Consider the following 113717-nt stretch of genomic DNA (forward strand, 5'->3'; position numbering starts at 1 on the left):
CAGCCAGCCCATCACCTGCGCTTCGCTGATCGCCCCGCTCTCCTTGTATTCGATGCGAGCATCGGCAATCTGTGACGAGGGAATGGTATTGGCGGCGTTGACGAAATACGGATTGACGATTCCCGAAAGCCGGATGTATTCCTGCCCCTGACCAATGGCCACCTGCTTCTCGCCGGAAACCAGCAGATTGCCGTTCGGCAAGACCTCGATGACGGTCACCGTAATCGTCCCGGTGAACACGTTGTTGGCCGCCGAATCGCCTTTGCCGGCGGCGACATTGCTGCTGCTGGCGTTCAGCTCCCCGGGCCGGAACCAGTTGGCCGGCGAACCCGCGAACGGCCCGGCGGTGGCGCTGATGCTGCCGGTCTTGCTGACGTTGGTGTTCGATTTGGTCGCCGCGTTGTTGTTCTCGCTGATGGTCACCGTGATCGTGTCGCCGACATAACGCGCACGGCGATCTTCGAACAGGGTTCTCGAGGCCCCCGCCTGATAAATGCTGCCGGTAGCTGCCAGATTGGCCGCCAGGGCATCGCTTCGATACTGCGGGCGCGCGGTCATCGGCTGGTGGATATTGGTCGGCGGCACAGTGGTGCACGCGGCCATCAGCAGGGCCACGGGAAGCAGCAACAGCGCTCTCTTGTTCTCCCGGCCAGTACTCATCATCAGGCCCTTACAGCTGCGTCAGACGCGCCAGCATCTGATCCGAGACCGCCACCACTTTCGAGTTCAGTTCGTACGCCCGTTGGGTCTGAATCATCAGTACCAGCTCCTGCGCGGCATTGACGTTGGAGGCTTCGACATAGTTCTGTACCACGACCCCCGAGCCATTGTTGCCCGGGGTATTCGGCGTTGGCGTGCCGCTCGATGCAGTCTCCAGGTAGAGATTGTCGCCAACGCTCTGCAGGCCGCCATTGTTGATGAAGGTCGCCACCTGAATGACGCCGATCTGCACCGTCGCGGGGGTCCCCGGCTGGGTGATGCTGACCACGCCATCGGTACCGACGGTCACCGTCAAGGCATTCTCGGGGATGGTGATCGCCGGTTGCAGCGGATAGCCGCTGGTGGTGACGATCTGGCCCTGGTTGTCCTTCTGAAACGAACCATCACGCGTGTAGGCAGTGGTCCCGTCGGGCAGCAGGACCTGAAAGAAGCCCGCCCCGTCGATGGCCATGTCGAGACTGTTACCGGTTTGCTGCAGAGCACCCTGGGTGAAAATCCGCCCCGTGGAAACGGGGGTCACGCCCAGGCCGATCTGCAGACCGTCCGGAATCTGCGTCGTCTGCGACGACTGGGCACCTGGCTGACGCAGGGTCTGATAGAGCAGATCGGCGAAAATCCCGCGTGCCTGCTTGAAGCCATTGGTGCTGACGTTGGCCAGGTTGTTGGCAATGACGTCAATCTGCACCTGTTGGGCAGTAAGGCCGGTACTGGCGGTCCACAGTGAGCGGATCATGCTTGTCCTGTCCTATCAGCGGTTCATGGAGAGAATCTGGCTGGCCGCCTGGGCATTGGTGTCGGCCGTCTGCAACATCTTGATCTGCATCTCGAACTGGCGAGCGAGACTGATCATTCTGACCATTGCTTCAACCGAGTTGACGTTGCTTCCCTCGAGCGCCTCGGGCACCAGTTTGACGTCCTCGTCGGCAGGGGCGCCGAAGCCGTTGCGCGTCCGGAAGAGTCCGTCATCGCCGCGCAGCAGATCGTTTTCCGGTGGATTGACCAGCTTGATCCGGCCGACCACGTTGACACTGTTGATGGCCCCGGCACCCAGGCGCGGAATGCTCGACACCGTCCCGTCAGTAGCGATGACAATGTTGTTGTCGGGCGGTAGCGAGATCGGTCCCCCCTCACCGACGACATTCAAGCCACTGCTGGTCTTCAGCATGCCATTGGCGTCGGTCTTGAGATTGCCGGCACGCGTGTAGGCCTCACGACCGTCCGCAGCCTGCACGGCAATCCAGCCATTGCCGTCTACCGCGACGTCGAGCGGCCGACCGGTGACCACGATCGGCCCCTGTTCGAAAACGTCGGCCACCGAGGCGTCAGCGACGAAAGCCCGGGTCGGCGCACCTTCGCCCAGCACCGGCACGGCGCGGAAACGATGCTCCATTGCCCGATAGCCGGTGCTCGTGGCATTGGCCAGATTCTGGGCGATGCCAGCCTGCTGCAGAACGACCTGCTTGGCACCACTCATCGCGGTGTAGATCAGGCGATCCATGGCTCCTCCGCAGTCCTTCGCTCAGTGTCGATCACTAGCGCAGATTGACCAGCGTCTGCATGATCTGATCCTGGGTCTTGATGGTCTGTGCATTGGCCTGGTAGTTGCGCTGGGCGGTAATCATGTCCACCAGCTCCTTGGTCAGATCAACGTTCGAATCCTCGACGGCCGCCGACTGAATCACCCCGCGACTGCCCGACGCCGGCGCACCAATCAGCTCCGGCCCGGACAGCGAAGTCAGGCTCCACTGGTTGTTGCCCAGACTCAAGAGTCCATTCGGATCGGCAAAAGTGGCCAGCACCACCTGCCCCATGTTGCGCGTCTGGCCATTGCTGTAACGCCCCTGGACGATGCCATCGGCGTTCACACCGACCCCGACAAGACTGCCGGAAGTGAAACCTCCCTGCGTCAGGCGATCGACGTTCGAGCCGCTGCCGTACTGGGTAGTGCCGGTGAAATCCATGACCCCCGGCCGCCACGGCGACGCGGCACCGGTGGTCAGGTTCCACGAGGGCAGATCGTGCACCGCCGAGCCCGGGTCGAGGGCACCCGACGTGTTGAAGCGCAGATTGCCGCCCGGCACGACTTGCGGATCGGCACCATCGAGAGTGGCGTGCACGGTCCACTCGCCGGGAGCCGTCGTGCCATTGAGAACGTAGAAAGTGGTCAGATTGTGGACCACGCCGAGGGTGTCGAAAACCGTCAATGCCGTCGAGAAATTGTAGGTTTCCGGATTGCTGTAGTCGAAGGGCCCCACGGCCGGAGCCGAGTCGCGCGAGTCGAGATTGAGCACCGCCCGCAGTTCACCAGCGAGTGGGTCGCTGCTCGCCAGCGGCGCAATCTGGCCCGCCGAAATCTGCAATTCGACCGGATTGGAAGGGGTTATCGCCCCGCTGGCCGCGACCGGGTAACCGGTCAGGCGAGAGCGCTGATCGTTGATCACATAGCCGTCATTGTCGATGTGAAACTGACCGTTGCGGGTATAGCTGAGCGCGCCTTCGTCGCTCAGGCGAAAGAAACCGCCACCGTTGAGCGCCAGGTCGAGCGGATTGTTGGTGGTCGTCAGATTGCCCTGTGTAAACTGCTGCTGCACCGCCCCGACGCCGACACCGATACCGATCTTGGCACCGGAGACGATGCCCAGCGAGGCGGCGTAGATGTCCGAGAAGTTCGCGCTGCCGCTCTTGAAACCAACCGTACTGGAGTTGGCAATATTGTTGCCGATCACGTCCAGCGACGAAGACGCCGCGTTCAGGCCGCTCAAACCCTGCTGAAAACTCATTCTTGCCTCCTACGCCTAGAGAATCTGTTGAACCTTGTCGAAAGCGACCCGTCCCAGCCCACCCAGGTCGAGCTGGTAGCTGCCTTTTTCTCTAACCAAAGCATTTACCGTGCCAATCTGCAGAGCCTCAGCGGCCACCGTTTCACTACCGCGCACCGCGTTCACCGTGAAACGATAAGTACCATCTGGCGCAGGGATGCCCTGAGCAGTCATCCCATCCCAGGTGAACGCAAAGCTGCCGGCGTCGTGGGCGCCGAGGCGCTCGCTCTGAATGACGTTGTCGCCAGCACCGAAAATCGTCAGGGTCACGTTGTCGGCAGGCGTGGCAAGATTGACTCCCCCATTCGCCTGACCATTGACCAGAGCCAGCCCGGAACCGCCGACCAGGACGTTCTTGCCGATAAGCCCGGCGGCCTGCACTGCCTGTCCCTCGTTGAAGGTGCTGAGCAAAGTCTCGAGCGTCGTATTCAGCCGCTCTATGCCGGTGACCGTATTTATCTGTGAAATCTGGCTGGTGACTGCCGCGTTGTCGAGCGGATTGAGCGGATCCTGATTCTTCAACTGCGTTACCAGCAGCTTGAGGAAGCGATTCTGGACCTCCTCGGTCGTCGACAAGAGCTGATTGGTGCCGGACTTGGTCTGAGCGTTGAGCGACGCCAGGATGTCGCTGCTTGAAGTGCTCGATTGCACGCTTTCCATCGTTTCTTTCTCCAGGGTGTCGTCGTGACTACTGGCCAAGCGCCAGGGTCTTGAGCAGCAATTGTTTGGCGGTATTCATGACTTCGGCGTTGGTCTGGTAGGCGCGCGACGCCGAGATCATGTTGGTCATCTCGTCGACGACGCTCACATTGGGCATGGTCACGTAGCCACTTTCGTCGGCCGCCGGATTACGCGGGTCATAGAGCAGGCGCCCAGGGCTGCTGTCCTCGACGACCTGCGTCACCCGAACGCCCTGCGCCGCCGCACTGCCCATCGGCGTCGCCGCGAACACCACCTGCTTGGCGCGATACGGCTGGCCGTCAGAGCTGATCACGCTATCCGCATTGGCCAGGTTGCTGGCCACCACGTTGAGGCGCAGCGCCTGCGCGGTCATGGCGCTACCGGCCACTTTGAAGGTGTTGAAAACACTCATTCCTTATTGCCCCTGGATCGCCGAGCGCAAGGTATTGATACGCCCGGTCAGAAAGCTCAGGCCCGCTTCGTAGAAGAACGAATTCTCGGCAAACTGCGCCCGCTCGACATCCATGTCCACCGTGTTGCCATCGGCACTGGCCTGCGTCGGCTGCCGATAGAGCAGCTGCAGTGGATCGGCTGCCGCCGCCGTGCCCGGCAAATGCTGCGGGGAAGTGTTGGCCAAGGTGGCCAAGGAGGCCAAGCCCAGGGTCGCCAGACGCAGACCCGCCTGCTCGCGACCACTGACCGCCTGCTGCAGCGTGCTTGCGAAATCAAAGTCGCGGGCCTGGTAATGCGGCGTATCGGCGTTGGCAATATTGGCGGCCAGCACCTGCTGCCGCTCGGCACGCAGAGTCAATGCCTGCAGCTGGAAGGAAAGCGCCTCCTGGATTTTGCCGACCATCAGCGTGCCCCTCCGTGCTCTGTTCTCATGGACAGTCAACAAGCAATAGCCGTGCCATATCCGTCAGCGGCGAGCCGGCAGGCATTTGCCGGAGCTCTGCTGTAACCGCCGACCGGCATTTGCCGGCCCCACGGCAAAATTTGCCGCCCTCCTCGCCGGGCATTCATCTCCGGGCCGCTTCGCGAGGCGGCCGGAATCAGGCAGAATGACGTGATGCCTATCTCCAAGCTCGTCCGCCATCGCGCCACCCGCCTTGCCAAATCGCTGCTCGCTCTTCTTCTCGCCGCCGCGAGCAGCGGGGTCAGCGCCCAGGAGTCACTGAGCGCCGCTCTCGACAACTATCTGCGCATTCAGACCCAGGGCTTGCCGGGCAAGGCAAGCTACAGCATCGGCCGTCTCGACCAGCACGCGCAGGAGGCGCCATGCAGCGCTTACGAACCTTTCCTGCCGCAGGGTAGTCGGCTCTGGGGAAGAACCACCATCGGCGTACGTTGCCTGGCACCCGAGACATGGACGATTTATGTGCCGGTGCAGATCAGAATCTCCGGAAGCTACCTGGTCACGGCGCGCCAGCTCAATCGTGGCCAGGTGATCAGCGCCGCAGACGTCTTTGCTCAGCAGGGCGATCTCGGCAGTCTGCCGGCCAGTATCGTGACCGATCCGGCGCAGGCCATCGGCAAAACGGTCAAGAACGGCGTCGCGGCCGGCCAACCCCTGCGCAACGACCTGCTCACCGCACCCTTGGCAGTGCAGCAGGGACAAAGCGTAAAGCTGCAGTCGAAAGGCGCGGGTTTCTCGGTCAGCAACGAAGGCAAGGCCCTCAACAACGCCAGCGACGGCGAGATCGTCCGGGTAAGCACCGCTTCCGGGCAGGTCGTCAGCGGAGTCGCACGTCCCGGCGGCATCGTTGAAGTGAGCTATTGAGCTATCTGCAGGATGTTGCTGAAAATAATGTTAAAGTTTTGTCGTTCTGCGCCGATAGATGAATTGAGAACAACCGCTCAAGGGGCAACACCGTGAAGATCGACAGCACCAGCACGACGGCCAGCGCCACCGTCAGCAGTGACACCCGCACGCGCGGCAACATCAGCAAACCGACCAGCAATGCGGCTGCCGAAGTGCATCTCAGTGAATTGGCAACCCATCTGCATTCGTCGGGAGAGGCCCCGGCCTTTGATGCCACCCGCGTGGCCGAGATCAAACAGGCCATCGCCGAAGGTCGCTTCACGATCAACGCCGAAGCCATTGCCGACCGCCTCATCGAGTCGGCCAGCGAACTGATCGCTTCGCAACGGCAGACCTGATCGCCGGCAAACCAATGGCCGCGAAACCAGAGGGAAGCGAGGTCAGCGCACTCAGCGAGCTCAGCGCTAGTGCCGAGTTCGCGCAGACCGTCGACAACGAGATCGCCGCAGCACGGAGCTTTGTCGCCCTGCTCGAGCGCGAACAGCAAATGCTGGTCAAAGGCGAAGTCGACGACCTTCTCGATCTGGTGCGCCAGAAGAACAATGTCGCCGCCGAACTGGCAAGGCTCGCCGCCCAACGCAAACGCTTGCTGGCCGCCAGCGGCCTGCTCAATGATCGCCAGGGCATGGCCGCCTGGTTTGCTGCGCACCCCGTCGAAACAAGTGTTCACAGCATCTGGTCAGCCTTGCTGGCCGTCGCCGGTCAGGCGCGCGAACTGAATCGCGTCAATGGCGAACTGATCCAGGAACGTATGCAGAACAATGCGCAGGCGCTCGAAGTGCTCCTGGGAAGCAACGCGACCGGCAATCTGTATGGCCCGGACGGACAAAGCGCACCACCCAGCGGCCGGCGCATCAGCGATAGTGCCTAGCGTGCTGGCAGCGGCGGCGGAGTTACCGTGCTTGCGGGTGGTGCGGGCGCTACCACTGTCGCCGGATCGGCGGCCGACTCAGCGCTCTCGCCCTGCCCCTGCAGATCGACCTCAGTGCCTTTTTCCGGGATCGCCGAGTCGATCAGAATCGAGACCCGACGATTGCGCGCCCGCCCGTCCGCCAGTGCATTCGGCTCGACCGGGCGCGTATCGGCATAGCCGATCGCGGTCAGCCGCGGCGCCGCGATACCGGCTGTCGCGAAGAGACGCAGAACGGTGGTAGCGCGCACCGCCGACAGCTCCCAGTTGGACGGGAACTGTGTATTGCTGATCGGCACATCGTCGGTGTGCCCCTCGATGGTAATCGGGAAATCGGTCCCCACCAGCACCTCGGCCACCGCCTCCATGGCGCGTGCCAGTGGCGGCTGAATCAAGGCCTGCCCTGGCGAGAACAGGATGCTGTCGTTAATTTCTATGGTCACTCCGCGGCTGGTTTCAAGGACCCGCACCTTCCCCTGCGCGACCAGGGGCGCCATCACCTCAAGAATGTCCTTGGCAATACTGCGCATACTCTCGCGCTGTTTCTGTTTGACGGCCTCCTGCGTCTTGCTGGCCAGACCGGGCTTCGCCACCGGTGCCGGTGTCGGCACGATCAGCGCCAACTGGCCGGTGCTGTTGGCCGGTACATTGCGAAAAGCGCTGATCATCGAATCGCTCAGGATTCGGTACTTTCCCTCATTGACGGAGGAAAGGGCGTACATCACAACAAAGAAAGCGAACAGCAGGGTAATGAAATCCGCGTACGAAACCAGCCAACGGTCGTGGTTTTCGTGCCCTTCCTCGGCGCGTTTTCGACGTGCCACAGTCTAGAAAATATAGCCGCGCAGACGGCTTTCAATGATGCGTGGATTATCACCATTGGCGATACCGACCAGCCCGTCGACGATCATTTCGCGCCGTGTGATCATGCGATTGATGTGCGCCTTCAACTTGCCGGCGATCGGTAGATAGACCAGGTTGGCCAGGCCGACGCCATAGATCGTGGCCACGAAGGCCACGGCGATGCCGGCGCCAAGTTTGGACGGATCGGACAGGTTCTCCATCACGTGAATCAGACCCATCACCGCGCCGAGGATGCCGATCGTCGGCGAGTAACCGCCAGCCGCCTCCCAGATTCTGGCCGAGAGTTTCATTTCCTGGTCGAAAGTGTTTATTTCGACCTCCAGAACCTCACGCAGGCGCTCCGGTTCGGCGCCATCGACGAGCAACTGCAATCCCTTGCGGGTGAACTCGTCCGCCAGCTCATTGACCAGCGCATCGAGCGCCAGCAAGCCCTCACGCCGCGACACCTGGCTCCAGTGGGCAATTTGCTGGATCAGTTGCTGCGGATCCGACACTGGCGGGCGAAAAACCCACTTCACCATGCGGATGCCGCGCACGAAGGTCGCATACGGACTCTGCAACATGACCGCCCCCAGGGTGCCGCCAACGACGATGAGCAGCGCTGTCGGCTGCGACAAGGAGCCGACGTGGCCACCTTCGAGAATTTGCCCGCCGACAATCGCCAGCACGCCGATCAGCAGACCGAGAACACTGGTCCTATCCATTCTTTTCGATTTTCTTTCGCTTCTTGTCCACCGCGCCAGCCAGGCGCGTGCGCAAGCGCATCACGGCCTGACTGTGCAGCTGACAAACGCGTGATTCGCTGACGCCCATCACTTCCCCGATTTCACGCAGATTGAGATCCCGCTCATAGTAGAGCGCCATCATCAGCTTTTCACGCTCGGGCAGATCGGCAATCGCCCTGACCAGCGCCTGACGGGTGCTCTCGTCCTCGAAGAGCTGCGCCGGATCGCAATTCTCCTCAACCTGATGACGCTCCAGAAAATCCTCACCCTCCTCGCTGATCAGGTCTTCGAGATAAACCAACTGGTGCCCGCGAGCGCTCTGCAGCATCTTCTGATAGTCCGCCAGCGTCATGTCGAGAGCGTCGGCGAGCTCTTTTTCGGTCGGCGCGCGACCCGTTTGCTGTTGCAGCTGCGCGATGGCCGCCTCGATTAGGCGACAGCTGCGTCGCAAGCTGCGCGGCAACCAGTCGTTCTCGCGCAGGCTGTCGAGCATCGCGCCACGTACCCGCTGCGCGGCGTAGGCTTCGAACTGTGCTCCCACACCGACCTCGAAACGGCCAATCGCGTCGAGCAGGCCGAGCATCCCGTTCTGGACCAGATCGTCGAGCAGAACGCTGGCCGGCAGACGTGCCATCAGATGGCAAGCGATGCGCTTGACCATTGGCGCGAAGCGCTGGACCAGCTGCTCCCTGTTGATCTGACCAGCGGCGTTATACATGCAGCTAGCGTGAAAGTCGCGTCCGCGACTCACGACTCGCCGTTCTCCGTCGTGCGCGAAAAGGAACGGGGCGTGAGATGGGGAATTCGAGGAACATGTTTCCTGCCCGTCGGGCGATTCCGGTGGGCAAGCCGGAGTGCACACTGCAAGTAAGGGGAGTGGTCATGACGTTCATCATCAGGGGGGCTACAAGGCATGACCGTTTGGCAGAGAGCGATCAGGCGTAGATAGCTGTGGGGTCGATACGTTGGCTCAAGTGTAGCAGTTGTTGCACGAAATGTTCCAGACCGCGGGCGTCGGCGTCACCGCCGGGCCAGTTGAGCAGTTCGCGGACCACGTTCTGATAGGCCATTGCTGACGGCGCCTCCGGAAACAGCGCGGCGACCGGTTGGCAGAGCCGGGACGCCTGCCGCAAAGACTCGTCGAGCGGCACGTAACCGGCATAATCAAGACGGGCGAGCTGGCGACTGTGCGCCACCGCGGCAATGTTGTCATGGACCGCCTGCGCATCGCTCGCGCTCCGCGCCTTGTTCACCAGAATGCGAAAATGCTTGCGCGCATAGCCCAGGCTGACTTTCTTGATCAGCGCGTAGGCGTCCGTAATCGACGCCCCATTCGGCGAGACGACGATGACCGTATCGTGTGCCGCCAGGGCGAGTGGCGAAAAGCCGAGCGGATGATCAAGCGAGGTATCGACGAGAACGATGTCCGCCGGTCGGCCAATCTGGCCAAAACTATCGAGCAGGATGCGCTGCTCGGCAGCACTCAGAGTCGCCAGCCGTTGGACCACCTTCGCGGCGGGCAGGACGCGGACCCCCGGCGCCACCGAAAGAATCACCTCGGACAAGGGCTTCTCGCAACGCACCACCTGCTGCAGATCGTGGCGCACGAGCACGCCGTAGTAGGCGGCAACACTGTCGTCGCTGTTCTCATCGACCACCAGCACTTCCTTGCCCTGACGGGCCAGGCACGCCGCCAGGTTGGCCACCGAAACGCTCTTGCCAACGCCGACGCTGCCGGCGGCGAAGCTGACGATACGCAGCCGCGGGCGGCCGAAGAGACGCCTCAGCCCAGCCGCCTGATCGCCGCGAAGATTAAGCACGCTGACCTCCGCCGGCAGAGACGACCTTGGTCGTGTGGGCCGCGTTGGCGGCGGCGCTGGCCATCATCAGGCCTGGTTCGAGGCCGGCGAGACGATGCGGCGAGCTGTCCGGCAAATCCTTGAAAGCACGGTGCACCAGATAAGGGCGATTGGGCAGGTGCAGGTCTTCCGGTACGCGCTGCCCGTTCGAAACGTAATACAGGCGCAGGCGATGACGGATGATGACATCGAGCGACGACGCCAGACTCGCGGCTTCGTCGACCTTGGTCAGAATGCAACCGGCGAGGTTCTGCAGTCCGTTATACGCCCTGATCACGTCGTCGAGCGTATCGCCACGACTGGTGGCCGACAACAGCAGCAGCGACTTGACGTCGTTATCACCGAACATCGCCACCTGCTCGCTGACCAGCCGATCGCGCTGACTCATGCCCATGGTATCGATCAGCACCATATGCGTGTGCTGCAAATCCTGCAGCGTCGCACGCAGGTCGGCGGCATCCCGGGCCAGATGAACCGAGACGCCGAGAATCCGCCCATAGATGCGCAGCTGTTCGTGCGCGCCGATCCGATAGCCGTCGGTGGTCACCAGCGCCAGCTTCCTGGCGCCGTGCCGCAGCACGCAGCGGGCGGCGAGTTTGGCGGTGGTGGTGGTCTTGCCGACACCGGTCGGCCCGACCAGCGCGTAGACGCCACCTCGGTCGACAATATCGCTCTCGCTGTCACTCGTCAGCAGGCCTCGATCGGCACCTCCCTTGACCCAGGCCAGCGCCTGTGCGGCATCGAGATCGCGCGGCAGATCGGCAAGCAAATCGCGGGCGAACTTTGGCGAAAAGCCGGCGTCGAGCAACTGGCGAAGAATCTCGGTCTTCACCGGCTCGGCGCGCGCCGACTCGCCCCAGGCGAAACCGGCCAGATGCTGCTCGACAATTTTTCGCAAGGAGCGAATCTCGTCGATCACGGCCGCCGGAACGACTTCTGCTTTCACCGGCGGCGCATGCGGCGGCACTGCTCGCGGCAGATCGACCTGCGGCCTGGCGCGCACCGACAACGGCGGCGGCTGTCCCAGGCGTGCCCTCTGCGGTGCGCTGGTGGTTGACGCGGCCGACGCCGGCGCCTGTCGCGGGGCCGCCGGGCGCTCGCCGTGCGGCTCGAGCGAAGGACCTGGTGCAGCCTCCTTGCGACGTGGCCCTGGCTCGCGCTCGGCGGTCGGAACGATCATCTCCATGTCGCGGGCGGCAACCGCCATGATCTCGACACCTCCGGGAATCCCACGATTGGAGAGAATGATCGCGTCGGGCCCCAGCGTCTCCTTGACCTTGCGCAGTGCGTCACGCGCGGTCGCGGCGATGAATTTCCTGACGTTCATACCTTGCCTCCAATAATCGAGGTAACTTTGATGGTTCTGTTTTCAGGCACTTCGCCGTGCGCCAGTACTTTCAAATGCGGGATGCTCCGACGCAGAAAGCGGGACAGCAGCGTGCGGAGATTTCCGGGAACCAGCAGCACGGTCGGCAAGCCGACCTCTTCCTGCCGCTGCGCCGCGGCGACCGCCTCGCGTAGCAGGGTATCAGCCAGACCTGGTTCGATACTGGCACCGTCGCCGCCACCGCCAAGCGCCTGGAGAAGAATCCGCTCGAGCTGCGGATCCAGCGACATCACCTGCATTTCAGCCCCTCCCGGGAACAGCTCCTGAGCAATCGAACGACCCAGGGCAATGCGCAGCTGTGCGGTCAGCACCTCCGCGTCCTGCGAGCGCGGCGCCGCTTCGGCCAGGGTTTCGATGATCGTGCGCATGTCGCGCAAGGACACCCCCTCTTCGAGGAGGTTGCGCAAGACTTTCTGGAAAACGCCAAGGGTCAACAGCTTGGGCACCACGTCCTCGACCAGCTTGGGCATCTCCTTGGCCAGGTGATCGAGCAGGGCCTGCGTCTCCTGGCGCCCGAGTAGCTCGGCGGCGTGCGACAGGATCAGCTGATTGAGGTGCGTCGCGGTCACCGTGCTGGCATCGACGACGGTGTATCCATAGGCCTGCGCCTGCTCCCGCATAGCCATCTCGATCCACACCGCCGGCAGGCCGTAGGCAGGATCCCTGGTCACCGTGCCCGGTACCTCGCCGGCAACGCGACCGGGGTTGATGGCCAGCAGATTCCCGGGGAAAGCTTCTCCGTCGCCGATTTCGACGCCCTTGAGCAAGATCTTGTAGGCATTCGGTTTCAGTTCCAGGTTGTCGCGAATGTGCACCGGGGAAACCAGGAAGCCCACTTCCTGGGCAAACTTTTTGCGAATGCCGCGGATGCGGCGCAGCAACTCACCGTCCTGCGCCTTGTCGACCAGCGGAATCAGTCGGTAGCCGACCTCCAGACCGAGGATGTCGAGCGCCGTTACGTCAGCCCAGCTTGCCTCCTGGGTTTCTCGGGCAGCGACCGGCGCCGCGGCAACCGGTAGCGGTGCGGCGACCCGCTCGCCTTTCTCGATTCGCCAGGCGATGGCGCCCAGAACACCGGCCAGGAGCAGAAAAACGAAGTTCGGCATGCCGGGAATCAGGCCCAGCAGACCAATGATCCCGGCGCTCAGAAAGATCAGCCGGGGGTTCTTGAAAAGCTGCGCGATGAACTGTTGCGAGACATCCTGGCCGTCACCGACGCGGGTCACGACCATGCCGGCTGCGATCGATATGATCAAGGCCGGGATCTGCGCCACCAGGCCATCGCCAATGGTCAACAGGGTGTAGGTCCTGGCCGCCGCCGCGATGTCCATGTCGTGCTGCAGGACGCCGACGAAGAGGCCGCCGACGACGTTGATCAACATGATCAGGATGCCGGCGACCGCATCGCCACGGACGAACTTGGAGGCCCCGTCCATGGAACCGAAGAAGTCCGCTTCTTCAGCAATCGTTGCGCGGCGCTTGCGCGCCTCGTCCTCACCGATCAAGCCGGCATTGAGATCGGCGTCGATGGCCATCTGCTTGCCGGGCATGGCATCCAGCGTGAAGCGCGCCGCCACTTCGGCGACCCGACCGGCACCTTTGGTGATGACCACGAAGTTGATGATCACCAGAATCGTAAACACCACCAAACCGACGGCATAGTTGCCGCCGACCAGGAAATGCCCGAAGGCTTCGATGACCTGCCCCGCGGCGCCCGGCCCGGTATGCCCTTCAAGCAACACAATGCGCGTCGAGGCAACGTTTAGTGACAGGCGCAGGAGGGTGGTGACCAGCAGCACGGTCGGGAAAACGGAGAAATCCAGCGGCTTCATCACGCTCATTGCAACCAGCATGACGATCACCGAAATGGCGATATTGAAAGTAAAAAAGAGATCCAGCACAAACGGTGGCAGAGGCAAGACCATCATCGCCAGGATCGCCAGGATCAGCAGCGGACCGGCGATCTGCCGCTGCCCGAAGCGGGCGACGAGATCCTGCAGCACGATGGCGCCGGCGTTAGCCATGCGCGGCCTCCGGGACGAGTTCGACCGGAACAGCGATTTCTCGCGGCGGCAACGGATAGGTGCCGCCCACCGCGCGCCAGCTGCTCAGCTGGTAGACGTAGGCCAGCACCTCGGCGACCGCCGCGTAAAGGGCGGCAGGTATCTCCTGGTCGAGTTCGCCGTGACGATAAAGTGCGCGCGCCAGGGGCGCAGCCTCGACCGTCGGAACAGTATTCTCGGCGCCGATCTGGCGGATTTTGAGCGCCACCTCGCCCATTCCCTTGGCCAGCAGCTTCGGCGCTCCCATGCCTGCCTTGTAGGCCAGCGCCACCGCATAGTGACTGGGGTTGGTGACAATCACGTCGGCCGCCGGCACCGCCGACATCATCCGCTTGCGGGCGGCCTCGCGCTGCAGCTGACGAATGCGGCTCTTGACTTCTGGATTGCCTTCCAGTTCCTTGCCTTCCTTCTTGACTTCCGCACGCGTCATCTTCAGCTTGTCGTGGTATTGCCAGATCTGAAACGGCACGTCCACCGCAACGATCAAGAGCATGACCGAAACGATGACCAGAAAATTGAAACTGAGCAAATGGCCCGCGCTGGCCAGAGCAAGCTCGATCGATTGCGCGAACATCGCCAGCAGATCGCCACTCTCGTTCCACAGGACCAGAACGGCAACTCCGCCGACCAGCGACGACTTGACCACGGCCTTGACCAGTTCCACCAGGCCGTTCCACGAGATCACGCGCCCCAGACCCTTGAGCAGATTGAGACGGCTCAGGTCAGGTTGCAGCGCTTTCGCAGAGAAGTTCCAGCTACCCAGGAAAAACGGCGACAGCAGCGCGGCCACGATCAGCGCCGCGAACAGCGGTGCGAAAGAAAGCAAGGCGTCGAGCGAAATATCGGCCAGGCGGACCAGCATCTGTGTCGGCTCAGTGGCCAGACCGTGATCGAGCACCAGACCGCGGCGAAAAAACCCGGACACCCGCTCAACCATCCACGGCCCCATCAGCCAGAACGCCGCCGCGCCAACCATCAGAACGAGGAAGGTGCCAATCTCCCGCGAACGCGGAACCTGTCCCTCCTCGCGCGCCTGCTCCAAGCGCCTTGACGATGCTGCTTCGGTTTTTTCGAGGTCGCTTTCCTCAGCCATTTCGAGCTCCCAGTGGTCCCGAGGCTATTATAGGAAAAAACTATATTAAATAAACATATAAGACGCCTTATTTAGGCAAATTCTCGAATAGTGGCGCGCCAGCAACACTTGTTGCTGGCGCGCAAAAAAAAATGGGGGGGCCGTAGCCCCCCCTCAAAAAAAACTGCCAATGCACATGTTTACGCAAAAAATTCGAGCGCTCTGGTCGGTGCGCTGCGCGCCTCGCGGTCGTTGTTGGCCGACAAATCGCTGAGCAGTTCCTTCATCTCGAGGATCAACACGATCTGCCCATTCGACAGCGTCGTCACGCCGGCTACCCCGCGCGGACGGAAGTCGTCAAGCGCCTTGATCACCGCATCGTCGCGACCGGCAAAGTTGTCGACCGCGAGAATGAAGCTGCGCTCGGCGGTCTGCATCAAGACGCCATACTCGGGGCGTTGCAGCTGCGGCCAGCCGAGCAGGCGCGACAGTGCGATCACCGGCAGGATCTCACCGCGGACGACAACCGTCTCCTTGCCGCCCACTTCTTGCATTCGCTCGTGGTCGATCGGCAGAATCTCCCGGACCATGGACAGCGGCAGGGCGAACGGCTGCTCACCCAGGAGCACCAGCAGCACCGGCAGGATGGCCAGGGTCAGGGGCAGCGAAATACTGAACACCGATCCCTTGCCAGGCTCGGAGCGAATCTCGATCGAGCCGTTGAGCTTCTGGATATTGGTCTTGACCACATCCATTCCGACGCCGCGGCCGGATACCGCCGAGGCCTGCGCCATGGTCGAAAAACCGGGCAGAAAGATCAGATTCAGGCTCTGCCGATCATCGAGCGTATTGGCTTCTTCTTCACTGATGATTTTTTTTTCGATCGCCTTGGCGCGAATTTTCTCCGGGCTCATGCCGCGTCCGTCGTCGGCAATGATCAGCACGATGTGATCGCCCTCCTGACGCGCTTCGAGGCGCACGACGCTCTTCACCGGCTTGCCGGCCGCCTGCCGCTGCGCGGCCGTCTCGACGCCGTGATCGACGGCGTTACGAATGAGGTGGACCAAAGGATCGGCCAGATCCTCGATCATCGTCTTGTCGACTTCGGTCTCTTCGCCCAGCAGTTCCAGCTCGATGTCCTTGCCCAACTGCCGCGCCAGATCGCGGGCAATGCGCGGGTATTTCTGGAACAGGCGGCCAATCGGCTGCATGCGCGTCTTCATCACCGAGTTTTGCAGGTCGGAGACCAGCAGGTCGAGCTGGCTGACCGCCTGGTCGAGCGCCTGCAGCGTTTCGGAATCGGTTCTGCCGGCGATGATGTCGGCACGCAGGCTGGTCAGCCGGTTCTTGGTCAGGCCGATCTCTCCCGACAGGTTGAGCACCTGGTCGAGACGCGCCGTATCGACACGAATGGTGGTTTCGCGAACGGCTGCCTTTTCGTCGCCACGCCGGCCCGCAGGCGCCGCACGGGCGACAGCGCCTGGATTATCGGTGCTGCGCCGGCCTTCCGGCGGGAAATGTGGCCGCATCCGGGCCGCGTCCACTGCCGTCCTTGTCCGCGGTCGCGGCGCGCTGACCGCCGACGCGGCAGGCGACGGCGAAACAGTGGCCGACGCCGACGGCGGCATCGCGACCGACGGCACCGCTTGCCGGCCGACCAGAGCCTGGTGCAGTAGCTGCCAGTCGGGGCCGGCAGCAGCAGCCTCGGCCGGAATTGGCGCCGTCGGCACCTTGCCTGCCATGAGCGCAGACACGGGCGTGTCGACCTCCTGTGCGGCGACCGGCCCTGCCAGTGCAGCGCGCAAGTGAGCGCTTACTGGGGCGGGCGCCGGTTCAGGTTGCCTCCCCTGCCCGATCTCGCCAAACATGTTGCGCACCCCCTGCGTCGCCGCCATGATGGTGTCCATCAGCTCGGGCGTCAGCGTCTGCTCGCCGTTTCGGAGTTTGTCGAAAAGGTTTTCGGTCAAGTGGCACAGCTTCACCAGTTCGCCGGCGTTGAGAAAGCCGGCGCCGCCCTTGATGGTGTGAAAGCCACGAAAGATGTCGTTGAGCAAACGACTGTCGTCAGGACTTCTCTCGAGATCGACGAGCTTGTTGTCCACATCCGACAGCAGGTCACCGGCTTCCTGCAGGAAATCCTGCAGCAGGTCTTCCATCCCGGCAAAATCACTCATTTCGCATCTCCTAGAAGCCCAGGCTGCCGAGTAGATCGTCGACTTGCTGCTGCGTGGCGACGACGTCACTGCGCCCTTCGACGTTGATCACCGGGCCGTTGAGCAGACTCATCACCGATTCGGTGCGCCGCTCTCCCGGCATGGTTTCGATCAGCACGTCCATCAGTTGCGCCTCCAGTTCCTGCGCCACGGCGATGGTCTTCTTGATCACCTGCCCGGTGAGGTCCTGAAAATCCTGGGCCATCATGATTTCGAGCAATTGTGCCTTGGTCGCGCCCGTGTGCTGCGGCAAACCCTGCGTCAGGAAGGCGCGCGTGTCGTCGGCCAGCTTCTTGAACTCTTCGACCCCCATCTGGTTGGCATACAGCGCATCCCATTTCGCGGCCAGGGCTGCAGAACTCGCTTCGAGCTGGTCCTGCAGCGGATTGGCGATGTCGGTGGCGTTCAAAACGCGGCAAGCGGCCTTTTCCGTCAAGCTGGCGACGTAGTTGAGGCGGTCCCGGGTATCGGGGATGGCGGCAGCGGCCGTGCCGAGAAGCTCGTGATAGCCGAGTGCGCCGAGTGTGTCGTGCAACTGCCGGGCCATTTGACCCACCCGTCGGAACACTTTCTCGTTGCCACTTTCCTGTTCGCCACCTTCGCCGCTCTCCTTGGCCGCGGTCGCAACGGCCGGCGCTTGCGCGGCAAGCACGGCTTCGAACAAGGCCTGCAAGTCGTCGCTATCGGCTTCCTCGGCTTCCTTGGCTTCGACTTCGCGCAATTGCTGCAGGAGCGACGGTTTGGCTGCTGCCGCCGGCCCCGCGGCCGTGCCGGTCGGGGTGACCGCTGCGGCAATGCTGTCAAACAGGGCTTCGAGTTCTATCGAATCACCCGCGCGATCGAAGTCGCTCATCTCAGCCACCCATCTTGTCAAAAATTTTCTGCAGCTTCTCGGCGAGGGTTGCTGCGGTGAAAGGCTTGACGATGTAGCCACTGGCCCCCGCCTGCGCCGCGGCGATAATGTTCTCCTTTTTGGCTTCAGCGGTGATCATCATCACCGGCAGATGCTTGAGGGTCGGCGCGCCGCGAATCGCCTTGAGAAGTTGCAGGCCATCCATGTTCGGCATGTTCCAGTCGGTGACGACGAATTCGAAGCCGCCGGCATGCAGCTTCTGCAGTGCGATGACGCCATCCTCGGCCTCGTCGACGTTGGCGAAGCCCAGCTCCTTGAGAAGATTTCTGACGATGCGGCGCATCGTCGAGAAATCGTCCACCACCAGAATTCTCATTTTTGGATCGGCCATTCTCTACTCCTGGTTCTTTCCTGATTCTTCTTTCAACGGTCATGACATTTCGAGGCGCCGCAAATCATGAAAGTCATGACCGTTTCCCTCTTTCCCGGCCTTTCTCCCGCGCGTGGAGAAAGGAGATTCGCGAGCCGCTTGCGCGACTTCCAGATTAACGTTCAAGCAGGGGGCGCAAGGTGTCGGCAAGCACCTCCGCGTCAAACTTGGCAACATAGGCGTCGACGCCCACCGCCTTGCCCAGCGCATGATTGGCCTCGGACGACAGTGACGAGTGCATCACCACCGGAATACCTGCAAAACGTGCATCACCCTTGATGTTCTTGGTGAGGACATAACCGTCCATTTCCGGCATTTCGGCATCCACCAGGATCAGGCGTATTTCTTCGCGCACGCTGGTCCCGCTCTGGCTGGCGTGCGCGGCGATGGCCTGCAAGCGACTCCATGCTTCGGCCCCGTTGGTGGCATGTTTGTGTTTCACGCCCAGTCTGTCGAGCACCTCGACGATCTTGCGCCGGGCGACGATCGAATCGTCGGCGAAGAACATCCCCACGTCGTCGGCAACGTTGGCGCGCTGGATGTCGACGATCAACGCCTCGCCAAAGGCATTGGCCAGGATCTGCTCGACGTCGAGAATCGACACCAACTTGCCATCATCGAGTTCGGTGATCGCCGTGATCAGGCCCTGATTGCTCGACAGCACGCTTTCTGGCGCCTTCACTCTTTCCCAGTCGACACGGATGATGCGATCGACTTCGTGCACCAGGAAGCCCAGGGTGCGCTTCGAATACTCGGCGACCATCATCGTCTTGCCGTGCTCCCGCGCTTGCTCCTTGTGTTCGAGAAAGGAAATCAGTGACAACACCGGAATCACGTTGCCGCGCAGGGAAATCAGGCCTTCGACGCCGTGCGGCATGTTCGGGGTCCTGGTAATGTGTGGCGTTCGCCCGACTTCGCGCACTTTGAAGACGTTGATCCCGAAAGTCTCGCGCGTTCCCAGGGAGAACAGGAGAATCTCCATCTTGTTGGAACCGGCCAGGCCCGTCCGCGCGTCCATGCCCTCGAGCAGCTCTTTTCGTTCGGCCAAATCCATCATTTATGATCGCTCCAGAGGTCGCGGGATCGGGTCACGAATACGCGCTCAACTGCGCCGCCGGAAGATCACCCAGCAGCCGGCGCGTCAGCGTCTCCGACAAGCGCTGCGGTTCGAATTTGGGCACGTACTCGTCGACGCCGACCGACTTCCCGAGTTGCTGGTTCGACATCCCGGAGAGGGACGAATGCATGATCACCGGCACGCCCGCGAAGCGTGGGTCCGACTTGATCTTCCTGGTGAGAATGTAGCCGTCCATCTCCGGCATCTCGATGTCGGTCAATACCAGACTGATCAGCTCACTCACTTTCTGACCAGCCGTCTGCGCCGACGCGGCCACTTTCTCCAGCTCATTCCAGGCTTCGCGACCATTGATCGCAGCGACGTATTTGACACCCATCGCGTCCAGCGTGCGCTCGATCTGCTTGCGCGCCACGGCCGAGTCGTCGGCAAAGAAAACCGTCAGCTCGGGATTGTCGAGCGGCTTGATATTGCGATAGACGATCTCGTCATCGTAGCGGGTGGTTTCCGAGAGGATCTTCTCGACGTCCATCAGCATCACCAGGCGACCGTCCGGCAACTCGGTGACCGCCGTCACCAACCCGCCCAGCTCGGCCAGCAGCATCGCCGGCGGCACCCGCATTTGACTCCAGTCAAGACGCAGAATGGTGTCCACCGCCGCGACGAGAAAACCCTGCGTATGGCCGGCGTACTCGGTAACGATCATGATCGAACGCGGCGCCTGCGTATCCACCCGCGCATAACGCGCCAGATCGACCACCGGTACCAGTGCCCCGCGCAGACTGACCATGCCCTCGACCGCTGCCGGCATTTCCGGTGCCGCCGTGATCGGCGGCGTACGCATCACTTCACGGACCTTGAAGACATTGATGCCGAAAGTCTCCTGGCGCCCGGTGCGCACGTCGGTTCCCAGCGAGAACAAGAGAATCTCCAGCTTGTTGGTCCCTGCCAGCTTGGTGCGCGCGTCAATGTTCTTCAGTAGATCCGACATGGTTCATTTCCTTTGCATGGCGACGAGCATCTTAAATCAAGCGACGCCGTGACGTCATGCGCGGGCGGCCGCCCGCAGAAAGCCGCCAGCCCGCTCAAACTTCGGTCTTGTAACCAATCCGAAAACCGCCCCAATGGCGGCCCTTGACGTAGATCGGCGCCGAGATGTCATGCATCACCTCCCCGGTGTCACGACGATAGGTTTGCAGCAGGAAGGGTTGCTGGTGCGCCCCGCAGCGCTTGCCCACCGGGTCATCGAACAGGCGCTTGCTGCGGCTGTTCACGAAGTCGATCTTCTCGTTGCCGGTCAGCGGCTGCGAGAATTTCCGGTTGTGCGTCGGCACATAGGCGTTGCGGTCGATGCTGATTGCGTACACCGCCGCCTTGCATTGCTCGAGCAGGCTCTCCTGCAAAGGCGGCAGGTGCTGATCGGTAAAGTCGTCGAAACGCGTCTTGTACTTCTGTGGCCGCGTATTGGCGATCGGCTGGTAGCGGTCGTCAAACAGATCGTCGAGCTTGATCCTGCCCGCATCGAGCGCCTTGTCGAAGAGCTGCGCAATGCTCAGCGCCGCCTGCCTGACCAGCGCCGGCATGCGGGCGTGCGTGCTCAACGCCTGCTCGCCGGCCGGGCCAAGCTTGAAGACGTTGCTGATTTCGCGGAGATTCTCGGCCAGGCATTCGACATGATCGACAGCCACCAGCGTCTCCGCGGCGACCGCGTTGTTGGCGTCGGCCATGTCCTTGATGCGCCGTACATGATCGGCGATGCTCTGCCCGGTGCGACTCTGCTGGGCCACGGCAGCGGCGATCGAATCGACTTTTTCCATCGTTGCCCGCGCGCCGCTGTTGATGCGCTCCAGCGATTGCGCCGCCTGCCGGGCCAGTTCGGCGCCGTTGCGAGCCTGCCCGCTGCCGGCTTCGATGCTGGCAATCGCGCTCTGCGTCTCGCCCTGAATCGCGGCGATCATCTGGCTGATTTCGCCGGTGGCTTGTGAGGTCCGCTCGGCGAGCTTGCGTACCTCGTCGGCGACGACCGCGAAACCGCGCCCCTGGTCGCCGGCGCGAGCCGCCTCGATGGCCGCATTGAGCGCCAGCAGATTGGTCTGGTCGGCGATTTCGCGAATCGTCTGAACAATGCCGCTGATCGCCTTCGAGCGCTCGCCGAGAGCGCAAACCACCCGCGCCGACTCGGTGACCGACGCGGCGATCTGCTCCATTTCGGCCGAAGCGCTGTGGACGATTCTCATGCCCTCGGTAGAAAGCGCGCTCGAGGTTTCCGAAATGTCGGCCGTTTCGCTCGCGCTCTTGCTGACCTGGTTCATGTTCTCGGTCAGCTCGCTCATCGCACCGGCCGTGGCCAGGGCCGCGTCACGCTGCTGGTTGGAGCCCGCGGCAACACGGTTGGCGTCGCCCAGCAGTTGTTTGGACGCATTGACCACTTCGACCGAGTTGAATAACACCTTGCCGACGATCGTCGCAAAGCTGCCGATCAGGCGGTTGAAATCCTCCGCCACGGCGGCTATTTCGTCTTTCCCCTGAACCACGGCGCGGCGGCTCAGGTCGCCATCGGCGTACATGCCGGCGATCACCGCACTCAAGGCGTTCAGACGGCTGACGAGGCTTTTCTCAAGGGCCACGCCGAGCAGCAGCGCGACCAGCGTCAGAAAGCCGAAAGCCATCAGCCAGGCCTTGAGGTCGCCCCCGAGAACGCTGTTCGCCAGCCACACAGTCAGCGCCGCCGCAGCCACCTGAAGCAGCATTACGGCGCGGATCTTCCAAGCAACTCCAGCCATTTCTTGCTCCTCCCGGTTATTGGCGATTTTCTAGCTATATAGAGACAACTACGGCATGACTTAAGCCTTCTTTAGGCTCCTCCGCGAAAAAGCAGCCAAAGATATCGCCAAGCAGCAGGATTCCTTCGGTGGGCAAGCGCTTCGTGGATAGCCCGCGGCGCCTTGCGGCCATGCACGCACACCTCGCCGAGCGGACGGCAGGGCCAGTCGCCGTCGCCGTAGCGTCGCCCTCCTTGAGTTCTGACGCTTGATTCTGCATAGTGCGCGTCTTTTCCGTCAGCCACGCTGCCAACAAATCAACGATGCCATCAACAGCCACCGAACGACGTATTGCCGAAAAAATTGCCGAAGAAATCGGCTGCCGCCCACCGCAGGTCCAGGCCACCACCGCGCTGCTCGACGAAGGCGCAACCGTGCCCTTCATCGCCCGCTACCGCAAGGAAGTGACCGGAGGTCTCGACGACATCCAGTTGCGCCTGCTCGACGAGCGCCTGATCTATTTGCGCGAGCTGGAAGAGCGCCGCAGCGCAGTCCTCGCGTCGATCGACGAACAGGGCAAGCTGACTGCCGAGCTGAGCAAGGAAATCAGGACTGCCGAAACCAAGCAGCGTCTCGAAGACCTCTATCTGCCGTACAAGCCGAAGCGGCGCAGCAAGGCGCAGATCGCCCGCGAAGCAGGCCTCGAAGCGCTCGCCGACGCCTTGTTTGCCGAGCCGATGCTGTCCCCCGAAAGCGAAGCCGAGCGCTATATCAACGCCGAAGCCGGCTTCGCCGACGTCAGGAGCGTCCTCGACGGCGCCCGCCAGATCCTCATGGAGCGCTTCTCCGAAGACGCCGCGCTACTCGGCCATCTACGCAGTCACCTTGAAGAGCACGGGGTGTTGCGCGCCAGCGTGGTCGCCGGCAGGGAGAACGACGCCGCCAAATTCCGCGACTATTTCGCCTACTCGGAAGCGATCCTGGCCATCCCCTCGCACCGTGCGCTGGCGCTGTTGCGCGGCCGCAACGAAGGAATGCTGCAACTGGCGCTGGTACTCGACAGCGAAGAGCAGGACCAGGCCAGCGGCAGCAACCCTTGCGAAGCACGCATCGCCGGACGCTTCGCCATCGTCGACCGTGGCCGCCCGGCCGACAAGTGGCTCGCCGACACCGTGCGCTGGACCTGGCGGATCAAGGTTTCGCTGCACCTCGAACTGGAACTGATGAACGCCCTGCGCGAGCGCGCCGAAGCCGAAGCGATCCGCGTTTTTGGCGCCAATCTGCACGACCTGCTGCTCGCTGCGCCAGCCGGCAAGCACGCCACCATGGGCCTCGATCCCGGCCTGCGCACCGGCGTCAAGGTGGCCGTCGTAGACGCCACCGGCAAGCTGCTCGACACGACCACCATCTACCCGCACGAACCGCGCCGCGACTGGGACGGGGCGCTGCACCAACTGGCCTTGCTGGCCGGCAAACACCAGGTCGACCTGATCAGCATCGGCAACGGCACGGCATCGCGCGAAACCGACCGCCTGGCCGGCGAGCTGATCGGCCGCCATCCCGAGCTGCGCCTGCGCAAGATCGTCGTCTCCGAAGCCGGCGCTTCGGTCTATTCGGCGTCCGAATACGCCTCGCGCGAGTTTCCGGACGTCGACGTCAGCCTGCGCGGCGCGGTATCTATCGCCCGCCGCCTGCAGGATCCGCTGGCCGAACTGGTCAAGATCGACCCCAAGTCGATCGGCGTCGGCCAGTATCAGCACGACGTCAGCCAGACCCGCCTGGCAAAGGCGCTCAACGCCGTCGTCGAGGACTGCGTCAATGCCGTCGGCGTGGACGTCAACACCGCCTCGGTGCCGCTGCTGACCCGCGTCTCCGGACTGAGCGCGACCCTGGCCGCGAACATCGTTGCCCACCGCGACCGGCACGGCGCCTTCGCCAACCGGCAAGCGCTCAGAGAAGTGCCGCGCCTCGGCGAGAAAACATTCGAGCTCGCCGCCGGCTTCCTGCGCATCAACGACAGCGACAACCCGCTCGACAGTTCGGCGGTACACCCGGAAGCCTACCCACTCGTCGAGCGCATGCTCGCCGACATCAAGAAGGGAATCCGTGAGTGCATCGGCGACAGCCGCCTGCTCAAGGCGCTGGTCCCCGAGAAATACACCGACGAGAAATTCGGCCTGCCGACCGTCCGCGACATTCTCAAGGAACTCGAAAAGCCCGGCCGCGACCCGCGCCCGGAGTTCAAGACCGCCGCTTTCAGGGAAGGCGTCGAGACGGTCAAGGACCTGCAGCCGGGAATGATCCTCGAAGGCGTGGTCACCAACGTCGCCAACTTCGGCGCCTTCGTGGACATCGGCGTCCATCAGGACGGCCTGGTGCATATCTCGGCGATCGCCAACCAGTTCGTCAAGGATCCGCGCAGCGTCGTCAAGGCCGGCGACGTGGTCAAGGTCAAGGTGCTCGAGGTCGACCTGCCGCGCCAACGCATCGCGCTCAGCATGCGCCTTGCCGATGAGCTGCCGAGCACCGCGAAGGGCGGCACAGGCTCACCCGCGGCGCCGGCGCCAGTCTCGGCCAAGGCCCGCCGACGCCAGCAAAACCAGCCCCAAGCAAGCGGCGCGATGGCCAGTGCGTTTGCCCGACTGAAGCGCTGACCGCGCAACGACAAGCGGCTCCATCCACTCTCGCCAAACCTGAACACCATGAAAGCTCGGATTTGCACTCCGAGATTTCATGGCCTCGACGATCGGATCACACCATGTTCCAGGCAATCATTTTCGACCTCGACGGCACGCTGATCGACTCACGCGCCGCCATCCTGGATGCTTTCGGCAAGGCCCTGGCTGAAAAAGGCATCGTGCCGCAGATCGCCCTCGCCGCCGTACGCATCGGCCCGCCGCTTGCCGAAACCTTGCGCGAGCTCAGCGGCAGCGACGACGAGGCCCTCCTCGATGCGCTCGCCGCGCACTTCAAGGCGCACTACGACAGCAGTGGCTACCGTGCCAGCGAAGTCTTCGCCGACATCCCGGAACTGCTCGAAGCCCTGGCAACAAACGGCGCGCGCTGCTTTTTGGCCACCAACAAACGCCTTGCGCCGACGCGCCTGATTTTGCAGCACCTGCAATGGGAGCCGTACTTCGCCGAGGTGTACGCGCTCGATCGCGAAACGCCGCGCCTGCCCGACAAGAGCACCATGCTCGCCCGCCTCCTCGCCGAGCAGGCGCTGGATGCCCAGAACTGCATTTATATCGGGGACACGCCGGAGGACGAAGCCGCGGCGCGTGCCAACGGCCTGCTCTTTGCAGCCGTGAGTTGGGGCTACGGCGAGTTCCCGGACGCAGACCGGCTTCGCTTCAGCACGCCGCGCGAGCTCGCCACTTTCCTCAGCCAGGAAAAAAGTGCACGCTGATCAGCAGCCTTGCGCCAGTCTGCAAGACTGCGCGAACCCACTATAATCAGCAGCAGCCCAACACTGCCAACGCGCCTCTCCTGGACTCCACCCAGCCACGCCCGCCGACACCATGACCAAACCCTCCGAAAAAAGCACCCCAAAAGGCCGCAAGGCCGCCTCCCGCGGCACGACCGAGCCGCGCCTCTCGCGCCAGCGCAAACCGGCGGACCTGCCGGTCGACGCCTGGCAAAGGGGACTGCGCCGCCAATTCGGCCGCGAGCAGGCTTTCGATCTGGAGAACCTCGGTGACGAACGCGTTTTTTCCGATTTCGCGGTCTTCAACCCCGAAAGCCGGCGCCGCTACCGGGTCGTCATCCGCGGCGCACAAGCCGGCGACAACCGCTGCTCGTGCCCTGATTACGCGACCAACGATCTCGGCACCTGCAAGCACATCGAATTCACCCTTGCCCGGATCAGCGCCAACGGAGCGGACAAGCACGCCCTCGAACAAGGCTTCCGCGAATCGTTCAGCGAGCTGTTTCTCGACTACACCGGCCAGCGACGCGTCCGCCTGCGTCTCGGCAGCGACTTCCCCGCCGAGCTGCAGGCGCAGACAAACACCCTCTTCGACACCAGCAGCGGCTGGCAACTGTCGCCGCAGCGCTTTGCCGACCTCCCCGACTTCATCGACCAGGTACGCAACACCGGTCACGACCTGCGCTGCCAGGACGACGCCCTGGCCTACGTCGCCGAAGTCCGCGATGGCGAAGCACGCCGCAAGGCACTCGCCCTGATCTATCCGCTCGGCGCCGACACCCCCGCGCTGCAGCAGCTGCTCAAGGTTGGGATGTATCCCTACCAGCGCGAAGGCGCGCTATTCGCCGCGCGCGCCGGGCGCGCCCTGATCGGCGACGAAATGGGCCTCGGCAAAACCGTACAGGCGATCGCGGCGATGGAGATTTTTGCTCGGCACTTCGCCGCCGAACGCGTGCTGGTGGTCTGCCCGACCTCGCTCAAGCATCAGTGGGAACGCGAGATCGCGCGCTTCAGCGATCGTCAGGCGACGGTCATCGGCGGTCTGCGTGCGATCCGCCAGGCGCGCTACGCGCAAGACGATTTCTGCAAGATCACCAACTACGAAACCCTGGGCCGCGACCTCGACCTGATCCAGGCCTGGGCGCCGGACCTGGTGATCGTCGACGAAGCACAGCGCATCAAGAACTGGAACATCATCGCCGCGCGCGCACTGAAGCGCGTCGACAGCCCCTACGCCCTGGTACTCACCGGCACGCCGCTGGAAAACCGCCTCGAGGAGCTGATCTCGATCGTCCAGTTCGTCGATCAGCACCGCCTCGGCCCGACCTGGCGCCTGCTCGACGAACACCAGGAGCGCGACGAGCGCGGCCGCGTCATCGGCTACCGCAAGCTGCATAAAATTGGCGAGACCCTGGCTCCGATCATGTTGCGGCGGCGCAAGGCGGCAGTGCTCGAACAACTGCCCGAGCGCGTCGACAACACCCTGTTCGTACCGATGACCCCGCAGCAGGCCGACCATCACGAGGAAAACCGCGCGCAGGTGGCGCGCATCGTACAGCGCTGGCGCCACACCGGCTTTCTCTCCGAGAAAGACCAGCTGCGCATGCGCTGCGCGCTGCAGAACATGCGCATGTCGTGCAACAGCACTTTCCTGATCGACCACGAAACAGACCATGGCTACAAGGCCGACGAACTGGCGGCGCTGCTCGACGACATCCTCGACGACCCGCAAGCCAAGGTCGTCGTCTTCAGCCAGTGGTTGCGCACCCACGAGCTGATCGTCCGCCGCCTCAGCGAGCGCGGCTGGCAACACGTACTGTTCCACGGCGGCGTGCCCAGCGAAAAGCGCGGCGCGCTGATCGACCGCTTCAACAACGACCCCGACTGCCGGGTTTTTCTCAGTACCGACGCCGGCGGCGTCGGCCTCAACCTGCAACACGCCGCAGCGGTGATCGTCAACATGGATCTGCCGTGGAATCCGGCGGTGCTCGAACAACGCATCGGCCGCGTGCACCGCCTCGGCCAGACGCGCGGCGTGCAGGTCATCAACTTCGTCGCCCGCGGCACGATCGAGGAAGGCATGCTGTCGGTGCTGGCCTTCAAGCAATCGCTGTTTGCCGGCGTGCTCGACGGCGGCGAAAGCGAAGTTGTCCTGCAAGGGACGCGGCTGTCGAAATTCATGGAAGCGGTCGAAAAAGCCACCAGCGCCGTCGAAGGCCAGGCCGCCAGCGAAGACGCCGGCCTGGACACGCCGCCGCTGGACGCTACCGGCGAGGCGGCACACGCCGATGCCGACGATCGCGTGACCGAGGCGATGAGAGCCGCCGCGACGCAGCCAGGCACCGGGGTGGGCGATGAGCAACCGGACACCTCGCCCGGCACCACGGCGCAAACAGCGCCAGCCGCCGGCGAAACGGCCGCACCGGGCGGCGCCGATCCCTGGGCGCCGCTGCTGGCAGCCGGCGCCCAGCTGCTCGGCGAACTGGCCGCAGCGTCGCAAGGCGAGCGTCGATCGACCTTGGTGCACACCGACCCGGCGACCGGCCAGCGCTACCTCAGACTGCCGGTACCGGACCCGCAGACCGTGCACAGCCTCGCCGAAGGACTGCTGGCGCTGTTTGGCAAGCCCAAATAGAGTCGCCGGCCGGCTCGGCGCGTGCCCACCCGCCAGCCGCTGTCCGTTCGCCTTGTTCACGCCCCGTCGAAGAACTACAATCATCGCCATGGTTCATCTTCACGACGCGGGCTACAAATACCTGTTCTCGCACGCCGACCTGGTGCGCGAGCTGCTGGAGGTGTTTGCCCCTCCCGGCCTAAGCGAACTGCTGGACTATGGCACGCTGCGCCCGGAGGCCGGCAACTTCATCACGCCGGCGATGAAAAAGCGCGAAGACGACGTCGTCTGGTCGATCGAACTGCAAGGACAACGCATCTACCTGTACCTGCTGCTCGAGTTCCAGGCGTCGATCGACAAGGGCATGCCGGTGCGGATGATGCAGTACGTTGCAGCGCTCTACGACCATCTGGTGCGCAGCAAGACCGTCGATCCGGCAGACGGACTGCCGCCGGTCCTGCCGATCGTGATCTACAACGGCGACACGCGCTGGAAGCACAGCCCCGAGATCTTCGACCTGATCCAGCCGCACCCGGCGGTGCTGACCGAGTTTCAGCCAAAACTGAGATTCTGGTTGCTCGATGAGGGGCGCTTCAGTGCGGAATATCTCGAAGGCTTGCAACGGGTCATGGCGGCAATATTCCGGATGGAGCACACTCACGACACGGACGACGCCAAACGGGCGATCCGCTATCTTGGCCAGGCCGTCGCCCAATCGCCATTCAAGCAGACGATAGACCGTGCGGTAATGCAGTGGATGCAGTACCGTCTCAGTCGCAAGATGCCCGGACTGCCACTGCCGGAACTCGATGACATGCTGAAAGGAACCGAAATGCTGGAAACGAATATTGATCAATGGAAAGCCAAGGCGGTGGCCGAAGGCCTGCAGATTGGCAGGATCGAAGGGAAACTAGAAGGAAAACTCGAAGGCAAGGTCGAAGGAAAACTCGAAGGCAAACTCGAAGGGAAGCTCGAAGGCGAGGCTCGCGCCCTGCAACACCTGCTTTCCCGGCGCTTTGGCGCGATCCCGATGGATATTGTCGAGCGAATAGGCGCGGCCGACCTCGAACAGATCGAAACCTGGTTCGATGCCGCCATTACCGCGCCGGACATCGCCTCCGTGTTCACCCCGACACAGAACCGATAAGCTTCTGGGCGTCGAACCCGCCCGTGGCCACACAGCGGCAGGTGATCTGGTCGACGGCGAGTGACCACCAGCCGAAGCCGCCTAAGGCGATATCCTCTAATGTTCATACCGTTGCATGCGATACTTTCAGTAGATTATCAGGTTGGAGGTATTGCTGATGGGGGTCGCCACGGGAGCTGACAGCAAGATTTCTTTTGAAGCCGGTCACGTTGACGATATCCAGCTTGCTTCGAGCAAGATGACGGGGGCGGACCGTAGGGCGTTTCAGGCGGAGATGACGCTGAAATAGTGCGGTGGTCGTGCGCGGCGTGCAGAGGACGTTTTCGGATGGAGTCGGCAGGCGGTGCAACTTGGCCTACATGAGAAACGTACCGGGATTGTTTGTCTGGGACTCCACGCATTCTGCTGCGGTGCGAAATTGTGGGAGGAGAAACACCCGGAGGTAGCGCAAGCCCGCTGGGAACTGGCGGAAAGACATGCCCAACAAGACCAAATCAAGGCGGATAACGGACCGCAGAGCAATGGTCGGCGTACGCAATTTCTCAAGCGAATCGTCGAGTTTGCCGATCACATCGGCAAATGCATCCGCCTCTTGTACTATCCCGCCCTATCACAGCAAATACAATCCGGTGGAGCGTTGCCGGGGAATCCTGGAAAAGCACTGAAACGGTGCCAAGCTCACCGACGCCCAAACGATGCTGGAGTGGGCCAAGAGCATGACCTGGAAAGGCGTTCATCCCGTCGTCGAACTGAGCGGCACGGTCTATCAAAAAGGAATCACCGTGGTCAAGGATGCCATGCAATCTGTCAAGTCCAGGCGGGAACGAAACCCACTCCTACCCAAGTGGGACATCTCAATCCGACCCGCTTGAATGGTATTAATATTCGTAGAGATCGCCTAAGGCGAGGCATGTCCGCTTCTCGGTAAGCGGGCAGCGCTACCGTCCCGGCCCCACCGGTCAAGTCGGAGCAGCGCAAAAAGCGACCAGGCCCTGTGCGGGCCTGGTCGCTTTTTGTCGCAAACTCCCTGACGAAGCCGCCTACTGCTGTTCGAAATTGACGTCGTAGGGATAGGGGCGAGGCGGCTCGCTGGCTTCCCGGTAGGCTTTCTGCTCCTCGAGATCGGTCTTCCTGTCCCAGAAGATCGCCCGACCACGGCTTTGGTCTTCAAGCCACTCCGGGTGCCGGGCCAGCATCTCGCGCATGAACTTGGTGTGCTCGGATTCGTACAAGGCCATCTGCCCTACTCCCCATCAAAAAACAGCTTTAATCAGCGACATCGTCAAGTCAGGGATTATACGCTGGCTGCCGGTGGACTGTCAGCGACGCCCAGATGATCAGCGCCCGCCAAACGCTGCTGAGCGAAGGGGCGAACCCAGAACAGCTCATGGCGCCGAACGGCCTTGCGAAAGAACTCGTTCTCACCGCTGGCCGGCCATTGACGAGCGGCGAGCAGTTTCTGGATCGCGCGCCGCAAGCGTTTCTTGAACGGTAGCAATCCTTGCAGGTCGTGCTGCATGGCCAGTGCCATGGCCTTGTCGAGTTGCGTGGCGGCGCTCAGGCAGGGGCTCCACAGGGCATCGGGCGGCAGCGGCGCCAGCACCGGCGGCAGGGCGATGCCCTGCCCCGCCGGACCCATTGGCCAGCGGTCGTTGTCGTGCAGGTGATTGGCGTAGAGGAGGCTGGTTGCGGGCTTCCAGGACGAGCGCTCGACCGCCAGCAGCAGCGCCTGCGCGCCGGCCACGTGGTCGGCGTGCGGATCCAGCTCGGGGTGCGGCATGACGACGAATTCGGGGCGGAAGTGCTCGAGCAAGGCGACCAGATCGGCCAGCAGGTTGTTCCCGCACGGTACACCGTCGGCATCGGCCGGCAGAGGAAACGGATTATGCGCTCGCGCCGAGCGCACATCGGCTTCAGCCGACTCGCGTGAAGCCCACGCGCGCTCGGGTTCGGAAAGCATCGCCCGCAGTTGCAGGCAGTAGTAGCCCAACTGCACGCATCGGCTCTGCGGGACACCTCCCCAGAGGGGCACGGCCAGGCTGTCCCAGGTCCGCAAGCGCCCTTTCAGGCGCGCCGCGGCAGTCGCTTCCAGGCCCAGGCAGCGATAACGCTCGGCTTCTATCTCACCCTGCGTCAGGGTCACAATGGTCAGATCCGGGGCTTCGCCAGCCTCAGCGGCCGCGGCAGCACGGCTATAGAGGCCAAAAGCCGCCAGCTCGGCGTCGTCGGCGTGTGGCGCGATGATCATCATTCGCCGTTGCGCGTAGTCGGGGTTGCCCAGCACGTAGAGGGTGGCGGTCGCCGGCAGCCGGCAGAAACGACCGCTGATCGACAAGTCGCCGTTGGCCAATGCGGCCGCTTGCCCGGAGAGGTTCAGATAGCGCCGCCCTCTGACGCCGCGCTCGAAATCCTGTCGGTCGTCACCGAGGACGACCCGTGGGTCCAGACAGTGACCGAGCAGGGTGCTGCGTAAGTGCAGCTCGAGAAGCAGCGTCTCGCCGGCCGCCAGCGGTACGCTCAACTGCACTCGGCCGTCGCTCAACGAGACGGTCTGCTGCGCCGTTTCGGCCGGGAAAGCATATTGGTAGTCGTCCTGTGGAGAATAGAACAGGTGGTCGGCGAACCAGGCTTCGTGCGCCACCCAGGCGCACAGCAACAACAGCGGCAGCAGCCACCAGGCAAGGAAGAAGCCGAGGGCGACGAGCACTATCAGGGCTGCCAGCAGCAAGAGGCGCTTGCGCTGGCGATAGCGCTTCAGCAGTTGCTGTTTTCTTGACGTCATGGGCCTGCTGCATCCTAGATTCGATAGGCCGGCACGCGGTGGCACCAGCGATCCTTGTACTCGCGATCGGCACGACCAAAGGAAAAGCGCAAAGGTTTGCCGAGCGCGCGCGCGTCTGCCCAGGCGCTCTGCGTATTGATGAAACTGAGCACGCTTCCGGGACTGAAGTCACGCGTTTCGGGATCGACACCGCCATTGATGTATTCGAGCGAAATCCACGCCGGGGCCTCGACGCGATAGAGAATCTGCACGGCAATCGGCTGCTCCTGACGGAAAAGGATGGCCCCGGCCATGAATTCGCGCAGCAGCGCGAACACTTCAGCCAGATGCGCGTGCCCCCTGGCCGCAAAACCCCAGCGGCGCCGGAAGAGATCGGCATACATGCTGGCCTGCTCGGACGGCGAGAAGTCGAGCATCTGGCGTACCTGCCCGCCGGCCTCTTCGAGCAGGCGCAGTTCGCGCCGCTGGTTGTAGCGAAACTTCTTCGAGTAGTCCTCGGGCGCACGCGCCAGCGCCAGGCCTTCCGGCTGCGCCTTGAGTTCGCTGATCCGTCCGGCGTTTAGCTCGGAGACGTAACGCATGCGCTGGCGTACCGGCACACAGGCTTGCGCGTCGATCGGCAAGATCACTTCGGCATTGCCCAGATCGAACAGCCCGCGCTGACCGCGTTTTTTCAGCACCTCCTTCGCCAACGCGAGGTAGCGCCCCCAGCAGGGAATCGCCGCCAGCAACTGCTCGCCGGAGAAATAGCCGAGGTAGCGCACCGGGATTCCCGCCAGCGCCGAGAGTCGCTCGACGACCAGCCGGATGGGTGAACACGCTGCCGCCGCAGCGCTGCCAGGCGGCGGCATAAGCGGCGGCATCGATTTCTGTCCAGCCGCGCTCGCGCCAGACTCGCAGGCGATTCAACATGCGCCGGCGGAGCGTGTGCAGAAGCGGGTCATGACGGCCGGAATCCTCGCGGTTGGCAGCGCCCGGAGGAATCTCCGAACGCTCGTGGTGGGGTGTCGTTGAACTGTGCAAGCGAGCCACAGCCACGGCTGGAAGGATAAACCAATTACGGCGCCGTATGCCCGGCGTTGGCGATAAGCGCAGGCTATGGCTGGCACGATATACTTGTCAGCCTGGAGCGCGCCCCCAGCTCGGCGGCAAGGAGCCGCTCGTGATCAACATGGAGGATTACTAGGATGTCGGCTGAACCGCGCCACGTGCTGCAGCTTTGCCACAGCTATGGCGCGCCGTTCACGGATGTCACCTGCCAGTGGGCCAGGCTGTTCGCGGGCCGTGGCTGGCGAATGACGACCGTCTACCTCACCGGCGAAGCCGACGCCGCGGTGGTGCGCAGATCCGGCGGCGACGAGGTCCTCTTTCTCGGCTTCGACTCGCGGCAGGTGCGCGGCCTGAAGCTGGCAGCCCTCTGGAAACTGCGCCAGCTACAGCAAGCACAGGGTTTCTCGCTGGCCATCGCCCATCGCTTCAAGCCCATCTACGCCTGCTGCCTGGCGCTGGACCTCCCGGTCATCGGCGTCCATCACGCCTATGGCGACTACCAGCGCCTGGGAAGGCGCCTGTTTGCCGGAGCCTTCGCCACCCGACTGGCCTTGCTGGGAGTCTCCGATGCGGTGCGCAACGATCTTCGCTCCTGCCTGCCGCGCTGGCCGGCAGAGCGCATAGGGACGCAGTACAACCACGTCGAACGGGCCCCGCTACAGGCTCGGCAGCAGCCCCGGGACGAGGCGCGGCGCGCGCTCGACCTGCCACACCACGCCTACGTCTTCGGCAATGTCGGCCGCCTGCACCCGGACAAGGACCAGGCAACGCTGATCCGCGCCTTCGCCGGCCTGCAACCCGCCGACGCGCTGCTGGCCATCGCCGGACACGGTCGCCTGGACGATTCGCTGAAGGCGCTGGCCGCCGAACTGGGCGTCGCCGACCGCGTGCGCTTTCTCGGCCAGGTGCCGGGCATGGACCGCTACTTCCGTGCCTTCGACAGCTTTGTCCTGAGCTCGGACCACGAGCCCTTCGGGATGGTGCTACTCGAGGCCATGGCCGCCGAGATTCCAGTCGTCGCCAGCGACTGTGGCGGCGCCCGCGAAGTGGTCGCTGCTGCCGAGTGGCGCTTTCCGCTCGGCGACACCGACACTCTGTGCTCCCGCATGCATGCCGTCCGTGCCTTGCACGATGGCGCCCGGACGGACCTCGTCAGGGCACAACTGGCGCACCTCGAAGCCCATTTCTCGCTGGCCGCGGCGCGGCGCCAGTTCTGGGCGCACGGCTGCATGCAGACCTGGAGCGAACACGATGCCAGGCTCTGAAAGCCGGCCGCAAAGCAGCTCGGCAGCCAGTTTTCCGGCTGACCGAAGACGCCGCAGTCAGTCAACTGCCTGCCGCAGCTCACGTTGCCGAGCGTAGTCCAGAAAGGCCTCGATCTGCTCGCTACACAGCAAGCAGCTAAGGCTGCGTACTTCCTGCTCGGGCCAATCCCACCACGCTGCCGCCAGCAACGCCTGCCGCGTCGCCTCGGGAAAGCGCCAGCGAATCTGCCGCGCCGGGTTTCCCGCCACCACTGAATAAGGCGCCACGTCCTGGCTAACCACCGCACCAGCAGCGACCACCGCGCCATGGCCGATGGTGACCCCGGACAGGATGACGGCGTTACTGCACAACCAGACGTCGCTACCGATAAGCACATCGCCACGCGTTATCGCGTATCCGCGAATCCCGGCGGCCTCGGGGATCATCGCCGGAAACGGGTAGAGACTGACCCAGTCGGTACGATGATGGCCGCCCAGGAAGATTTCCACATTCTCGGCTATCGACGTGTAGCTGCCCAGCTTGAGCGTCGCGCCTTCTTGCCAGTCATGGACGATGGGAATACCGTAGGTTCCCAGACCAATCTGATACTGCGGATAGCGCGCCAGGAACTTCGCTGGTCCACGATAGAACTTGGCTAAGCGGCGTATCGGCTTGTTGGCTTGTTGGCGCGTCGCTTCAGGAATCTTGCCCAAAAGCCCATTTCGATTCAGCCCTTCTCCAATGGCAATAGGTAAAGCCTCATCAGGCCCCGCCAGGTTTTCTTCGACCAGCGCTTGAAGGGAATCTGCGCCAACAGTTCACGGGCCAAGCCACGATCACGATTGGAGCACTTGAGAAACATCGAGTTGAGAAAACGGTAGCGGACCCAATCGTATTGCGGATGCTCGCCAAACACGGCATAGGTCTTGAGAATGCTATCGACCATGAAGCGATGATTCTTGTACGAGTTGCTGGCGTGCTTGCGATAACGCGCAAGCACTTCGCCCAGGCAATCAATGTAGTAGCCCGCATGGGTGATCTTCAACTCGATCAAGAGATCTTCCAGCCGAATTTCAGGGTCGAAACCGCCGACTTTCAGCAAGGCCTCCTTGCGGAACATCAAAGTAGGCGCTGGCGGGTAGGGTTTGCGCTCCATGAACACATCCTCGAAATCCAGCCGGCGAAAAGGCACGTCGCGACGCTGTCGCTTTTCCGGGAACGCTCGTCCAGCGGCATCGATCAGTTCGATATTGCCCGCACAGATCCCCACTTCCGGCTTGTCCCGCAAATAGGCGACCTGCTTGGCCAAGCGCTCGGCAAGCATGATGTCATCCGAACCGAAGGACACGATCAGACTGCCCTGGGCTTGCTTGATGGCCGCGTTGAGGGTGTGCGTCAAGCCCTGGTTCGCTTGCTCCATAAAGAAAAAGCCATGCTCAGCCTGCAAACGCCGGATGCGCTCGACACTATCATCAGTGGAGCCATCATCGATGACCAGTAGCTCCACATAGGGATAGGTCTGTTCCAGCACGCTGCGGATGCTCGCCTCGATATAGGGCCCATGGTTATAGGAGGCGATGATGACGGTGACTAGTTCGTGATCTCTGTTCATGACGAACGGCCAAGCTGGGCCAGCGACTCTTCGACGAGTCGCAGGTACTGTTGACGGAAGCTTTCGATATCGTGGCTGGCGCACAAATAGGCGTAGGCTCGCTCGCCCCTTTCCTGAAGCTCCTGATCGCTCAGCTGAAGGTAATCTGCCAATGCGGTGGTCAACGCATTGACGTCTCCTGGCGGCACGGCAAGACCACCTGCTCCCTGGATCAACGGCAGCATGGCAGGCACACTGGAGGCAATCACCGGCAGGTGCCCGCTCATGCCTTCGAGCAAGGCCAGCCCCAGGCCTTCGGCCAGGGAAGGCATCGTCCAGATATCGAAGGCACGAATATATTGCAAGGCATCGGCGCGAAAGCCGAGCAGGTGAACTCGCCCCTGCAAGCCGAGCCTGTCAACCTCAGCCAGCAATCGCGGCTCTTCGCGCCCTCTTCCGATGATCGCGAGCGTCGCTCGCGGATGAGACATCCTTCAACCGGGCGAAAGCCTGGAGTAGGTAAACATGCCCCTTGACGGGAACCAGACGGCCGCAGGTACCCAGCAGACGCACCTGTAGATCGATCCCCAACAAGCGGCGCGCCTCATCGCGAGGAAGCTGCAGACCCTCTGCCTGCGCGATATCAATGGCATTGGTGATGGCCACAGTATTCTGCTGGGTAAAGCCGCATTTGCAGTCGAGCAAGTATTGCTTGACTGCCGGCGAGACGCCAACGAAGCGCCAGGCGTGGTCGATTAGAGACTTGGCCTGCAGGCGCCGGTAGTAGCGCCCGTACTCGCCAAAGCCATGGGAAATTCCGATGCACAACGGCACTCGCAGCCAGCGGTTCAACTGCAAGAGCATATTGACCGGCTTGAAGCGGTTGCAGATCACCACATCGAAGCTTTCTGCCCGGCAGAAACGATAGAGCTGCCACATGGCCTGCAAGCGCAAGCCCTTCAGTTGCGCATCGGAAAACTCGAAATAGACCGAGCGATCTGCCCGACTTACTGGCTCGTCCTGCTGCGGCTTACCGCGGAGGAACGCGGCCACGATCTCGTAGCGCTCAGCCGGCAAGGCCTTGACGATCTGTTCGGCGAGGTCGGCGAAATCGTGCGCCTTGACGTTGTAGTCGGGCTGCAGCTGCAAGACCTTGATTCGCCTATTTGTCATTCTTCACACTCGAAAGCTTGGTCCCTGACGGCGCCAGCGGAGATCCCGGCAAACCTGGTAGCTGCCTGCAGCCGATCGACCGGAAGCTTTTCCCATTAGGATGTCTTTCAGACCATAAAGTGGACATCTGGAAACTCGCAAACCGCAGTTTGGGGCCTCTCGGACTCGCGTGCCTTGACTTCGTTCCGGAACGACCTCGATACGGCGATGATCGCCTCGTGCGCCATGGCGCCATGGCGCGTGATCAAGCCGGCTCCAGACGTCGATTTCCTTGGCCCATGGTCCTCCAGGAGAAAGCGGAATTGCCGAAACATTGCCATGCCCGGAGGTCGGGCAGCGCCTCGTGTTCCTGTTCGCAACGACGAGTACGATTCAATCACCGCGAACCGGTCCACCCACCGTATGATCCTTCACTCTCGGCAAGAAACCGCTTACCCCGTGTGCGCTGCTGCCTGCGTTCAAACCACAGCTGGAGAGAACTGACCTGTTTCATCGGGGCTCGCTCGAGCTTGCCAGCCGAACTATACCATAGGTATATGTCGGGCTGGACCAGCGTTTCTCTGGCGCAGAGCCGCATTCGTGAAAAGCTTTCGAGCAGGCCTGAAAGCATCGCAAAACCCTGTCTGTGGCTGGAATTCATAAATTACACGCGGCCTGCAACCGACACCAGCCGACTCGTGGAAGAATTCAACCCAATCGTTGTTGAGGATATAGAAAGATGCCACCCTTGGTGCTGACACGCTCACAACAAGCCTTTTCTTTCATCTGCAATTGGCTGCTCCCCCTAGGTTACGTGACCTTGCTGGTCGGCTTGGTCGTGCTGCCTGATCGCAGCATCTACCACAAGTTTTTCTACCTCCTGATCGCAGCTCCCGCCGCGATAGCGATGCTCTTGCGACCCGCAACACTAAGGGTGCTGTTGCGCGAGCCCATCGTCATTCTTTTCCTGGCCTTCGCTACTTGGTCGCTGCTCAGCGGCAGCTGGTCAGACTCCGACACCTCTATCGGCAGCATGCTGAAAAAGCCTCTGTACGTCTTACTGCTATTTGCCGCTTGCTCTTTGCTAAGCCTTCAAGCCAGTAAGCGGCTCGAACAGAGCACACTTGTTGGCGCCTTGCTGATGATTCCGCTGACGATGTACTCGCTGGGCACATTCGCCATTGCCTGGGCCCCTGGCGAGAGACTCGTTGGTCCAGGCGCATTGGACAATCCCCTGCTTAGCTCACATATTTTCGGTTTCTTTTGTACTCTTTGGCTCGCTGTGGGCATCACCTTGCCGCGACGCCAAGCCTGCCTGGCATTCGCTCCGGCCGTAATTTTCGGAGGCGCTCTGCTAGCGACCGGCTCGCGCTCACCGCTCGTCGCTACGGCTTTGGTTTGCGTTTGGCTAGCCATCGCCTGCTGGAATAAACGTTCGATCATACTCGTCGCGGCGGGCATATCAGCCTTGGTGGCTTTGCTCCTGCTGCATCCCGATGCGCTCCTCGGGCGCGGCGCTTCCTATCGCCTTGAAATCTGGCATCAGGCACTGGCAAAGATCAGCCAGCACCCTTGGCTGGGCTTTGGGGTCGGAGCCTCCCTGGCCATTGACATTAAGGATTTTGCTGTGCCATTCAGCGAACCCCACAGTTTTGCCCTTGGCGTTCTGTACTACACGGGCATCGTCGGTCTGTCTCTATGGCTGGCCCTCAACGCGGTGGCTCTCAGTCTTTGCTGGCGCAATAGACACCGCCAGGGCTTCCTGGTTGGCGGCGCGCTGCTGATCTATGGTGCTGGCGCTGGACTGGCGGAAGGTGGCTGGATCCTGTCCAGACCGAAAGAGCACTGGTTCCTGACCTGGATCCCGCTAGCGCTGATCGCAGCCTACAATATCGCCGCTCGCCAAGCCGAAGAGGCGCCGCGCTGATAGGGTGCAATAGTGCTCAAAAAAGGCCATAAGCTGCAATCAAGAGTTCTGCGCTTGGAGAACACGGCCCCGACTAACGGTCATGACATGTCGAGATACCCCGAATCATGAAAGTCATGACCGTTTCCCTCTTACCCAGACCCTTCTCCCGCGAGGGGAGAAGGGCGCTTCGTGAGTTGCTTGCGCGACTTTCACATTAACCGCCGACCGCCGACGCTCACGCCGCCGTAACAGCGGCAGCGTCGAGTGACGGGTAGTCGATGTAGCCTTTCGCCCCTCCTTTGTAGATCGTCGTCGAGTTCCAGGGCGCCAGCGGCGCCCCGATGCGCAAACGCTGGACGAGATCGGGGTTGGCGATGAAGTGCCTGCCAAAGGCGATCAGATCGCCACTCCCGGCACGCAGCGCCGCTTCTGCGCGTTCGCGATCGAAGCCTCCGCAGAGAATCATCGTGCCCGGAAAGCAGGCGCGAAGGTGCGGCAGAAGCTCGCCCTGACGATCGTGGATCCAGCTCCCTTCCTGGTCATAGACGTGCAGATGGCCGATCCGCAAGAGCTTCAGCCGCGTTGCGAGATAGCCATAGCTGACCAGGGGATCCGGATCTGGCTGCATCTCGTGCGCGGTACCCAGTGGCGAGATTCGCACACCGACGCGTGCGCTGCCGATCGCCGCCGCGACGGCGTGCACCGTTTCCAGCAAAAAGCGCCAGCGATTGGACAGTGAGCCACCGTACTCGTCGCCACGGTCGTTTACGTACGGGCAACGGAACTGGTCGAACAAATAGCCGTTCGCGGCGTGAATCTCGACGCCGTCGAAGCCCGCTGCGACGGCATTGTGGGCGGCGCGAACGAAATCGGCGATGATCAGCCGCACCTCCTCGGTCGCCAGTCCGCGCGGCGCCTCGCAGGGCACCATCACCGGCTCGGCGCCGCCGTTGAGAATCGGCACCCGGTCACTGTGCAGGCCGATTCCGGTCGGCCCAACAGGCGGAGAGCGGTCCGCGCGCAAGCTGCTGTGGCCAACGCGCCCGACGTGCCAGAGCTGCAGATAGATGCGGCCACCGGCATGATGCACCGCTTTGGTCACCTTGCGCCAACCGGCAACCTGCGCGCCGCTGTAGATTCCAGGCGTGCGGGCGCAACCACGAGCCTGCGGCGAAACCGGCGTGCCCTCGGCAATGATCAAGCCGGCGGAGGCGCGCTGCGCATAGTATCTGGCGGTCATCGCTGGCGGCGCGAGCTGCCAGTCGGTCGCACGGTTGCGGTTCATTGGCGCCATGACGACGCGGTTCGGCAGCAGCTGCCCGCCGAGCGAATGACGAGAAAACAGTTTCCTAAACATCGTTTGCCTACCTCCGTTGATGGCTGGGCATATCGGCAACAAAGCAATTCTCGTGCCGTCATCCATCATTTCTACTACAAATTATTCAGGGTGATGCGCCAGCAGGGCTGGTTCGCCGCGGCGGCGAGCGCAGCATAGGGGCTACAGGTTCCGTATTTGTGGCAGCAGAACGACACGACCAAACTTCAAGAGCGCCTTAAGGCACGCGACCACGGAGAAAGTTTCACGAACTCCGAGAACTTTTGACGCCGCTTCCGGCCGCGCGACGCTGGCGACGCGAGCAGCCGGCTAGCTCCCCTCGCACTTCGGATCGCGGTTGAGCAGTTTGTCGACCGCCGATGCGGCCGGTTCATCACGATAGAGGATGGCGTCGACCGCCTGCGTAATCGGCATCTCTATCGCCAGTCGGCTCGCCAGCTGAGCCACTTCGCGCGTCGTGCCGACGCCCTCGGCCACATGCCCGAGGTCGCGGAGTATCTGCGACAGCGTCTTGCCGGCGGCGAGTTCCAGACCCACCCGCCGATTGCGCGACAAAGCGCCGGTACAGGTAAGGATCAGGTCACCCATCCCGGCCAGCCCCATGAAAGTCTCCGCCTGTCCGCCGAGCGCCACGCCAAAGCGCGCCATTTCCGCGAGTCCACGTGTAATCAGCGCCGCACGGGCATTGAGACCGAGGCCGAGACCATCGCAGACGCCGGTGGCAATGGCCATGATGTTTTTCACCGCTCCGCCGATTTCAACACCGGGCAAATCGTCGTTGGCATAGATGCGAAAGCGGGAGCTATGCAAGGCCAAAGCCGTCTGCTGGCCGAAAACGATGTCGTTTGCCGCCAGGGTCACCGCTGTCGGCAGGCCGCGCACCACCTCGTCGGCAAAGCTCGGGCCCGACAAGGCTCCGCACAAGCGCTGCGCGCCGAGCACTTCGGCGACGATCTGGTGCGGCAGCAGGGCCGTTTCGGCCTCCAGGCCCTTGCACGCCCAGATCAGCGGGCTCGCCACAGCGGCATCACGCAAGCGACAAAGCGTTGCTCGCAGACCAGCGATCGGCGTCGCAATCAACAATAGATCGGCATCGCCCACGGCCGCCCCAAAATCCTCGCCAATACACAAGGCCTCGGGAAAGCGGTGGCCTGGAAGATAGCGCGTGTTTTCGCGCTTGTTGCGCAGGCTGCGCCGCACTTCCAGCTCGCGCGCCCACAGCGTCACGGCATGCTGATCACTGAAAGCAGCAGCCAAGGCGCTACCCCAGGCGCCAGCGCCCAGTACCGTCAACTTCATGTGTTCACTGACCCCAGATCTGATCGACGCGGACGTAGCCCGACGCTCCATCGCGATGGCGAACCCTGACCCAGCCGCCACCGGCGACGCCTTCGAGGTAATCGAGGGCGACATTCTTCTCGGCTTCGAAGACCATGGCCGCGGCTTCGTCCGCGCTTTGTCGGATTTGCGCACGTGGCGCGGTTACGACCACCGAATGTCGCATCGCGAGGTGCTTGCTCTCGATCCAGGCCATGCTGCCCTCCGAGTCGCGCACCTTCGCCCAGCCTTCGAGGTGGACGACCAGTTCGACCGGTGTATCACGCTTGATGACGAAGAGCTTTTTGCCTCTTGGCGAAGGAGCATCGTAGAGTACCGCTGCCGTGGCGACGGTGCGAAACTCGATCGCCAGGGCCGGCACGGCAAGGCCTGCCGCGAGCAACACGGTCAGCGATTGCTTCATCGCCGAGGCTTTCTCGCTTCTGGCGACGGCTTGCCCCTTACTGAATGGTCGCGTCGCCAGGCTCAGTCTGAGGCGCATTTTTCGCCGCCTCCTCCTGCTGGCTCTGGAGGCGAGACATGTAAAGCGCTTCGAAATTGACCGGCTGCAGCATGACCGGTGCGAAACCGGCGCGGGTCACGGCGTCGGAAACGACTTCGCGAGCATAGGGGTAGAGAATATTGGGGCAGGCAATCGACAGCAAGGGCTCCATATTTTCGCTCGGCACGTTCTGAACACGGAAGATTCCCGCCTGACCGACTTCGACGAGAAAAACAGTCTTCTCGCCGATCTTGGACGTCACTGTGGCCGTCAAAGCGACCTCAAAGAGCCCTTCGCCGATACCCTGCGCCTTGGTCTGCAACTGGATGTTGATCGTCGGCGTCTCGCGGTCGAGATAGATCTGAGGCGCATTCGGCACTTCGACCGAGAGATCCTTGACGTAGATCTTCTCAATGGCAAAGACGGGGTTCGGGGTTTCTTGTTCGCTCATGGTTCTTTTGCGCCTATGGTTGGGGATTGAAAACAATTGTGGGGAAGTTCACGCTCACTCGGTGAGCCGCTGTCAGGCAGCGTCACCCGCCAGCAGGGGTAACAACTTGCCCGCTCGATCGAAAGCAAGGAGATCGTCGAAACCGCCGACGTGCGTCTCACCGATGTAGATCTGCGGAACGGTACGCCTGGCGGTCCGCTCGAGCATTTCGCTACGGCGCCGAGGATCGAGATCGATGCGGATCTTGTCGATCGTGGCGACGCCTCTGGCCAGCAACAGTTGCTCGGCGCGAACACAGAAAGGGCAAACGCCCGTGGCGTACATCGACACCCGCTGCAACCCGCTCACTTCCGCGAACCCTTTTTCAGCGGCAGGCCGGCTTCGGCCCACGCGGCAACGCCCCCCTCCAGGGAATGCAGCCTGGAGAAACCGAGCTTGGCCAGCTTGGCGCAGGCGGCAGATGAGCGGGCGCCAGATTGACAGATCAGAATCACCGGCGTGTCCTTGAACTGTGCCAGTTCGTCGACACGTTCATCGAGCGATCCGACAGGAATATTGCGCGCGTCGACCGGGTGTCCGGTAACGTACTCACTCGCTTCACGGATATCCAGCAACTGCGCATTCTCGCGGTTGATCAACATCGTTGCCTGGCTTGTGGTCACCGCTCGCGAGCCGCCGGGTCGATACACCGTAAGTACGAGTAGCAGCGTGCCGCTGACCACAGCGACAGCCACCAGAAGAAGGTTCTGCTGAATGAATTCCAATCGAAACTCCAGAAATTGACGCGAAAAATGGCGAAAGACCAAACCGTACCCGCAACGAGACCCTAGCCCACCCACTCGCCAGGACCGACGCGCAGCGCGCGCGCGCACCCTTAAGGCGCTTGCCTAATCGCCGCAGAACACCTCGCGCATCATGCCAATCAACTGCAGGGTGCGCGCGTCGCCAACGCGATAGTAAACTCGGTTGGCGTCCTTGCGCGCCAGCAGAACGCCCTTTTCGCGCAGTATGGCAAGATGCTGGGAAATGTTGCTTTGCGAAGTACCCACGGCGTCGACGATCTCTTGTACACAGGCATCCTGATCGCCGATCACACAAAGGATCTTGAGGCGCAAGGGATGCGATATCGATTTGAGCGCACGTGCCGCCTGTTCGATATGCTCCTGCTTGTCGATGATGCTGGTCCGGATAGGCACGTTACGGCAGAGTCGCCTTTTATCATATAATCGGCGATTATAGAACAAAACCACCCGCCAAGGGGTGCTCCGCACGCCTTGCACGTGAGCGTAGAATACCGTGCTTGCCGGCCTCTCGAAGTGCTGGTCCAGCGGTCTAGCGATCTCACCATCTCACCCTTCCAGCTCTCTCCAGCCAAATCACGTTTCTGCCAGGCGTGCGCCGTTCATTGACCGAAACCACCGCCATAACTTTCAACGCCGCAACGCCGGACCACACTGCGGCCAAGGCGTGCCTTGCCGTGCTGCGGCTGGGGGAGCGTGCCCACACACAGCTTCCGGCAGCAGCAGCTCGCGCGGCACGCGGGGAACTCGGGCGCCGGCTGGCCATGGTTTTGCTCGCCAGCGCACTGCTGGCAGCAACTTCCGCCGCTGCCAGCGACAAGGACGTGGGGGATTCGGATACGGCCTCAACAAGCGCCGTCGCCGAAAAACAGGGTGACCTGAAGTCCTTGCGCAGCCAGATCGAAGCCCTGCGCCGGGAGATGGTCGCTGCCGAAGGTTCACGCAAGGAATCGGCGGATCAGCTCAAGGACGTCGAGCGGTCGATTTCATCGACCCAGCGCGATCTGCACCTGCTGAAGGAGCAAATCGCCGCGCGGCAGAGCACCCTCAAGGACCTTGACGGACAGTCGAAAGCGCTCGAACAGGGCCTCAGCCTGCAGCAGCAACAGCTCGAAAAGCTGCTCTACCGGCAGTACCTGCGGGGCAACCCGGATGCGCTGCAGCTGTTTCTAAATGGCGACGACCCCTATCAGCTGGCGCGCGATCTGTACTATCTGGAAGCGATTGGGCGAGCACGCAGCCAACTCCTGCTGGAGATCGAGTCCAGCCTGCAGCGTCAGAAAACGCTCGTCGCCGATACCCGGGAACAGGCAGCACAACTCGCCGCCGCGCAAGACAAACAGGGCGAAGAACACGCCAAACTGCTGGCGCAGCGGGCGCAACGCCAGGCGACGCTGGACGCACTGGCGGAACAGATCGCGGCGCAGCGGCAGGAAATTGGCAAGCTCCAGGGTGACGAGAAGGGCCTCACAAAGCTCATCGATCGCTTGTCGAAAATCATCGCCGCCAAAGCGGCCGAAGCGCGCCGGGAAGCGCAGCGCAGGGAAGAGCAACGCCGGCAAGCAGAGCGCCGCGACGCGGAAAGACGAGAAGCCGAGCGCGAGGCAGCCGAACGACGCGAACGAGCCCTGGCGCAGCAGGAACTCGCCCGCCAGGAAGCGCAGCGCGCAGCCCGGCAGCAGCAGCCGGCCCAGCCGGACGCTGGCGCGGGCAGGGAACAAGCCTTGGCAAGCAAACCGCCGCGCCCGGAAACACCCCGGGAAGTTGCCCCGACGACTCCTCCGGCGCCTTCTCCGGCGCCTGCCCGGACAGCTCCCCCGCCAACGCGCCAGCAGGCGCCACGCGAAGCCTCGCCGGCTGAAGCTTTCGTCGGCAACCTGGCACAAATGAAAGGCTCCCTGCACCTGCCAACCAGGGGCTCGGTGACCAATCGCTTTGGTAGCGCACGCCAGGAAGGCAGTACCTGGAAGGGATTGTTCATCCGTGCGGGGACCGGCAGCGAAGTGCGCAGTATCGCGACTGGCCGCGTCGTCTTTGCCGAATGGATGCGCGGTTTCGGCAATCTGCTGATCGTCGACCACGGCAGCGATTACCTGTCGGTCTACGCCAACAACGATTCCCTGCTGAAACAGGTCGGCGACGATGTCCGCGGTGGCGAGACCATCGCCACCGTCGGCAACACCGGTGGCAACCCGGAATCCGGTTTATACTTTGAAATCCGCCATGACGGGAAGCCGCTTGACCCGCTGGCATGGGTCAAGCGCAGATGAGGCCGCACGGAGTGAGAGAAATGAGTAAGTGGAAACAGGCCGGGCTGCTTTGCGCCGGAGTTCTTGGTGGCGTTCTGATCAGCCTGCAGTTTTCGGCGCTGGCCGAAAAGGAGACTCGCACGAGTCTGCCTGTGGAAGAGTTGCGCACTTTCGCGGAGGTCTTCAATGCCATCAAGAAGGGCTATGTCGAACCGGTCGGCGACAAGGCCCTGATCACGCACGCGATCAGCGGCATGCTCTCCAACCTGGACCCGCACTCGACTTACCTCGATGCCGACGCCTTCAAGGACTTGCAGGTCGGTACGCAAGGCGAGTTCGGCGGCATCGGTATCGAAGTCGGCATGGAAGATGGCCTGGTCAAGGTGGTGTCACCGATCGAGGACACTCCCGCAGATCGCGCTGGCGTCAAACCGGGAGACCTAATTTTCAAGATCGACGATACGCTGGTCAAAGGGCTGACCCTGACCGAAGCGGTCAAGCGCATGCGCGGCAAGCCGCAGTCGCAGATCAGACTGTCGATCCTGCGCAAGGGCGAGAGCAAACCGATAGAAATCGCGCTGACCCGCGAAGTGATCAAGGTGCAGAGCGTCAAGTCGAAACGGCTTGACGACGGCTACGGCTATCTACGCGTCACCTCTTTCCAGGAAAATACCGGTGCGGCGGTGGTCAAGCACCTCCAGGACCTGACCAAACCTGGACCCCTGCAGGGGCTGGTTCTCGACCTGCGCAACGATCCGGGCGGCCTGTTGAATAGTGCCGTAGGCGTATCGGCGGCCTTCCTGCCGCCGGATTCCTTGATTACCTCGACCGATGGGCGCGCCCCCGACGCCAAGCACGAGTTCCACGCTTCGCCGGCAGACTATCTGCGTGGCAGCCGCGACGATTACATCAAGCGCTTGCCTGCCGAGGCGCGCACAGTACCGATGGTGGTGCTGGTCAATGGTGGCTCGGCTTCGGCGTCGGAAATCGTCGCCGGCGCGCTGCAGGATTACAAACGTGCCATCGTCATGGGAACGACCAGCTTCGGCAAGGGCTCGGTGCAGACCGTTCTGCCCCTGCCCGGAAACACCGCCATCAAGCTGACGACGGCACGCTACTTCACGCCTTTGGGGCGTTCGATCCAGGCCAAAGGCATCAGCCCCGACATTGTCGTTGAGGAAACGGCCAATGGCGGCTCGCGGCAACGCTTGCGCGAAGCGAACCTTGATCACCACCTCGAAAACAACACCCAGCCGGCGACCGAGGCCGCGAAGCCGGAAGTGCCCGCCAAACCGTCAAGCAAGGAGCCGCTACCCGCGCAGCCGAAGCCCGACGAAGCGAAGGACAGCGACCAGGACGAAGGCGACGAGACGGCCGAGCTGCCGAACCGCGAGCTGGCTTCGAAAAAGGACTACCAGCTGACCCAGGCGCTGAATTTACTCAAGGGCCTGCAGATCATCCGCAGCAAACCCTGAACCTTTCTCTCGGGGGAAGGCACGTGAAACGACCGGCCGCGACGAGCTACAAGACAGCACCGATCCGCAAGGAACGCAATATCCTGTTTGCCAAGTTTCCCCCGGACCAGGTGCCTGAAGCCTCAGAATTCCTCGCCCAGATCGAGCAGCTGGAGGTCGAGCGACGTGAGCAGCAGCGCGCTGTCGGCGTCGCCTATGATCTTCACCAGCACTCTCTGGAAGAGCTCGAAGCCAGCCTTGAGGACAAGGGCTACCACCTCGACAATACCTTGATGAGCAAAATGATGCGGGCGCTGATCTACTACGTCGAGGAAACGCAGCTGCATAACCTCGAAGCGCCTGAGCGACCATTGAAACGCTCGCAGTCGGAAGCCTACACACACGCCTGGGAACGCCACCCACATGGCGATCATGACGACACGCCGCCCGAGTGGCGCGAGTACAAGTAATCGCCGCATTCCGAACGCTCAGAGCAGTCGGAACATGCGCCGCATCTGCAGGAAAAGGCCAGGGCCCGCCCGATGAACGACGAGCAGTTGCTTCGCTATAGCCGCCACATCCTGCTCGACGAGATCGGCATCGAAGGACAGCAGCGCCTGGTCAACGCCAAGGCGCTAGTTGTCGGTGCCGGCGGCCTGGGCTCTCCGGCCGCCCTCTATCTCGCCGCCGCCGGCCTGGGACACATTAGCCTCGCCGACGGCGATCAGGTTGACCTCACCAATCTGCAGCGCCAGATCCTGCATACGCAGGAGCGCATCGGCCAGCCCAAGGCCTGCTCAGGACAGGTCGCACTGGCGCACATCAATCCCGAAGTGCAGGTCGAGGCGATCAACAGCCGTCTCGCCGGCGAAGCACTGGCGGCGCAGGTCGCCGACGCCGACGTGGTGCTCGATTGCTGCGACAACTTCGCCACCCGCCACGCCGTCAATCGGGAGTGCGTCCGACAGCGCACGCCACTGGTTTCCGGTGCGGCGATCCGTTTCGCCGGCCAGCTGGCGGTATTCGACAGTCGCCACAAGGACACGCCCTGCTATAGCTGCCTGTTCCCGGAAGGCGACGATGTCGAGGAGGAGCGCTGCGCGGTGATGGGCGTCTTCGCACCGCTCACTGGCATCATCGGGGCCATGCAGGCCGCCGAAGCACTGAAACTGATCGCCGGTGCCGGCGAAGTCGTCCTTGGCCGTCTGTGGCTGCTCGACGGCCTGTCCATGGAATGGCGCAGCGTGAACTTCAGCAAGGATCCCCAGTGTTCGGTCTGTGCGTGACGACGGTCATGGCCGTCCCCCTCTTCCCGGGCATCAGGCAAGGCGTGCCAGCAGGCGCAGGTCCGGGCCGACCAGGCGCAGGTCGCGAATGAGCAGCCTGCGCTTGCCGGCCAGCGACTCCAGCGCCGGCAGATCGAACATGCCACGCGCCGCGTCGCCGACCAGACACGGGGCCAGGTAGAGCAGTAGTTCATCGACCAAGCCGGCGCCGAGTAGCGAGCCGCTGAGGCGAAAACCCGCCTCGGCGTGCACTTCGTTGATGCCGCGGCGGGCAAGTTCAGTGAGCAAGGCGAGCAGATCGACCTGCCCGTCCGGCCCTGGCAGCAACAGCACTTCGGCACCGACTTGGCGGAGAGCGGCGATCCGCGCGGCATCGCCAATGGCCGCAACGACCAGGACAGCACCACCGCGTAGCAGTCTGGCGTCAAGCGGCAGTTCAAGCCGGCTATCGACGACCACTTTCAGCGGCTGGCGAGAATCGCTGCGAAGCCCTTCCACCCCACGCACATTGAGCTGCGGGTCGTCGTGACGGACCGTGCCGATGCCGGTCAGCATGGCGCAGGCGCGCGCGCGCCAGCGATGCCCGTCCTGACGTGCATCCGCACTGGTCAGCCACTGGCTGGCACCGTTGCGCAGTGCGGTCTTGCCGTCGAGACTGGCGGCGACCTTCATGCGCAGCCAGGGTCGCGCACGCGTCATGCGAGCGACGAAACCAATGTTGAGTTCCCGAGCTTCGGTCGCCAGCAAGCCCTCCTCGGCAAGTACCCCGGCAGCGCGCAGGCCAGCCAGGCCCTGCCCGGCGACCAGTGGATTGGGATCGCGCATGGCGGCAACGACGCGGCGCACACCCGCCGCCAACAGCGCGTCGGTGCACGGCGGCGTGCGGCCATGATGACTGCAGGGCTCAAGCGTCACGTAGACGGTCGCTCCGCGCGCACGTTCAGCGGCGGCGCACAGAGCATGCACTTCGGCGTGCTCGCCACCGGCACGCAGATGCCAGCCTTCGCCGACGATCTGGCCATTGTTGACGATGACGCAACCGACACGCGGATTGGGAGTGGTGGACTGCAGACCCAACTCGGCCAGGCGCAGCGCCCGCGCCATCATTTCGTGATCAGCGGCGCTGAAACCCTGCGCCATCAACGACCGATTTTCTGTGGCGAGCGAGAAACTTCGCGAATCAGCTTGGAGAACTCGTCGACGTCCTCGAAATTACGATAGACCGAAGCAAAGCGCACGTAGGCCACCTTGTCGAGCTTCTTCAACTCGAACATGACCATCTCGCCGACTTTCTCAGAGGCCAGTTCGCGCTCGCCGAGGGCCAGCAGTTTTCCTTCGATGCGGGCAATCGCCGCCTCGACTGCCTCGGTGCCGACCGGCCTCTTGCGCAAAGCCAGGCGGAGACTGGCGGCCAGCTTCTCGGGGTCGAAATTGACTCGCGAGCCATTCTTCTTGATCACCTGCGGCATGCGCAACTCGGCACGCTCGTAAGTCGTAAACCGCTTGTCGCATTTCAGACAACGCCGGCGGCGGCGGACGAGGTCACCATCGTCATTGATACGGGTATCAGCGACGGTTGTTTCGTCAGCGCCGCAGAACGGGCACTTCATCCGGCCGTCCCGCCATAGACCGGGAACTTCTTGCACAGCGCCGCACCGTCGGCGCGTACTCTGGCCAGCACTTTTTCGTCACCAGGCGCATCGAGCACGTCGGCGATCATGTGGCCAACCAGCTCGGATTCGATCTCGGTGAAACCACGCGTGGTCATCGCCGGCGAACCGATGCGAACACCGGAAGTGACGAAAGGCTTCTGCGGATCGTTCGGGATGGCATTCTTGTTGACCGTGATGTGCGCCGCGCCCAAGGCTGCCTCGGCTTCCTTGCCGGTGATGTTCTTGGCTCGCAGGTCGACCAGGAAGACATGCGACTCGGTACGGCCCGAGACAATACGCATGCCGCGCTCTTCCGACAGTACCCGCGACAGAACACGCGCGTTGGCCAGCACCTGCTCCTGGTATTTGGCAAAGCTGGGCTTCAGCGCCTCTTTGAAAGCCACCGCCTTGGCAGCGATCACATGCATCAGCGGCCCGCCCTGCAAGCCCGGAAAGACTGCCGAGTTGATCGCTTTTTCGTGCTCGGCCTTCATCAGGATGACGCCGCCGCGCGGACCACGCAAGGTTTTGTGCGTCGTCGAAGTGACCACATCGGCGTGCGGAACCGGGTTCGGGTAGCAGTCGCCGGCGATCAGACCGGCGTAGTGCGCCATATCGACCATGAAGATGGCACCGATTTCCCTGGCTACGCGGGCAAAGCGCTCGAAGTCGATGCGCAGCGAGTAGGCCGAAGCGCCGGCGATCAGGATCCGCGGCTTGTGCTCGCGGGCCAACGCTTCCATTTTCGCGTAATCAATGGCTTCATGCTTGTCGAGACCGTAGGCCACGACGTTGAACCACTTGCCGGACATGTTCAGCGGCATGCCGTGCGTCAGGTGGCCACCTTCGGCGAGGCTCATGCCCATGATCGTGTCGCCCGGCTTGGCGAAAGCCATCAGAACCGCCTGATTGGCCTGCGACCCGGAATTCGGCTGGACGTTCGCCGCTTCGGCCGAAAACAGCTTTTTCAGGCGCGCGATCGCCAGTTGCTCGGCGACATCGACATGCTCGCAGCCACCGTAGTAGCGCTTGCCCGGATAGCCTTCGGCGTATTTGTTGGTCAACTGCGAACCCTGCGCAGCCATCACCGCGTGACTGACATAGTTCTCCGAAGCGATCAACTCGATATGCGCTTCCTGACGCCGATTCTCGTTTTCGATCGCCTGCCAGATCTCGGGATCCACTTTCGCCAGTGTGTCGTTAGCCGAAAACATCGTACGCCTCGCAAGCCTTGAAAAAGAAGGGGATTATAGCATGCGCCCCAAGGCGACCCGCAGCCGGAAATCAGCCGCGGCGGGGGGGGAAACGCGCTGGCGGTAGTTGATCGACAGCGCGCCGAGCAAGGGATGCTCGCGCAGACGCTCGGCGAACTCACGCTCCGCCGCGCTCACCACGGCCGCGTCGGCGAGCACCTCGCAGGGCAGGAAGACCTCGGCTTCGACACGGCCATTGAGGTAGTGCAGGACCACGCGCTGCGGTTTCGGCAGGGTCGCCAGCACCGGCGCCAGGAAACCCATCAACTCGCTGCGGTCGGGCATGCGCTGGCTCTTGCCGTCGTGATCCTCGTCGTCTTCGACATCGACATGTACCAGCACATCGGAAACCGTGGGGTGGCTATCGAGCACCCGCTTGCGCGTCACCTCGGCAATGCGATGCCCCTCCGAGACGCTGATCCTCGGACTAACGCAGACATGCGCATCGACCAGCGAGCGGTGCGCCATGCGCCGAGTGCGCAATTCGTGCAGGCTGCCCACTCCCTGGGTATCGATGATCACCTGGCGAATACTGGCTACCTCCTCGACCGACAGACCGGTGTCGATCAGTTCCTGCAGCGCCTCCCAGGAAAACACCACTCCCATGCGCACGATCATGAAACCGACGATCACCGCGGCCACGGAATCGGCAAACACGAAACCCATCAGATTGCCGCCGATCCCCACCGCCACCACCAGCGAGGAGGCGGCGTCCGAACGCGCGTGCCAGGCGTTGGCGATCAGCATCGGCGAGCGCAGGCGTTGACCGACGTGCAACATGTAGCGAAACAAGCCTTCTTTGGCGACCAAGGCGAGAAGCGCCGTCCACAGCGCCAGCGGCGCCACCGGCGGCAGGCTGCCCAGGTCCTGCAACTTGACGCCGGCGCTCCAGATGATGGCACCACCGGTGGCCGCGAGAATCGCCCCCAGGCCAAACGATGCCGCGGTCTCGATGCGCGCGTGACCGTAAGGGTGACTCTCGTCAGCCGGATCCTTGCTGTGATGGGCGGCAAAGAGCACCAGAAAGTCACAAACGAGATCGGACAGCGAATGCATGCCATCGGCGACCAGCGCTTGCGAGTTGGCGACGATACCGGCGACAACCTGCGCCGCCGTCAGCAGGACGTTTACCGCCACGCTGATCCACGTGCAGCGTTGGGTCAGCGCGTACCGTCCCGGGTCATCGAAGGAAATTTCCGGGGCTGCCTTAGCGCTGCTCATGCTCTGGGTCACTCTGTAAAGAAGGGTTTGTCATATTCTGTTGCCATTGCCAGGAAAAGGAGCAGTCGGGAGGTCTGTGACGGTCGTCTGTACCCGGAAAAACAACCGTCAGCGCCTTGCCGCCAATCCGGCCAAGGGCCACGTCAGCTGCGTGGACAAAACCAAGGTGCCGGAACACACGGACGGGCACCATGCGGTGAAAGAGTATCCGGCGAGCAGCCCTGGCCCGCCCTGTCGACTGCGAGCCTGCGAGAACTGAGCCCGCTCAGCGCCCCAGCGAGTTCACCACTTGCGAAAAAGTGTGTGCGACTTCTTCCGTGGTCGACTCGCCGCCCAGCTGACGCTCGATCTGAGGCAGGAAGAAGGCACCGCAGAGGATGTGGTTGTCGCTTTCGTCGTGCTCGACAACCAGACAGCTGGATGCCCCCAGTTGCTTGAGCGTGGCCACGACATGACCGACCTTTGCCCCTTCGAGGTCCCGCAGATGCACGACCTCGGCGTCGTCGTGCTTGTTGATCATCACATTGCCGACGACCAGTTCGCCAGGGCGAATTCCCATCGCATGCGCTGTCGCCAGCGGCCGGTGTCCCTTGGTGCAGGCTTCGGTGACAATGCCCAGCAACTGCCGCTGCTCGTCGCCGACCAGCAAATAGTGCACGTCGCACAGCGTCATCAGCCGGTTGGCCTCGTCCAGTGCGGCGTCGCGCGCAATGGTGGCCGGCGCAAAGCGACGAAAATCGGTCATCACGGCCAGAGCCGGGGAATCCGCGCCAACCCGGGCACCCACGACAGCCTTCGGCAGGTAACACGGAACACCTCTCCTGAGCCGGGTCCAGGGTAGAGGCTTGAAGTGACTATCGGACATTTCGTGACTCCCATTGGGTGACGGTAGGAGAATTAAAGCACCTGGCATTCCTTTCTGGCAAGCGCAATTCGGCTGCCTCGGTCGCGGGCCGACATCGAGCGCCACGGCGGACGCAGCAGGGGCCGGCGCCAACGCTAGCGTCGGACGCCCCCCCTCCCAATGACGTAACGGAGCGACGCCAGACGAAGCCAGAATTGCGTCCAGCGAGTCTTGAAGGTAGTATCCATGCCGCACGCCATATGCTTACCTTGGTCCTGTCAGCCCGATTTTTCGGCGCGGCAAGCCCGGTTGCTCCCGCCTGGCTCTCCATCGCTCGCCATTTCTGGCGTGGCAATGCACCGCCACCGCTGCCTGGCAGGGGCCTTTACACTAACTTCGCAGCTTCCTTTACCGTTCCCAGAATGATTCCCGGCCTACTCAAAAAGATTTTCGGCAGCCGCAACGATCGGCTGATAAAACAGTACTCGCGGGCTGTCCGCAAGATCAACGCGCTCGAGGAAGGGATCAGCGCGCTGTCCGATGAAGAGCTGCGCGGCAAGACGGTCGAATTCAAGGAACGTGTGGTCAAGGGCGAGACGCTGGACGCCCTCCTTCCGGAAGCCTTCGCGGTCGTGCGAGAAGCCGGCAAACGGGCCCTCGGCATGCGCCACTTCGACGTGCAACTGATCGGCGGCATGGTCCTGCACGACGGCAAGATTGCCGAAATGCGCACCGGCGAAGGCAAGACTCTGGTCGCCACGCTGGCCGCCTACCTGAATGCCCTGGCCGGCAAGGGCGTGCACATCGTGACGGTCAACGACTATCTGGCCAACCGCGACGCGGAATGGATGGGACGCCTGCATCGCTTTCTCGGTCTTTCGGTCGGCGTCAACCTGTCGCAAATGCAGCACGAAGACAAACAGGCCGCCTACGCTGCGGACATCACCTACGGCACCAACAACGAGTTCGGCTTCGACTACCTGCGCGACAACATGGTCTACACGACCGGCGAACGGGTACAGCGCAAGCTCAGCTTCGCGATTGTCGACGAAGTCGACTCGATCCTGATCGATGAAGCACGCACGCCGCTGATCATCTCGGGACAAGCCGAAGACCACACCGATCTCTACGTACGCATGAACGCGATCGCGCCGATGCTCGAGCGCTGCCAGGAAGAAAATGGTCCCGGCGACTACTGGGTGGACGAGAAAGGTCATCAGATCCTGATGACCGAGGCCGGTCACGAGCACGCCGAAGAGATGCTCGCTGCTGCCGGCCTGCTTCCCGACGGCGGCAGTCTCTACGACGCCAGCAATATCCTGATGATTCACCACCTCTACGCCGCCTTGCGCGCGCACAACCTGTTCCTCAGGGATCAGCAGTACGTGGTGCAGAACGGCGAGGTGATCATCGTCGACGAGTTCACCGGTCGCCTGATGTCCGGCCGCCGCTGGTCCGAAGGCCTGCACCAGGCGGTCGAGGCCAAGGAAGGCGTGAAGATCCAGAACGAGAATCAGACGCTGGCGTCGATTACCTTCCAGAACTACTTCCGGATGTACAGCAAGCTGTCGGGGATGACCGGCACAGCCGATACCGAGGCCTATGAGTTTCAGCAGATCTATGGCCTGGAAACGGTGGTTATTCCGCCCAACAAGCCCATGCGGCGGACCGACAACAACGATCAGGTCTTCCGTACCGCGCAGGAGAAACACGCGGCCATCGTCGCCGATATCCGCAGCTGTCGCGAGCGCGGACAGCCGGTACTGGTCGGCACGACGTCGATCGAGAATTCCGAGCTGCTCTCGGCGCTGCTCGACCACGAGAAGCTGCCGCACCAGGTTCTCAACGCCAAGCAACACGCGCGTGAGGCGGAGATCGTCATCCAGGCGGGCCGCCCGGGCATCATCACCATCGCCACCAACATGGCTGGTCGCGGCACCGACATCGTTCTCGGTGGCAGCATCGAAAAGCAGATCAGCGCGATCCGCGACGGCGAAAACCTGGCTGCCGACGAGCGCGATCAGCGCATCGCTGAAATCCGTAGCGAGTGGCAGGTGCTGCACGACCAGGTGGTGGCGTCCGGAGGATTGCACATCATCGGCTCGGAACGACACGAGTCGCGCCGCATCGACAACCAGCTGCGCGGCCGTTCGGGCCGCCAGGGCGACCCGGGCTCCTCACGCTTTTACCTGGCGCTTGACGATTCCTTGCTGCGCATCTTTGCCGGTGATCGTCTGAAAGCGATCATGGAGCGCCTGAAAATGCCCGAAGGCGAGCCGATCGAGCATCCGCTGGTCTCACGCTCACTGGAATCGGCACAACGCAAGGTCGAAGCGCGCAACTTCGACATTCGCAAACAGCTGCTCGAGTACGACGACGTCTCCAACGATCAGCGCAAGGTCATCTACGCGCAGCGCAACGACTTGCTCGAGAGCGAAGACATCTCGGAAACGGTCACCGCGATGCGCGCGGCGGTGTTGCAGGAGAATTTCCGGCGGCACGTACCGACCGACAGCGTCGAAGAGCAATGGGACCTGCCAGGGCTGGAAAACACGCTCGTCGCCGACCTGCAGTTAGCGCTGCCGATTGTCGCCTGGTCAAGCGACGAACCCAATTTGCGCGACGAAGAAATGCTCGAGCGGATGGTCGACGCGGCGACGGCGAGCTATTCCGCCAAGGTCGAGCTGGTCGGCGCGGAGATGTTTCACCAGTTCGAACGCAACGTCATGCTGCAGAGCCTGGACACACACTGGCGCGAGCATCTGGCAGCCCTTGATCACCTGCGCCAGGGAATTCATCTGCGTGGCTACGCACAGAAGAACCCCAAGCAGGAGTACAAGCGCGAAGCCTTCGAACTTTTCGAGAGCTTGCTCGACAGCGTACGCGCCGACGTGACACGAATCTTGATGACCGTTCAGATTCGCCCGCAGGATGTCGAAGAAAGCGCTCCGCATGCCGAAGTACAGAATGTCCAGTATCAGCACCTGGGCTACGACGAAGTGCTGGGGAGCGACGATCACGCACCTCCGGCGGAAACCATGAAACCGCTGCACGCCGGGCCAAAAGTCGGCCGTAACGACCCCTGCCCCTGCGGCTCTGGCAAGAAGTACAAACTCTGTCACGGCAAGTTGTCGTAAGCGCCGCTGCCAGCACAGTACCCCGTGGCAGGGGGGTGAATAGCCACTTGCGCAGGCGCCCGCTGCCGAAGCCGTAGCCTGCGCTTGCCGCCGCACTGCCTCTGCCCTACCCCGTTCGCGAGGTTGCAATGCCCGTCAATTATCGTACCCCCGCCGCCGCAGAGCTCTGGCCGGTTGCCGGCGTTCGTCTCGGCGTCGCCGCGGCGGCCATCCGCAAGCCTGATCGGCATGACCTGACCGTGCTGGCTCTCGACCCCGGCTGTCGCGTCGCCGGCGTGTTTACCAGCAACCGCTTTTGCGCCGCACCGGTGCACGTCTGCCGCCGCCATCTGGAACTCGGCAGCGACGCGCGCGCGTTGCTCATCAATACCGGCGTCGCCAACGCCGGCACCGGCGAGCAAGGCTTGCGGGCGGCGGCCGAAACCTGCGCTGCCCTCGGCCAACTGCTGGCTATCGATGACCGCCAGGTGCTGCCTTTTTCGACCGGCGTGATCCTCGAACCGCTGCCGGTCGAGCGCCTGATTGCCGGCCTGCCAGCCTGTATCGCCGACCTGCGCGCCGACCACTGGCATGCTGCCGCACACGCCATCATGACCACCGACACCGTCGCCAAAGCCGCCTCGCGGCGCTTCGCGATCGACGGCAAGCGCATCACCATCACCGGCATCAGCAAGGGCGCCGGCATGATCCGGCCAAACATGGCGACCATGCTCGGCTTCATCGCCACCGATGCCGGCGTCGCCGCGCCGCTGCTACAGCAACTGCTGCGTGAAGCGGCCGACGAGTCATTCAACTGTATCAGCGTCGACGGCGACACCTCGACCAATGACTCCTTCATCCTGATCACCACCGGTCAGAGCGGCATCGAAATCGCGGACGCGTCGACAACGGCCTACGCGCAACTGCGCGAAGCGCTGATCGCCGTCGCCATGGAACTGGCGCAAGCGATCATTCGCGACGGCGAAGGAGCCAGTAAATTCATCACCGTCGCCGTCGAAAGTGGCCGCGACCGTCAGGAATGCAAGCGCGTCGGCTACGCCGTCGCCCATTCACCGCTGGTCAAGACGGCTTTCTTCGCTTCCGATCCCAATCTGGGGCGCATCCTGGCCGCTATCGGTTACGCCGAAATCGACGCGCTCGACCCACTCGACGTCGACCGGATCAGAGTCTGGCTGGCGAGTGGCGGCAGCGAGATTCTGGTGGCCGAAAAAGGCGGCCGTGCCGCTTCGTATCGCGAAGAGGACGGTGCACGCATCATGGGCGAGACCGAAATCAGCGTCCGCATCGACCTGGGACGCGGCAGCGCGCGTGCCGCGGTGTATACCTGCGACCTTTCCTACGAATACGTGCGAATCAACGCCGACTACCGCAGTTAGTCAGTGCAAAACGCGCGGCACGGCGAGGGTGAACTCGCGGATTTCGGCGTCGAACTGCGTGCCGTCTACGGCCGTTAACTGGTAACTGCCGCGCATCGTGCCGACAGGCGTCTCGAGTTGGCAACCGCTGGTATATTCGAACTTCTCGCCCGGCTGCAGCAGCGGTTGCCGGCCGACGACGCCGAGGCCGCGCACCTCCTGCACCTCGCCGGCGGCATCGGTGATGATCCAGTGCCGCGAAATCAATTGTGCAGCCACGGTTCCAACGTTCTCGATGGTAATTGCGTAGGCAAAGACGTAGCTGTCGTTGGCGGGATCCGACTGCTCGGCGATATATTTCGGGACCGCGCTGACTGCGACCTCGTATTTCCTGCTTTCGGCCATGTTTGCTCAATGTTGGGACGATCAGAAGTGGCATTGCACACCAAAGTGCGCATGCTGACAAGCCCGGCGAGCAAGCGCGACAGCACGCGAGGCTGCAGGAAACCGTTTCGCGGTAAAATATGACCTGCTTTTTCTAACGGGTTTATTGTCCATGCACGTCATAGCGCCCAGCATTCTTTCCGCCGATTTCGCCAGGCTTGGCGAGGAAGTGGTCAACGTCCTTGCCGCCGGCGCCGACTGGATTCACTTCGATGTCATGGACAACCACTACGTACCCAACCTGACCATCGGCCCGCTGGTCTGCGCGGCGATCCGCCCGCTAACGAGGGCACCCATTGACGTGCATCTGATGGTCAAACCCGTCGACCGCATCATTCCCGACTTCGCGAAGGCCGGCGCCAACCTCATCACTTTTCACCCCGAAGCCAGCGAGCATGTCGACCGCTCGCTGGCGCTGATTCGTGAATGCGGCTGCCAGGCCGGCCTGGTGTTCAATCCGGCGACGCCGCTGGAGGTCATGGACTACGTCATGGACAAGCTGGATATCGTCCTGCTGATGAGCGTCAATCCCGGCTTCGGCGGACAGCAGTTCATCCCCTCGACGCTGGCCAAACTGCGCGCCGCACGCGCGCGCATTGACGCCTACGGACGCGAAAGTGGGCGCCGCATCCGCCTCGAGGTCGATGGCGGGGTGAAGGTGGACAATATTGCCGAGATTGCCGCCGCCGGCGCCGACGCTTTCGTCGCCGGTTCGGCGGTCTTCAGCGCTGGCAGCGACAGCGACGCCAATCGGTACGACACGGTGATCGCGGCGCTGCGCGCGCAACTGGCGGCCGCATGATCTCAGGACCACTCGCCGTGCGCGCCGTGCTCTTCGATCTGGACGGCACGCTGATCGATACCGTCCTCGACCTGCACGCCGCAGCCAACGCCATGCTCAGCGACCTCGGTCGCCCGGAAATTGCCGTAGCAGCGGTTCGCAGCTACGTCGGGCGCGGCATTCCCAATCTCGTCAAGCGCGTTCTCGCCGGCAGCATGCTTGCCGCCGACGACCCGACGCCACCGCCCAAGGCAGCGCTGGACAGCTTTCGGCACCACTACGCCATTGCCAACGGACGCCACGCGCTCCTTTTCCCAGGCGTCCGTGACGGCCTTGAAGCTTTCCAGGCCCTGGGCCTGCCGCTCGGAGTGATCACCAACAAGGCCGAAGCTTTTTCCTTGCCGCTGCTCGAACAGGTCGGTCTGGCACCTTTTTTCCAGGTAGTCGTCAGCGGTGACGTTCTGCCGCGGGCGAAACCCGACCCAATGCCTCTGGTCTGGGCCAGCGGCCGCCTCGGCGCCTCACCCGCCGAGGTGTTGATGATCGGCGATTCGGTGCACGATTTTCACGCCGGACGCTCGGCTGGCTGCCACGTTTTTCTGGTGCCCTACGGCTACAACGAAGGGCGCGGGGTGAGCGATCTCGCTTGCGATGCTATAGTCTCGACCCTCGCCGAAGCGGCCCAGCGCGTCAGTCACGCATGAACAGCCTCGACCACAAATTGCATTCGCCGCCTGCCAGCCGGGCAGAGGCCTGGCCCTGGCGCCCCTGGCGTCGGTAGGCAGGCCAGCAGCGTCGCCGCTGCCCCGCCGCGCGGCGTGCATCAAGCCTGGTGCACACCTCTTCCAGCAGTGTTTTCTTGTGGAGCTCCCATGACTGCAGCGTATTTCAATCGGCTGGCCGCCGAAGGCTACAACCGTATCCCGGTGACGCTGGAAACTTTTGCCGATCTCGACACCCCCTTGTCGATCTACCTCAAGCTGGCCAATCAGCCCTACACCTACCTGCTGGAATCGGTGCAAGGCGGCGAGCGCTTCGGCCGTTACTCGATCATCGGCCTGGCCAGTCCGACGCGAATCGTGGTCAACGCGCATCAGGTACTGGTGCTCAACGGCAATCGCATCGCCGAACGCGAAGACGACACCAACCCGCTCGACTTCATCGCCAAATACATGCAGCGCTTTCGCGCCGCGCCGACCACCGGCCTGCCACGCTTCTGCGGTGGCCTGGTCGGTTGCTTCGGCTACGATACCGTGCGCTATATCGAGACTCGCCTGACGCGCTCGCAGAAGCCCGACGACCTCGGCATTCCCGACATCGTCCTCCTGCTCTCCGAAGAAATTGCCGTGGTCGACAATGTCTCGGGCAAGCTGACGCTGGTGGTCTACGCCGAACCGGGCGTTCCCGGCGCTTACCAGAAGGCCCAGGCAAGACTGCGGGAGCTGCTTGCCAAGCTGCGCGAGCCGGTGCGCATTCCCGCTGAAAAGCCGCAGCCCTCGCAACCAGCGACCTCGATGTTCGGTGAAGCGCAGTTCAAGAAGGCGGTGCTCAAAGCCAAGCGCTATATCACCGAAGGCGACATCATGCAGGTCGTTCTCTCGCAACGCATGAGCAAACCGCTCACCGCCAGCCCGATGGCCCTGTATCGCTCGCTGCGCTCGCTCAATCCCTCGCCGTACATGTTCTATTTCGACTTCGAGGACTTCCACGTCGTTGGCGCCTCGCCGGAGATCCTGGTTCGCCTCGAGGGCGACACGGTAACCGTGCGGCCGATCGCCGGCACCCGCCGGCGCGGCGTTTCCTTCGCGGAAGATCAGGCCCTCGCCGACGAGTTGCTGGCCGACGAAAAGGAACGTGCCGAACACGTGCAGCTCCTCGACCTCGGCCGCAACGACGCCGGTCGCGTCGCCCGTGTCGGCAGCATCAAGCTCACCGAAAAGATGATTGTCGAGCGCTACTCGCACGTAATGCATATCGTCTCGAATGTGGAAGCCAGACTGCGTCCCGAGCTGAACGCCTTCGATGTCCTCAAGGCCACTTTCCCGGCAGGAACCGTCTCCGGCGCGGCGAAAGTCAGAGCGATGGAAATCATCGACGAGCTGGAACCGGTCAAGCGCGGCATCTATGCCGGCGCCGTCGGGCACATGGGTTTCAACGGCGACATGGATCTGGCCATCGCCATCCGTACCGCCATCGTCAAGGACGGCCAGCTGCACGTGCAGGCCGGTGCCGGCATCGTCGCCGATTCCGACCCGGCTTCCGAATGGCAGGAAACCCAGAACAAGGCACAGGCCGTGCTGCGCGCTGCTGAACTCGCCGAACACGGCCTCGACACTCGCTTGTGAATAGGGCGCATGCGCGCGCCAACAGGGCTCGAACACGCCACTGACATCCCAACGGCGCCGCAGCCAGAGCGCGCCGGACGTGAATTGAACCGTGCCAGCAGCAACGGCGCTCAGGAAAAATAGATGTGCGACAATCTCTCCGTGACCGGCCAGAGCGATCGATGCTCACACACCGCAAGCAGCGGCTAGCGGGGTTCGATATGCAGCATCGCCGAGCGCGCTCAACGCAATCAACAGGATAGGCCGCAAATGCTGCTCATGATCGACAACTACGATTCCTTTACCTACAACCTCGTCCAGTATTTTGGCGAGTTGGGGCAGGAGGTCAGGGTGTTCCGAAACGATGCCATTTCAGTCCCCGAAATTGCCCGTCTCGACCCGGCGCTACTGGTCATTTCTCCGGGTCCGTGCACGCCAGCACAAGCCGGTATCTCGCTGGCGGCGATTCGCGAGTTTGCCGGCAGGATTCCACTGCTCGGCGTATGCCTCGGTCACCAGGCGATCGGTGAAGCCTTCGGCGGTCGCGTGGTGCACGCGCACAAGTTGATGCATGGCAAGGTCTCGCCGGTCGAGCACACCAATCAGGGTGTATTTCGCGGGCTGCCGAACCCGCTGACCTGTACGCGCTACCACTCGCTGGCCGTCGAGCGCCACTCCCTGCCGGACTGCCTGGAGATTACCGCCTGGACCGATGACGGCGAGATCATGGGCTTGCGTCACCGTAGTCTGGCCGTCGAAGGCGTTCAGTTCCATCCGGAATCGATCCTGACCGAGCGCGGTCACGACCTGTTGAAAAACTTCCTCGAGGAGCACAGCAAATGAAAGCACAGGAAGCACTGGCGCGAGTCGTCGAACACCGCGAGATCTTTCACGACGAAATGGTCTCCCTGATGCGCCAGATCATGAGTGGCGAAGTGACGCCGGTAATGATCGCGGCGATCATTACCGGTCTACGCGTCAAGAAGGAAACCATCGGCGAAATCTCGGCCGCGGCGCAGGTGATGCGGGAATTGTCGACCAAGGTCGTGCTCGGCAATCGCGCGCACCTGGTCGATACTTGCGGCACCGGCGGCGACGGCGCGCAGACTTTCAACATTTCGACGGCAGCGATGTTCGTCGCCGCAGCGGCCGGAGCCCGGGTCGCCAAGCACGGCGGGCGCTCCGTGTCATCGCAGTCGGGCAGCGCCGACGTTCTCGAAGCGCTTGGCGTCAATATCAACCTCAGCCCGGCGCAGGTCGGACAGTGCATCGACGAAGTCGGCATCGGTTTCATGTTCGCGCCCAATCACCACAGCGCGATGAAGTACGCGGCGCCGGTCCGCCGCGAGCTGGGCGTGCGCACCCTGTTCAACATTCTCGGCCCGCTGACCAACCCGGCCGGCGCCGACAATCAGGTACTCGGTGTTTTTCATCCCGACCTGGTGGGAATCCAGGTGCGTGTCCTGGAACGACTTGGCAGTTCGCGCGCGCTGACCGTTTTTGGCCGCGAAGGTCTCGACGAGATCTCGATCGCCGGTGAAACATTGGTCGGCGAACTGAAAGACGGCCGCATCGACGAGTACAGCATCCACCCGGAGCAGTTCAATCTGTCGGTGCAGGATCCCGGCGTCTTGCGTGTCGCCAACGTCGAAGAATCGAAAGCGATGTTGCTCGCCACCCTGCAGAACAAGAGAGGCGCGGCGCGTGACATCGTCGCCCTGAATGCCGGCGCGAGCATCTACGTCGCCGGCCTCAGCGATACGCTGGCCGAGGGCGTCGAGCGCGCTTTCGAAGCCATCGCCGCGGGCGCCGCCCTCGCCAGGCTGGACGAGTTTGTCGCCTTCACGCGCGACTTCTCGGCCTCGGCCTGACCGGCGGCTCGACGAAGGAGGCAAGCCATGGCCATCCCGCAAACTGAAACGCGCTTCGACGCGGCCGCCTACCTGCTCTGGGAAGAGGCGCAGGCAGAACGCCACGAATACGTCGCCGGCGAAGTGTTCGCCATGGTCGGCGTGCGCCAGTCGCACAATGTCGCCACGCTGAACCTGGCCACCGCCTTGCGCCAGGCACTCAAAGGCGGTCCGTGTCGCGTCTTCGTCGAAGCGGTCAAGGCCCGCGTCGAAGCCGCCAATTGCTTCTTTTATCCCGACGTACTGGTCACCTGCGACCCGCGCGACCGCTTGACGCCCGACTACGTCAGCCATCCCCTGCTGGTCGCCGAAGTCCTTTCCGAGTCGACCGCGGCCTTCGACCGCGGAGGCAAGTTCGCCGCCTATCGCAAACTCGACAGCCTGCAGGACTACGTCCTGATCGACCTCGCAGCGCAACGCATCGAAGTCTTCCGGCGCGATGCAGAGAATCACTGGGTGCTGCATGACTATGGCCCTGGCGAAACGGTCGAACTGGCTTCGCTGGCGCTGCAGCTGCCGCTTGAACAGATACTCGAAGACACCGCCGAAGAAGGCGCACCACAGAGCACGGAGAGCGCACCGCGATGAGCGACATCCTGAAGCGAATTCTTGCCGTCAAGCATGACGAGGTCGCTACGGCGCAGGCGGCCACGCCTCTGCTCGAGCTGCGTGCCGCCGCCGAGAAACAGGCCCCAACACGCGACTTCGTCGCCAGCCTGCGCAGCAGAATTGCCGCCGCGCAGCCGGCGGTGATCGCCGAAATAAAGAAAGCCAGCCCCTCCCGCGGCGTCCTGCGTGCCGATTTCCACCCCGCCGAGATCGCCGCCGGTTATCAACGCCACGGCGCGGCCTGTCTCTCAGTGCTCACTGACAGCCAGTTTTTCCAGGGCTCGCCCGCCTATCTGCAAGCGGCACGTTCAGCCTGCACGCTGCCCGTATTGCGCAAGGACTTTCTCGTCGATGCGTATCAGGTCTTCGAAGCGCGCGCGATGGGCGCCGACGCGATCCTGCTGATCGCTGCCGCGCTTGATCTGCCCACCATGCGCGACTTCGAGGCCATCGCCGACAGCCTGGGGATGGCCGCGCTCGTCGAAGTACACAATAGCCAGGAACTCGACGTCGCGCTGCAACTCGCCACACCCTTGATCGGTATCAACAATCGCAATCTGCGCAGCTTCGAAGTCAGTCTGCAGACGACTCTCGACCTTCTGCCATCGATCCCGGAAGACCGCCTCGTGGTCACTGAAAGCGGCATTCTCGCCAACAGCGACGTCGCCTTGATGCGCGACCACGGGGTCCACGCCTTCCTCGTCGGCGAAGCTTTCATGCGCGCCAGCGAACCCGGCGAAGCCTTGCGCAAGCTTTTTTCCTGACCTCTCCCGGCGACCGGGGAAGTCTCCTGAGCCGAGGCTTGCCCGCCATGCAGCGCCCCGGATATGATACGTATCACGTAATACGCCAGGGGCCAGAAATTGCAAAAAAAATTGACACTCTCCATTGACGAGACAGTTTACGACGGACTCCACCGCATCGTCGGCAGAGGAAAGATCAGCCAGTTCATCGAAGACCTGGTGCGGCCATGCTTGCTGGATTCCGCCCTTGATGCCGGCTACCGGGCAATGGCCGCCGACAAGAAGCGCGAGGCCGAAGCGCTGGAATGGAGCAACGCGCTTGCGGGAGATAGTGCCGATGAAGCGCGGTGACGTCTGGTGGGTGGAATTCGACCCGTCCGTTGGCAGCGAAATCCGCAAGACCCGGCCGGCCGTGATCGTCAGCAATGACGCAGCGAATCGCAACCTTGCACGGGTCGTTGTGGTGCCGCTGGCGAGCAGCACCGGCCGCCAGTATCCGGGCGAGGCGCTGGTCAGTATCGGAGGACAGCAAAGCAAGGCCATGGCCGACCAGATCATGACTGCGGACAAAGCCCGACTGAAGAGCCGCTTGGCCAGATTGGCGAAGGCAGACATGCTGGCCGTCGAGGCTGCCATTCTGGTTCATCTGGGAATGCCCAGATAATTCCACGAGCCGGACGCTGCTGTGGTTTTCCGGCAGAGTCGAACCTGCGAATATCAGCCATCACCAGCCGAAACGCGCAACCGAGCCGGCCTCGAAGTGCTGCACACAAGGAATTAGCAGGATTGTTGCAAAAACCCAACACTCTTTTCCCAACAAGCCACTAAAGCACTCGGCGAACTTGCCGCGCTTATCGGTGTTTGCCACAATCACTCCAACTTCTCGTCTTTACCGAGAGGCCCAGTTTGATGAAGCACCAGTTGGATTCATTGATCGCAAACTTAGAGGAGATTCACCATGCAAAAGAAAATCATCGCGCTGGCCGTTGCCAGCCTGGCCTCGGGCACCGCTCTTGCCCAGACCAACGTCACCATTTACGGAATTGCTGACGCCGGCTACGTCTACAGCTCAGGCGGCGACCTCAGTGTCCGGGATTTTGGGAGAAACAACAACAACAACGACCCGACCTTCAGCGGCATCAAGTCCGGCCTGCTGAGCGGCTCGCGTATCGGCTTCAAGGGCACGGAAGCGCTGGGCAACGGCCTCAACGCCGTGTTCACCCTTGAGTACTCGCTGGACATCGACAACAACAGCGGCGTCGGCAACACCGGCAGCCTCAACGCTCGGCAACAGTTCGTCGGCCTGCAGAGCGACAAGCTCGGTACCGTCGCCCTCGGTCGTCAGTATGCCCCGGGCTACCTAGCTTCGATCAACAACGACGCTTTCGGTGGCGCCGTCTTCGGACCACAGTCCTTCCTGTCCAATCAAGCAGGCAACAGCATCACCCCGAACAGCGCGGCCCGTTGGGACAATTCTGTCACCTACACCTCGCCGAACTGGAGCGGCTTTACCGGCAAATTGATCTACGGCTTCGGTGAGTCAGGTGTTGAGAACAGCGTCAGCGACAACGGCAAGGCAGGTGTGGGCTTCAATTACGCCAATAGCGGCCTGAACCTCGACCTTCTCTACCAGCAGCGTACGAGTCTCTATGGAAACTACGCCACCCTGCCGGTGGCCGGATCCACGTCGTTGGCAGTTCCGGGCACCGGAGACTCCGTCAACGAGTACTACGTTGGTGGCAGCTACGACTTCAAGATGGTCAAGATCATGGGCTCGTGGCAGCAGCAGAATGACAAGAACCTCGCCAACCTCGACAACTCTGTGTGGTCGCTCGGCGCGGTGGTTCCGGTCATGGCTGCCAGCAATATCCACTTCAGCTACGGCCAACTGTTGTGGGACAACGCAGGCCGCGACTACTATTTCAGCGACGGCAATACCCTAGATAACAGCAGCCAGTCGGCCGCCCTGGGCTGGACGACCAACATGTCCAAGCGGACGACGCTTTACGCTGGCTACGTCTGGGTGAAGAACGACAACCACAGCACGGGCAACGCGCCGACCACCCAGACCGGTGTCGTTGGCGAAACGAACAATACCTTCCTGGCAGGTATGCGTCACACCTTCTAATTTGACCACGGTCAAACGCTTCAAGCAACGGGCGCTTCGGCGCCCGTTTTTTTTTCACGATTCCTCCCCTGCTGCAACCCCTCCGCACACCAGGCGCGTCGTTGAAGCAGCAAACCCATCGCCGATAGAAGCACGGCCCGCCGCCCAGTTCGCCGCCGTGCAGCGAACAAACCGCGCAGAAAACCGTGGCATCCCGGAAGCGCGTGTGACAAAAAAACAACGACTATCGTCAATTGCCGGAAATGACCACTCTCAAGCTTGCTAGCGTTCAAAGCCTTTGCGAGAATCCTTACCAATGCCTTACAGGATTCTCTTGCCAACGAGTCGACTTGGCGGAGCAGATTTAATTTTGGTGTTTCAGCAAATAAGGAGATCCAATATGCAAAAGAAAATTATCGCACTGGCCGTTGCCAGCCTGGCTTCGGGCGCTGCCCTCGCCCAGACCAACGTCACCATGTACGGCATCGTCGATGCCGGCTACCTTTACTCCTCGGGCAACCAGCCGGGTGGCGGCACCAACACTTTCAGCGGCATTTCTTCCGGCATCAGCGCCGGCAACCGTATTGGCTTCAAGGGCTCCGAAGCGCTGGGCAATGGTCTGAAAGCCGTGTTCACGCTTGAGTACGGCCTGGACATCGACGTCAACCACGGCGTCGGCAACAACGGCGAAGGCGGCCTCAACGCCCGCCAGCAATTCGTCGGCCTAGCCAGCGACAAGCTCGGCACCGTCGCTCTCGGTCGTCAATATGCCCCGGGCTTCAACGCTTCGGCACGCAACTCGGCACTTGATGCAACCGACCTGGCCATCCAGTCGAACCTCAGCGTTCTGTCCGGCATGTCGATCACCCCGAACAGCCCCGCTCGCTTCAACAACTCTATTACCTATACCAGCAACAACTACTCCGGCTTCAACTTCAGCGCGATCTACGGATTCGGCGAAGAGGGTGTCAACAACAGCACGAGCGACGGTGGTAAGTATGGACTTGGTGCCAACTACGCCAATGGCCCGATCAACGTCGACCTGGTATACCAGGGCCGTCAGAACGTCGTTGTAGGGGATCCGATTACAGCTACCACCGTCTATACCGGCAAGGACATCAACGAGTGGTATCTCGGCGGCAGCTACGACTTCAAAGTCGTCAAGCTCTTCGCCAGCTATCAGGAGCTGTACAGCCAGACGACCACAGCAACGCAAACCTTCAAAGGTAGCGACCTCTGGACGGTGGGCATCAATGCACCGATCGGTGCCGGCACGGCCTCCCTGAGTTACGGCGAACTGTCATTGGATAACACGAAGATGAAGGACGGCAGCAGCTGGGGCGCGGGCACCATGTATAGCTACCCGCTGTCGAAGCGGACCTCGGTATATGCCGCATACAGCTACTTCAGCAACGACAACTACTCGTTGCCCATGCAGACGCAATTGGCACCAGTCACGACTCCTGCCAGCTGGTCCAATCCCCAAACAGGTATTGGCGCGGTTGGCGAGAGCAACTACGCCATTGGTGCGGGCATGACGCACAGCTTCTAGCTTGTTTAGGTCGCAGAAGGAACGGGCGCCTGGCGCCCGTTTTTTTGCTTCCCGGGTACGCCTCCTTGTCAGGATCCTGACAGCCAGGGCTCGACCGCTTGCGTCACTTTGCCCGACTCTGTACAATCCTCGCCTTTCAAGTTCTTCATCAGCTTTTTCATAGGGACAAACATTCATGGCCAATAGCGCACAAGCTCGCAAGCGAGCCCGCCAAGGCGTCAAACAACGCATCCACAACGCCGGCCTGCGCTCGACGCTGCGGACCGCCGTGAAGCGCGTTCAGAAAGCGATCATCGCTGGCGACAAAACGGCGGCCCAGAGTATTTTCCGGGAGTCAGTCGCGGTGATTGACCGCATCGCCGACAAGAAAATCATTCACAAGAATAAAGCCGCACGGCAGAAAAGCCGCCTCTCGGCTCAGATCAAGGGCCTGGCCGCGTAGACCAGAGTCCAGCGGCAGGGCGGCAGAAACAGCGAAAGCGGCGCCTCAGGGTGCCGTTTTTTTTCGCCTGCGAGTCCGTTAGGCTTTCAGGAAGCCTGACAGCGGCGCGAAAGCCACGCGGCAGGCGGAACTTATAGCTTCCATACGGACTGCAACACTACACTGGCGCCCGGTCGTGCGCGGCAAGGGCTTCGCCACGACCCTCGGCAGATACCGGGGTATAATCTCGCTGCAGATCGAACATTAGATCGCGCTAATATTGCTATTGTGATGGGGAATGCTATGACAGCGGTGAAGATGGATATGGAACAGGCTCGCTTCAACATGATCGAGCAGCAGATCCGCCCCTGGGAGGTGCTGGATCCGGAGGTGCTGGCGGTTCTTGATGCGGTCAAGCGTGAACACTTCGTGCCGACGGCCTACCAGATGCTGGCGTTTGCCGACATCGAAATGCCCATCGGCAATGGCCAGACCATGCTGCAACCGAAGATCGAGGCACGCATGCTCCAGGAACTGGCTGTCAAGAACACCGATATCGTGCTTGAGGTCGGTACCGGTAGCGGCCACATGGCCGCCCTTCTGGCGACCAAGGCGGAGTACGTTTATAGCGTCGAGATCGATCCGCTCCTGGCCGAGACCGCCAAGCGAAATCTGCAACAGGCGGGCGTCGCCAACGTCAGCGTCGAAACCGGTGATGCTTCCGAGGGCTGGTCTGCGCACGGCCCCTATGACGTGATTGTCATCTCCGGCTCCTTGTCCGAGTTGCCCGAAGCTTTCCTGCAGCAATTGAAGATCGGTGGCCGTTTGACGGCGTTCATCGGTGAACCACCGGCGATGCAGGCCCGCTTGACGACGCATAGCGACGAGAATGCCTTCAACACTATCAATCTTTTCGAGACCGTCGTCGCACCATTACGAACGGCAAAGCCGCGCCAGCGCTTCGTTTTCTGACTTCCAGGCGACGACGCGATGCAGCAGCTCTCGGCGACGCAGTTGGCAGATTGGTTGGCGGCCAGCAGTTCGGCCTCGGAAAGTGGTGCTGGCGGCTGGCGACAACGACCGCTGTTGCTCGATGTCCGGGAACCCTGGGAGTTCGAGCTCTGCCACCTGGACGGCTCTCGCCTGCTGCCAATGCAGAGCCTGGCCGCGCGCATCGATGAACTGCCGGCAGATGCCGATATCGTCGTCATCTGCCATCACGGCGTGCGTAGTCGCCAGGTCGGCGGTTTTCTGGAGCGACAGGGCTTCAGTTCAATCTACAACCTCAGCGGTGGCGTCGACGCCTGGGCGAATGACGTCGATCCGGCGATGCACAAATATTGAAAGCGAGTTCAACAAAAGATGCCTGTAAAACCCTGCCCCCTCAAGCTCGGCCTCCTGCTGGCGGCTCTCCTCTCGGCAGCTCCCGGATACGCCACCGACCTGCTGCAGCTGTATCGTGATGCCCTGAGCTACGACGCGCAGTACGCCGCGGCACGCGCCACCGCGGCGGCCGGACGCGAGAAAGAGCCGCAAGCACTGGCCGGTTTGCTGCCAAGCATTGCGGCGACGGGCAACACCTTCTGGAACGACACCGACTACAGGGTCAGGGTCGACTCAAGCAGGCAATCGTATAGCAACAAGTACAACAGCAACACCTATGGGGTGAACCTGACGCAGCCGCTGTTCCGCTGGCAAAATTTCGTTCAGTACGACCAGTCGAAGCTGCTGGTCATGCAGAGCGAGGCCAATTTCGCCCAGGCCGGCCAGGATCTGATCCTGCGCGTCGCGCAAGCCTACTTCGATGTCCTCTTCGCCATCGAGAACCTGCGCGCGGTGCAAGCCAACAAGACGGCGATTGCACAACAACTGGCACAGGCCAAGAAGAACTTCGAGGTCGGTATCGCCACGGTCACCGATACCTATGAATCGCAGTCGCGCTTCGACCTGGCAACGGCGCAGGAGGTTGCCGCCGAAAGCGAGCTTGCCGTCAAGCATTATGCGCTGAGCGTGGTCGTCGGCAAGGAAACCGGCGAGCTGCACCGGCTCAAGCCGCAAGCCGTGATGCAACCGCCGCAGCCGGCAAACATGGAGCAATGGGTGACGGCTGCCGAAGAGGACAGCTTTGTCGTCCAGGCGCAGAAGGCGGCTGCCGAAGCGGCCGCCAAGGCGGTAGAGGTGAGCAGGGCGGGGCACTATCCGACTCTGGACATGGTGGCCAACGTCAACCAGAACAACGGTCCGGGCCAGTTTGGCGTCGGCTCGATCGATAACCGCACCAATCAGATTGGTCTGCAGCTCAACATCCCGATTTTTCAGGGTGGTTCGGTGAACTCGAAGACTCGCGAAGCGCTCGCCAGGCTCGACGCCGAAAAAGCTGCGCTCGCCAATGCCCGGCGCACGTCGACGCTCAACGCACGTCAGTCCTATCTGGGGGTCGTCAATGGCCTCTCCGGCGTGCGAGCGCTGGAAGCGGCACTGGTTTCCGGCCGCAGTTCGCTGGAATCCAACCGGCTCGGTTACGAGGTCGGCGTACGCATCAACATCGACGTGCTCAACGCCGAGAATCAGGTCTTCGTGACCCGCCGCGACCTGGCCAAAGCGCGTTTCGACACCCTGCTTTCCCAACTCAAACTGAAAGCCGCCGTCGGCGCGCTCGCTGAAACCGACCTGGAGCAGATCAACAGCCTTTTCGAGGCGCCATGAGCCCTTCGATCACGGCCACGGTACGCGCCGTGGCGCCGCGGTGTGCCTGGCTGAAGGCAGTCGCCGCAGCGCGCATGACGAGCAGGTCCGCCGGCTGCGCGAAGAGCGCACGCGCCGCCAGCGCTGCCTGACGGGCGTCAGGCACCCGCCGGCCAGCACCACAGGCGATCGCATCTGCACTGGCCTGGGCGAAGTTGAAAGTGTGCGGACCAAGGAGCAGCGGACAGCCACAGGCCGCCGCCTCGATCAGGTTCTGGCCGCCAAACGGCAGCAAGCTACCGCCCATCAGAACCAGATCCGCCAGCGCATAGTAGGCTGCCATTTCGCCCATGCTGTCGCCCAGCCAGACCTGGGTCTGGCTACCCGGCAGGTCAGCCGAGCTGCGCCGGCAAAAAGTCAGGCCGCGACTGGCAATCAGGGCGGCGACCTCGGCAAATCGTTGCGGGTGACGAGGAACCAGGACCAGCAGCAGTTCGGCAACAGCGACCGTGGCCAAGGCATCGAGCAGCAGCGCCTCTTCTCCTTCCCGGCTACTGGCCAACAAGCACACCGGCCGCTGCCCAATGGCTTGCCGCCAGTCTGCGCCGAGCTGCAACTTGTCCGCGGCCGGCATGACGTCGAATTTCAGATTCCCGCATACCGTTGGCTGGCGGGCGCCAAGCTGCTGCAGGCGCTCGGCGTCGGCTGTCGTTTGCGCGGCAACGGCACTCAGCGACGCCAGCGCGGGTCGGATCAGGCTGCGCAGGCGCATATAGCCAGCCAGGGAGCGCGCCGACAAGCGGCCGTTGATCAGCGCTATGGGCAGCTGCCGTCTTCCCGCCGCAGCGATCAGGTTTGGCCACAGCTCGGTTTCCATCAGCAGCCCGATCCGCGGCCGAAAGTGATCGAGAAAACGTCCGCAGGCATCGGGCAGGTCATAAGGCAGGTAAGCCTGCGTCAGGCGTTCCGGACGAGCCGCCAGCAGCTCGCTGCCCGTTTCGCGGCCGGTCGGCGTCATATGGGTCAGCAACAGGTCATGGTCCGGATAGGCCTCCAGCAGCGCATCGATCAGCGGCACGGCCGCGCGTGTCTCACCCACCGAAACGGCATGCAACCAGATCAACGGCCGCTGCCCACAGCGCAGAGCTTGTGAATAGAACGCGTGGCGCTCGCCAAAATGTTGTCGATACGCCGGCTGCCGACGTCCTCGCCAGAGCAGCCGCAACCAGACCAGGGGCATTGCCAGATAGAAGAGCAGCGAATAGGCCAGAAGAGCCAGACGCGCCATCACCGCAGCGCCTGCTCGGCAACGGTCAGCACCTCGGCGGTCGACGGCGGCGCGCCGCAGCGGCCGAGATTGCGCACGAAGCCCGTGCCATAAACGCCGGTCAAAGCGGGATCGGTCGCTACGTAAAGGGCGATCACCGGCACCCGCAAAGCAGCCGCGAGGTGCGCCAGGCCGGTATCGACGCCGACCACCAAATCTGCCCGTGCGATCAGGGCGGCGACCTGCGCTAGCGACAGCGGCGGCGGCACAATGGCCCCTGGCAAGGCGGCAGCGATACGCTCGGCACGCTGCCGCTCAAGCGCATTGCCGGCCGGAAGGACCGGCGTCAGGCCGCGTTCCAGCAGGGCTCGACCAAGCACGCACCAATTCGCCTCATCCCACAGCTTGTCGTCGCGACTGGTCGCCGTCAGCAGAATGACCTGCCGCCCTGGCGACCGGCAAGCGTCGTCGATTGCCGGTGCCGAAATACCGTAATCGAGGGCCAGGTCGACCGGATAGTCGAAGGCTGCAGCGGCCAGCCAGCGGTTGCGTTCGACGGCGTGCGCATTGCGCGGGATGACGAAAGTCTCCTCATAAAAGCGCGCCGCGACCGGCTCACGCGCCGATTCGGCGGCGTAGCCATAGCGCCTGCCTTGGGCTTGCCGGGCAATCAGCGCGCTCTTCAGCAAGCCCTGCGTGTCGAGCACTGCGTCGTAGCTCCGGGCACGGATGCGGGCGCGGAAGTTGCGCACTTCGCGCCACGTCGCCAGACTGCCAAGTGTTTTTCGCCAGCGCCTGGTGGCCACCGGAATGACCTGGTCGACGGCCGGATGCAGCCGCGGGATATCGGCAAACGCTTCCTCGACACACCAGTCGATTGCCGCTTCCGGAAAGCACTGGCGCAAATCACTGAGCACCGGCAGATTGTGGATTACGTCACCGAGCGACGAGGTTTTTACCAATAGGATGCGCATCGGTAGGCCAGTTCCGGGGAAGATGGGCGGCAAGCAGGAAGAGGGCATTATAGAAGATGGCGCGCACAGCCACCCGCCTTGCCTGGCTCGGCAAACGGCAGGCCTTTGGCGAGCGCTGACCGCTCGCCGCCGCCCACTGCCGGCGTCAGCGCCTACCGGCAAGCCACGGCGGCGGTATAATGCCGCCTCTCAAAGCCCCATGGCGGCAAGCCTGCACCAACTGGAGTCCTTGTAAATGAACGCCTCTGTCATTCGCCCGGTAATTCTCTGTGGAGGTTCGGGCACCCGTTTGTGGCCGCTGTCGAGAACGCACTATCCGAAGCAGTTTCTTCGCCTGGTCGACGATTTTTCGCTGCTGCAGAACACGCTGCGCCGCCTCGACGGGGTCGTTGGGCTCGGTGAAGCCATTGCCGTCGGCAACGAAAACCACCGCTTCCTGGTCGCCGAACAACTTCACGAGATCGGCCAGAAGGCCGACATCCTCCTCGAACCAGCGGCCCGCAACACCGCACCCGCGGTCGCCGCAGCCGCGGTGCACGCCATCCGCACAGGCATTCGGCAAGAGCCACCGCTCCTCCTGGTATTGCCATCGGATCATGTCATCGCCAATGTAGCCGCATTTCAAGAGGCGATAAGTGCGGCAATTCCACACGCCCGCGCCGGCGCCCTGGTCACCTTTGGCGTCGTCCCCGATCGTGCCGAAACCGGCTACGGTTACATCCGTCGCGGTGAGGTCGTCGAGGGTGGCTATGCGCTCGACCGTTTCGTCGAGAAGCCCGACGCGGAAACCGCGCAACGCTACCTTGATTCCGGCGACTACTACTGGAACAGCGGCATGTTTCTCTTCGGCGCCGACACCTACCTCGAAGCCCTCGACCGCTATGCGCCGGGAATCCGCGAGTGCGTGACTGCGGCCGTCGCCAGCGAACGCTGCGACCTGGACTTCGTGCGCCTCGATCACGCGGCTTTTCTCGCCAGCCCGTCAAAATCGATCGACTATGCAGTCATGGAGAAAACCGACCATGGTGTCGTCATTCCGCTCGATGCGGGCTGGAACGACATCGGCGCCTGGGATGCAATGGCTGCGCTTGGTCAGGCCGACGACAACGGCAACACGCAGCGCGGTGACGTACTGAGTATCGACACCCACGATTCGATCCTTCTCGCTGACGGGCAATTGCTGGCCACCGTCGGCGTCAGCGGACTGATCGTCGTTGCCACGCCAGATGCGATCCTGGTAGCAGACAAATCGAAGGCGCAGGAAGTCAAGGCGCTGGTCGAGGCTTTGAAGCGTTCGGCGCGCAGCGAAACCGAACTGAGGCACATCGTCCATCGCCCCTGGGGAAGCTACGAAGGGCTGGCGCATGCGCCGCGCTATCAGGTCAAGCGCATTCTGGTAAAAGCCGGTGCCAGCCTCAGTCTGCAAAAGCACCATCACCGTGCCGAACACTGGGTCGTCGTCAAGGGCACGGCGCTGATCGTCCGCGGCGACGAAACGCTGTTGCTCTCCGAAAACCAATCGACCTATATTCCGCTCGGCGTCGTCCATCGTCTCGAAAACCCGGGCAAGATCGACCTCGAAATGATCGAGGTCCAGTCCGGCAGCTATCTTGGCGAAGATGACATCGTCCGCCTGCAGGACAGCTACGGCCGCTGACCCGAAGAGCGTCGACCGCGCGTCCCGACTTGCCGGCTGTGCATACTGCCCGATACCTGACGCCTGACGCCTGACGCCTGACTACGCCGAGCGCCCTATCCCTCGCCACTCTCCCTCTGAAAAGGTCTGCACATGATTCTGGTCACCGGCGGCGCCGGCTTCATCGGCGCAAATTTCGTGCTCGACTGGCTGGCCCAAAGTGACGAGGCGCTGATCAACCTCGACAAACTGACCTATGCCGGCAATCGCCAGAGCCTTGCGTCGCTGGCCGAGGACCCGCGGCATATCTTCGTGCACGGCGACATCGGCGACAGCCAGCTCACCACCAGCCTCCTGGCGCAATACCAGCCGCGGGCGATCGTCAACTTTGCCGCCGAATCGCACGTCGATCGCTCGATTCATGGTCCCGAGGACTTTATCCAGACCAACATTGTCGGCAGCTTCCATCTTCTCGAAGCGACGCGCGCCTATTGGGGGACGCTGGCTGGCGAGGCCAAAAAGCGCTTCCGCTTTCTGCACGTGTCGACGGACGAGGTCTATGGTTCCCTGGCCAGCGATGAGCCGGCTTTCAGCGAAACGCACGCCTATGAACCGAACAGCCCCTACTCGGCGAGCAAGGCCGCCAGCGACCATCTGGTGCGCGCCTACCACCACACTTACGGGCTGCCGGTGCTGACCACCAACTGCTCGAACAACTACGGTCCCTATCATTTCCCGGAAAAACTGATTCCGTTGATGATCGTCAATGCCCTCGCCGGCAAGGCCCTGCCGGTGTATGGCGACGGCCAGCAGATTCGCGACTGGCTGTATGTGAAGGACCACTGCACGGCGATCCGGCGCGTGCTCGAAGCCGGTCGTCCGGGCGAAACCTACAACGTCGGCGGCTGGAACGAGCAGCCCAACCTCGATATCGTGCGCACCGTCTGCGACCTGCTCGACGAACTTCGCCCACGTTCGGACGGCCGACCCTACCGCGAGCAGATCACCACGGTTGCCGACCGCCCCGGCCACGACCGGCGCTACGCCATCGACGCGCGCAAGATTGAAAGCGAGCTGGGCTGGAAGCCGGCAGAGACTTTCGCCACCGGCATTCGCAAGACCGTACTCTGGTATCTCGACAATCAGCAGTGGGTAGAGCAGGTGCAGTCCGGCGCCTACCGCGATTGGGTCGAAAAGAACTATGGCGGGCGCGAGGCATGAGAATCCTGCTCTTCGGCAAGCGCGGACAGGTGGGCTGGGAGTTGCAACGCAGTCTGGCTCCGCTCGGAACCGTGATCGCCCTGGATTACGAAGGCGATGGCGAACTGTGCGGCAGCTTCACTGACCTCGCCGGCCTGGCAGCCTGCGTGCGCGCCGTCGCACCGGACGTGATCGTCAATGCCGCCGCCCACACGGCGGTCGACAAGGCCGAGTCTGAACCCGAACTGGCGAGAACGCTCAACGCCCTGGCTCCCGGCGTGCTCGCCGAGGAAGCCAACCGCCTCGGCGCCTGGCTGGTGCACTACTCGACCGACTACGTATTCGCAGGCAGCGGCGAGAAGCCCTGGCTGGAAAGCGACGCCACCGCGCCGCTGAGCGTCTACGGTCAAAGCAAGCTCGCCGGCGAACAGGCGGTCGCCGCCGCCTGCGCCAAACACCTGATTTTTCGCACCAGTTGGGTGTACGCCGCGCGCGGCAACAACTTTGCGCGCACCATGCTGCGCCTGGCGAGCGAACGCGATCAGCTCACGGTGATCGGCGATCAGATCGGTGCGCCCACTGGCGCCGATCTGATCGCCGACGTCACTGCGCACGCCATTCGCAGCGCACGGCAACAACCTGCTCTGGCCGGCCTTTACCATCTGGTGGCTGGCGGCGAGACCAGCTGGCACGGCTACGCCCGGCACGTCATCGACTTCGCCCGGCAAGCCGGCAAAGCCATCCGCGTCGCACCTGCAGCCATCGAGGCGGTGCCAAGCAGCGCCTACCCCTTGCCCGCCCCACGCCCGCACAACTCCCGCCTGGACACGCGCAAGCTGCAGGCGGCTTTCGATCTGCGCCTGCCCGACTGGCAGGTCGGTGTGGACCGCATGCTCGTCGAAGTTCTCGGGCAATGAGCACCCCGACGGCGCTGCTGGCGTTGACCGGCGGTGAGGCGACGAATCGTGGGATGATGGAGCCCTCGTTGCACCGATCCTGAAGGGAGTCCGCGTTGCTCTGGTGGCTGGCATATATCGCGCTGGGTCTGTTTACCGGCTTGTTCGCCGGCATGCTCGGCATCGGCGGCGGACTGGTCATGGTTCCCACCTTGACCATGATGTTCGCCGCGCAGGCGGGATTTCCGGCGACCGAGGTCCTGCATCTGGCGCTCGGCACGTCGATGGCCGCGATCCTGTTTACGTCCCTTGCCAGCCTGCGCGCCCACCACGACCATCAGGCCGTGCTGTGGAAGGTGGTTGGCCAGATCACCCCCGGGATTCTCGCGGGCACGCTGATCGGCACACTGTTCGCCGGCAGCGTGCCGTCCAGACCTCTGGCACTCTTCTTCATGGTCTTCGTCTGCCTGGTCGCGGTGCAGATGATCCTTGACCTGAAACCCAAGGCCTCGCGCGAGTTGCCCGGCGCGCTCGGCGTCTTTGGCGTCGGCACCGGCATCGGCGCGCTGTCGGCACTGGTCGCCATCGGCGGAGGGTCCCTCACGGTACCTTTCCTGACCTGGTGCAACGTGCGCGTGCAGCATGCAATCGGAACGTCGGCGGCGGTCGGCTTCCCGATCGCCATCGGCGGTTCGCTGGGTTACATTTTCAACGGCTGGGAGCACCCCGGCCTGCCACCGTGGAGCGTCGGCTACGTGTACCTGCCAGCGCTGCTCTGGCTGGTGCCATCGAGCATGCTCATCGCCCCCCTCGGCGCCCGCCTGGCACACCGCTTGCCGGTGGCCACCCTGAAGCGTCTTTTCGCCGCCATCCTGATCCTGCTGGCAGCCAAGATGATGTGGGGTTTGTCCGTTTGATGTGCAAGTCGGGTAGCCGACTTCCACGGTCATGGTGGTGGTCAGCGGCCTCTGAATTCCGGCTTGCGCTTCTCGATGAATGCCGACAGGCCTTCGCGGTAGTCCTCGGTAGCGAGGAAAGCAAAGGAAGCACGCAGCTCCTCTTCACTCAGCGGCGCACCCTGCTGCAGCCGGCGCAGCCATTGCTTGTGCCAGCGGGCAACCAGCGGCGCGCCAGCGCAAATGCGGCGAGCACTGGCGTAAGCCTCGTTAACCACTTCGTCATCCGTCACAACCCGGGTAAGGAGGCCTTTGCCGAGCGCCTCCTGCGCACCGAGAATGCGCCCTTCGAGCAGGATTTCCAGCAGGCATGCCGGCCCGGCCAGACGCAGCAGACTGGCCATCTCCGCGGGATACATCGAAAAACCGAGCTTGTTGATGGGTGCGCCGAAACGCGACGACTGCGCCGCGATGCGCAGGTCGCACTGCGCGGCAATCTCCAGCCCGCCACCGATGCATGCCCCCTGCAGCAACGCGATCGTCGGCTGACGACAGTCGGCCAGGGCCTGCAGAGCGGCGCCCGCCTGCGCATGGTAGGCCATTGCCCGCTCCACTGTGTCGCGCCTGCCGAGAAACTCGTCGATGTCGCCACCGGCGGCGAATGCTTGATCACCGTCGCCACGGACCACTACGCAGCGTAACTCTTCGTCGCCCGACAGTTCAGCAACGATCTCGGCCAGGCTCTGCCACATGGCAAAGTCGATGGCATTGAGTTTGCCCGGATTCGCAAGGGTGACGGTGGCCACCCTTTCGGCGCGCGTGCATAGAATACGCCCGCTCATGTCGGCAGTTCTTGAATGGCGTTGCTCCTGGCCAGCGCCTGGCGTCCGGCAAGAATGTGATCGTGCATCGCGACTTGCGCGCCCGCCGCGTCGCCGGCCTTGATCGCCGCCAGGATGATCGCGTGTTCGGCGAGCGACTGCTGCACACGACCGTCGATGCTCAGCGAAAACAGGCGCGTCAGTTTGAGCACCTTGCGCAGGTCCTGGATCACCTGGCGCAACCTGCGGTTTCCCGACATTTCCTGGATCTGGTAGTGAAACGCCTGATTGACCTCGAAAAAGCGCTCGATCTCGTTACTCTCGGCAAAGCGCTGTAGTTCCGCGTGCAGCGCATCGAGCCTGGCCAGGTCTTCGGGCTGTGCCCGGGTCGTCGCCTCGAGTGCGCAACGCCCTTCGAGCATGGCCATCAAGGGAAAAATGTCATCCAGGTCCTGCTCCGAGATCTCGGTGACGAAGCAGCCGCGGCGTGGCCGCAAGGTCACCAGGCCTTCGGCGGCAAGTACCTTCAGCGCTTCGCGCAGCGGCGTGCGGCTGATCCCGTAATCGATGGCCAGAGCCTGTTCGTCGATCCTGGCTCCCGGGGCTAACTGATGCGCGAAAATTCTCTGCCGTAGTCTTTCAGCGACCTCCTGGTAGAGGGCCGTCTGGGCGATTTGACTGGGATCCATCGATCTCTTTTTTCTACTGACTCGTTCAGGGTCTCAGACGAGACCTTGCTTTCATAATTATGGATACAGTATTATTCGTCGAGCGGGGTGTCAAGTGCTAGCGATCTTTGTATGCCATAGCGGCTCGCTTGGTCGGTATAATTCCTTGACTCGTCGGGGCGAATTCCCCACCCCACCCCAATCCACTGATTTCGTGAAAGGTTCCGTCATGTCCAACGCGAACAATCCTGCACTAGCTGATTCATCAAACCTCGATGACTGGAAGAAGGCCGCCGCCAAAGCACTGCGCGGTGCCGAACTCGAAACACTGAACTGGGTGACGCCCGAAGGCGTGGTCGTCAAGCCCCTCTATACCAGGAAGGATCTGGAAGGCCTGCCGTACACCGATACCCTGCCAGGCTTGGCCCCCTTCGTCCGCGGCCCGCAGGCAACGATGTACACCGGCCGGCCATGGACCATCCGCCAATACGCCGGCTTCTCCACCGCTGAAGCATCGAATGCCTTCTATCGCAAGGCGCTGGCGGCCGGCGGTCAGGGCGTCTCGGTAGCTTTCGACCTGGCCACCCACCGCGGCTACGACTCCGACCATGCGCGCGTCACCGGCGACGTCGGCAAGGCAGGCGTGGCGATCGACTCGGTCGAAGACATGAAGATTCTGTTCGACGGCATCCCGCTCGAGAAAATCTCGGTGTCGATGACCATGAACGGTGCGGTACTGCCAATTCTTGCCGGCTACATCGTCGCCGCCGAAGAACAGGGCGTGCCGCAGGACAAGCTCTCGGGGACCATCCAGAACGACATCCTCAAGGAGTTCATGGTCCGCAACACCTACATCTATCCGCCGCAGCCGTCGATGAAGATCATCTCCGACATCATCGGCTACACCGCGCAGCACATGCCGAAGTTCAACTCGATCTCGATTTCGGGTTACCACATGCAGGAAGCCGGCGCCACGCAGGCTCTCGAACTGGCCTTCACCATTGCCGACGGTCGCGACTACGTGCGCACGGCGATTGCTTCCGGCCTGGACGTCGACGCCTTCGCCGGCCGGCTCTCGTTTTTCTTCGCCATCGGCATGAACTTCTACCTGGAAGTGGCCAAGCTGCGCGCGGCCCGCCTGTTGTGGTGGAAAGCGATGCAGGAGTTCGAACCGAAGAATGCAAAGTCGATGATGCTGCGCACCCACTGCCAGACCTCGGGCTGGTCGCTGACCGAGCAGGATCCCTACAACAACGTCGTGCGCACGACCATCGAAGCGATGGCCGCGGTCTTTGGTGGCACGCAGTCGCTGCACACCAACGCCCTTGACGAAGCCATCGCCCTGCCGACCGAGTTCTCTTCGCGCATCGCCCGCAACACGCAGCTGGTGATCCAGGAAGAGACGCACATCACCAACGTCATCGACCCCTGGGCCGGTTCCTACATGATGGAGAGGCTGACCCAGGATCTCGCCGACGAGGCGTGGAAGATCATCGAGGAAGTCGACAGCATGGGCGGCATGACGCACGCCGTCGAATCCGGCTGGGCAAAAATGAAGATCGAGGGCTGCGCAGCCGACAAGCAGGCGCGCATCGACTCCGCCAAGGACGTCATCGTCGGCGTCAACAAGTACAAGCTGGCCAAGGAAGACGACCTCGAAATCCGTGACATCGACAACGCCGCCGTCCGCGACTCGCAGATCGTCCGCCTGAACAAGATCCGCGCCAGCCGCGATACCGAAAAGGTCAATGCTGCGCTTGCCGACCTGACGCGCTGCGCCGAGACCCAGGAAGGCAACCTGCTCGACCTGGCGGTCAAGGCGATGCGCCTGCGCGCCTCGGTCGGCGAAGTTTCCGACGCTCTGGAAGCAGTTTACGGACGTTTCCGCGCCACACAGCAGACCGTTTCCGGCGTGTACGGTGCGGTCGTCGAAGGGATCGCCAGCTGGGAAGCGCTGAAAGCCGAAATCGCCAAGTTCAACGAAGACGAAGGCCGGCGGCCGCGGATCATGGTCGCCAAACTCGGGCAGGATGGCCACGACCGTGGTGCCAAGGTGGTGGCCACGGCCTTTGCCGACCTCGGCTTCGACATCGACGTCGGCCCGCTTTTCCAGACCCCGGAAGAAGCGGCGCGGCTGGCCATCGAGAACGACGTGCATGCAATCGGTGTATCGTCGCTCGCGGCCGGACACAAGACGCTGTTGCCGGCGCTGGTCAAGGCGCTCAAGGATCAGGGAGCAGACGACATCATCGTTTTCGCGGGCGGGGTGATCCCGGCGCAGGACTATGACTTCCTGTACAAGTCTGGCGCCAAGGCCATTTTCGGACCGGGAACGCGCATCGAGGATTCGGCGATGACCATCGTCAGCGAGATCCGCAAAGCTCGCGCCGCCGCCTCTGCCTGAGCCACCCACTGCTGTCAGCCATGGATATGACCCACTCTTCAACCACCAGTATGGCCACGGCTGACCAGCATCTCGTCGACGGCGTCCTCGCCTGCCGTCGACGGGCCTTGGCCAAAGCCATCACCCTCGTCGAATCGACGCGCAGCGATCATCAGCGTCGTGCCCGACAGGTGCTCACGGCGCTGCTCCCGCACACCGGACGAACCATCCGCGTCGGCATCTCTGGCGCACCTGGTGCCGGCAAATCAACTTTTATCGAATCGCTTGGCCTGTTCCTGATCGGCGCCGGCAAGCGCGTCGCCGTGCTCGCTGTCGACCCCTCGTCGTCGGTCTCCGGCGGTTCGATTCTCGGCGACAAGACGCGCATGGAACTGCTCTGCCAGCGCGACGAAGCCTTCATCCGCCCCAGCCCGTCCTCGGGTTCGCTGGGCGGAGTCGCCGACAAGACGCGCGAAGCGATGCTGCTCTGCGAAGCCGGCGGCTTTGACGTAATCATCGTCGAGACCGTCGGCGTCGGTCAATCCGAAACGACGGTCGCCGGCATGGTCGATGCGTTCGTCCTGCTGCAGTTACCCAGCCAGGGCGATGACCTGCAGGCCATCAAGAAGGGAATTGTCGAAATTGCCGACCTGATCATCTTCAACAAGGCCGATATCGACGAACGCGCCGCGGCCGCCGCGCGCAGTCAGATGCGTACCGCGCTGACCATGCTGCGCAGCGCCAGCCCCAACTGGCGGCCGCCGGTGCTCACCTGCAGCGCGCTGGGCAAGCGTGGCATCGCCGAGTTCTGGGCCGAAATCGAGCGCTACCAGGGGCTCATGAAGGCCAGCGGCGAATTCGAACAAAAGCGCCGCCGGCAGGCGGTGGACTGGATGTGGAGCCTGATCGATTCCGGTCTGCGCCGCTACTTCCGCGCCCATCCGGCCGTACGAGCGGCGCTGCCCGAGCTTTCCAGCGACGTCGCCGAGGGGCGGACGACGCCCGGCGCGGCCGCCTCGCGGCTGCTGACGCTGATGAAGGAATGATTTCTTGAGTCGGATCAGGGGATAGTCCGACTCGCAAGCGTAGTTCTGATGTTTGAGTAGTTGTGATTGACCCGACCGTTAGGGAGTAAACCTTATGCACGACATTATTCGCCAGCTTGCAGAAAAGCGTGCGGCGGCGTGTCTGGGTGGTGGCCAGAAACGCATCGATAACCAGCACAGCAAGGGCAAACTGTCCGCCCGCGAGCGCATCGAGCTCTTGCTCGACAGTGGCTCTTTCGAAGAATGGGACATGTTCAAGGAACACCGTTGTCACGACTTCGGCATGGCCGAACAGTCGGTCCCCGGCGACGGGGTGGTGATTGGCTGCGGTACCATCAACGGTCGCTTGATGTTCGTCTTCTCGCAGGACTTCACCGTCTTCGGCGGTTCGCTGTCCGAAGCGCATGCCGAAAAGATCTGCAAGGTCATGGATCACGCGATCAAGGTCGGTGCACCGGTGATCGGCCTCAACGACTCGGGCGGCGCGCGCATCCAGGAAGGGGTCGCTTCGCTGGCCGGTTATGCCGACGTTTTCCAGCGCAACGTTCTCGCCTCGGGCGTCGTGCCGCAGATCTCGCTGATCATGGGGCCTTGTGCCGGCGGCGCCGTCTATAGCCCGTCGATGACCGACTTCATCTTCATGGTCAAGGACTCGTCGTACATGTTCGTCACCGGCCCGGAAGTGGTCAAGACGGTGACCCACGAAGACGTCACCGCCGAAGAACTTGGCGGCGCAGTCACCCATACCAGCAAGTCCGGGGTTGCCGACCTGGCTTTTGAAAATGATGTCGAGGCGCTGATGATGCTGCGCCGCTTCATCAGCTTCCTGCCTTCGAACAACCGTGAAAAGCCACCACGCCTGCCCTCGCAGGATCCCGCCGAGCGTCTTGATTTCTCGCTCGACACCCTGGTGCCGGACAATACCAACAAGCCGTACAACATCAAGGAACTGATCATCAAGGTTGCCGATGACGGCGACTTCTTCGAACTGCAGCGCGAGTACGCCAAGAACATCGTCATCGGCTTTGCGCGCATGGACGGCTCGACCGTTGGTATCGTCGCCAACCAGCCACTGGTCCTCGCCGGCTGCCTGGACATCAAGAGCTCGATCAAGGCGGCGCGCTTCGTGCGCTACTGTGACGCGTTCAACATCCCGGTGGTGACTTTCGTCGACGTTCCCGGTTTCATGCCCGGCACCGCGCAGGAGTACGGCGGCATCATCAAGCACGGCGCCAAGCTGCTCTACGCCTACGCCGAGTGCACCGTGCCAAAAATCACCGTGATCACCCGCAAGGCCTACGGCGGTGCCTACGACGTGATGGCTTCCAAGCACTTGCGCGGCGACGTCAACTTCGCCTGGCCATCGGCCGAAATCGCCGTCATGGGTCCGAAAGGCGCGGTCGAGATCATTTTCCGCGAGGAGAAGAATGACCCGGAGAAACTGGCCGCACGCGAAGCGGAATACAAGGCCAAGTTCGCCAACCCCTTCGTCGCTGGAGCTCGCGGCTTCATCGACGACGTGATCATGCCGCACGAGACCCGCAAGCGCATTTGCCGCTCGCTGGCCATGCTGCGCGACAAAAAACTGGAAAACCCGTGGCGCAAGCACGGCAACATTCCGCTTTGATCCACGGGGAGAAATAGAGATGTTCAAGAAAATACTGATCGCCAACCGCGGCGAAATTGCCTGCCGGGTGATGAAGACCGCCAAGCAGATGGGTATCCAGACGGTCGCCGTCTATTCGGAAGCCGACAAGGACTCGATGCACGTCCTGATGGCCGACGAAGCCGTGTGCATCGGCCCGGCAGCGTCCAAGGAATCGTATCTGGTGATGGACAAGATCATCGCCGCCTGCAAACAGACCGGCGCCGAGGCGGTACACCCGGGCTACGGTTTCCTCTCCGAGAACGAGGAGTTCTCGCGTCGTCTCGAAGAAAGCGGCATCATCTTCATCGGCCCGAAGCACCACTCGATCGCCGCCATGGGCGACAAGATCGCCTCGAAGAAGCTGGCCGAAGAAGCCAAGGTCAACACCATCCCCGGCTACAACGCGGCCATCGAGGATTCCGCTACCGCCGTCGGCATCGCCAAGGATATCGGTTACCCGGTCATGATCAAGGCCTCTGCCGGTGGTGGCGGCAAGGGACTGCGTGTCGCCTACAACGACAAGGAGGCCGGCGAAGGCTTTGACGCCTGCCGCAACGAGGCGCGCAACAGCTTTGGCGACGACCGCGTGTTCATCGAGAAGTTTGTCGAGGGACCGCACCATATCGAAATCCAGCTCATTGCCGACTCCTTTGGCAACACCGTCTATCTGCTCGAGCGCGAGTGTTCGATTCAGCGACGGCACCAGAAAGTCATCGAGGAAGCCCCGTCGCCCTTTATCGACGACAGCATCCGCAAAGCCATGGGTGAGCAGGCCGTGGCGCTGGCCAAGGCGGTGAAGTATCAGAGCGCCGGTACCGTCGAGTTCGTCGTCGGTTCCGACAAGTCCTTCTACTTTCTGGAAATGAATACTCGCCTGCAGGTCGAGCATCCGGTCACCGAAATGATCACCGGCGTCGATCTCGTCGAGTTGATGATCCGCGTCGCCGCTGGCGAGAAACTGCCTTTCGTGCAGGACGACATCAAGGCCAATGGCTGGGCCATCGAGTGCCGGATCAACGCCGAAGACCCCTTCCGCGGCTTCCTGCCGTCGATTGGCCGACTGGTCAAGTATCGGCCGCCGGAAACCATCGAGGGACAGGTCCGGGTCGATACCGGTGTCTTCGAAGGTGGCGAGATTTCGATGCATTACGACTCGATGATCGCCAAGCTGATCTGCCACGGCTCGACCCGCGAACAGGCAGTCACTCGCATGCGCGACGCGCTGAACGCCTTCGTGATCCGCGGTATCAGTTCGAACATTCCATTCCAGGCCGCGCTGATGCAGAACAAGCGTTTCCTGTCGGGGATCTTCACCACTTCCTTCCTGGCCGACGAGTACCCGAGCGGCTTCGTCGCCAGCGACGTGGTGCACCAGGATCCGGGCCTGCTCGCTGCCGTCGCCGCCTTCGGGCGTCGTCGCTACATCGACCGGGCAGTCCAGGTCAGTGGTCAGATGCCCGGGCACGAGCGCAAGGTCGGCAGCGGTTGGGTGGTGCAGATGGAAGGCAAGGACTATCCGGTGGTGGTCACGCCGATCCCCGGCGGCTACTCGGTCACCTACGGCGCGGATCGCTACGATCTCGTTTCCGACTGGCGGTTCGGCGAACAGGTTTTTCACGGCACCTGTAACGGCGAACCGCTGTGCCTGCAACTTGAGCGCATCGGCCTGCTCTATCGCGTTGTCCACTTCGGCAAGCAGGTCAAGGCAACGGTAATGACTGCCAATGCTGCCCGCATGCTGGCGCTGATGCCGAAGAAGGTGCCGCCGGATCTCTCCAAGTTCCTGCTCTCGCCGATGCCGGGCTTGCTGCGTGAAGTTTCGGTTACCGTCGGCCAGCAGGTCAGCGCCGGCGAAAAACTGGCGGTCATCGAAGCGATGAAGATGGAGAACGTTCTCCGGGCTGAGCTTGACTGCAAGGTCAAGAAGATCCTTACCGAGCCAGGCGAGAGCCTGGCGGTCGATCAGGTGATCATCGAGTTCGAATAGTCTGAATAGGCCGAGCGTCGCGGCGGTCGCCGCGACAGCAGTCCAAGCCCGCCTCCCGGCGGGCTTTTTTGTTTCACGGATCGACCGACGAGAAGCTCCTTGCGGCTCTACCCGCCCTCAGGCCATCCGGGCCGACCGGGCCGACCGGGCCGAAACCTGGGCGCACCGCGAAAACCCCGTGGCGCCATCGCGGCACGGGGACCGGGGGGAGTGTCATGCTATCGTTTGGTTGCTGCAGGGCTCCTGCCCTGCAGCCCATATGACAACTACACCTTCCGCCGCCTTGCGAAGGGAAAGACTCCCAGCAAACCGGTTGCCAACAGGGCCAGACTGGCGGGTTCCGGAACTGCTGTCGAAACAGCCTCCAGTGCGTCGACGTTTTCGTGGCCGATAAGGGCCGTGACGTCGTTGAGGGTATCCCACACGTGCCCGCCATGCACCAGGAAGCTGGCCGCTCCGCCACCTGTCCAGTGCCAGATCTCGCCGCCGTCGAAGGGCCCGACCGGCCGAATGCTGAACAACAGCTCGCCGCCGAAGGTCATCAGTGCGTCAAGGTCCAGCTCGTTCAACAGGCCGGTGGGCAAACCGATTGCCCCGGCAATATCGATGCTCGTGACAAAGGGGCTACAAGGGCCAGGAGCGCCACAAGCCCACACCGCGACACCGAGTGGGTCACCGAGCAGCGAAATCCGGTTGGTGTCGTCGCCACCCGGACCATCGGGTCCCCAGACCTCGAGGGAATTCAGGTCCCTGACGCCCTCCTGGTCAACGTCCGGCACGGTTGCCCAGACGGGGCAGGGTCCGGCACCACAGCCGCTGATCGGTTCGACACGGATAGGCACCGTGGAGGCAGCACCGGCATCGCCGGGATCGCCCTGCGCCGACACAAGGAGCGCCGAGGTGTTGGCAATGACTTCATGAAACAGCAAGTCGAGCTCATGCGCCATCGCGTCCACTTCGTTCCCGGGGTCTGCGATCGGGACCCCGCCGAATACGAAAGTACCGCTCCAGTTGAAGCTGTTCGCCCTCCCGCCCGCGCCATCCCACGCCAGATTCTGCAGGGGAGTGGCCGCCGGCGGGGCACCGTCGTCTTTATCGACGAGGTCCGTGTACTCCTTGCCCGGCACCTCGCGAGGAGTTGGAATCGCTTCGCCCGGCACCCCGAGCACAAACGGCCCCTGCGTCACAAATGGCCCGGCCCAGGCCGGCGACGCCGCCAAAAGCACCGACAGCGCGCCGCCCAATACACTAAGGCCCGTTACTCTAGTCGTTTTCATCCTGTTTCTCCAATTCCACTTTACGCCATACGCCGTAGAAACAACCGAGACGATCCTCGGTATCCAGGGAAAGAAAAAAAACTGCACAACCATTAGAACGCACGGTATTTTTGCCGCAGGCAAGAAACAAGCACGAATTGTGCCAAAATACCAAGCACTTCTCTAGTTGACTGTTTTATAACAATAACTTAGCTAAGTTACTGCACCCCAGAGGGGCGTCTGAAAGCAAGGTGTAAAATTTTTCGACGCATCCCCGACTCAAGCGACTTAATCGGGCAGGGAGGGAGGGCTGCTTCCGCCCTCGCGCAGACAGTCCAGGGCGGCGCTATGCTATGAAATTCCCCCGCGGGACTTGTCTCTATCGCGCCAATGATTCTGAAATGTTGAAAGCGGCTGGAAAGTCGATATGGCGACAACGGACGGAGGCCCACATTGCTTTCACGCCGTTTTGCGTGACCCGGTAGAGGCAAAAGTTGATGTCGCGACGATGTTTGACGCGCCGGTTTTCCGCCTCGAGACGTGATCGTCTTCGCACAGGCAACCATGGCCCGGCTCGCGCCAGAGCTTATGGAGAGGACCGGAAAGACCGTTTTGACCAGCTTCGAGTCGGGAATGCAATGGCTGGCCAAATTTCTGGCGGCGTAGAATAAGGATAGCTAATCCAGCCGCAGCAGTTGGTGACCCCACTGCGCCGACGACGCGCAGCTTCTCATTCTTGCGCAACTAGCCGATGCTCGGGTTCTAGCCGCAACTGCGAGGCCCGGCTCCAGATTGTCCAACCCTAGCGCTTGTCCTCCAGCGCCGGCAGATTGTGCTGCATAAGCACGAAGAAACGATCGTAGAAAAGCCCGGCCGGGATCGTTTCGCTAGCCACCTTGACCAGCGAATCCTCGGTCGCCGAGAGCGGTATCGACAAGGAACCGAGCGCTGCAACGCCGACGCTCGCCGAGTTCGGGTTCTTCTTGAGCGCGTAGCGGTCCTGGACTGCGCTGACATAAGCCATCGCCAACTTGCCCTCCGTACCCACCGGAGCGCAGACGACATTGAAAACGATCTGCACGTGCACCTCACCCTCGGGCTGGAAGCTCTTGCTAGCGCTGAGGAAATCGTGCACCTCGGCAGTCATTCGGTAACCCTGGCTGAGCAAGGCGCGGCGTGCCGCTTCGCAGGTCTCCTCGACGCCGGCGTCGAAGAGACGCGAAAAAGTTTCGTCGGCCGCGAAGCCTTCCCGCTGGTAAACGGGGGGGCGGTCAGGCGAACTGGTGCAAGCAGCCAGCACGCCAAGCAGCAGCATTCCGGCCAGCACCTGGCGAACGGAAGATGAACGACAGAAACTTGACAACCAGCTCATTTCATTGTCTGCCAAGGGTTTCCTGCAAGTAGGCATCGCCATTCTCCGGTCGGCGGCAGGGCAGATACTCCACAATTAATCGCGGCACACCGTTTCAGGCGCACGTTCGATACGGCTCCTCGAAGTCCAGGAAGTCGTGCTCGGCCAGCGCGCCCTCGCTCCAGGCAAGGACTCCCGGCAGCGCCTGCACGCGCTCGATATAGGCGGCGATGGCCGCCGGCACTGGCACCGCGTAGCTCACCAGGCGCTTGACCACTGGCGCGAAAAAAGCGTCAGCGATGGAGAACTCGCCGAACAGCAACGGCCCGCCGTGCGCGACCAGCAACTCGCTCCACATCTGCACCAGCCGATCGACGTCTGCACGTACCGGCGCCTGTTCGCGCAAGACGCGTTGCCCCACGTCCGGCAAGGCGGCTTCGATGTTCATCGGAAAGTGACTGCGCAAGGCGCCGAAACCGGCGTGCATCTCGGCACAGACGCTGCGCGCCCGGGCGCGCGCTTGCCGCTCGACGGGCCACAACTGCCGATCAGGGTATTTCTCGGCCAGGTACTCGGCAATCGCCAGCGTGTCCCAAACCGCAAAACCATCATCCACCAACACCGGCACGCGGCCGGCCGGGCTGTACCGGGCGAGATCGGTCTTGAACTTCGAGTCGGGCGTGAAGGCATCGAAGCGCAGCATCACCTCCGCGAAAGGAATTTCGGCCTGGCGTAGCAGAACCCAAGGGCGCATCGACCAGGACGAGTAGTTTTTGTTGCCGATAAAGAGCTGCATGGACATGGGAACCTGGCTTTCATTGACGAGAAGATCGTTAATCTTACCTGATTAGCAATGAACCTCAGCCGTGCGTGCTCCCAGAGCCTGAAGCAGGCCATGCCTGTACGCACGTACAGTCACTACCCAGAGGAGCGCACCATGCCAATGAATCGAAGTCAGTTCCAGCCAGGCCTGTCGATGCCAGAATTTTTTGAACGGTTGCTTCCAGTCCCGGTGCGAAACTTCGCTTGAGAGGGCTCGCTGGCCAGAGGGCTTTCGCTATCTTTGCTGCGGTACGTCGCCATCCGGGTCCTCGGCCGCGGCATGCTTAACGCGGCTTCGCTCAAGACAATCGCCGCCCAGGCACAACGCTTGTTGCGCTGACCTGTCCCGGTAGTCGCTCAGCTCGCGGTCGAGAAAAGATTGTGCTGACCGATCGCTTTACGCAGCCCATGGTCAAACCGCGCGATTTAGACAGCGCGAGCGCTTGCACGAGCTTAAACCAACCGTCTTTGCGGCTCACTTCACAGATCGCCGGAACCTGTCTGACGACACCGTGCTGGCGGCGGTGGCCGCAGAAGTCGGGCTGGAACCGGCCGAGGCCCTCGCCGTCCTTGACGATCAGCGCTTTGCCACAGACGTGCACAATGCCGAAAACTCCTGGCACAGCAATTGCGTTCGCGCCGTCCCGGCGATAATCTTCAAGCGTCGCCACCTGTTGACCGGAGCACAAGAGGTGGAGAACTACACGCGCATCCTGGAACACTTGTCCGAAATTTGGGAGAACCCGAACCCCGGGCCTGTCCCGAACATGAAAGGAACAAATCAGCATCATGTCCGACACCAACAATTACCAAGCACCCAAAGTGTGGACCTGGGACGCCGAAAATGGCGGGAAATGGGCCAAGATCAACCGACCCATCGCCGGGCCCACGCACGCGGCCACGCTGCCGCGTGGAAAGCATCCTTTGCAGCTCTATTCGATGGGCACGCCCAATGGCCAGAAGGTCACCATCCTGCTCGAAGAGTTGCTCGCGCTCGGTGAGCCCGGCGCGGAATATGACGCCCACCTGATCCGCATCGGTGCGGGCGACCAGTTCTCGACGGGCTTCGTCGAAGTCAATCCAAACTCCAAAATCCCGGCACTCTTTGATACCGGGAGCGGCAGTCGTGTTTTTGAAAGCGGCGCGATCCTTCTCTATTTGGCCGAGAAGTTCGGGCACTTCCTGCCCAGGGAAGCCGCGGCACGCACGGAGGTCTTGAACTGGCTCTTCTGGCTGCAGGGCTCGGCACCCTATCTGGGTGGTGGCTTCGGGCATTTCTATGCCTACGCGCCCGAGAAATTCGAATACTCGATCAACCGTTTCACCATGGAGGTGAAACGCCAGATGGACGTGCTGGACCGCGAATTGGCCGAGCACCCTTACCTGGGCGGCGACGAATACTCCATCGCCGACATCGCCACCTGGCCGTGGTACGGCAATCTGGTGCTGGGCGAGGCCTATGACGCGGGCGAGTTTCTGCAGGTTGAAAGCTACAAGAATCTGTGCCGCTGGAGCGCGGAGATCCTTGAACGCCCCGCCGTCAGCGTGGACGCAAGGTTAACCGCACTTGGGGCGAACCGTCAGAACAGCTGCACGAACGCCATGAGGCTTCGGATTTCGATCTGAAGACCGAAGACAAACTGGCGCCTGCAAGCGCCGTTTGAGGCGCTTATCCAAAACAGATGAAAGCCAAACTCGCCGGCATCGCCTCGGCGGCCCGGACGCAGCAGTCGCCGCCAGCTTCCCTCTGCAGCAGGCCTTCGCGCCCGACGCAGCGGCAATCTTCGCTACGGCACGAAGCATCTGCGGCCAGGCCTCCCCCCCTCCAGGCGTCACCCCGGAAGTGGGCCGTAACCGACGGCCGTACCGTTTAACTCACGCCACAGCTCGCTGATCGGCACGCGGTTCTTGATCGTCCGGTCGACCCACTCGGTGGGCCTTGCCGTGCCGGGGTGGAAACGGACGCCCCAGATCGGCTCGAAGGCGTCTGTACGCAGCGAGTAGCGCGCGTCGCCGATAACGCTCGGGTCGGCCGTGGCACGCGCCACCCAGCCGGCGGAAAAATAGCTGAAGCGCGCATAGTCGCGGCGAACGCGTTCATCGGCCAGCGCCTGCGGCGGCAGGTCCTTCTCCAGCAGCAGTTCGACCGTGCTGCCTTGCTTCCAGCTCGTCGCCGCGCGGCTCACGACGCGCAAGCGGTCGGTGTACAGCGTGTCGCCCGATTGATAGACCGATCGCCAGAGCAGCGGATTGCCGACCGTCGGAAACATCTCGGCACGATCGAGCGGATGGCCGCGGGCGGCAGCGATGCGGACCTGCATGTCGAGCGCGCGCTCGCGCTGCCAGGCCGCCGTCCCGACGTAGGCGACGCTGAGCACCAGCGCCACAGCCGCCGGAAATCGCGCGCCACGGCGGACGGCGAAGACCAGGCCGATCAGCAGCATCAGCGTCAGCAGCGGGCCGATGGTCGTGACCCAGTGCCAGGCGACGCGCAGCGGCGAAAACGGCCACAGCAGGTGCGTTCCGTAGTTGGTACAGGCGTCGAGCACGGCATGGGTTGCGTAGCCGATGGTCGTGGCCGCCACAATCGGCCGCCAGTTCGGACGATGCCGCGCTCGTGCCAGCCAGGGCAAGGCGGCGACGATGCCACCCACCGGAATGAAGGCCAGCGCGTGCGTGAAATGGCGATGGTACTGAATCGCCAGCAAGGGGTCGGCCGAACTGCGGATCAGGATGTCGGCGTCGGGCAGCACGCCACCGACGGCGCCGAGCAGCCACGCTTGGCGGCCGAGGCGCGGGCCAAGGGCAAGTTGTGCGGCCGTCGCGCCGAGCAGGGCATGAGTCAAGGGATCCATCGGGCTTCCAGGGGGTAGTCAGGTTTTGGCGCAGAAGCCGGGATAGACCCGGCAGGAGAGAATCGGTTTCAGTCAGCGGCGTGCCTGGCGCACGCCAACCCACCCCGGACATTCAAAATTCAGTGCTCCGGATTGCGGGCGATGCGCTGGCAAGCCGCCATTATCGCGCGAAGCAGCGAACGCATCCGAGCCCCCGCCCGATCGGCATCCCATGGTCTTTTCTTGCCTGCCCCGAGGCAGCAGCATCCGCTGCGCTTTTCAAGCAACCATGGCATTGACAGGCATCTGCCCCTTGCCTATAATTCGGCCCTCCTCGGGGGTCGGTAGCTCAGTCGGTAGAGCACTGGACTTTTAATCCATTGGTCGTGAGTTCGAGCCTCACCCGACCCACCAAAGAAAATCAAGCAGATAGCCCGGCTCACAAGGTCGGGCTTTTTGTCGTCTGCGAAGCACAACCGGCCGCTCGCCGGCGTGCTGCCGAAGACCTACAACCTGTTCACCAACACCCTGCTCAAGGAGCTGCTGAAGAAAGTCTCCGAGATTCCGGCGACGCTCGACTACGACGCTTTCGGCCGCATCTACGAATACTTCCTCGGCGCCTTCGCCATGAGCGAGGGCCAGGGCGGCGGCGAGTTCTACACGCCGAGCAGCATCGTCAGGCTGCTCGGCGAAATCATCGAACCCTTCCATGGCCGCATTCTCGACCCCGCCTGCGGCTCCGGCGGCATGTTCGTGCAATCGGCGCGCTTTGTCGCCGAGCATCAGAAGAATCCGGCTGCCGAATTGGCCATCTGCGGCGTCGAAAAGACCGACGAAACCGGCCGCCTGTGCCGCCTCAACCTCGCCGTGCACGGACTGGAAGGCGACATTCGCCATGGCGGCAACGTCAACAGCTATTACGACGACCCGCACACTGCCACCGGCGAGTTCGATTTCGTCCTCGCCAATCCGCCCTTCAACGTCAACGCGGTCGACAAGGAGCGGCTCAAGGACATGGTGGGCGCCGGCCGCCGCTTCCCCTTCGGCCTGCCGCGCACCGACAAGGCCAACTACCTGTGGATTCAGCTCTTCTACTCGGCCTTGAACAGCCACGGTCACGCCGGCTTCGTCATGGCCAACTCGGCGTCGGACGCCCGCTCCTCCGAGCAGGAACTGCGCCAGAAGCTGATCGAAGCGCGCGGTCGACGTCATGGGCGCCGTCGGCCCCAACATGTTCTACACCGTCACCCTGCCCTGCACGCTGTGGTTCTTCGACAAGGGCAAGGCCAAGACAGCACGCGCCGACAGCGTGCTCTTCATCGACGCCCGCCACATCTACCGCCAAGTCGATCGCGCCCACCGCGACTGGACCCCGGCACAAATCGGCTTCATCGCCAACCTGGTACGCCTCTATCGCGGCGAAGCGCTCGACCTGACAGTCGGCGACCGTGAGACGGCCACCAAGCTCAGGGAAACCTTCTCTCCCTCTCCCCTCAAGGGAGAGGGCCGGGGAGAGGGGGAACTCCGCTATCGCGACGTCCCCGGCCTGTGCAAAGCCGCGACCCTGGCCGAAATCGAAGCCCAGGGCTGGTCGCTAAACCCCGGCCGCTACGTCGGCGTCGCGCCGGGCGAGGACGTGAGCGACGAGGACGTCAAGGGACAGCTCGAAACCCTGAACGAGGAACTGGAATCGCTGAACGCCCAGGCACTGGAGCTGCAAGCCCGCATCGCGCAAAATGTCGTATCCCTACCAGCGCTGAAGCATGACGACGCCGGCCCAGTAGTGGCAAGGCGTTGCGGTGGGCAGGCAAAAAAAACCTTCGCACAAGAGGGCTAGACAGCCGGGCGGACTTCTGGCAGGATAGGTGGAGCGTAATCAATCTGCGCTTCAGTCGGAGGTTTTGCGATGCTTGCAACGAGTGCGGGGGAATGGGTGCACTGTGGTCGCGTGTTCAGCGCGACGGAGATTGCCGAGCTCTGCGCGACGGTCGCGTGGCTGCCGGGATTGGCACGCAAGGAGTTGGCGGCGACAGTGTGTGAGCACCTGGGCTGGACCACACTGACGGGGACGGCGAAGATCAGCGCCTGCCTGGACTTCCTGGAGCGTTTGCAGGCGGCCGGGTTGCTGGTACTGACTGCGTTGAGGCCCTCGCCGCCGCGCCGTTGCGCGCCGCCATCGGCATCCGCCGCCCCAGTCGCCCCCGTTGCCGAGCCGGCGGTGCACTGCGCCCTGTCGGCGCTCGCGCCGGTGTCCCTGGCAGTGGTTCGCGACGCGACCCGGGTGGCGCAGTGGGATGCGCTGGTGGCGCGTTGGCATCCGCTGGGTTTCCAGGGGGCCTTCGGCTACCGGCTGCGCTACTTCATCACGGCGGGCGACCGGCGGCTGGGCTGCGTCCTGCTCTGTCCGGTGCTGCCCGCGCGGTGGCCGTGCGCGATCAGTGGATCGGCTGGACGGCCCAGGCCCGCCGCGAGAACATGGCGCGGGTGGTGAACAACAGCCGCTTCCTGATCTTTCCGCACGTCCGCGTAGCGCATCTGGCCAGCCATGTGCTCGGGCAACTCGCGCGCCGCGCACGCGCGGACTGGCTCGAGCACTGGGGCTTCGAGCCCCTGCTGCTGGAGACCTTCGTCGATCCGCGTCACTATGCCGGGACCTGCTACCGTGCCGCCGGTTGGCAGTTGCTTGGGGCAAGCAGCGGGCGCGGGCTGGCCCGCCCTGGCCAGTCCTATCACAGCACGCCCCGCCAGGTGTGGGTCAAAGCGCTGACCTCGGATGCTTGCGCCTCGCTGTGCGCCGCGCCGGGGAGCCCGCGGTCATGAGCAAACCTTGCCGTCGCCCGACACGCGTTGCCATCAAGAAACTGCGCTCGGAAAAGAAACGGCAGGAGAAGGTACTGAACGCGAAGCTGCGCGCAACGGGACAAGTCCCCCACTCAGCCGCTCCATTGCCCAACAGAAGCTCGGCCTTCGCGACCGTCGACGAGGAACACCGCGAGGACGCCGTGAGCAAACAGATGCGTCTCCTGCGCAAAGAGCTGCCCGCCTTGCTCGCTCAACTGGAACAAATTCCCGACCCGAGAGATCCCAAAAAGCGCCGGCACAAGCTGACCGTGCTTCTGCTCTACGGCTTGCTGATGTTCGTCTTTCAGTTCTCCTCCCGGCGCGAGACCAACCGCGAAATATCCCGTCCCCAGTTCATGGCCAACCTCCACCTGCTGTTCCCGGAGATCGATACCCTGCCACACGCCGACACCCTGTTTCGGCTGCTGCGCGACATCGACCTTGACCACCTTGAGCAGGCCCACGTCGATCTGGTGAGGCGGCTGATTCGCGGCAAGAACTTTCGCCGCTATCTGATCAACCACTGCTACCCCATCGCCATAGACGGCTCGCAGAAGGTCGCCGGCGACACCCTCTGGGCGGAGGAACTCCTGCAGCGCACCGTCGGCAAGGAGGAAACCCGCCACACCCAGTACTTCGTCTACGTCCTCGAGGCCAGCTTTGCTTTCCACAACGGCCTGGTCATCCCGCTGCTCAGCGAGTTCCTCGAACACGCGCTGGGCGAACCCGAAGCGCAAAAGCAGGACTGCGAGCTGCGCGGCTTTGTGCGCTTGAGCGACCGGCTCAAGACGCTGTTCCCCCGCCTGCCGATCCTGCTCCTGCTCGACGGCCTTTACGCCAACGGGCCGGTGATGCGGCGCTGCTTGCGCGCCCACTGGCAGTTCATGATCGTGCTCAAGGACAAGGATTTGTCCACGGTCTGGCAGGAGTTCCGCGCGCTCCACGCCCTGAAGCCACAAGTTGTGCAGCGCGGTTGGGGAAGACGCCGACAACACTTCAGCTGGGTCAACGACATCGACTACGCCTTCGCTGCCAACGGGCGTCAGCGTCTCAAGCTGAATCTGGTGGTCTGTGAGGAAAGCTGGGAGAAGATCGATGAACAGGCCAGGACCGTCACCGAAACATCGCGCCACGCCTGGCTCTCCAGCCAACCGCTCAGCCAAGACAATGTCCATGAGCGCTGCAACCTCGGGGCCCGCCACCGCTGGGGCATCGAAGCGGGCTTCCTCGTCGAAAAACATCAGGGCTACCACTACGAGCATGCCTTTGCCCTCGACTGGAATGCCATGAAAGGCTATCACCTCCTCATGCGCCTGGCGCATGTGTTCAATACCCTGGCACGCTTCACCCGACAGCTACGCGATCTCTATCAGCAACTCGGCGTGCGCGGTGCCATCGCCTTCATCCGAAGCTCCTGCGCCGCCCCCTGGCTCGACCCAGCACGAATCCGCGCGCTCCTCGCCGCTCCATTCCTGCTTCAACTTGAGTGACCTCACACAGGCGTACCCGAAACATCCTCTCGAGCGCGGCGTACGCCGCGTTCGGAAAGGCTCGCCTGGCGATCGTACCGCCGTCCAAAAAATTCTTTCGGCATCCTCCTGGCTGACTCCACCACCCGTCCTTTGCCGCTAGCCAACCGCAATTTGACCGCCTCGACCGCAAAAGCGGGCGTTACCGGCAAATGAGCCTGATTCGGCTGGGTCATGCGTCAGGGCTGTATCCCTACTGACCTGATTGACGGAGGAACCCCATGAGTGCCGCCATCGAAGCCACCATCATCGAACATCTCCACCGACTGGATGACCAGCGCCAGGCCGAAGTCCTCGACTTCGTGGAATACCTCGCGAGCAAATCGAAGACGGCGTCGCCGGCAGTCGCTTGGCCTCAAATCGATCCGTCGCGCGATCTGGCCAAATCCATCCAGGCACCACAGAAGTGTCAGCAGGAATTCGACCCGATGCGCTATAGCGGCACCGTCCAGTGGCCGGTCGATGGCCTTGCCTATCAGGAAGCCATACGAAAGGAATGGGAATGAGGGCGGTATTCGACACCAATGCGGTGACCTACCTGCAAAATGGGCTGCTTTGCCAGCCGCTACCGCCGGGTGAATACTTCATCTCCGTCATCACGGAACTGGAACTTCTGTCCTTTCACGGCCTCGATGCCGCCCAGCAGACCTGGCTCGAAGCCTTCCTGGCCGATATCGGCATCATCGAACTCGACAGGCAGGTCAAACAACACACCGTGCGTTTACGCCGCGAGCATCGCCTGCGCTTGCCCGACGCCATCATCGCCGCCAGCGCGTTGGCCTGTGACGCCACCTTGCTGACCAACGACCAGCGGTTACTGGCGCCTCCCCGGCGTGCGCTGCCAGCCGCTTGAACTCCGGGATGAGTGATTTGCCGGGCATCGCCGAGGCATGGCATCGGGGAGCCCTGCGCCGTGCCGAAGAACTTGACCTCGGGCTGGTGGATACGGTTTCGGCCGAAGAGGCGCGTTGTGCGGTGCAAAAGCTTTTGGTGCGCCCGGTTGGACTGACGCCGGAGCAGACCGTCGCCGCGATTGGGGCGAGGATTCTGGCGGCGTGAAGATGGACACAAACGAACGGCCCTTGAAGCGACTGAAAGATATAACGTCAAAGATTGGCAGCGGTGCCACTCCCCGTGGCGGCAAAAACGCTTACCTGCCTGAGGGCATTTCTCTTATCCGTAGCCTTAATGTTTACGACTTCAAGTTTGAGGACGATAACCTTGCTTTCATCAGCAACGAACAGGCAGCGGAACTGAGTAACGTTGTCGTTCAGAAAAATGACATCCTCCTGAACATCACGGGCGCTTCCGTTGCTCGGTGTTGCTTGACTGATTCAAAATAATTGCCTGCCCGCGTCAATCAGCACGTCGCGATTGTTCGAGTTAGACCTGACGTTGCTGACGCGCGTTTTGTCCTTTATTGCATCAACAGCCTGCACTTCAAGAGCCGCTTGCTAGCACTAGCTCAGGGTGGTGCGACTCGTGAAGCTCTGACCAAAACAACGATTGAGGATTTCGAGGTCTTACAGCCTCCGCTCCTTATCCTGCAACGCATCGCAGGCATCCTGTCGGCCTACGACGAACTCATCGAGAACAGCCAGCGGCGTATCAAGATTCTGGAGGCGATGGCCCGCGCCCTCTACCGCGAGTGGTTCGTCTACTTCCGCTTCCCCGGCCACGAAAATCACCCTTACGCAAAAACCCAAAACCTCCGTCCCACCCGCGACCTACTGCTACCGCGCCTGATCTCCGGTCAGATAGATGTTGAGGCATGTTATGGCTGACTACGACTTCACGGCGTGCTTGTCGCCCCTGGATTTCGAGCTTCTCTCAAAAAATCTGCTCGAAGCAGAACTCGGCATTCAGTTGGAAAACTTCAGTGAAGGCCGTGACGGGGGGATAGATCTCCGCTACGCGCCAGTTCGGGGCGCCGGTCGCACAGTGTTTAGTTCGGCGGCTTTGAAAACACCGCAAACACCGCCCCAGTTAATTGTCCAGTGCAAGCGATACTCATCATTTGCCAGCCTGAAATCTGAGCTCAAGCGCAACGAATTCCCCAAGCTTTCAAAGCTGAATCCTGCCCGTTACATACTTACAACATCTGTTTCACTTTCGCCAATGCAGACAGATGAACTGGTAGCGGTGCTGTCGCCGTTTGTACAAACCACCGGTGACATTTATGGACGGGAGCGCCTGAACAGTATTCTGACAAAACATCCGGAGATCGAGCGCAGGCACATAAAACTGTGGGCCAGTTCCGCTGGCGTTTTCGACTCGATCATTAACGCGGGCACGCACGTTGTCTCTCGCGAGGAGATCGAACGGACCATCGCAGCAGCAAAGCTTTATGTCCGAAATACGAGTTTTGATGAAGCACTGGAAATTCTAAAAAAACAGCGGGTCTGCATCATTTCCGGGCAACCTGGAATTGGCAAGACAACGCTGGCCCGTATGTTGTTGCTCTACTTTTACGAGAAGGGACACGACTTAGTCAAAATCGAAAGCGACATATCCGAAGCGCGCGCAGTTAGTTATCACAACAAGCCGAGGTTTTTCTACTACGACGATTTTCTTGGACAAACTGCGCAGGCTGACAAACTGAACACAAACGAAGATCAGAAGTTGTTGGACTTCATGGCCAGCATTCGCGATTCGAAGGACTCAGTATTTGTCCTGACAACCCGTGAATACATTCTGAACCAGGCGAAACTTTACTATGAAAAACTGGCCCGTGAGAAGTTCGACCATCGCACATGCGTCCTTGACCTATCAAAATACTCGCGGCGCATTCGGGCACAGATTCTCTACAACCGTCTTCATTTTTCAAGTCTTCCACGTCAGCGCCTAGAAAGCCTCGTGGCCAAACGCGGCTATGTCCGGATCAATGTGCAAGATTTAGAATTGCTCATTCGACGACCGATTTTGTGACGGCACTAAGGGAGCTTGATGGGACTTTCGTGGCAACGCGAAAAATTCAAGGCTTCGTGTTGGTTCGCTTCCAGAATCCGCCTATTCTGGATTTTATGCAGTCCCTTTTGTTGGCGGGCGAGCAGCTATCTGAAATTATCGAATCCCTTGTGTTCTTTGAACAGTCACAATGGTTCATGACGACGCTAATCGATGACCGACCCCGCGTGTCTATCACAGTGCTCTCTTCGCACGCTCATAAAGTTGTGGATGCCATGATGGCATTGATTGATGCAGTGAGTTGCACAGTCCATGTAAGCGGTGATCACCCTTCGCATCGTGTGTTGCCGCAATGCGCGAATCCGGCAGGGCGATTGGCCAGTGTGGCATTGGCAGTTGCTAGCCAAAGCGAACGCAATGATGCCGCATGGATTGAAGCTCGGTTATCCGAACTAAGCGCTAGAGTAGAAGCAGGCACTATCTCGCCATCCATTTTTGATGGGCCGCTTAGGGAGTTGGCGAATGTCGGTTGTCTATCTTCAGATTCTGGCAAGCATCTGGTATCGGCCATAAAGCAGCGCGTTTTGACAGACCTCGATGAACTTGATGGATTTGAGGCATTAGGGAACTTGATCAGCGCCGTGCCTAATTCCTTAGTGGGCGCAGAGCTGGAATCTGCTCGCCAGGTTTACGCTAAGTTTGCTGAACGTTTCGTAGAAGATTGCGACAGCGACAACCCAGACGAGATCCGCAGTGACGCCGCGCGTATTGGCAATGTCGGAGAAATTCTCGGCGTGGATACGGATACTGAGCAAACGACGCTTCGAGATTTCGCCAGTGAAATTGAAAGTGAAAACGAGAAACCGTGGGAAGACGATGATGAACGACACTGGGGGGGAAATGCTGAAGAGTGTTTGGATAGAGAACTCGATTCGATGTTTTGCACCCTAAAAGACTAGGGTTAATTAGTGTCATACGCCTACTCCGAAGACCAACTCGTAGAGCAACCTGCCATCGCGCTGTTCGCCACGCTCGGCTGGCAGACGGTGTCAGCGCAAGAAGAAATCTTCGGCGAGGGCGGCACACTGGGGCGCGAAACCAAGGGCGAAGTGGTATTGGCCGAACGCCTGAAAGCGGCGTTGAGCAAATTCAACCCGATACTGCCGCCGGAGGCGATCAGCAACGCCGTCGATGAACTGACACGCGACCGTTCAGCGATGAGCCTGGAGGCGGCCAACCGCGAGGTCTATCGGCTACTCAAGGAAGGCATCACGGTGTCGGTGCCCGACCGCGAACATGGCGGGCAAAAAACCGAACGCCTGCGCGTGGTCGATTGGGAGCAACCGGAGAACAACAATTTCGTGCTCGTCAGCCAGTTGACCGTGACCGGGCCGCTCTACACCTGCCGGCCTGATCTGGTGGGTTTCGTCAATGGCCTGCCCTGGGTGGTGATCGAACTCAAGAAACCCGGCGTGCCGGCGCGCGCGGCTTTCGACGAGAACCTCACCCACTACAAGCAGCAGATTCCGGCGCTGTTCTGGAGCAACGCGCTACTCATCGCCTGCAACGGCACCGAAAGCCGCGTCGGCTCGCTCACCGCCGACTGGGGCCGCTGGGTGGAGTGGAAGCGCATCGAGTGCGAGGATGAGCCGCGCCGGGTGTCGCTGGAAGTGATGCTGCGCGGTACCTGCGAGCCAACCCGCCTGCTCGATCTGGTCGAGAACTTCACGCTGTTTTCCGAGCACAAGTCCGGCCTGGTCAAGACTCTCGCGCAGAACCACCAGTTCCTCGGTGTCAATAACGCCATTGCCTCGATGCTCGAAGCGCGCAAGCTGGGACACGGACGTGGCGGCGTGTTCTGGCAGACGCAGGGCAGCGGCAAGAGCTTTTCGATGGTGTTCTTCGCGCAGAAGGTGCTGCGCAAGCTGGCCGGCAACTGGACATTTGTGGTCGTCACTGACCGTGTCGAACTGGACGAGCAGATCGCCAAGAACTTCAAGACCACCGGCGCGGTGAGTGAGGCCGAGGGCGATCAATGCCACGCCGCCAGCGGCGCGCACCTGCGCGAACTCTTGCTCGGCAACCACCGTTACGTCTTCACGCTGGTACACAAGTTCCAGACACCCGAACTGCTGTGCGACCGCTCCGACGTCATCGTGCTGACCGACGAAGCGCACCGCAGCCAATATGACACGCTGGCGCTGAACATGCGCGCCGCGCTGCCCAGGGCGATGTTTCTGGCCTTTACCGGCACGCCGCTGATTGCCGGCGAGGAGCGCACCAAGGAAGTCTTCGGGGATTACGTCTCGATCTACGACTTCCAGCAGTCCATCGAAGACGGTGCCACCGTGCCGCTGTTCTACGAGAACCGCACGCCGGAATTGCAGCTCGTCAATCCCGACCTGAACGAAGACATCTACCGGCTGATCGAGGATACCGACCTCGACGCGGATCAGGATGTCGCGGCCAACCTGAAACTGGTCGCCACCGGCGGACATGAAACTGGATTTTCTTGGGTTTCTTGATGTTCTTCGAGGGCTTGATCTAGAGCTGGTTTTTCTTCGCTGCTTGGGTCTTCTTTGGTTTTCTTTCCAGATCGTGTAGTAGCCCGTCCTGTGATGAGGCAGGAGGGGACGCGAGATGGACAGAGAGAAGCAGGACCCCTGCGTGAATTGCGGTCAGGCGTTTGTGCCGGACAGGCGTAACGCGCGGCATCAGCGTTATTGCGGGTCCGCGGCGTGCAAGGCAGCGAGCAAGCGGGCCAGCCAGGCGAAATGGCTCGCCAAGAACCTCGACTATCATCGCGGACCAGAAGCCGTGGCGCGGGTCAAGGCCTGGCGACAGGAGCATCCTGGATACAGCCACCGTAAGCCGGCACCGCTGATCGAGTCCGCGATACAAGACACCTTGCTGTTCGAGCCCGACGCCTCGGCGCCCCTGCCAGCCGAGGCCTCGCTGCCCCTGAAGAAATCTTGTAACGCTTCCACGACGGAACTGGCGCCACCGTTACAAGATTTCTTGAACGCCCAACCCACTGTTCTTATTGGCTTAATCGCCCATATCTGGGGCAGCACGTTACAAGATGACATCGCCTCGGCCGTGACCCGGCTGCTACAACTGGGACAGGACATTCGAGGAGGCTCGTATGAACAGTCCGACGAAGCGACTATTGAATCCGCAACGTCAGCGGCAGGTGCCCGCGCACTTCAGCTGGCTCGATCATCGGCTGGTGCGGGAACACTACATCGAGAAGGCTGACGTTGGCGCCTGGGCGCTGTACCTGTTTCTCGTCACCGTCGCTGATGCCTGCGGTCTTTCCTACTACAGCGAGGCCAGCCTCTGTCGGCGTCTGCAGATGGATGCCGGTCGCCTGGCCCGCGCCCGCCGGGATTTGATCGCCCTCGACCTGATCGCCTACGATCCACCTTTGTACCAGGTCCTGAGCGTGCCCGAGTACGTGCCGGTCGACACCCGTCTGGCGCGGCTGCGCGCTGTTCTGGAGGGCCGGCCATGATCGACTATGCCACGTGGTGCGCCATTCGCGAGGGGGTGGCCAGTCATCTGACGGCCCCCCAACTTGCCGATAGCCTGGACCTGGACGTCAAGACCGTCCGCCACTGGATGGACCGCCCGTATGCGCCGCGGGCGCCCGTGCCGCGAACCAGCAAGCTCGATCCCTACAAGGGGCGCATCGTCGGCTGGCTCGATGCGCATCCGCTCACCGCCCAGCAGGTGTTTCAACGCCTGCGGGATGCTGGCTACGAGGGCGGCATCAGCATCGTCAAGGACTACGTCCACAAGATCCGCCCGCCCCGGCGCGAAGCCTTCCTGACCCTGGCCTTCGCCCCGGGAGAAGCGGCCCAGGTCGACTGGGGAGAATACGGCACGATCTGTGTGGGCAACACCCGCCGCCGCCTTTCCTTCTTCGTCATGGTGCTGGCCTGGAGCCGGAAGATGTACGTCGAGTTCACGCTCTCGCAAACGATGGAGCAGTTTCTGGCGGCACACATCAACGCCTTTGCTGCCCTGGGGGTGTCGCGCAAGGTCATGGTCGATAATCTGCGCAGTGCGGTCTTGCGTCATGTGCGTGGCGAACCGGTGCAGTTCAATCCCCGCTATCTCGATTTCGCCCGCCATTACGGCTTCGAAATCGTCGCCTGTGCGCCGAGAAAAGGAAATGAGAAGGACTGTGCTGCATATTGCACCTCATGCGGTATGTGCGGGGAAACTTCCCTCGCGGGTGGTTGATTTTCCTGTGGTTTTGCCTTGATGTTGATGCTTGATCGGCGTGTCAGGACCAGGCGGTTCGAAGAGGTAGCCGCCCCTGTCGTCATACCTGTGCGCTTTGAGCAGGCCGGCGCGGCGCCAATATTTGAGGGTTTCCGAACAGACGTTGAGACGCTGCGCCATTTCATGCACGGTTAGCAGGTCACGCGTTAGCAGCCGATCATGGCGACTGGGGAGCGCATAGTCGATTCGGATGTAACGAACCATCAGGCGGTGGAAGGGTTTGCCCTCGCCCGAGAGCAAGCCCTGGCGGTTGAGCAAGGCGGCGATTTCACCGTCGGTATGATCTTCCAGGAGTCGGTCAATCTCGGCCACCACCTTGGCCGGAGTCTGGCGCAGCAGCCAGGCCGGCTTGGGCAGGGGAAGGTGTAGCGTGTGCGTCGCACCGCCGTGAAAGCGCACTTGCGCCCGGACCTCGGTTTCCTTGAGCAAGGTGACATCGGCAATCAGCAGCCGAACTATGCGTTTGCGCTCCCGGTCAGCCGTATGAGGATCGTTCCACAGGCGCGGGAAGTCTTTCGCCAACGCCAGGATGGCGGCGCGCTGCTGATCGTCGAGCCCGGTCTCGCTCTCGCGCTGTTTGTCGTAGTGCTCCTGGGCCGCCGTCTGCTTGCGCAGCGCCTGGTTCCACTCCGCTTCCAGCGAATCGGCAACCAGGCGGTTGTCGGGATCGCAGCGCATATAACGGCGGCGTGCCAGGTCGGACTCGTAGCGCGCCCGTTCAACCGCTTGACGGCGCAAGCGGTCGCTTTCCTCGGAGCGACTCTCCAGTTCCTTCTGCACGGCCAGCGCCACCTCCAGGGTGACCGGGGTCACCGCTTCCACCAGCAAGCGACCGATGGCCGCGTCGAGTTCGCCGCCCACGATCTGCTGGCATAGGGGTTCGGCATGCTCGACACCGTGGCGCTGACAGAGATAATCCGGCACGCGCCGTGCGCCCTGCAAGTGATAGCGCACGGTCATGCGATCACCACATTTGGTGCAGATCACCAGCCCCTTGTCAGCGGCATTCCGAAAGTCCGTTAATGCTGGCAGTTTGAAAGTCGTGAATTTTCTTCGTCGATCTTCTTCGACGGCTTTCATCTGAAGGGTTTCCTGGCTCTTCTTCCTCGCTCTTCGCTCTTCTTCGTTCTTCGCTTTTCCCCTTGTCAATTTGCGGCACATCAAGGCCAGCGAATCGCGGCGTAATGCGGCCAGCAGAAGTGGCTGTTTTAGCGGCTTCGGACGGGTCGGTTTTACGCCGTTTTCTGTCTTCTTGCAAACGTGGTAAGTGGCGACCGGAAGGGTGTCCAGGGGACCGTGGAATAAATGCCGGCTTTTTGGCGTTTATGCCGCGAAAGCCCCTTGACACCCTGGAGGTCGCAGACGCCGACGGCAGTTGTCGGGGATGTGTTTTTCATCCCCGGCGGCTGCCTCACGGCGAGTGCGGGGTCTGGGGCAGCGCCCCAGGGTTTGTTCGCCGCTGAGGTGCTAACGCGCGGCCGGGAGAGGCTTGGATGGGTCCCTGCCCGGCGAAGCCCGAACCGGCGACGTTGCTTCCGGCAAGGCCCGCGGTTTGCGCCGGGTCTCGCCGTCGAGAACGATCTGATACGCGCGGTCGCGCAGACGGTCGAGGGTTGCCGCGCCCATCAACTTGTTGGGAAACGCCGCGCCCCACTCGTCGAAGTGCAAATTGCTGGTCAACAAGGTGGTCGTGCGCTCATAACGGGCGTCAATCAGGTCATGGAAATCCTCATCCTGCGGCGAGCGCATGGGGCGTAGCCCGAAGTCATCGATCGCCAGCACATCGACCCGTGCCAGCTGGCGCAGCTTGCGCTCAAAAGAGTCGGTCGCCCGCGCCGCATGAAGCTGGGCCAGCAGCTTGGCGTGCGAGATGAACAGCACCTCATGGCCGGCGCGCAGTGCGCAATGGCAGAGCGACTGGACCAGGTGAGACTTGCCCGTACCGGTCGGGCCGGCGATCAGAACCGGTGCATGTTCGAAGACGAAACGACAGGTCGCCAACTCGGCAATCAGCGCGTGATTGACCGACGGACTGTGGCTGCAATCGAAACGTTCCAGCGTCTTGTCGCCGACCACCTGCGCCTTGCGCAGACGCTGGGCAAACTGGCGCTGATCACGACGGGCGACTTCGTCCTCGACCAGCAGCGCCAGGAAGTCGGTGTAAGCCAGCTTGGCCTCGATCGCCTGACGGTTTCTCGCTTCGAGCGAGTCGAGGATGCCGGACAGGCGCAGTTGCTTGAGCAGGGGTTCAAGTGGGAGCATGGGATTCATGAGAGGATTCCAGATAGATAATGGATGAGCAAGGAGCGGCACGTCGTGCGGCGGCTCAATGCAACAGATCGGAGGATTGGCGGCGGAAGTAGCCGCCACTCAGATAGGGCGCTTCCAGCGTCGGCGCATTGATCAACTCGGGCTGCTGGTCGAGTCCGGTCTTGAGAATTTGCTTAATCGTGCGATAGCTCGGCGTCCCAAAGTTCAGCGCGCGGTTACACGCCGCGTCGAGTCGACCGCGACCGAACTGATCGGCCAGTCGCAGCAATCCCTGAACGGCGCGCAGCTGGTCGAGCACACGCTTGGCGAACAGGCTCTCGACGACCGCCCGGCAGGCCGGCCCAACTGCCGTGGCCTGGATCAAGCACCACTGTGGATCGCGCATGAAGTACGTCTGGGCGTCAGGGGGCAGATGATCCTGGACGGTCGACCGCGTCCCCGCTTTGAAGAGGCGTGGATGGATCGCCACCAGCTCGTGCTCATGGTAGATGCGCAAGGCATCCGGCGTGATCTCCAACCACAGTGTCTGGTGGATCAGGCGAAACGGCGCCGAGTAGTGGCAGTACGCATGCTGGACGTGGCAGTTGCCGTGCAGCTTGGCCTTGGCCCAGGTCGGGCACGTCGGCGCGACGGCGGGTAGCGGCTGCAGCAGCGCCTGCTCGGTTTCGTTGAAGCGCATGAGCGGCCGCTCGCGCGTACTGCCGTGCAGGCGATTGCCCGCTTCGCTCTGAACCCATTCCTGCAATTGCGCATTCGCGTGCGCCAGGCCATGGAACTCGCGTAGCGGCATGAAGTTGCCCTTGACATATTTCACGCCCGACTCCACGCGACCCTTTTTGGCCGGGTCGGCGACCGGACAGGGGTCAATTACAAAGGCATAGCCGAGGGCGAGTTCGGCGTAGGCACGCTGCACCGTCGGCTCGTAGTAGCAGGCGCGCGTGATCGCGCACTTCGGGTTGTCGATCCGGACCTTGGGCGGGACGCCGTTGAACCACTCGAAGGCGTGCCGGTGGCAGGCGAGCCAGGTTTCGACGCTCTGGTTGCGCACCACTTCAGCATACGGGTGCCGGCTCCACGACAAAGTCATGACAAAGAACCAGCTCTTGAACACCTCGCCGGAATGTCGGTCGGTGATCAGCGGTCCCGAACCGAAGTCGACCTGTGCCTGTTCGCCGACGGCAAAGTCGAGCATCACGGTGGCCACGGGGGTGCGGGCGGCTTCGCTGCGCAGGAAGCGATAGACGGCATGCACGCTGCCGCCGTAGCCGTACTGGCGGGCCAGTGCCTGGCGGATGCTGCTCACGGCAATGCCCTGACGATGCCACTCGATAACTTTCTCGCGAAAGGGCTCCACAGTGGACAGGTGGCTCGCGTTCTTGACCGCCCCGCCGCCCGCCGCCTGGTAGTAGCGCGCGATCGTCGCGTCATCCGGCAGCGGGCTCGTCGCCTCCAGCCAGTTCTGCGCGGCGGCGATCTCTCGCACGCGCGCGACCGTGTCGCGCCCGACCTGCTGCGCTCGAGCAACCGCCCGATTGCTCTCGCCAAGTCGCAGGCGTTGAATCATTTGTCGTATTTCGTACATTTCGAACTTCCTGTTAGCCATTGCGCCTGCCCCCGGCAAAATTGCCAGAGGTTACGCAATTGGAAGTCCGAAACCAGCTCTACTTGCCTTCGGCCTTATTGCGCCGCGATTGCTCTGGCCTCATTGCGCCGCGAGTCCAGTGGCCTCATTACGCCGCCACCGAAATGGCCTTATAGGGGCGCGAATTAACAGATCGCCTATCAACGCCCGCTCTACCAAGTCCTGGCGCTGGATTCTGCCCGCTGCGCCGAAGCACGCGAACTCGCGGCGGACGAGATCGACATCCGAATCAGTCAGCTGCGTGCCGCCCTGGGACGAACGCCATTATCAGCTACGAGACCTACTGCAAGATCAAGGATCACCACGATCGGCAGCAGCTGACCATCGCCCAGACCGCCCGCGCCCTCGATCTGGATGCGGACACGGTGGCGAAGTGGGTCGGCTGCGCGCAGTTTCATGCGCGCCAGTCACCGCCGCGCAGCAGTCGCCTCGACCCTTTCAAGGCGCGCATCGTTCGCCTGCTGGAAAGCCACCCCTACAGCGCGCAGCAGATCTTCCAGCGCCTGCGCGAGGAAGGCTTCGCGGGCGGCTACGGCATCGTCAAGATGTATGTGCGCAAGGTCCGGCCAGTGCGCCGGCCTGCCTTTCTCAAGCTCTCCTTTGCCCCCGGAGAATGCGCCCAGGTCGATTGGGGCGAATACGGCAGCATCGGTGTGGGTTCGACACGGCGGCGACTGTCCTTCTTCGTCATGGTGCTCTGCCATAGCCGCCTGATGTATGTCGAGTTCACCGTGTCGCAAACCATGGAGCATTTCCTCGCTGCTCATGAGCACGCCTTCGCGGCCTTCCGGGGTTGTCCAGCTCGCTTGATGATCGACAACTTGAAGTCGGCGGTGCTCGCCCGCGTCGTCGGCAAAGCGCCGCTGTTCAATCCCCGCTATGTGGATTTCGCTCGCCATTGGGGGTTCGAGATCTCGGCGCGCAACGTCGGGCAGGGTCACGAGTATGGTGTGGTCAAAAATATGTGCTGCTCGATAGCAATCTTGGCCAAGGCAATGTCATTACGGAAATCGAACAGCACATAGTATTCGGCTACAAGGTGCGGAGGAATGCCATCAGGTCGGGCTGGTCGCGCCAATGCTTTTGTTCTCCCGCATCGCTTTCTACTTCACATGCCGCCAGCGCCCGCGCCTTTGTTTCCAGATTGATCTCGGCGCAGATATTGGTTGTTGTCAGCGAAACGTGTCCAAGCCAGCCGCGTATCGTGTTGATGTCGATTCCGGCCTGAAGCAGCAGCGAGGCAGTCGTGTGGCGTATGACGTGCGGGTGAACATTCTTGCCAGCCATTGACGGCGCCATGGTGCAAGCGCGAGCAGCGCAGCGCTTGACCAGCGCATGGATGCCGGAGCGCGTCATAGTCTGGTGGAAACGGTTGAGGAACACCGGTTCGGGTGTGGTCCTTCCTTCGGTTTGCGAACGCAACTCGTCGAGCGTGGATTGCCAGAGGGGGCAGCGGCGTTGTCTGTTCCCTTTACCGGTAATGCTGACTGATCGCGTGTGCCAGTCGACGTCGCCGATCCTGAGCTGAGCTGCTTCGCTTGCGCGCGCGCCGGAGTTAAACATGAACAATAGCAACGCATGTTCTCGGCGCCCTTGCGCAGTAGGCACGTCGGATGCGGCGAGGAGAGCATCCATTTCCGGTTTGTTGAGATAGCTGATCTGCGGGTGGCTGGTTCTCTTGATGGGAATCAAGTGGATCTGCGCTCACCAAGCGACGTATTCCGGTGCATGTTCGCCGATGAAACGGGCAAGGGCATGAATGCCGCCGAGCCGCTGGTTGCGTGTGCTGACCGCGCAGTGCCGTTGTTCTTCCATGTGCGTCAGAAACAGACGCACCATTTGCGGGGAGAGATCGTCCACCGTCAGACGGTCGATCCGCTTGTCGACCTTGGTGGCCAGATAAGGCAGCAACAGGAGGAGCATGTCGCGGTAGCTTTTCTGGGTATTGATGGCAAGGTTGCGTTCGGCCACCAGATGTTCGATCAGGAATCGCCGGATCCAGGGACCCAGCATGGATGATTTATTCATGATGCTTCTCCAATGCGTAAGTTTCGAAACGCTTGCTCGCTTCGTTTAACAGATCGGGCGTCAGTGTAAGGTAGCGCTGGGTGGCCGCTAGATCGATGTGGCCAAGATAGGTGGAGAGTTGTGGCAATAACAGCTGCAAATCCGCGCCGCTGCGATACCAAGCGATCAAGCGGTGCACAGTTCCCGCATGGCGAAGGTCATGCAATCTGGGCTGGCAGGCTGGGCCACCCTCGCGCCGGACATTTGCCAGGATGCGCAGTCGCTGAAACGCGCGTTGGACAGCCGATTGGTTTAATGGACGACCATCGCGGAAGCAAAAAAATGGCGTGTTGGGTTCGTTGTCGAATGCCTGGTTGCGTTGCCGGGTGTATCGTTGCATCGCGCCGTTCAGGTCTGCTCCAAGCGGGATCAGCCTCGACTTGTAGAATTTGCTCTCCCGGATACACAGAACGGCGCCTTCGAGGTCAACGTCTTGCATGGTCAGCCGTAAGGCTTCGCCATGCCGAAGGCACGCGCCGTACAAGATCAATACCGACAGAAACGTTGGTAGCCCATCCTTGTCCTTCGGCGTACCGGAAGAAATTGCGAAGCGTGCTCGCAAGTGCGTGCAACGATGTCCTGGCCCAGCCGTGCTTGCCCTGATACGCCAGATAGGCATCGATATCGTGAATGGTGATGGTATCGAGCGTCGTGTCGGGATGCCAGACCGTCGACAGAAAGTTGACGATCTCGCCGCGGCAGTTTGTAATCGTGACAGGTGAAAGTCCCCGCTGATCATGCATGAAATCGGCATAGTGATCAATATAGCGGGTGAACGGTTTCTGCTTGGGTTGATGTTCCTTCAGCAGTCCCAGGAAGCGCAACCAGGCCGTGGCCGTATGTATGAACAACCGGCGCGAGCTCTGGGAATCGTTCGTTCGTCCGCTTCGAGTGAGACGAACCCGATGGTCGACCGCAAAAGCGATTTCCTCGTGCGTTATTGGCCCCGGCCGGCACAAATCCATGCTCTTTGAAAAAACTAGCAGAATCCAGGCGATCTTCCGGATCGACATGGGCGGATATCCCTGTTCCTGACAATGCAAGAGGAAGCGCTTCCTCGATTCCAGGCAGGGAGCCAAATTGTGGGCTGCAAGAACATGCGGCTGTGTAAAGAGAGTCTCAAACATGATATTCCCCAATTGATGAACGGTGGAATACCAGTATTGGCCTAAAATTATGTCGTGGTAAAAATCTCAAATCGAGCGGTAACGCAGGGCAATTGAGATCCACCACGACATATTTTTGACCACACCATACTCGTGATTATGGGCTCAAGCCCATAATCACGAAAAAGGCCGCGTTGAAAACGGTGTCGGTTACGTGAAGAAGAATTTCCTGAATGGCCTGGAGCTTCTCGACTTCAGCGCGGTAAACCCGGCTGCCGAGCTGTGGCTGGCGAGCATCGCCAATGTGCGCATCCATGGGGAAACGCACCAGCGCCCCGTCGATTTGTTCAAGGACGAGCAGCCGCATCTGCGCGGACTCAATCCGATGCCTTACGACATCGGTCGCGTGCAGAGCCAGCGCGCTTCGAAGCAGTTCCGTGTGGCGCTCGATACCAATCACTATTCGGTGCCCGCGGAGTTTGCGAGTCAGCGGGTGACGCTGAAGGCGTATCCGGATCGGGTGTGCATTTACCACCAGGACAAGCTCATCGCCCGCCACGTCCGCAGCTACGATCGGCGCCAGGATATCGAGGACCCCGACCACCCGAAGGCGCTGCTCGCGCAGCGGCACAATGCTCGTGAGCAGCGCTTGCTGGTGCAGTTCCTGGGTCTGTCGCGACACGCACAGGCCTATCTTGAGGGCATCGAGCAACGCCGCGTGAACCCGCGCCATCATCTGCGCAAGATCGTCGCCTTGAGCGAGAGCTACGGCGCGGACGCTGTCGACCGGGCGATCCAGGACGGCATCGCCTTTGCTGCCTATAGCTGCGAGTACGTCGCCAATATCCTGGAGATGCGAGCACGCGAAACCCCTGCAGTCAGTGCGCTCCATCTCACCCGCCGCCAGGATCTCCTGGAAATCGAGATCACCGCCGCCGATCTCTCACTTTACGAGGGGCATGGCCATGCGCACTGAACGTTCCGGCAGCCCGGCAAGCGAGACCTTACGCGTCCAGCTGGCGAGTCTCAAACTGTCGCATCTGGGCGCGCACTTTGAATCCCTGGCGCAGCAAGCGGGTGCCGAGCAGTGGTCACACGTGGACTATCTGGCGCGCCTGATCGAAGGGGAGGCGCAGGCGCGTGAAGATCGCAGCATCCAGCGACGAATCGGGCTGGCTCGATTGCCGGTGCTCAAGACGCTCGATCAGTTCCAGTGGAGTTGGCCGACGAAGATCAACCGGCCGCAGATCCAGAATCTCTTTCGCCTGCGTTTCATTGAGGAGAAGGGCAATGTGATCTTCATGGCCAATGTCGGCCTGGGCAACAGCCATCTCAGTATTGCCTTGGCACACGCTGCCTGTCTGCGGGGCTACCCGGTGCCGTTTACCACGGCGGTCGATATCATCCAACTCGCTGTCTGCCGCGCAGGCGCAGGGCAGCTTGAAGCGCGAGCTGCGCAAGTATCTTCAGCCGCGACTGCTGGTTGTCGACGAGCTTGGCTATCTGCCGATCGACAAGCATGGTGCCGATCTGCTCTTCCAGGTGATCAGCGAACGCTATGAGCGCGGCGCCTTGGTCATCACGACCAATCTTGCCTACAAGCACTGGGCGGAAATCTTCAACCACGACAGCACGCTGACCTCGGCGCTCCTCGACCGACTGCTCCACCATGCAGAAACGATCATCATCGAGGGCAAGAGCTATCGCATGAAGGACCCGATCGAGGCATGACTGGCGCTGCTTTCCCGTCGATTGGCGCGGAACCGTCGCTCGC

106 protein-coding genes, 1 tRNA gene and 8 pseudogenes (1 of these 115 cut by a window edge) are annotated in these 113717 nt (G+C 62.1%); 61 read left to right on the top strand and 54 right to left on the bottom strand.

The window, feature by feature from the left end; genetic code table 11:
* The 7 genes in view from V5B40_RS11815 to flgB are tightly spaced (at most 34 nt apart) and all read right to left on the bottom strand, a layout consistent with a single transcriptional unit that may run on beyond the window.
* Positions 1–660 carry the 5' portion of a flagellar basal body L-ring protein FlgH gene (locus V5B40_RS11815; RefSeq protein WP_434735871.1) on the bottom strand. Its footprint begins 33 nt before the window's first position, so the window shows 660 of its 693 coding nt (coding positions 1–660); it begins with the start codon at positions 658–660; its stop codon lies beyond the left edge, outside the window.
* A gap of 10 nt (positions 661–670) precedes the next feature.
* Positions 671–1453, bottom strand: a complete 783-nt coding sequence (gene flgG, locus V5B40_RS11820; protein WP_332354681.1) for a flagellar basal-body rod protein FlgG — start codon at positions 1451–1453, stop codon at positions 671–673.
* Between the two features lie 15 nt (positions 1454–1468).
* Positions 1469–2218 (bottom strand): flagellar basal body rod protein FlgF, encoded by a 750-nt coding sequence (locus V5B40_RS11825; protein ID WP_332354682.1) that lies wholly within the window; start codon positions 2216–2218, stop codon positions 1469–1471.
* A gap of 34 nt (positions 2219–2252) precedes the next feature.
* Positions 2253–3500, bottom strand: a complete 1248-nt coding sequence (gene flgE, locus V5B40_RS11830) for a flagellar hook protein FlgE (RefSeq protein WP_332354683.1) — start codon at positions 3498–3500, stop codon at positions 2253–2255.
* A gap of 15 nt (positions 3501–3515) precedes the next feature.
* A complete protein-coding gene (locus V5B40_RS11835) occupies positions 3516–4199 on the bottom strand; it encodes a flagellar hook assembly protein FlgD (RefSeq protein ID WP_332354684.1) in 684 nt (227 codons plus the stop codon).
* Positions 4200–4227: 28 nt separating this feature from the next.
* On the bottom strand, positions 4228–4632 hold the full coding sequence (gene flgC / locus V5B40_RS11840) for a flagellar basal body rod protein FlgC (protein WP_332354685.1): 405 nt from the start codon (positions 4630–4632) through the stop codon (positions 4228–4230).
* A gap of 3 nt (positions 4633–4635) precedes the next feature.
* A complete protein-coding gene (gene flgB, locus V5B40_RS11845; RefSeq protein ID WP_332354686.1) occupies positions 4636–5076 on the bottom strand; it encodes a flagellar basal body rod protein FlgB in 441 nt (146 codons plus the stop codon).
* 213 nt (positions 5077–5289) lie between these two features.
* On the opposite strand from flgB, the gene flgA reads away from it, so the two are divergent.
* The 3 genes from flgA to V5B40_RS11860 all read left to right on the top strand — a co-directional run bounded on the left by flgA (position 5290) and on the right by V5B40_RS11860 (position 6913).
* Complete coding sequence (gene flgA / locus V5B40_RS11850) at positions 5290–6000, top strand: flagellar basal body P-ring formation chaperone FlgA (protein WP_332354687.1); 711 nt, start codon at positions 5290–5292, stop codon at positions 5998–6000.
* Between the two features lie 92 nt (positions 6001–6092).
* Positions 6093–6380 carry a flagellar biosynthesis anti-sigma factor FlgM gene (gene flgM, locus V5B40_RS11855; RefSeq protein WP_332354688.1) on the top strand — a complete coding sequence of 96 codons (288 nt, stop codon included), beginning with the start codon at positions 6093–6095 and terminating at the stop codon, positions 6378–6380.
* A gap of 14 nt (positions 6381–6394) precedes the next feature.
* Entirely contained in the window at positions 6395–6913 is a 519-nt protein-coding gene (locus V5B40_RS11860; protein ID WP_332354689.1) for a flagella synthesis protein FlgN, read from the top strand.
* Here V5B40_RS11860 and motD read toward each other — a convergent pair.
* The 13 genes from motD to V5B40_RS11925 form a co-directional block, all read right to left on the bottom strand.
* Positions 6910–7776, bottom strand: a complete 867-nt coding sequence (gene motD, locus V5B40_RS11865) for a flagellar motor protein MotD (RefSeq protein ID WP_332354690.1) — start codon at positions 7774–7776, stop codon at positions 6910–6912. The two genes, V5B40_RS11860 and motD, sit on opposite strands and share 4 nt — an antisense overlap.
* Positions 7777–7779: 3 nt before the next feature.
* Positions 7780–8520: a flagellar motor protein gene (locus tag V5B40_RS11870; protein WP_332354691.1), complete on the bottom strand. Its 741-nt coding sequence runs from the start codon at positions 8518–8520 to the stop codon at positions 7780–7782.
* On the bottom strand, positions 8513–9259 hold the full coding sequence (locus V5B40_RS11875; protein WP_332354692.1) for an RNA polymerase sigma factor FliA: 747 nt from the start codon (positions 9257–9259) through the stop codon (positions 8513–8515). The genes V5B40_RS11870 and V5B40_RS11875 overlap by 8 nt, the downstream gene beginning before the upstream one ends.
* A gap of 217 nt (positions 9260–9476) precedes the next feature.
* On the bottom strand, positions 9477–10361 hold the full coding sequence (locus V5B40_RS11880; protein WP_332354693.1) for an AAA family ATPase: 885 nt from the start codon (positions 10359–10361) through the stop codon (positions 9477–9479).
* Entirely contained in the window at positions 10354–11727 is a 1374-nt protein-coding gene (gene flhF / locus V5B40_RS11885; RefSeq protein ID WP_332354694.1) for a flagellar biosynthesis protein FlhF, read from the bottom strand. The genes V5B40_RS11880 and flhF overlap by 8 nt, the downstream gene beginning before the upstream one ends.
* Positions 11724–13811, bottom strand: coding sequence for a flagellar biosynthesis protein FlhA (gene flhA, locus V5B40_RS11890; RefSeq protein WP_332354695.1), 2088 nt, complete (start codon positions 13809–13811; stop codon positions 11724–11726). Before flhA ends, flhF begins: the two co-directional genes overlap by 4 nt.
* Positions 13804–14943, bottom strand: a complete 1140-nt coding sequence (flhB, locus tag V5B40_RS11895) for a flagellar biosynthesis protein FlhB (RefSeq protein WP_332354696.1) — start codon at positions 14941–14943, stop codon at positions 13804–13806. Before flhB ends, flhA begins: the two co-directional genes overlap by 8 nt.
* 179 nt (positions 14944–15122) lie before the next feature.
* On the bottom strand, positions 15123–17096 hold the full coding sequence (locus tag V5B40_RS11900) for a chemotaxis protein CheA (RefSeq protein WP_332354697.1): 1974 nt from the start codon (positions 17094–17096) through the stop codon (positions 15123–15125).
* A 10-nt stretch (positions 17097–17106) separates the two neighbouring features.
* Positions 17107–17988, bottom strand: a complete 882-nt coding sequence (gene cheZ / locus V5B40_RS11905) for a protein phosphatase CheZ (protein ID WP_332354698.1) — start codon at positions 17986–17988, stop codon at positions 17107–17109.
* Position 17989: 1 nt separating this feature from the next.
* Positions 17990–18379, bottom strand: coding sequence for a chemotaxis response regulator CheY (gene cheY, locus V5B40_RS11910; RefSeq protein WP_332354699.1), 390 nt, complete (start codon positions 18377–18379; stop codon positions 17990–17992).
* Between the two features lie 154 nt (positions 18380–18533).
* A complete protein-coding gene (locus V5B40_RS11915) occupies positions 18534–19472 on the bottom strand; it encodes a chemotaxis protein (protein ID WP_332354901.1) in 939 nt (312 codons plus the stop codon).
* Positions 19473–19506: 34 nt separating this feature from the next.
* The gene (locus V5B40_RS11920; protein WP_332354700.1) at positions 19507–20484 is read right to left on the bottom strand and encodes a chemotaxis protein; all 978 of its coding nucleotides are present in this window, start codon (positions 20482–20484) and stop codon (positions 19507–19509) included.
* A gap of 94 nt (positions 20485–20578) precedes the next feature.
* Complete coding sequence (locus V5B40_RS11925) at positions 20579–22276, bottom strand: methyl-accepting chemotaxis protein (protein ID WP_332354701.1); 1698 nt, start codon at positions 22274–22276, stop codon at positions 20579–20581.
* Positions 22277–22578: 302 nt separating this feature from the next.
* Here V5B40_RS11925 and V5B40_RS11930 point away from each other — a divergent pair, with 302 nt between their 5' ends.
* The 6 genes and pseudogenes from V5B40_RS11930 to V5B40_RS11955 all read left to right on the top strand — a co-directional run bounded on the left by V5B40_RS11930 (position 22579) and on the right by V5B40_RS11955 (position 30315).
* Positions 22579–24909: a Tex family protein gene (locus V5B40_RS11930; RefSeq protein WP_332354702.1), complete on the top strand. Its 2331-nt coding sequence runs from the start codon at positions 22579–22581 to the stop codon at positions 24907–24909.
* A 104-nt stretch (positions 24910–25013) separates the two neighbouring features.
* Positions 25014–25664 (top strand): HAD family hydrolase, encoded by a 651-nt coding sequence (locus V5B40_RS11935; RefSeq protein ID WP_332354703.1) that lies wholly within the window; start codon positions 25014–25016, stop codon positions 25662–25664.
* 112 nt (positions 25665–25776) lie between these two features.
* Positions 25777–28317 carry a DEAD/DEAH box helicase gene (locus V5B40_RS11940; protein WP_332354704.1) on the top strand — a complete coding sequence of 847 codons (2541 nt, stop codon included), beginning with the start codon at positions 25777–25779 and terminating at the stop codon, positions 28315–28317.
* An 88-nt stretch (positions 28318–28405) separates the two neighbouring features.
* Positions 28406–29443 carry an Rpn family recombination-promoting nuclease/putative transposase gene (locus tag V5B40_RS11945; RefSeq protein ID WP_332354705.1) on the top strand — a complete coding sequence of 346 codons (1038 nt, stop codon included), beginning with the start codon at positions 28406–28408 and terminating at the stop codon, positions 29441–29443.
* A gap of 343 nt (positions 29444–29786) precedes the next feature.
* Positions 29787–29990: pseudogene (locus tag V5B40_RS25280) on the top strand (hypothetical protein); the annotation flags it as partial.
* 169 nt (positions 29991–30159) lie between these two features.
* On the top strand, positions 30160–30315 hold the full coding sequence (locus V5B40_RS11955; RefSeq protein WP_332354706.1) for an ISAzo13-like element transposase-related protein: 156 nt from the start codon (positions 30160–30162) through the stop codon (positions 30313–30315).
* A gap of 168 nt (positions 30316–30483) precedes the next feature.
* Here the strand turns inward: V5B40_RS11955 and V5B40_RS11960 are convergent, their stop codons facing one another.
* The 3 genes and pseudogenes from V5B40_RS11960 to V5B40_RS11970 form a co-directional block, all read right to left on the bottom strand.
* Entirely contained in the window at positions 30484–30681 is a 198-nt protein-coding gene (locus V5B40_RS11960; RefSeq protein ID WP_332354707.1) for a DUF3460 family protein, read from the bottom strand.
* Positions 30682–30737: 56 nt separating this feature from the next.
* Positions 30738–32225 carry a PIG-L deacetylase family protein gene (locus V5B40_RS11965; protein ID WP_332354708.1) on the bottom strand — a complete coding sequence of 496 codons (1488 nt, stop codon included), beginning with the start codon at positions 32223–32225 and terminating at the stop codon, positions 30738–30740.
* 14 nt (positions 32226–32239) lie between these two features.
* Positions 32240–33137, bottom strand: a pseudogene (locus V5B40_RS11970) (GNAT family N-acetyltransferase).
* 275 nt (positions 33138–33412) lie between these two features.
* On the opposite strand from V5B40_RS11970, the gene V5B40_RS11975 reads away from it, so the two are divergent.
* Entirely contained in the window at positions 33413–34540 is a 1128-nt protein-coding gene (locus tag V5B40_RS11975; protein ID WP_332354709.1) for a glycosyltransferase, read from the top strand.
* Between the two features lie 57 nt (positions 34541–34597).
* Here V5B40_RS11975 and V5B40_RS11980 read toward each other — a convergent pair whose 3' ends face one another.
* The 3 genes and pseudogenes from V5B40_RS11980 to V5B40_RS11990 form a co-directional block, all read right to left on the bottom strand.
* Positions 34598–35233: a CatB-related O-acetyltransferase gene (locus V5B40_RS11980; RefSeq protein ID WP_332354710.1), complete on the bottom strand. Its 636-nt coding sequence runs from the start codon at positions 35231–35233 to the stop codon at positions 34598–34600.
* Positions 35234–35247: 14 nt separating this feature from the next.
* Positions 35248–36132: a glycosyltransferase gene (locus V5B40_RS11985; protein ID WP_332354711.1), complete on the bottom strand. Its 885-nt coding sequence runs from the start codon at positions 36130–36132 to the stop codon at positions 35248–35250.
* Positions 36129–37284, bottom strand: a pseudogene (locus V5B40_RS11990) (glycosyltransferase family 4 protein). The gene V5B40_RS11985 and the pseudogene V5B40_RS11990 overlap by 4 nt, the downstream one beginning before the upstream one ends.
* A gap of 718 nt (positions 37285–38002) precedes the next feature.
* Between V5B40_RS11990 and V5B40_RS11995 the strand changes: the two are divergent.
* Positions 38003–39190 carry an O-antigen ligase family protein gene (locus V5B40_RS11995; protein WP_332354712.1) on the top strand — a complete coding sequence of 396 codons (1188 nt, stop codon included), beginning with the start codon at positions 38003–38005 and terminating at the stop codon, positions 39188–39190.
* A gap of 217 nt (positions 39191–39407) precedes the next feature.
* Here V5B40_RS11995 and V5B40_RS12000 read toward each other — a convergent pair whose 3' ends face one another.
* From V5B40_RS12000 to V5B40_RS12030, 7 genes are all read right to left on the bottom strand, one after another.
* Positions 39408–40529, bottom strand: a complete 1122-nt coding sequence (locus V5B40_RS12000) for an alkene reductase (protein WP_332354713.1) — start codon at positions 40527–40529, stop codon at positions 39408–39410.
* Between the two features lie 288 nt (positions 40530–40817).
* A complete protein-coding gene (locus V5B40_RS12005; RefSeq protein ID WP_332354714.1) occupies positions 40818–41807 on the bottom strand; it encodes an NAD(P)H-dependent glycerol-3-phosphate dehydrogenase in 990 nt (329 codons plus the stop codon).
* 4 nt (positions 41808–41811) lie between these two features.
* Positions 41812–42327, bottom strand: coding sequence for an SH3 domain-containing protein (locus tag V5B40_RS12010; RefSeq protein ID WP_332354715.1), 516 nt, complete (start codon positions 42325–42327; stop codon positions 41812–41814).
* Complete coding sequence (gene secB, locus V5B40_RS12015) at positions 42287–42778, bottom strand: protein-export chaperone SecB (RefSeq protein ID WP_332354716.1); 492 nt, start codon at positions 42776–42778, stop codon at positions 42287–42289. Before secB ends, V5B40_RS12010 begins: the two co-directional genes overlap by 41 nt.
* A 72-nt stretch (positions 42779–42850) precedes the next feature.
* Positions 42851–43102 carry a glutaredoxin 3 gene (grxC, locus tag V5B40_RS12020; protein ID WP_332354902.1) on the bottom strand — a complete coding sequence of 84 codons (252 nt, stop codon included), beginning with the start codon at positions 43100–43102 and terminating at the stop codon, positions 42851–42853.
* Between the two features lie 20 nt (positions 43103–43122).
* Complete coding sequence (locus tag V5B40_RS12025) at positions 43123–43542, bottom strand: rhodanese-like domain-containing protein (protein WP_332354717.1); 420 nt, start codon at positions 43540–43542, stop codon at positions 43123–43125.
* 123 nt (positions 43543–43665) lie between these two features.
* Positions 43666–43974 (bottom strand): ArsR/SmtB family transcription factor, encoded by a 309-nt coding sequence (locus tag V5B40_RS12030; protein WP_042335199.1) that lies wholly within the window; start codon positions 43972–43974, stop codon positions 43666–43668.
* A gap of 209 nt (positions 43975–44183) precedes the next feature.
* Here V5B40_RS12030 and V5B40_RS12035 point away from each other — a divergent pair, with 209 nt between their 5' ends.
* From V5B40_RS12035 to V5B40_RS12050, 4 genes are all read left to right on the top strand, one after another.
* Positions 44184–45848: a murein hydrolase activator EnvC family protein gene (locus V5B40_RS12035; RefSeq protein WP_332354718.1), complete on the top strand. Its 1665-nt coding sequence runs from the start codon at positions 44184–44186 to the stop codon at positions 45846–45848.
* A gap of 20 nt (positions 45849–45868) precedes the next feature.
* Positions 45869–47302: a S41 family peptidase gene (locus V5B40_RS12040; protein ID WP_332354719.1), complete on the top strand. Its 1434-nt coding sequence runs from the start codon at positions 45869–45871 to the stop codon at positions 47300–47302.
* 23 nt (positions 47303–47325) lie between these two features.
* A complete protein-coding gene (locus V5B40_RS12045) occupies positions 47326–47751 on the top strand; it encodes a hypothetical protein (protein ID WP_332354720.1) in 426 nt (141 codons plus the stop codon).
* Positions 47752–47823: 72 nt separating this feature from the next.
* Positions 47824–48567, top strand: coding sequence for a HesA/MoeB/ThiF family protein (locus V5B40_RS12050; RefSeq protein WP_332354721.1), 744 nt, complete (start codon positions 47824–47826; stop codon positions 48565–48567).
* A gap of 33 nt (positions 48568–48600) precedes the next feature.
* Here the strand turns inward: V5B40_RS12050 and ribD are convergent, their stop codons facing one another.
* The 5 genes from ribD to V5B40_RS12075 all read right to left on the bottom strand — a co-directional run bounded on the left by ribD (position 48601) and on the right by V5B40_RS12075 (position 53558).
* Positions 48601–49707: a bifunctional diaminohydroxyphosphoribosylaminopyrimidine deaminase/5-amino-6-(5-phosphoribosylamino)uracil reductase RibD gene (gene ribD / locus V5B40_RS12055; RefSeq protein ID WP_332354722.1), complete on the bottom strand. Its 1107-nt coding sequence runs from the start codon at positions 49705–49707 to the stop codon at positions 48601–48603.
* Positions 49707–50177, bottom strand: coding sequence for a transcriptional regulator NrdR (gene nrdR / locus V5B40_RS12060; RefSeq protein ID WP_332354723.1), 471 nt, complete (start codon positions 50175–50177; stop codon positions 49707–49709). Before nrdR ends, ribD begins: the two co-directional genes overlap by 1 nt.
* Positions 50174–51433, bottom strand: a complete 1260-nt coding sequence (gene glyA, locus V5B40_RS12065; protein ID WP_332354724.1) for a serine hydroxymethyltransferase — start codon at positions 51431–51433, stop codon at positions 50174–50176. Before glyA ends, nrdR begins: the two co-directional genes overlap by 4 nt.
* 33 nt (positions 51434–51466) lie before the next feature.
* Positions 51467–52693, bottom strand: a complete 1227-nt coding sequence (locus V5B40_RS12070) for a cation diffusion facilitator family transporter (protein WP_332354725.1) — start codon at positions 52691–52693, stop codon at positions 51467–51469.
* A gap of 265 nt (positions 52694–52958) precedes the next feature.
* Positions 52959–53558, bottom strand: a complete 600-nt coding sequence (locus V5B40_RS12075; protein WP_332354726.1) for a CBS domain-containing protein — start codon at positions 53556–53558, stop codon at positions 52959–52961.
* Between the two features lie 401 nt (positions 53559–53959).
* On the opposite strand from V5B40_RS12075, the gene secA reads away from it, so the two are divergent.
* Both secA and argJ read left to right on the top strand, forming a co-directional pair.
* Entirely contained in the window at positions 53960–56674 is a 2715-nt protein-coding gene (gene secA / locus V5B40_RS12080) for a preprotein translocase subunit SecA (protein WP_332354727.1), read from the top strand.
* A 128-nt stretch (positions 56675–56802) separates the two neighbouring features.
* A complete protein-coding gene (gene argJ / locus V5B40_RS12085) occupies positions 56803–58050 on the top strand; it encodes a bifunctional glutamate N-acetyltransferase/amino-acid acetyltransferase ArgJ (protein ID WP_332354728.1) in 1248 nt (415 codons plus the stop codon).
* Here the strand turns inward: argJ and apaG are convergent, their stop codons facing one another.
* Complete coding sequence (gene apaG / locus V5B40_RS12090) at positions 58051–58434, bottom strand: Co2+/Mg2+ efflux protein ApaG (RefSeq protein WP_332354729.1); 384 nt, start codon at positions 58432–58434, stop codon at positions 58051–58053.
* A 151-nt stretch (positions 58435–58585) separates the two neighbouring features.
* Between apaG and rpe the strand changes: the two genes are divergently transcribed.
* The 15 genes from rpe (at position 58586) to V5B40_RS12165 (ending at position 71626) form a co-directional block, all read left to right on the top strand.
* Positions 58586–59275 (top strand): ribulose-phosphate 3-epimerase, encoded by a 690-nt coding sequence (gene rpe / locus V5B40_RS12095; RefSeq protein WP_332354730.1) that lies wholly within the window; start codon positions 58586–58588, stop codon positions 59273–59275.
* On the top strand, positions 59272–59958 hold the full coding sequence (locus V5B40_RS12100; protein ID WP_332354731.1) for a phosphoglycolate phosphatase: 687 nt from the start codon (positions 59272–59274) through the stop codon (positions 59956–59958). The genes rpe and V5B40_RS12100 overlap by 4 nt, the downstream gene beginning before the upstream one ends.
* Before the next feature lie 168 nt (positions 59959–60126).
* Positions 60127–61599, top strand: coding sequence for an anthranilate synthase component I (trpE, locus tag V5B40_RS12105; protein ID WP_332354732.1), 1473 nt, complete (start codon positions 60127–60129; stop codon positions 61597–61599).
* Between the two features lie 249 nt (positions 61600–61848).
* Positions 61849–62421: an aminodeoxychorismate/anthranilate synthase component II gene (locus V5B40_RS12110; protein WP_332354733.1), complete on the top strand. Its 573-nt coding sequence runs from the start codon at positions 61849–61851 to the stop codon at positions 62419–62421.
* Positions 62418–63449 carry an anthranilate phosphoribosyltransferase gene (gene trpD, locus V5B40_RS12115; RefSeq protein WP_332354734.1) on the top strand — a complete coding sequence of 344 codons (1032 nt, stop codon included), beginning with the start codon at positions 62418–62420 and terminating at the stop codon, positions 63447–63449. The genes V5B40_RS12110 and trpD overlap by 4 nt, the downstream gene beginning before the upstream one ends.
* 27 nt (positions 63450–63476) lie before the next feature.
* The gene (locus tag V5B40_RS12120) at positions 63477–64076 is read left to right on the top strand and encodes a Uma2 family endonuclease (protein ID WP_332354735.1); all 600 of its coding nucleotides are present in this window, start codon (positions 63477–63479) and stop codon (positions 64074–64076) included.
* A complete protein-coding gene (gene trpC, locus V5B40_RS12125) occupies positions 64073–64861 on the top strand; it encodes an indole-3-glycerol phosphate synthase TrpC (RefSeq protein WP_332354736.1) in 789 nt (262 codons plus the stop codon). The genes V5B40_RS12120 and trpC overlap by 4 nt, the downstream gene beginning before the upstream one ends.
* A 111-nt stretch (positions 64862–64972) precedes the next feature.
* Positions 64973–65191, top strand: a complete 219-nt coding sequence (locus V5B40_RS12130) for an addiction module antitoxin (RefSeq protein ID WP_434735868.1) — start codon at positions 64973–64975, stop codon at positions 65189–65191.
* Positions 65178–65504, top strand: coding sequence for a type II toxin-antitoxin system PemK/MazF family toxin (locus tag V5B40_RS12135; RefSeq protein WP_332354738.1), 327 nt, complete (start codon positions 65178–65180; stop codon positions 65502–65504). The genes V5B40_RS12130 and V5B40_RS12135 overlap by 14 nt, the downstream gene beginning before the upstream one ends.
* A gap of 294 nt (positions 65505–65798) precedes the next feature.
* Positions 65799–66968, top strand: coding sequence for a porin (locus tag V5B40_RS12140; RefSeq protein WP_332354739.1), 1170 nt, complete (start codon positions 65799–65801; stop codon positions 66966–66968).
* A gap of 352 nt (positions 66969–67320) precedes the next feature.
* Positions 67321–68499 carry a porin gene (locus V5B40_RS12145; RefSeq protein ID WP_332354740.1) on the top strand — a complete coding sequence of 393 codons (1179 nt, stop codon included), beginning with the start codon at positions 67321–67323 and terminating at the stop codon, positions 68497–68499.
* Between the two features lie 175 nt (positions 68500–68674).
* Complete coding sequence (rpsT, locus tag V5B40_RS12150) at positions 68675–68941, top strand: 30S ribosomal protein S20 (RefSeq protein WP_332354741.1); 267 nt, start codon at positions 68675–68677, stop codon at positions 68939–68941.
* Between the two features lie 297 nt (positions 68942–69238).
* Complete coding sequence (locus V5B40_RS12155; protein WP_332354742.1) at positions 69239–69892, top strand: protein-L-isoaspartate O-methyltransferase family protein; 654 nt, start codon at positions 69239–69241, stop codon at positions 69890–69892.
* Positions 69893–69910: 18 nt separating this feature from the next.
* On the top strand, positions 69911–70264 hold the full coding sequence (locus V5B40_RS12160; protein ID WP_332354743.1) for a rhodanese-like domain-containing protein: 354 nt from the start codon (positions 69911–69913) through the stop codon (positions 70262–70264).
* An 18-nt stretch (positions 70265–70282) separates the two neighbouring features.
* Positions 70283–71626 (top strand): TolC family outer membrane protein, encoded by a 1344-nt coding sequence (locus V5B40_RS12165; protein WP_332354744.1) that lies wholly within the window; start codon positions 70283–70285, stop codon positions 71624–71626.
* On the opposite strand, the gene waaA is transcribed toward V5B40_RS12165, so the two are convergent.
* Entirely contained in the window at positions 71601–72893 is a 1293-nt protein-coding gene (gene waaA / locus V5B40_RS12170; protein ID WP_332354745.1) for a lipid IV(A) 3-deoxy-D-manno-octulosonic acid transferase, read from the bottom strand. The genes V5B40_RS12165 and waaA overlap by 26 nt on opposite strands.
* Positions 72893–73846: a lipopolysaccharide heptosyltransferase I gene (gene waaC / locus V5B40_RS12175; protein ID WP_332354746.1), complete on the bottom strand. Its 954-nt coding sequence runs from the start codon at positions 73844–73846 to the stop codon at positions 72893–72895. Before waaC ends, waaA begins: the two co-directional genes overlap by 1 nt.
* A gap of 235 nt (positions 73847–74081) precedes the next feature.
* On the opposite strand from waaC, the gene V5B40_RS12180 reads away from it, so the two are divergent.
* The 4 genes from V5B40_RS12180 to V5B40_RS12195 all read left to right on the top strand — a co-directional run bounded on the left by V5B40_RS12180 (position 74082) and on the right by V5B40_RS12195 (position 78495).
* Positions 74082–75503, top strand: coding sequence for a mannose-1-phosphate guanylyltransferase/mannose-6-phosphate isomerase (locus V5B40_RS12180; protein WP_332354747.1), 1422 nt, complete (start codon positions 74082–74084; stop codon positions 75501–75503).
* A 132-nt stretch (positions 75504–75635) separates the two neighbouring features.
* Positions 75636–76703, top strand: a complete 1068-nt coding sequence (rfbB, locus tag V5B40_RS12185) for a dTDP-glucose 4,6-dehydratase (protein ID WP_332354748.1) — start codon at positions 75636–75638, stop codon at positions 76701–76703.
* Entirely contained in the window at positions 76700–77599 is a 900-nt protein-coding gene (rfbD, locus tag V5B40_RS12190; protein ID WP_332354749.1) for a dTDP-4-dehydrorhamnose reductase, read from the top strand. The genes rfbB and rfbD overlap by 4 nt, the downstream gene beginning before the upstream one ends.
* Positions 77600–77694: 95 nt before the next feature.
* Complete coding sequence (locus V5B40_RS12195) at positions 77695–78495, top strand: sulfite exporter TauE/SafE family protein (protein WP_332354750.1); 801 nt, start codon at positions 77695–77697, stop codon at positions 78493–78495.
* A 41-nt stretch (positions 78496–78536) separates the two neighbouring features.
* On the opposite strand, the gene V5B40_RS12200 is transcribed toward V5B40_RS12195, so the two are convergent.
* Both V5B40_RS12200 and V5B40_RS12205 read right to left on the bottom strand, forming a co-directional pair.
* Positions 78537–79316 (bottom strand): enoyl-CoA hydratase/isomerase family protein, encoded by a 780-nt coding sequence (locus tag V5B40_RS12200; protein ID WP_332354751.1) that lies wholly within the window; start codon positions 79314–79316, stop codon positions 78537–78539.
* Positions 79313–79984 carry a GntR family transcriptional regulator gene (locus V5B40_RS12205; RefSeq protein WP_332354752.1) on the bottom strand — a complete coding sequence of 224 codons (672 nt, stop codon included), beginning with the start codon at positions 79982–79984 and terminating at the stop codon, positions 79313–79315. Before V5B40_RS12205 ends, V5B40_RS12200 begins: the two co-directional genes overlap by 4 nt.
* A 208-nt stretch (positions 79985–80192) precedes the next feature.
* Between V5B40_RS12205 and scpA the strand changes: the two genes are divergently transcribed.
* From scpA to accC, 4 genes are all read left to right on the top strand, one after another.
* Positions 80193–82367, top strand: coding sequence for a methylmalonyl-CoA mutase (gene scpA / locus V5B40_RS12210; protein ID WP_332354753.1), 2175 nt, complete (start codon positions 80193–80195; stop codon positions 82365–82367).
* Positions 82368–82393: 26 nt separating this feature from the next.
* Positions 82394–83392, top strand: coding sequence for a methylmalonyl Co-A mutase-associated GTPase MeaB (gene meaB, locus V5B40_RS12215; RefSeq protein WP_332354903.1), 999 nt, complete (start codon positions 82394–82396; stop codon positions 83390–83392).
* Between the two features lie 94 nt (positions 83393–83486).
* Positions 83487–85019, top strand: coding sequence for an acyl-CoA carboxylase subunit beta (locus V5B40_RS12220; RefSeq protein ID WP_332354754.1), 1533 nt, complete (start codon positions 83487–83489; stop codon positions 85017–85019).
* Positions 85020–85038: 19 nt separating this feature from the next.
* Positions 85039–87027, top strand: coding sequence for an acetyl-CoA carboxylase biotin carboxylase subunit (gene accC / locus V5B40_RS12225; protein WP_332354755.1), 1989 nt, complete (start codon positions 85039–85041; stop codon positions 87025–87027).
* A 266-nt stretch (positions 87028–87293) separates the two neighbouring features.
* Here accC and V5B40_RS12230 read toward each other — a convergent pair whose 3' ends face one another.
* The 3 genes from V5B40_RS12230 to V5B40_RS12240 form a co-directional block, all read right to left on the bottom strand.
* Entirely contained in the window at positions 87294–88304 is a 1011-nt protein-coding gene (locus V5B40_RS12230; protein ID WP_332354756.1) for a PEP-CTERM sorting domain-containing protein, read from the bottom strand.
* 781 nt (positions 88305–89085) lie between these two features.
* Complete coding sequence (locus V5B40_RS12235) at positions 89086–89655, bottom strand: DUF2242 domain-containing protein (RefSeq protein WP_332354757.1); 570 nt, start codon at positions 89653–89655, stop codon at positions 89086–89088.
* A 94-nt stretch (positions 89656–89749) separates the two neighbouring features.
* Positions 89750–90430 carry a glutathione S-transferase family protein gene (locus V5B40_RS12240; protein WP_332354904.1) on the bottom strand — a complete coding sequence of 227 codons (681 nt, stop codon included), beginning with the start codon at positions 90428–90430 and terminating at the stop codon, positions 89750–89752.
* Between the two features lie 141 nt (positions 90431–90571).
* On the opposite strand from V5B40_RS12240, the pseudogene V5B40_RS12245 reads away from it, so the two are divergent.
* The 3 pseudogenes from V5B40_RS12245 to yghU form a co-directional block, all read left to right on the top strand.
* Positions 90572–90707 (top strand): annotated as a pseudogene (locus V5B40_RS12245) (IS1595 family transposase); the annotation flags it as partial.
* A 192-nt stretch (positions 90708–90899) separates the two neighbouring features.
* Positions 90900–91109, top strand: a pseudogene (locus tag V5B40_RS12250) (DsbA family protein); the annotation flags it as partial.
* 136 nt (positions 91110–91245) lie between these two features.
* Positions 91246–92120: pseudogene (gene yghU / locus V5B40_RS12255) on the top strand (glutathione-dependent disulfide-bond oxidoreductase).
* Between the two features lie 168 nt (positions 92121–92288).
* On the opposite strand, the gene V5B40_RS12260 reads toward yghU, so the two are convergent.
* A complete protein-coding gene (locus tag V5B40_RS12260; protein ID WP_332354758.1) occupies positions 92289–93311 on the bottom strand; it encodes a metal-dependent hydrolase in 1023 nt (340 codons plus the stop codon).
* Between the two features lie 317 nt (positions 93312–93628).
* Here V5B40_RS12260 and V5B40_RS12265 point away from each other — a divergent pair.
* The 15 genes and pseudogenes from V5B40_RS12265 to istA (V5B40_RS12335) all read left to right on the top strand — a co-directional run bounded on the left by V5B40_RS12265 (position 93629) and on the right by istA (V5B40_RS12335) (position 104815).
* Positions 93629–93704, top strand: a tRNA-Lys gene (locus tag V5B40_RS12265).
* Positions 93705–93758: 54 nt separating this feature from the next.
* Positions 93759–95040, top strand: a pseudogene (locus V5B40_RS12270) (HsdM family class I SAM-dependent methyltransferase); the annotation flags it as partial.
* A 156-nt stretch (positions 95041–95196) separates the two neighbouring features.
* Complete coding sequence (locus tag V5B40_RS12275) at positions 95197–95781, top strand: hypothetical protein (protein ID WP_332354759.1); 585 nt, start codon at positions 95197–95199, stop codon at positions 95779–95781.
* Complete coding sequence (locus V5B40_RS12280; RefSeq protein WP_332354905.1) at positions 95718–96110, top strand: Druantia anti-phage system protein DruA; 393 nt, start codon at positions 95718–95720, stop codon at positions 96108–96110. The genes V5B40_RS12275 and V5B40_RS12280 overlap by 64 nt, the downstream gene beginning before the upstream one ends.
* Positions 96107–97621 carry a transposase family protein gene (locus V5B40_RS12285; RefSeq protein WP_332354760.1) on the top strand — a complete coding sequence of 505 codons (1515 nt, stop codon included), beginning with the start codon at positions 96107–96109 and terminating at the stop codon, positions 97619–97621. The genes V5B40_RS12280 and V5B40_RS12285 overlap by 4 nt, the downstream gene beginning before the upstream one ends.
* Positions 97622–97881: 260 nt before the next feature.
* Positions 97882–98166 (top strand): hypothetical protein, encoded by a 285-nt coding sequence (locus V5B40_RS12290; protein ID WP_332354761.1) that lies wholly within the window; start codon positions 97882–97884, stop codon positions 98164–98166.
* The gene (locus V5B40_RS12295) at positions 98163–98513 is read left to right on the top strand and encodes a type II toxin-antitoxin system VapC family toxin (RefSeq protein ID WP_332354762.1); all 351 of its coding nucleotides are present in this window, start codon (positions 98163–98165) and stop codon (positions 98511–98513) included. The genes V5B40_RS12290 and V5B40_RS12295 overlap by 4 nt, the downstream gene beginning before the upstream one ends.
* An 8-nt stretch (positions 98514–98521) precedes the next feature.
* Positions 98522–98719, top strand: coding sequence for a hypothetical protein (locus V5B40_RS12300; protein WP_332354763.1), 198 nt, complete (start codon positions 98522–98524; stop codon positions 98717–98719).
* 2 nt (positions 98720–98721) lie between these two features.
* A complete protein-coding gene (locus V5B40_RS12305; protein ID WP_332354764.1) occupies positions 98722–99003 on the top strand; it encodes a hypothetical protein in 282 nt (93 codons plus the stop codon).
* Positions 99004–99444: a restriction endonuclease subunit S gene (locus tag V5B40_RS12310; protein WP_332354765.1), complete on the top strand. Its 441-nt coding sequence runs from the start codon at positions 99004–99006 to the stop codon at positions 99442–99444. It abuts the gene before it with no gap.
* Complete coding sequence (locus V5B40_RS12315; RefSeq protein WP_332354766.1) at positions 99437–100588, top strand: hypothetical protein; 1152 nt, start codon at positions 99437–99439, stop codon at positions 100586–100588. The genes V5B40_RS12310 and V5B40_RS12315 overlap by 8 nt, the downstream gene beginning before the upstream one ends.
* 29 nt (positions 100589–100617) lie before the next feature.
* Positions 100618–101526, top strand: coding sequence for a hypothetical protein (locus V5B40_RS12320; protein WP_332354767.1), 909 nt, complete (start codon positions 100618–100620; stop codon positions 101524–101526).
* Positions 101527–101535: 9 nt separating this feature from the next.
* Positions 101536–103092, top strand: a complete 1557-nt coding sequence (locus V5B40_RS12325) for a type I restriction endonuclease subunit R (RefSeq protein WP_332354768.1) — start codon at positions 101536–101538, stop codon at positions 103090–103092.
* Between the two features lie 620 nt (positions 103093–103712).
* Positions 103713–104081 (top strand): hypothetical protein, encoded by a 369-nt coding sequence (locus tag V5B40_RS12330; protein ID WP_332353784.1) that lies wholly within the window; start codon positions 103713–103715, stop codon positions 104079–104081.
* A complete protein-coding gene (istA, locus tag V5B40_RS12335; protein ID WP_332354769.1) occupies positions 104078–104815 on the top strand; it encodes an IS21 family transposase in 738 nt (245 codons plus the stop codon). Before V5B40_RS12330 ends, istA (V5B40_RS12335) begins: the two co-directional genes overlap by 4 nt.
* On the opposite strand, the gene V5B40_RS12340 is transcribed toward istA (V5B40_RS12335), so the two are convergent.
* From V5B40_RS12340 to istA (V5B40_RS12350), 3 genes are all read right to left on the bottom strand, one after another.
* Positions 104774–105937 carry a MerR family transcriptional regulator gene (locus V5B40_RS12340; protein ID WP_332354770.1) on the bottom strand — a complete coding sequence of 388 codons (1164 nt, stop codon included), beginning with the start codon at positions 105935–105937 and terminating at the stop codon, positions 104774–104776. The two genes, istA (V5B40_RS12335) and V5B40_RS12340, sit on opposite strands and share 42 nt — an antisense overlap.
* A 387-nt stretch (positions 105938–106324) precedes the next feature.
* Positions 106325–107128: an IS21-like element helper ATPase IstB gene (istB, locus tag V5B40_RS12345; RefSeq protein WP_332354771.1), complete on the bottom strand. Its 804-nt coding sequence runs from the start codon at positions 107126–107128 to the stop codon at positions 106325–106327.
* Positions 107129–107183: 55 nt separating this feature from the next.
* On the bottom strand, positions 107184–108710 hold the full coding sequence (gene istA / locus V5B40_RS12350) for an IS21 family transposase (RefSeq protein ID WP_332354772.1): 1527 nt from the start codon (positions 108708–108710) through the stop codon (positions 107184–107186).
* 350 nt (positions 108711–109060) lie between these two features.
* Here istA (V5B40_RS12350) and istA (V5B40_RS12355) point away from each other — a divergent pair, with 350 nt between their 5' ends.
* Entirely contained in the window at positions 109061–109795 is a 735-nt protein-coding gene (gene istA / locus V5B40_RS12355) for an IS21 family transposase (RefSeq protein WP_332354906.1), read from the top strand.
* A 7-nt stretch (positions 109796–109802) separates the two neighbouring features.
* Here istA (V5B40_RS12355) and V5B40_RS12360 read toward each other — a convergent pair whose 3' ends face one another.
* From V5B40_RS12360 to V5B40_RS12375, 4 genes are read right to left on the bottom strand one after another with little or no spacing between them, the layout of a single operon-like run.
* Positions 109803–110462 carry a tyrosine-type recombinase/integrase gene (locus tag V5B40_RS12360; protein ID WP_332354774.1) on the bottom strand — a complete coding sequence of 220 codons (660 nt, stop codon included), beginning with the start codon at positions 110460–110462 and terminating at the stop codon, positions 109803–109805.
* A 12-nt stretch (positions 110463–110474) separates the two neighbouring features.
* Positions 110475–110798: a site-specific integrase gene (locus V5B40_RS12365; protein ID WP_332354775.1), complete on the bottom strand. Its 324-nt coding sequence runs from the start codon at positions 110796–110798 to the stop codon at positions 110475–110477.
* Positions 110791–111327, bottom strand: a complete 537-nt coding sequence (locus tag V5B40_RS12370; RefSeq protein ID WP_332354776.1) for a tyrosine-type recombinase/integrase — start codon at positions 111325–111327, stop codon at positions 110791–110793. Before V5B40_RS12370 ends, V5B40_RS12365 begins: the two co-directional genes overlap by 8 nt.
* On the bottom strand, positions 111263–111964 hold the full coding sequence (locus tag V5B40_RS12375; RefSeq protein ID WP_332354777.1) for a site-specific integrase: 702 nt from the start codon (positions 111962–111964) through the stop codon (positions 111263–111265). The genes V5B40_RS12370 and V5B40_RS12375 overlap by 65 nt, the downstream gene beginning before the upstream one ends.
* A 193-nt stretch (positions 111965–112157) precedes the next feature.
* Between V5B40_RS12375 and V5B40_RS12380 the strand changes: the two genes are divergently transcribed.
* Positions 112158–112919: a Mu transposase domain-containing protein gene (locus tag V5B40_RS12380; protein ID WP_332354778.1), complete on the top strand. Its 762-nt coding sequence runs from the start codon at positions 112158–112160 to the stop codon at positions 112917–112919.
* Positions 112909–113674 (top strand): annotated as a pseudogene (gene istB / locus V5B40_RS25285) (IS21-like element helper ATPase IstB). The gene V5B40_RS12380 and the pseudogene istB (V5B40_RS25285) overlap by 11 nt, the downstream one beginning before the upstream one ends.
* Positions 113675–113717: the final 43 nt, after the last annotated feature.

Source organism: Candidatus Accumulibacter meliphilus (assembly GCF_036625345.1).
GTDB classification, from domain to species: domain Bacteria; phylum Pseudomonadota; class Gammaproteobacteria; order Burkholderiales; family Rhodocyclaceae; genus Accumulibacter; species Accumulibacter meliphilus.

Bases quoted from the DNA above. Each gene is read 5' to 3' on its own strand.
- V5B40_RS12260 (WP_332354758.1), bottom strand. From the start codon at position 93,311: ATGGATCCCTTGACTCATGCCCTGCTCGGCGCGACGGCCGCACAACTT.
- V5B40_RS12375 (WP_332354777.1), bottom strand. From the start codon at position 111,964: ATGTTTGAGACTCTCTTTACACAGCCGCATGTTCTTGCAGCCCACAAT.
- waaC (WP_332354746.1), bottom strand. From the start codon at position 73,846: ATGCGCATCCTATTGGTAAAAACCTCGTCGCTCGGTGACGTAATCCAC.
- cheY (WP_332354699.1), bottom strand. From the start codon at position 18,379: ATGGCCGATCCAAAAATGAGAATTCTGGTGGTGGACGATTTCTCGACG.
- scpA (WP_332354753.1), top strand. From the start codon at position 80,193: ATGTCCAACGCGAACAATCCTGCACTAGCTGATTCATCAAACCTCGAT.
- V5B40_RS12005 (WP_332354714.1), bottom strand. From the start codon at position 41,807: ATGAAGTTGACGGTACTGGGCGCTGGCGCCTGGGGTAGCGCCTTGGCT.
- V5B40_RS12165 (WP_332354744.1), top strand. From the start codon at position 70,283: ATGCCTGTAAAACCCTGCCCCCTCAAGCTCGGCCTCCTGCTGGCGGCT.
- argJ (WP_332354728.1), top strand. From the start codon at position 56,803: ATGCCCGTCAATTATCGTACCCCCGCCGCCGCAGAGCTCTGGCCGGTT.
- istA (WP_332354769.1), top strand. From the start codon at position 104,078: ATGATCGACTATGCCACGTGGTGCGCCATTCGCGAGGGGGTGGCCAGT.
- V5B40_RS12365 (WP_332354775.1), bottom strand. From the start codon at position 110,798: ATGAATAAATCATCCATGCTGGGTCCCTGGATCCGGCGATTCCTGATC.
- nrdR (WP_332354723.1), bottom strand. From the start codon at position 50,177: ATGAAGTGCCCGTTCTGCGGCGCTGACGAAACAACCGTCGCTGATACC.
- V5B40_RS12010 (WP_332354715.1), bottom strand. From the start codon at position 42,327: ATGCGCCTCAGACTGAGCCTGGCGACGCGACCATTCAGTAAGGGGCAA.
- V5B40_RS11920 (WP_332354700.1), bottom strand. From the start codon at position 20,484: ATGTCGGATCTACTGAAGAACATTGACGCGCGCACCAAGCTGGCAGGG.
- secB (WP_332354716.1), bottom strand. From the start codon at position 42,778: ATGAGCGAACAAGAAACCCCGAACCCCGTCTTTGCCATTGAGAAGATC.
- V5B40_RS12120 (WP_332354735.1), top strand. From the start codon at position 63,477: ATGGCCATCCCGCAAACTGAAACGCGCTTCGACGCGGCCGCCTACCTG.
- V5B40_RS12140 (WP_332354739.1), top strand. From the start codon at position 65,799: ATGCAAAAGAAAATCATCGCGCTGGCCGTTGCCAGCCTGGCCTCGGGC.
- V5B40_RS12000 (WP_332354713.1), bottom strand. From the start codon at position 40,529: ATGTTTAGGAAACTGTTTTCTCGTCATTCGCTCGGCGGGCAGCTGCTG.
- V5B40_RS12340 (WP_332354770.1), bottom strand. From the start codon at position 105,937: ATGAAAGCCGTCGAAGAAGATCGACGAAGAAAATTCACGACTTTCAAA.
- waaA (WP_332354745.1), bottom strand. From the start codon at position 72,893: ATGGCGCGTCTGGCTCTTCTGGCCTATTCGCTGCTCTTCTATCTGGCA.
- V5B40_RS11985 (WP_332354711.1), bottom strand. From the start codon at position 36,132: ATGAACAGAGATCACGAACTAGTCACCGTCATCATCGCCTCCTATAAC.
- V5B40_RS12155 (WP_332354742.1), top strand. From the start codon at position 69,239: ATGGATATGGAACAGGCTCGCTTCAACATGATCGAGCAGCAGATCCGC.
- V5B40_RS11825 (WP_332354682.1), bottom strand. From the start codon at position 2,218: ATGGATCGCCTGATCTACACCGCGATGAGTGGTGCCAAGCAGGTCGTT.
- V5B40_RS12180 (WP_332354747.1), top strand. From the start codon at position 74,082: ATGAACGCCTCTGTCATTCGCCCGGTAATTCTCTGTGGAGGTTCGGGC.
- istA (WP_332354772.1), bottom strand. From the start codon at position 108,710: ATGTACGAAATACGACAAATGATTCAACGCCTGCGACTTGGCGAGAGC.
- V5B40_RS12315 (WP_332354766.1), top strand. From the start codon at position 99,437: ATGGCTGACTACGACTTCACGGCGTGCTTGTCGCCCCTGGATTTCGAG.
- rfbD (WP_332354749.1), top strand. From the start codon at position 76,700: ATGAGAATCCTGCTCTTCGGCAAGCGCGGACAGGTGGGCTGGGAGTTG.
- V5B40_RS11975 (WP_332354709.1), top strand. From the start codon at position 33,413: ATGTCGGCTGAACCGCGCCACGTGCTGCAGCTTTGCCACAGCTATGGC.
- flgB (WP_332354686.1), bottom strand. From the start codon at position 5,076: ATGGTCGGCAAAATCCAGGAGGCGCTTTCCTTCCAGCTGCAGGCATTG.
- V5B40_RS11940 (WP_332354704.1), top strand. From the start codon at position 25,777: ATGACCAAACCCTCCGAAAAAAGCACCCCAAAAGGCCGCAAGGCCGCC.
- glyA (WP_332354724.1), bottom strand. From the start codon at position 51,433: ATGTTTTCGGCTAACGACACACTGGCGAAAGTGGATCCCGAGATCTGG.
- V5B40_RS11965 (WP_332354708.1), bottom strand. From the start codon at position 32,225: ATGACGTCAAGAAAACAGCAACTGCTGAAGCGCTATCGCCAGCGCAAG.
- V5B40_RS12070 (WP_332354725.1), bottom strand. From the start codon at position 52,693: ATGAGCAGCGCTAAGGCAGCCCCGGAAATTTCCTTCGATGACCCGGGA.
- flhA (WP_332354695.1), bottom strand. From the start codon at position 13,811: ATGGCTAACGCCGGCGCCATCGTGCTGCAGGATCTCGTCGCCCGCTTC.
- flgE (WP_332354683.1), bottom strand. From the start codon at position 3,500: ATGAGTTTTCAGCAGGGTTTGAGCGGCCTGAACGCGGCGTCTTCGTCG.
- flhF (WP_332354694.1), bottom strand. From the start codon at position 11,727: ATGAACGTCAGGAAATTCATCGCCGCGACCGCGCGTGACGCACTGCGC.
- apaG (WP_332354729.1), bottom strand. From the start codon at position 58,434: ATGGCCGAAAGCAGGAAATACGAGGTCGCAGTCAGCGCGGTCCCGAAA.
- V5B40_RS11930 (WP_332354702.1), top strand. From the start codon at position 22,579: ATGCCATCAACAGCCACCGAACGACGTATTGCCGAAAAAATTGCCGAA.
- V5B40_RS12200 (WP_332354751.1), bottom strand. From the start codon at position 79,316: ATGAGCGGGCGTATTCTATGCACGCGCGCCGAAAGGGTGGCCACCGTC.
- V5B40_RS12290 (WP_332354761.1), top strand. From the start codon at position 97,882: ATGAGTGCCGCCATCGAAGCCACCATCATCGAACATCTCCACCGACTG.
- V5B40_RS12135 (WP_332354738.1), top strand. From the start codon at position 65,178: ATGAAGCGCGGTGACGTCTGGTGGGTGGAATTCGACCCGTCCGTTGGC.
- flgC (WP_332354685.1), bottom strand. From the start codon at position 4,632: ATGAGTGTTTTCAACACCTTCAAAGTGGCCGGTAGCGCCATGACCGCG.
- V5B40_RS11945 (WP_332354705.1), top strand. From the start codon at position 28,406: ATGGTTCATCTTCACGACGCGGGCTACAAATACCTGTTCTCGCACGCC.
- V5B40_RS12100 (WP_332354731.1), top strand. From the start codon at position 59,272: ATGATCTCAGGACCACTCGCCGTGCGCGCCGTGCTCTTCGATCTGGAC.
- V5B40_RS11925 (WP_332354701.1), bottom strand. From the start codon at position 22,276: ATGGCTGGAGTTGCTTGGAAGATCCGCGCCGTAATGCTGCTTCAGGTG.
- flhB (WP_332354696.1), bottom strand. From the start codon at position 14,943: ATGGCTGAGGAAAGCGACCTCGAAAAAACCGAAGCAGCATCGTCAAGG.
- V5B40_RS11835 (WP_332354684.1), bottom strand. From the start codon at position 4,199: ATGGAAAGCGTGCAATCGAGCACTTCAAGCAGCGACATCCTGGCGTCG.
- meaB (WP_332354903.1), top strand. From the start codon at position 82,394: ATGACCCACTCTTCAACCACCAGTATGGCCACGGCTGACCAGCATCTC.
- V5B40_RS12295 (WP_332354762.1), top strand. From the start codon at position 98,163: ATGAGGGCGGTATTCGACACCAATGCGGTGACCTACCTGCAAAATGGG.
- accC (WP_332354755.1), top strand. From the start codon at position 85,039: ATGTTCAAGAAAATACTGATCGCCAACCGCGGCGAAATTGCCTGCCGG.
- trpD (WP_332354734.1), top strand. From the start codon at position 62,418: ATGAAAGCACAGGAAGCACTGGCGCGAGTCGTCGAACACCGCGAGATC.
- V5B40_RS12230 (WP_332354756.1), bottom strand. From the start codon at position 88,304: ATGAAAACGACTAGAGTAACGGGCCTTAGTGTATTGGGCGGCGCGCTG.
- trpC (WP_332354736.1), top strand. From the start codon at position 64,073: ATGAGCGACATCCTGAAGCGAATTCTTGCCGTCAAGCATGACGAGGTC.
- V5B40_RS11860 (WP_332354689.1), top strand. From the start codon at position 6,395: ATGGCCGCGAAACCAGAGGGAAGCGAGGTCAGCGCACTCAGCGAGCTC.
- V5B40_RS12275 (WP_332354759.1), top strand. From the start codon at position 95,197: ATGCTTGCAACGAGTGCGGGGGAATGGGTGCACTGTGGTCGCGTGTTC.
- V5B40_RS12330 (WP_332353784.1), top strand. From the start codon at position 103,713: ATGAACAGTCCGACGAAGCGACTATTGAATCCGCAACGTCAGCGGCAG.
- rpsT (WP_332354741.1), top strand. From the start codon at position 68,675: ATGGCCAATAGCGCACAAGCTCGCAAGCGAGCCCGCCAAGGCGTCAAA.
- V5B40_RS12235 (WP_332354757.1), bottom strand. From the start codon at position 89,655: ATGAGCTGGTTGTCAAGTTTCTGTCGTTCATCTTCCGTTCGCCAGGTG.
- rpe (WP_332354730.1), top strand. From the start codon at position 58,586: ATGCACGTCATAGCGCCCAGCATTCTTTCCGCCGATTTCGCCAGGCTT.
- V5B40_RS11995 (WP_332354712.1), top strand. From the start codon at position 38,003: ATGCCACCCTTGGTGCTGACACGCTCACAACAAGCCTTTTCTTTCATC.
- V5B40_RS12040 (WP_332354719.1), top strand. From the start codon at position 45,869: ATGAGTAAGTGGAAACAGGCCGGGCTGCTTTGCGCCGGAGTTCTTGGT.
- V5B40_RS12110 (WP_332354733.1), top strand. From the start codon at position 61,849: ATGCTGCTCATGATCGACAACTACGATTCCTTTACCTACAACCTCGTC.
- V5B40_RS12160 (WP_332354743.1), top strand. From the start codon at position 69,911: ATGCAGCAGCTCTCGGCGACGCAGTTGGCAGATTGGTTGGCGGCCAGC.
- cheZ (WP_332354698.1), bottom strand. From the start codon at position 17,988: ATGAGCGACTTCGATCGCGCGGGTGATTCGATAGAACTCGAAGCCCTG.
- grxC (WP_332354902.1), bottom strand. From the start codon at position 43,102: ATGTACGCCACGGGCGTTTGCCCTTTCTGTGTTCGCGCCGAGCAACTG.
- istB (WP_332354771.1), bottom strand. From the start codon at position 107,128: ATGAATCCCATGCTCCCACTTGAACCCCTGCTCAAGCAACTGCGCCTG.
- V5B40_RS12305 (WP_332354764.1), top strand. From the start codon at position 98,722: ATGGACACAAACGAACGGCCCTTGAAGCGACTGAAAGATATAACGTCA.
- V5B40_RS11955 (WP_332354706.1), top strand. From the start codon at position 30,160: ATGACCTGGAAAGGCGTTCATCCCGTCGTCGAACTGAGCGGCACGGTC.
- V5B40_RS11960 (WP_332354707.1), bottom strand. From the start codon at position 30,681: ATGGCCTTGTACGAATCCGAGCACACCAAGTTCATGCGCGAGATGCTG.
- secA (WP_332354727.1), top strand. From the start codon at position 53,960: ATGATTCCCGGCCTACTCAAAAAGATTTTCGGCAGCCGCAACGATCGG.
- V5B40_RS12075 (WP_332354726.1), bottom strand. From the start codon at position 53,558: ATGTCCGATAGTCACTTCAAGCCTCTACCCTGGACCCGGCTCAGGAGA.
- V5B40_RS12205 (WP_332354752.1), bottom strand. From the start codon at position 79,984: ATGGATCCCAGTCAAATCGCCCAGACGGCCCTCTACCAGGAGGTCGCT.
- V5B40_RS12285 (WP_332354760.1), top strand. From the start codon at position 96,107: ATGAGCAAACCTTGCCGTCGCCCGACACGCGTTGCCATCAAGAAACTG.
- V5B40_RS12050 (WP_332354721.1), top strand. From the start codon at position 47,824: ATGAACGACGAGCAGTTGCTTCGCTATAGCCGCCACATCCTGCTCGAC.
- V5B40_RS11915 (WP_332354901.1), bottom strand. From the start codon at position 19,472: ATGGATTTGGCCGAACGAAAAGAGCTGCTCGAGGGCATGGACGCGCGG.
- rfbB (WP_332354748.1), top strand. From the start codon at position 75,636: ATGATTCTGGTCACCGGCGGCGCCGGCTTCATCGGCGCAAATTTCGTG.
- ribD (WP_332354722.1), bottom strand. From the start codon at position 49,707: ATGGCGCAGGGTTTCAGCGCCGCTGATCACGAAATGATGGCGCGGGCG.
- V5B40_RS11900 (WP_332354697.1), bottom strand. From the start codon at position 17,096: ATGAGTGATTTTGCCGGGATGGAAGACCTGCTGCAGGATTTCCTGCAG.
- V5B40_RS11875 (WP_332354692.1), bottom strand. From the start codon at position 9,259: ATGTATAACGCCGCTGGTCAGATCAACAGGGAGCAGCTGGTCCAGCGC.
- flgG (WP_332354681.1), bottom strand. From the start codon at position 1,453: ATGATCCGCTCACTGTGGACCGCCAGTACCGGCCTTACTGCCCAACAG.
- V5B40_RS11935 (WP_332354703.1), top strand. From the start codon at position 25,014: ATGTTCCAGGCAATCATTTTCGACCTCGACGGCACGCTGATCGACTCA.
- V5B40_RS12220 (WP_332354754.1), top strand. From the start codon at position 83,487: ATGCACGACATTATTCGCCAGCTTGCAGAAAAGCGTGCGGCGGCGTGT.
- V5B40_RS12240 (WP_332354904.1), bottom strand. From the start codon at position 90,430: ATGCAGCTCTTTATCGGCAACAAAAACTACTCGTCCTGGTCGATGCGC.
- V5B40_RS11870 (WP_332354691.1), bottom strand. From the start codon at position 8,520: ATGGATAGGACCAGTGTTCTCGGTCTGCTGATCGGCGTGCTGGCGATT.
- flgA (WP_332354687.1), top strand. From the start codon at position 5,290: ATGCCTATCTCCAAGCTCGTCCGCCATCGCGCCACCCGCCTTGCCAAA.
- trpE (WP_332354732.1), top strand. From the start codon at position 60,127: ATGACTGCAGCGTATTTCAATCGGCTGGCCGCCGAAGGCTACAACCGT.
- V5B40_RS12300 (WP_332354763.1), top strand. From the start codon at position 98,522: ATGAGTGATTTGCCGGGCATCGCCGAGGCATGGCATCGGGGAGCCCTG.